The 98293-nt window shown below is 69.8% G+C and carries 94 protein-coding genes, 1 tRNA gene, 1 pseudogene and 2 riboswitches; of the genes and pseudogenes, 55 read left to right on the top strand and 41 right to left on the bottom strand.

Features of this window, described 5'->3' with window-relative positions; translation table 11 throughout:
* A pseudogene (locus KV106_RS33375) lies at positions 1-291 on the bottom strand (M20/M25/M40 family metallo-hydrolase); the annotation flags it as partial.
* A 149-nt stretch (positions 292-440) separates the two neighbouring features.
* On the opposite strand from KV106_RS33375, the gene KV106_RS33380 reads away from it, so the two are divergent.
* Positions 441-1334, top strand: a complete 894-nt coding sequence (locus tag KV106_RS33380; protein WP_261215794.1) for a LysR substrate-binding domain-containing protein — start codon at positions 441-443, stop codon at positions 1332-1334.
* Positions 1335-1346: 12 nt separating this feature from the next.
* Here KV106_RS33380 and KV106_RS33385 read toward each other — a convergent pair whose 3' ends face one another.
* The 4 genes from KV106_RS33385 to KV106_RS33400 all read right to left on the bottom strand — a co-directional run bounded on the left by KV106_RS33385 (position 1347) and on the right by KV106_RS33400 (position 4591).
* A complete protein-coding gene (locus KV106_RS33385; protein WP_261215796.1) occupies positions 1347-2570 on the bottom strand; it encodes a beta-ketoacyl-[acyl-carrier-protein] synthase family protein in 1224 nt (407 codons plus the stop codon).
* Positions 2567-2809, bottom strand: coding sequence for an acyl carrier protein (locus KV106_RS33390; protein WP_057597863.1), 243 nt, complete (start codon positions 2807-2809; stop codon positions 2567-2569). The genes KV106_RS33385 and KV106_RS33390 overlap by 4 nt, the downstream gene beginning before the upstream one ends.
* A gap of 138 nt (positions 2810-2947) precedes the next feature.
* Entirely contained in the window at positions 2948-3640 is a 693-nt protein-coding gene (locus tag KV106_RS33395) for a phosphatase PAP2 family protein (RefSeq protein ID WP_057598302.1), read from the bottom strand.
* A 54-nt stretch (positions 3641-3694) separates the two neighbouring features.
* Entirely contained in the window at positions 3695-4591 is an 897-nt protein-coding gene (locus KV106_RS33400; RefSeq protein ID WP_261215798.1) for an AraC family transcriptional regulator, read from the bottom strand.
* An 89-nt stretch (positions 4592-4680) separates the two neighbouring features.
* On the opposite strand from KV106_RS33400, the gene KV106_RS33405 reads away from it, so the two are divergent.
* The 3 genes from KV106_RS33405 to KV106_RS33415 all read left to right on the top strand — a co-directional run bounded on the left by KV106_RS33405 (position 4681) and on the right by KV106_RS33415 (position 8593).
* Complete coding sequence (locus tag KV106_RS33405; RefSeq protein ID WP_261215800.1) at positions 4681-5937, top strand: MFS transporter; 1257 nt, start codon at positions 4681-4683, stop codon at positions 5935-5937.
* Between the two features lie 40 nt (positions 5938-5977).
* Positions 5978-6727 (top strand): sulfite exporter TauE/SafE family protein, encoded by a 750-nt coding sequence (locus tag KV106_RS33410; RefSeq protein WP_261215801.1) that lies wholly within the window; start codon positions 5978-5980, stop codon positions 6725-6727.
* Positions 6728-6910: 183 nt separating this feature from the next.
* On the top strand, positions 6911-8593 hold the full coding sequence (locus KV106_RS33415) for an ATP-binding cassette domain-containing protein (RefSeq protein ID WP_261215802.1): 1683 nt from the start codon (positions 6911-6913) through the stop codon (positions 8591-8593).
* Here the strand turns inward: KV106_RS33415 and arsC are convergent.
* The 13 genes from arsC to KV106_RS33480 form a co-directional block, all read right to left on the bottom strand.
* Positions 8590-8973 (bottom strand): arsenate reductase (glutaredoxin), encoded by a 384-nt coding sequence (gene arsC, locus KV106_RS33420; RefSeq protein WP_261215809.1) that lies wholly within the window; start codon positions 8971-8973, stop codon positions 8590-8592. The two genes, KV106_RS33415 and arsC, sit on opposite strands and share 4 nt — an antisense overlap.
* Positions 8974-9007: 34 nt before the next feature.
* A complete protein-coding gene (locus KV106_RS33425; protein WP_261215811.1) occupies positions 9008-9715 on the bottom strand; it encodes a glutathione S-transferase family protein in 708 nt (235 codons plus the stop codon).
* 24 nt (positions 9716-9739) lie between these two features.
* The gene (locus KV106_RS33430) at positions 9740-10252 is read right to left on the bottom strand and encodes a 6,7-dimethyl-8-ribityllumazine synthase (protein WP_057596132.1); all 513 of its coding nucleotides are present in this window, start codon (positions 10250-10252) and stop codon (positions 9740-9742) included.
* A 99-nt stretch (positions 10253-10351) separates the two neighbouring features.
* A riboswitch (FMN riboswitch) is annotated at positions 10352-10522 on the bottom strand.
* Positions 10523-10627: 105 nt separating this feature from the next.
* A complete protein-coding gene (locus KV106_RS33435) occupies positions 10628-11722 on the bottom strand; it encodes a DNA glycosylase AlkZ-like family protein (protein ID WP_261215812.1) in 1095 nt (364 codons plus the stop codon).
* 50 nt (positions 11723-11772) lie between these two features.
* On the bottom strand, positions 11773-12651 hold the full coding sequence (locus KV106_RS33440) for a sugar phosphate isomerase/epimerase family protein (RefSeq protein WP_261215815.1): 879 nt from the start codon (positions 12649-12651) through the stop codon (positions 11773-11775).
* A gap of 8 nt (positions 12652-12659) precedes the next feature.
* Positions 12660-13865, bottom strand: a complete 1206-nt coding sequence (locus KV106_RS33445) for a dihydrodipicolinate synthase family protein (RefSeq protein ID WP_057596127.1) — start codon at positions 13863-13865, stop codon at positions 12660-12662.
* A 19-nt stretch (positions 13866-13884) separates the two neighbouring features.
* Entirely contained in the window at positions 13885-15060 is a 1176-nt protein-coding gene (locus KV106_RS33450; RefSeq protein ID WP_057596126.1) for a Gfo/Idh/MocA family protein, read from the bottom strand.
* Between the two features lie 41 nt (positions 15061-15101).
* Positions 15102-16532 (bottom strand): enolase C-terminal domain-like protein, encoded by a 1431-nt coding sequence (locus tag KV106_RS33455; protein ID WP_261215817.1) that lies wholly within the window; start codon positions 16530-16532, stop codon positions 15102-15104.
* 10 nt (positions 16533-16542) lie between these two features.
* Positions 16543-17322, bottom strand: a complete 780-nt coding sequence (locus tag KV106_RS33460; protein ID WP_261215819.1) for an ABC transporter ATP-binding protein — start codon at positions 17320-17322, stop codon at positions 16543-16545.
* A gap of 46 nt (positions 17323-17368) precedes the next feature.
* Complete coding sequence (locus KV106_RS33465) at positions 17369-18373, bottom strand: ABC transporter substrate-binding protein (protein ID WP_261215821.1); 1005 nt, start codon at positions 18371-18373, stop codon at positions 17369-17371.
* Between the two features lie 54 nt (positions 18374-18427).
* Positions 18428-19201, bottom strand: coding sequence for an ABC transporter permease (locus KV106_RS33470; RefSeq protein ID WP_057596119.1), 774 nt, complete (start codon positions 19199-19201; stop codon positions 18428-18430).
* An 82-nt stretch (positions 19202-19283) separates the two neighbouring features.
* A complete protein-coding gene (locus tag KV106_RS33475) occupies positions 19284-20267 on the bottom strand; it encodes a tripartite tricarboxylate transporter substrate binding protein (protein WP_057596118.1) in 984 nt (327 codons plus the stop codon).
* A 218-nt stretch (positions 20268-20485) separates the two neighbouring features.
* The gene (locus tag KV106_RS33480) at positions 20486-21133 is read right to left on the bottom strand and encodes a TetR/AcrR family transcriptional regulator (protein ID WP_281077614.1); all 648 of its coding nucleotides are present in this window, start codon (positions 21131-21133) and stop codon (positions 20486-20488) included.
* A gap of 92 nt (positions 21134-21225) precedes the next feature.
* Between KV106_RS33480 and KV106_RS33485 the strand changes: the two genes are divergently transcribed.
* Complete coding sequence (locus KV106_RS33485) at positions 21226-22950, top strand: thiamine pyrophosphate-binding protein (RefSeq protein WP_261215823.1); 1725 nt, start codon at positions 21226-21228, stop codon at positions 22948-22950.
* Here the strand turns inward: KV106_RS33485 and KV106_RS33490 are convergent.
* Entirely contained in the window at positions 22916-23209 is a 294-nt protein-coding gene (locus KV106_RS33490; RefSeq protein WP_261215825.1) for a hypothetical protein, read from the bottom strand. The genes KV106_RS33485 and KV106_RS33490 overlap by 35 nt on opposite strands.
* A gap of 130 nt (positions 23210-23339) precedes the next feature.
* On the opposite strand from KV106_RS33490, the gene KV106_RS33495 reads away from it, so the two are divergent.
* Entirely contained in the window at positions 23340-24092 is a 753-nt protein-coding gene (locus tag KV106_RS33495; RefSeq protein WP_261215828.1) for a helix-turn-helix transcriptional regulator, read from the top strand.
* 82 nt (positions 24093-24174) lie between these two features.
* On the opposite strand, the gene KV106_RS33500 is transcribed toward KV106_RS33495, so the two are convergent.
* Together KV106_RS33500 and KV106_RS33505 are read right to left on the bottom strand one after the other, a co-directional pair.
* Positions 24175-24633: an SWIB/MDM2 domain-containing protein gene (locus KV106_RS33500; RefSeq protein WP_057598690.1), complete on the bottom strand. Its 459-nt coding sequence runs from the start codon at positions 24631-24633 to the stop codon at positions 24175-24177.
* 130 nt (positions 24634-24763) lie between these two features.
* Positions 24764-25678 (bottom strand): DMT family transporter, encoded by a 915-nt coding sequence (locus tag KV106_RS33505; protein ID WP_261215831.1) that lies wholly within the window; start codon positions 25676-25678, stop codon positions 24764-24766.
* Positions 25679-25747: 69 nt separating this feature from the next.
* Between KV106_RS33505 and KV106_RS33510 the strand changes: the two genes are divergently transcribed.
* The 11 genes from KV106_RS33510 to KV106_RS33560 all read left to right on the top strand — a co-directional run bounded on the left by KV106_RS33510 (position 25748) and on the right by KV106_RS33560 (position 36216).
* Entirely contained in the window at positions 25748-26158 is a 411-nt protein-coding gene (locus KV106_RS33510) for a gamma-glutamylcyclotransferase family protein (protein WP_261215833.1), read from the top strand.
* 263 nt (positions 26159-26421) lie between these two features.
* Positions 26422-27753: an isocitrate lyase gene (gene aceA / locus KV106_RS33515; protein ID WP_057596110.1), complete on the top strand. Its 1332-nt coding sequence runs from the start codon at positions 26422-26424 to the stop codon at positions 27751-27753.
* Positions 27754-28087: 334 nt separating this feature from the next.
* Positions 28088-29995 (top strand): threonine--tRNA ligase, encoded by a 1908-nt coding sequence (gene thrS / locus KV106_RS33520; protein WP_057596109.1) that lies wholly within the window; start codon positions 28088-28090, stop codon positions 29993-29995.
* 98 nt (positions 29996-30093) lie between these two features.
* Positions 30094-30714, top strand: coding sequence for a translation initiation factor IF-3 (gene infC / locus KV106_RS33525; protein WP_082322072.1), 621 nt, complete (start codon positions 30094-30096; stop codon positions 30712-30714).
* 200 nt (positions 30715-30914) lie between these two features.
* A complete protein-coding gene (gene rpmI, locus KV106_RS33530) occupies positions 30915-31118 on the top strand; it encodes a 50S ribosomal protein L35 (RefSeq protein WP_057596107.1) in 204 nt (67 codons plus the stop codon).
* Positions 31119-31144: 26 nt separating this feature from the next.
* The gene (rplT, locus tag KV106_RS33535; RefSeq protein ID WP_012747009.1) at positions 31145-31504 is read left to right on the top strand and encodes a 50S ribosomal protein L20; all 360 of its coding nucleotides are present in this window, start codon (positions 31145-31147) and stop codon (positions 31502-31504) included.
* 115 nt (positions 31505-31619) lie between these two features.
* Complete coding sequence (gene pheS / locus KV106_RS33540) at positions 31620-32696, top strand: phenylalanine--tRNA ligase subunit alpha (protein ID WP_261215837.1); 1077 nt, start codon at positions 31620-31622, stop codon at positions 32694-32696.
* Positions 32697-32759: 63 nt separating this feature from the next.
* Positions 32760-35201, top strand: coding sequence for a phenylalanine--tRNA ligase subunit beta (gene pheT, locus KV106_RS33545; RefSeq protein ID WP_261215839.1), 2442 nt, complete (start codon positions 32760-32762; stop codon positions 35199-35201).
* 5 nt (positions 35202-35206) lie between these two features.
* Positions 35207-35578, top strand: a complete 372-nt coding sequence (locus KV106_RS33550; RefSeq protein WP_057596652.1) for an integration host factor subunit alpha — start codon at positions 35207-35209, stop codon at positions 35576-35578.
* A gap of 73 nt (positions 35579-35651) precedes the next feature.
* Positions 35652-36113: a MerR family transcriptional regulator gene (locus KV106_RS33555; protein WP_409976585.1), complete on the top strand. Its 462-nt coding sequence runs from the start codon at positions 35652-35654 to the stop codon at positions 36111-36113.
* A gap of 26 nt (positions 36114-36139) precedes the next feature.
* Positions 36140-36216, top strand: a tRNA-Pro gene (locus KV106_RS33560).
* A gap of 94 nt (positions 36217-36310) precedes the next feature.
* Here the strand turns inward: KV106_RS33560 and KV106_RS33565 are convergent.
* Together KV106_RS33565 and KV106_RS33570 are read right to left on the bottom strand one after the other, a co-directional pair.
* Complete coding sequence (locus KV106_RS33565) at positions 36311-36712, bottom strand: hypothetical protein (protein ID WP_261215848.1); 402 nt, start codon at positions 36710-36712, stop codon at positions 36311-36313.
* 69 nt (positions 36713-36781) lie between these two features.
* On the bottom strand, positions 36782-37204 hold the full coding sequence (locus tag KV106_RS33570; protein WP_261215849.1) for a hypothetical protein: 423 nt from the start codon (positions 37202-37204) through the stop codon (positions 36782-36784).
* 208 nt (positions 37205-37412) lie between these two features.
* Between KV106_RS33570 and KV106_RS33575 the strand changes: the two genes are divergently transcribed.
* Positions 37413-37649, top strand: a complete 237-nt coding sequence (locus KV106_RS33575; protein ID WP_057596650.1) for a hypothetical protein — start codon at positions 37413-37415, stop codon at positions 37647-37649.
* A 91-nt stretch (positions 37650-37740) separates the two neighbouring features.
* Here KV106_RS33575 and KV106_RS33580 read toward each other — a convergent pair whose 3' ends face one another.
* A complete protein-coding gene (locus tag KV106_RS33580) occupies positions 37741-37917 on the bottom strand; it encodes a hypothetical protein (RefSeq protein ID WP_172705648.1) in 177 nt (58 codons plus the stop codon).
* A 444-nt stretch (positions 37918-38361) separates the two neighbouring features.
* The gene (locus KV106_RS33585) at positions 38362-39084 is read right to left on the bottom strand and encodes a DUF418 domain-containing protein (protein WP_261215853.1); all 723 of its coding nucleotides are present in this window, start codon (positions 39082-39084) and stop codon (positions 38362-38364) included.
* A gap of 236 nt (positions 39085-39320) precedes the next feature.
* Between KV106_RS33585 and KV106_RS33590 the strand changes: the two genes are divergently transcribed.
* A complete protein-coding gene (locus KV106_RS33590) occupies positions 39321-40937 on the top strand; it encodes a phospholipase D family protein (protein ID WP_261215855.1) in 1617 nt (538 codons plus the stop codon).
* Positions 40938-40944: 7 nt separating this feature from the next.
* Here the strand turns inward: KV106_RS33590 and KV106_RS33595 are convergent, their stop codons facing one another.
* The 4 genes from KV106_RS33595 to KV106_RS33610 form a co-directional block, all read right to left on the bottom strand.
* On the bottom strand, positions 40945-41454 hold the full coding sequence (locus KV106_RS33595) for a murein hydrolase activator EnvC family protein (RefSeq protein ID WP_057596647.1): 510 nt from the start codon (positions 41452-41454) through the stop codon (positions 40945-40947).
* Between the two features lie 149 nt (positions 41455-41603).
* Positions 41604-42095, bottom strand: a complete 492-nt coding sequence (locus KV106_RS33600; RefSeq protein WP_261215857.1) for a CreA family protein — start codon at positions 42093-42095, stop codon at positions 41604-41606.
* A gap of 4 nt (positions 42096-42099) precedes the next feature.
* Positions 42100-42651: an NUDIX hydrolase gene (locus tag KV106_RS33605; protein ID WP_261215858.1), complete on the bottom strand. Its 552-nt coding sequence runs from the start codon at positions 42649-42651 to the stop codon at positions 42100-42102.
* Positions 42652-42672: 21 nt separating this feature from the next.
* Entirely contained in the window at positions 42673-43374 is a 702-nt protein-coding gene (locus tag KV106_RS33610) for a fumarylacetoacetate hydrolase family protein (RefSeq protein ID WP_093342879.1), read from the bottom strand.
* 168 nt (positions 43375-43542) lie between these two features.
* Between KV106_RS33610 and KV106_RS33615 the strand changes: the two genes are divergently transcribed.
* From KV106_RS33615 to pgeF, 3 genes are read left to right on the top strand one after another with little or no spacing between them, the layout of a single operon-like run.
* Positions 43543-44460, top strand: a complete 918-nt coding sequence (locus KV106_RS33615) for a tetratricopeptide repeat protein (protein ID WP_261215861.1) — start codon at positions 43543-43545, stop codon at positions 44458-44460.
* A 32-nt stretch (positions 44461-44492) separates the two neighbouring features.
* On the top strand, positions 44493-45131 hold the full coding sequence (gene maiA, locus KV106_RS33620; protein WP_057596657.1) for a maleylacetoacetate isomerase: 639 nt from the start codon (positions 44493-44495) through the stop codon (positions 45129-45131).
* The gene (gene pgeF / locus KV106_RS33625; protein ID WP_261215862.1) at positions 45131-45898 is read left to right on the top strand and encodes a peptidoglycan editing factor PgeF; all 768 of its coding nucleotides are present in this window, start codon (positions 45131-45133) and stop codon (positions 45896-45898) included. The genes maiA and pgeF overlap by 1 nt, the downstream gene beginning before the upstream one ends.
* On the opposite strand, the gene KV106_RS33630 is transcribed toward pgeF, so the two are convergent.
* Complete coding sequence (locus KV106_RS33630; RefSeq protein ID WP_261215871.1) at positions 45830-46153, bottom strand: hypothetical protein; 324 nt, start codon at positions 46151-46153, stop codon at positions 45830-45832. The two genes, pgeF and KV106_RS33630, sit on opposite strands and share 69 nt — an antisense overlap.
* A gap of 181 nt (positions 46154-46334) precedes the next feature.
* Between KV106_RS33630 and phaC the strand changes: the two genes are divergently transcribed.
* The gene (phaC, locus tag KV106_RS33635) at positions 46335-48104 is read left to right on the top strand and encodes a class I poly(R)-hydroxyalkanoic acid synthase (protein WP_261215873.1); all 1770 of its coding nucleotides are present in this window, start codon (positions 46335-46337) and stop codon (positions 48102-48104) included.
* Positions 48105-48148: 44 nt separating this feature from the next.
* The gene (locus tag KV106_RS33640) at positions 48149-49327 is read left to right on the top strand and encodes an acetyl-CoA C-acetyltransferase (RefSeq protein ID WP_057596639.1); all 1179 of its coding nucleotides are present in this window, start codon (positions 48149-48151) and stop codon (positions 49325-49327) included.
* Between the two features lie 24 nt (positions 49328-49351).
* Here the strand turns inward: KV106_RS33640 and KV106_RS33645 are convergent, their stop codons facing one another.
* Positions 49352-49984, bottom strand: coding sequence for a glutathione binding-like protein (locus KV106_RS33645; protein ID WP_261215875.1), 633 nt, complete (start codon positions 49982-49984; stop codon positions 49352-49354).
* Between the two features lie 28 nt (positions 49985-50012).
* Here KV106_RS33645 and yghU point away from each other — a divergent pair, with 28 nt between their 5' ends.
* Positions 50013-50891, top strand: a complete 879-nt coding sequence (yghU, locus tag KV106_RS33650; protein WP_057596637.1) for a glutathione-dependent disulfide-bond oxidoreductase — start codon at positions 50013-50015, stop codon at positions 50889-50891.
* Between the two features lie 187 nt (positions 50892-51078).
* Here yghU and KV106_RS33655 read toward each other — a convergent pair whose 3' ends face one another.
* A complete protein-coding gene (locus KV106_RS33655; RefSeq protein WP_057596656.1) occupies positions 51079-51996 on the bottom strand; it encodes a LysR family transcriptional regulator in 918 nt (305 codons plus the stop codon).
* Positions 51997-52143: 147 nt separating this feature from the next.
* Here KV106_RS33655 and KV106_RS33660 point away from each other — a divergent pair, with 147 nt between their 5' ends.
* Genes KV106_RS33660 through KV106_RS33680 form a run of 5 tightly spaced genes read left to right on the top strand, consistent with a single transcriptional unit; the run spans position 52144 to position 57198 of the window.
* Positions 52144-53145 (top strand): tripartite tricarboxylate transporter substrate binding protein, encoded by a 1002-nt coding sequence (locus KV106_RS33660; protein ID WP_261215877.1) that lies wholly within the window; start codon positions 52144-52146, stop codon positions 53143-53145.
* Positions 53146-53164: 19 nt separating this feature from the next.
* Positions 53165-54052, top strand: coding sequence for an HTD2 family dehydratase (locus tag KV106_RS33665; RefSeq protein ID WP_261215879.1), 888 nt, complete (start codon positions 53165-53167; stop codon positions 54050-54052).
* Between the two features lie 28 nt (positions 54053-54080).
* Complete coding sequence (locus tag KV106_RS33670) at positions 54081-55262, top strand: CaiB/BaiF CoA transferase family protein (protein WP_261215881.1); 1182 nt, start codon at positions 54081-54083, stop codon at positions 55260-55262.
* Entirely contained in the window at positions 55259-56122 is an 864-nt protein-coding gene (locus tag KV106_RS33675; RefSeq protein ID WP_261215883.1) for an HpcH/HpaI aldolase/citrate lyase family protein, read from the top strand. Before KV106_RS33670 ends, KV106_RS33675 begins: the two co-directional genes overlap by 4 nt.
* A 59-nt stretch (positions 56123-56181) precedes the next feature.
* Positions 56182-57198 carry a tripartite tricarboxylate transporter substrate-binding protein gene (locus KV106_RS33680; protein WP_261215885.1) on the top strand — a complete coding sequence of 339 codons (1017 nt, stop codon included), beginning with the start codon at positions 56182-56184 and terminating at the stop codon, positions 57196-57198.
* A 12-nt stretch (positions 57199-57210) separates the two neighbouring features.
* Here the strand turns inward: KV106_RS33680 and KV106_RS33685 are convergent, their stop codons facing one another.
* A complete protein-coding gene (locus tag KV106_RS33685) occupies positions 57211-57744 on the bottom strand; it encodes a CinA family protein (protein ID WP_057597568.1) in 534 nt (177 codons plus the stop codon).
* A gap of 205 nt (positions 57745-57949) precedes the next feature.
* On the opposite strand from KV106_RS33685, the gene phbB reads away from it, so the two are divergent.
* Together phbB and KV106_RS33695 are read left to right on the top strand one after the other, a co-directional pair.
* The gene (phbB, locus tag KV106_RS33690; RefSeq protein ID WP_057597567.1) at positions 57950-58687 is read left to right on the top strand and encodes an acetoacetyl-CoA reductase; all 738 of its coding nucleotides are present in this window, start codon (positions 57950-57952) and stop codon (positions 58685-58687) included.
* 137 nt (positions 58688-58824) lie between these two features.
* On the top strand, positions 58825-60567 hold the full coding sequence (locus KV106_RS33695; protein ID WP_057597566.1) for a cation:proton antiporter domain-containing protein: 1743 nt from the start codon (positions 58825-58827) through the stop codon (positions 60565-60567).
* 9 nt (positions 60568-60576) lie between these two features.
* Here the strand turns inward: KV106_RS33695 and KV106_RS33700 are convergent, their stop codons facing one another.
* Positions 60577-60981 (bottom strand): hypothetical protein, encoded by a 405-nt coding sequence (locus tag KV106_RS33700; protein WP_261215894.1) that lies wholly within the window; start codon positions 60979-60981, stop codon positions 60577-60579.
* Positions 60982-61226: 245 nt separating this feature from the next.
* Here KV106_RS33700 and KV106_RS33705 point away from each other — a divergent pair, with 245 nt between their 5' ends.
* From KV106_RS33705 to KV106_RS33750, 10 genes are all read left to right on the top strand, one after another.
* The gene (locus KV106_RS33705) at positions 61227-61523 is read left to right on the top strand and encodes a hypothetical protein (protein WP_057597564.1); all 297 of its coding nucleotides are present in this window, start codon (positions 61227-61229) and stop codon (positions 61521-61523) included.
* Between the two features lie 47 nt (positions 61524-61570).
* Positions 61571-61856, top strand: a riboswitch (cobalamin riboswitch).
* Between the two features lie 141 nt (positions 61857-61997).
* Complete coding sequence (locus tag KV106_RS33710) at positions 61998-64193, top strand: TonB-dependent receptor (protein ID WP_261215902.1); 2196 nt, start codon at positions 61998-62000, stop codon at positions 64191-64193.
* Between the two features lies 1 nt (position 64194).
* Positions 64195-65748 carry a PepSY domain-containing protein gene (locus tag KV106_RS33715; RefSeq protein WP_261215905.1) on the top strand — a complete coding sequence of 518 codons (1554 nt, stop codon included), beginning with the start codon at positions 64195-64197 and terminating at the stop codon, positions 65746-65748.
* Positions 65749-65791: 43 nt separating this feature from the next.
* Positions 65792-66469, top strand: a complete 678-nt coding sequence (locus tag KV106_RS33720; RefSeq protein ID WP_261215907.1) for an energy-coupling factor ABC transporter permease — start codon at positions 65792-65794, stop codon at positions 66467-66469.
* Between the two features lie 11 nt (positions 66470-66480).
* On the top strand, positions 66481-67542 hold the full coding sequence (gene cobW / locus KV106_RS33725; RefSeq protein ID WP_261215910.1) for a cobalamin biosynthesis protein CobW: 1062 nt from the start codon (positions 66481-66483) through the stop codon (positions 67540-67542).
* A gap of 2 nt (positions 67543-67544) precedes the next feature.
* Positions 67545-71357 carry a cobaltochelatase subunit CobN gene (cobN, locus tag KV106_RS33730; protein ID WP_261215912.1) on the top strand — a complete coding sequence of 1271 codons (3813 nt, stop codon included), beginning with the start codon at positions 67545-67547 and terminating at the stop codon, positions 71355-71357.
* Positions 71354-72424: an ATP-binding protein gene (locus KV106_RS33735; RefSeq protein WP_261215914.1), complete on the top strand. Its 1071-nt coding sequence runs from the start codon at positions 71354-71356 to the stop codon at positions 72422-72424. Before cobN ends, KV106_RS33735 begins: the two co-directional genes overlap by 4 nt.
* Positions 72425-72636: 212 nt before the next feature.
* The gene (locus tag KV106_RS33740) at positions 72637-73095 is read left to right on the top strand and encodes a vWA domain-containing protein (RefSeq protein ID WP_409976587.1); all 459 of its coding nucleotides are present in this window, start codon (positions 72637-72639) and stop codon (positions 73093-73095) included.
* Between the two features lie 182 nt (positions 73096-73277).
* On the top strand, positions 73278-74660 hold the full coding sequence (gene cysS / locus KV106_RS33745; protein WP_261215916.1) for a cysteine--tRNA ligase: 1383 nt from the start codon (positions 73278-73280) through the stop codon (positions 74658-74660).
* Positions 74661-74697: 37 nt separating this feature from the next.
* Positions 74698-75966 carry an NUDIX domain-containing protein gene (locus KV106_RS33750; RefSeq protein WP_261215917.1) on the top strand — a complete coding sequence of 423 codons (1269 nt, stop codon included), beginning with the start codon at positions 74698-74700 and terminating at the stop codon, positions 75964-75966.
* A 16-nt stretch (positions 75967-75982) separates the two neighbouring features.
* Here the strand turns inward: KV106_RS33750 and KV106_RS33755 are convergent, their stop codons facing one another.
* Positions 75983-76909 (bottom strand): ABC transporter substrate-binding protein, encoded by a 927-nt coding sequence (locus KV106_RS33755; RefSeq protein WP_261215923.1) that lies wholly within the window; start codon positions 76907-76909, stop codon positions 75983-75985.
* A 45-nt stretch (positions 76910-76954) separates the two neighbouring features.
* Positions 76955-77809 (bottom strand): PA4780 family RIO1-like protein kinase, encoded by an 855-nt coding sequence (locus tag KV106_RS33760; RefSeq protein WP_261215925.1) that lies wholly within the window; start codon positions 77807-77809, stop codon positions 76955-76957.
* A gap of 601 nt (positions 77810-78410) precedes the next feature.
* On the opposite strand from KV106_RS33760, the gene KV106_RS33765 reads away from it, so the two are divergent.
* On the top strand, positions 78411-78995 hold the full coding sequence (locus tag KV106_RS33765) for a PaaI family thioesterase (RefSeq protein WP_261215927.1): 585 nt from the start codon (positions 78411-78413) through the stop codon (positions 78993-78995).
* Positions 78996-79040: 45 nt separating this feature from the next.
* On the opposite strand, the gene KV106_RS33770 is transcribed toward KV106_RS33765, so the two are convergent.
* From KV106_RS33770 to KV106_RS33785, 4 genes are all read right to left on the bottom strand, one after another.
* Entirely contained in the window at positions 79041-80981 is a 1941-nt protein-coding gene (locus KV106_RS33770; protein ID WP_261215929.1) for a reverse transcriptase family protein, read from the bottom strand.
* A 279-nt stretch (positions 80982-81260) separates the two neighbouring features.
* Positions 81261-82976, bottom strand: a complete 1716-nt coding sequence (locus KV106_RS33775; protein ID WP_261215931.1) for an SWIM zinc finger family protein — start codon at positions 82974-82976, stop codon at positions 81261-81263.
* Positions 82973-86164: a hypothetical protein gene (locus tag KV106_RS33780; protein ID WP_261215933.1), complete on the bottom strand. Its 3192-nt coding sequence runs from the start codon at positions 86162-86164 to the stop codon at positions 82973-82975. The genes KV106_RS33775 and KV106_RS33780 overlap by 4 nt, the downstream gene beginning before the upstream one ends.
* Before the next feature lie 119 nt (positions 86165-86283).
* Positions 86284-87048: a DUF1266 domain-containing protein gene (locus KV106_RS33785; RefSeq protein ID WP_261215935.1), complete on the bottom strand. Its 765-nt coding sequence runs from the start codon at positions 87046-87048 to the stop codon at positions 86284-86286.
* A gap of 157 nt (positions 87049-87205) precedes the next feature.
* On the opposite strand from KV106_RS33785, the gene KV106_RS33790 reads away from it, so the two are divergent.
* Together KV106_RS33790 and KV106_RS33795 are read left to right on the top strand one after the other, a co-directional pair.
* Complete coding sequence (locus KV106_RS33790) at positions 87206-88315, top strand: ATP-dependent DNA ligase (protein WP_261215937.1); 1110 nt, start codon at positions 87206-87208, stop codon at positions 88313-88315.
* The gene (locus KV106_RS33795; protein ID WP_409976586.1) at positions 88312-88725 is read left to right on the top strand and encodes a hypothetical protein; all 414 of its coding nucleotides are present in this window, start codon (positions 88312-88314) and stop codon (positions 88723-88725) included. The genes KV106_RS33790 and KV106_RS33795 overlap by 4 nt, the downstream gene beginning before the upstream one ends.
* 22 nt (positions 88726-88747) lie before the next feature.
* Here KV106_RS33795 and KV106_RS33800 read toward each other — a convergent pair whose 3' ends face one another.
* Complete coding sequence (locus tag KV106_RS33800; protein ID WP_261215939.1) at positions 88748-89959, bottom strand: NAD(P)/FAD-dependent oxidoreductase; 1212 nt, start codon at positions 89957-89959, stop codon at positions 88748-88750.
* 143 nt (positions 89960-90102) lie between these two features.
* On the opposite strand from KV106_RS33800, the gene KV106_RS33805 reads away from it, so the two are divergent.
* From KV106_RS33805 to KV106_RS33850, 10 genes are all read left to right on the top strand, one after another.
* On the top strand, positions 90103-90345 hold the full coding sequence (locus KV106_RS33805; protein ID WP_261215941.1) for a hypothetical protein: 243 nt from the start codon (positions 90103-90105) through the stop codon (positions 90343-90345).
* Between the two features lie 91 nt (positions 90346-90436).
* Positions 90437-90814, top strand: coding sequence for a cupin domain-containing protein (locus KV106_RS33810; protein WP_261215987.1), 378 nt, complete (start codon positions 90437-90439; stop codon positions 90812-90814).
* Between the two features lie 58 nt (positions 90815-90872).
* Positions 90873-91382: an RrF2 family transcriptional regulator gene (locus KV106_RS33815; protein WP_261215943.1), complete on the top strand. Its 510-nt coding sequence runs from the start codon at positions 90873-90875 to the stop codon at positions 91380-91382.
* A gap of 129 nt (positions 91383-91511) precedes the next feature.
* Positions 91512-93179, top strand: a complete 1668-nt coding sequence (locus KV106_RS33820; RefSeq protein ID WP_261215954.1) for a sigma-54-dependent Fis family transcriptional regulator — start codon at positions 91512-91514, stop codon at positions 93177-93179.
* Positions 93180-93389: 210 nt separating this feature from the next.
* Complete coding sequence (locus tag KV106_RS33825; protein ID WP_172705560.1) at positions 93390-93659, top strand: phenol hydroxylase subunit; 270 nt, start codon at positions 93390-93392, stop codon at positions 93657-93659.
* A 50-nt stretch (positions 93660-93709) separates the two neighbouring features.
* A complete protein-coding gene (locus KV106_RS33830; protein WP_261215959.1) occupies positions 93710-94705 on the top strand; it encodes an aromatic/alkene monooxygenase hydroxylase subunit beta in 996 nt (331 codons plus the stop codon).
* Between the two features lie 27 nt (positions 94706-94732).
* Positions 94733-95029: an MmoB/DmpM family protein gene (locus KV106_RS33835; protein ID WP_057597160.1), complete on the top strand. Its 297-nt coding sequence runs from the start codon at positions 94733-94735 to the stop codon at positions 95027-95029.
* A 56-nt stretch (positions 95030-95085) separates the two neighbouring features.
* Positions 95086-96681, top strand: a complete 1596-nt coding sequence (locus KV106_RS33840; protein ID WP_261215963.1) for an aromatic/alkene/methane monooxygenase hydroxylase/oxygenase subunit alpha — start codon at positions 95086-95088, stop codon at positions 96679-96681.
* Positions 96682-96720: 39 nt separating this feature from the next.
* Complete coding sequence (locus KV106_RS33845; protein WP_261215966.1) at positions 96721-97083, top strand: phenol hydroxylase subunit P4; 363 nt, start codon at positions 96721-96723, stop codon at positions 97081-97083.
* Between the two features lie 28 nt (positions 97084-97111).
* On the top strand, positions 97112-98170 hold the full coding sequence (locus tag KV106_RS33850; protein WP_261215969.1) for an NADH:ubiquinone reductase (Na(+)-transporting) subunit F: 1059 nt from the start codon (positions 97112-97114) through the stop codon (positions 98168-98170).
* The last annotated feature ends 123 nt before the right edge of the window (positions 98171-98293 follow it).

Here is a 98293-nt window from a genome sequence, read left to right on the forward strand (position 1 = left end):
CAGCGCCTTCATGCGCGCGAGGAAGGCCTCGGCGCGCTTCTGTTCCTTGAACGGCGGCGCCTCGATCTCGGTCAGCAGCTTCAGGTCCTCGACCGAGCGCTCGTGGTCGGCCTTCACCGCCTCGAGCAGCTTCTGGACCGCGGGCGCTGCCATCAGCTGCGTGTAGGCCTTGTCGACCTCGGGCCGCACCTGCGGCGGGTTGGCGATGGCGCCGCCCTGGGCGAGGGCCGCGCCGGCGGCGCAGAGCAGGGCGAGGGCGATGGGGGCGAGGCGAAACGAGGAGCGGGGCATGCGGGAGATCCGGGCGGTGGAAGTCTGGGTTGAAAGAAAAACCGTCGCGCCATGGATTCGCCGCGACGGGCCGCCGGCGATTCTTATCGGGGGATGAGCATCGCGCTCGGGTTTAATCTTCGTTGCTGTCAGTTTTTCTAACGATGACGATGAAACGCCACATCCCGAGCACGCGCGCGCTGCTGGTCTTCGACGCGGTCGCGCGCCACCACGGCGTGAGCCGCGCCGCCGAGGAGCTGTGCCTCACGCACAGCGCCGTGAGCCAGCAGCTGCGGCTGCTCGAGACCCAGATCGGCGTGCGGCTGGTGCAGCGTTCGGCGCGCGGCACCACGCTGACCGAGGCCGGCCGCCGCTACCACGGCCAGATCGCGGGCGACCTGCTGCGGCTGCAGGACCACACGCTCGAGGCCATGGCCCGGCGCACCGATGGCCTGCGGCTGATCGTGGGCGCGGTGCCGGTGCTGGCCGAGGGCTGGCTGCTGCCGCGGCTGCCGGGCTTCACCGCGCGCCAGCCGGGCTGCAGCCTGCACCTGCAGGTGTTCCCGACGCTGCTCTACATGGAGGACATGCCCTTCGACGTCGGCGTGCAGTACGACGACGCCGTGTGGCCGGGCGCCGAGGCGCGGCCGCTGATGCCCGAGGCCTGCGTGGCGGTCTGCGCGCCCGGCGCGGCCGGCCGGGCCCGGATGGCGCGCGGCGATTTCCGCGAGGCGCGGCTGCTGCACCTGCGCACCCGGCTCGGCGCCTGGGAGGAGTGGTTCGCGCAGGCGCCGGCCGCGACACAGGCGCCCGACAACCTCGTCGCCGGCCATCGCTTCGACCTGTTCTCGATGCTGCTCGAGGCGGTGCGCGCCGACCTCGGCGTGGGCCTGGTGCCGCGCTATTTCGTGGAGCGCGCGCTGCGTTCGGGCGAACTGGCGCTGGCCTGCGCGCACGAGGCGCCGTCGCGCCGCGGCTACAGCGTGTTCGTGCCGCCGAACCGGGCGGCCGATCCGCTGGTGACGGCCTTCGTCGAATGGATCTGCGAGCTGCCCACTGCCTGAGCGGGCCGGGCCTCAGGCGCGGCGGAACAGCAGCACGGAGTTGGTGCCGCCGAAGGCGAAGGAATTGCTGATCGCCGCCTCGAGCGCGGGCGCCTCGGCGTCGCCGGGCGCCACCAGGTTCAGCGCGCAGTCGGGATCGATTTGGCCGCCGTTCACGTTGGGCGGCAGCCGGCGTTCGCGCAGCGCGAGGATGGTGATGACCGCCTCGAGCGCGCCGGCGCCGCCGAGCAGGTGGCCGTGCAGCGCCTTGGTCGAGCTGGTGCGCAGGCCGTCGAGATCGTCGCCCCAGACCGCGGCCAGCGCATTGCGCTCCACCACGTCGCCGATGCGGGTGGCGGTGCCGTGCGCGTTGCAATAGCCCACGTCGCGCGGCGCCAGATCCGCCTGGCGCAGGGCCGAGCGCAATGCGCGCGCCTGGCCGGGCGCGTCGGGCTTGGTGAGATGGGTGGCGTCGCTGCTCAGGCCCCAGCCGGCGAGCAGCGCATGGATGCGCGCGCCGCGCCGGCGCGCGCGCTCGGCCGACTCGAGCACCACGAAGGCCGCGCCCTCGCCGAGCGCGAAGCCGCTGCGGTCGGCCGCGAAGGGCCTGACCGCCTGCGCCGCTTCGCCGCTCTGGAAGCCGGCCAGCGTCATCATGGCCTGCCAGGCCAGCACCACGCCGGGCACGATCAGCGCTTCGCTGCCGCCCGCGATGGCGAGATCGACCTCGCCGCGCTGGATCGCCTTGGCGGCCTCGGCGATCGCCACCGACGACGAGGCGCAGGCCACCGAATAGGTGAGCACCGGGCCCTGCACGCCCTGGCGCATCGACACGTGGGCCGCCGGCGCATTGGGCATGAAGGCCGGAATGGTCAGCGGCGACACGCGGCCGTTGCCGCGGTAGGCGGCCTCGAGCGCCGCCGCGCCGCCCATGCCGCAGCCGCCGTAGACGCCCACGCGCTCGGCATCGAGGCCGCTGTCGGCGAGGGTGGGAATGCCGGCATCGCGCATCGCGAGGTCGGCGGCAGCCACCGCGAGCTGGCTCACGCGGTCGACGCCCGCGAGCTGCAGCTTGGTGAACCAGCGGCTCTCGTCGAAGGCGACGGTGGCGGCGGCGGCCGGCTTGGGGAGTTCGGGGAACACCGGCGCGATGGCCGAGCGGCCCTGCAGCAGGGCCTCGAACAGGGTGTCGGGATGGTCGCCGTGCGGGGCGACCACGCCCAGCCCGGTGACGGCGACCTCCGAGGGCGTGTTCACGCTGGCTTGGCGGCGCGGACCTTGTCGACCAGCACGGCCAGTTCGGCCAGCGTGTCGATGTTGGCGTCCTCGTCGGGCATGGTGATGCCGAAGTGGTCTTCGATGGCGAACAGGAATTCGGCCAGCGCCAGCGAATCGAGCCCGCCTTTCTCCCGCATGGAGGCATGGGGGTCGAGCGTCGACGGTTCGATGCCGTACTTCTCTTGGATCAGGTCCTGCAATTCCTTCAGCGAACTCATCGTGCGATGCCTGTGGTCTCTCTTGCCAGCCGCTGATCGATTGCAATCGATCCCTTCCTCGCTCGGCGTATGTCTAGGGTCGGTGAGCGCCAATGATATCCGCTCCCACCGCAGGGACATGCCGGCCGTAAGGGGGAGTCAGCGTGCTCGATAACCCGGACGCCAGCGCAGCGAGGGCAGCGCGAAGGCCAGTCCGAGCAACGCGCCGGCCAGCGCGTCGAGCGCCACGTGCTGCTTGACCGCCAGCGTCGACCACGCGATGGCCGCGAACCAGAGCCAGTTCAAGAGCCGCGGCCACAGCGGCGTGCGGGCTTCGCGCAACACGTGCTCGAGCCGCACCGCGGTGAAGATCGCCACCGCCACGTGCATCGAGGGGCAGGCATTGCCGGCGGCGTCCACGCCTTGCAGCATCTCGAAGCCCGCATAGCCCGAAACGTCGATGGCCAGAGGAGGTATCTGCGTCGGCCACAGGTAGAACAGGCCCAGCCCCGTGAGGCACAGCCCGCCGACCCAGAAGCCGTAGACCAGCAGCTCGCGGAAGTTCGGCTGCAGCCCGGGCGCCACGCCCACGTAGAGCCACAGCGACAGGTAGGCGCCCAGGAAGTGGGGCTGGAACGGGATCAGTGCGTCGAGCGCGGTCAGCGGCATCACCGTGACCGGGAAGGCCGGGTTGCGCAGCAGGTGGAAGTAGCCGATGAAGAACAGCCAGGTGAAGACCGTGGTGCCGACCGCCTTCAGCAGGAACAGGCAGCGCACGCGGCGCCCGATCTCGGCGCCCCAGGTGGGCGTGGCCGGCGCGGCGGGCAGGGGCAGGGGGAGCGGTCGGTTCATGGCGGGGTGGCGGCCGATCTTGCCAGAGCCCCGTGACCGCCCCCGAAAAGCACCTCAGGCGTGGGCGGACGAGGGACCGCGCTTGCGGTGCTGGAACGAGGTCGGCGAGCGCCCGGTGGCGGCCTTGAACATGGCGCAGAAGGCGCTGTCGGTGGCGTAGCCGCTGGCGGCCGCCACCTGGCTCACGGCCATGCCGCGCGCCAGCAGCGGCAACGCATGCGCCATCACCGCCTGCTGGCGCCACTGCTGCCAGCTCATGCCGAGCTGGTCGCGGAACATGCGCGCCACCGTGTGCTCGCTCGCGCCGATGCTGGCGGCGCGCTCGGCCAGGGTGGCGCGGTCGGCCGGGTTGCGCAGCAGCGCCTCGCAGAGCTGGCGCAGCCGCTTGTCGGCGGGCAGCGGCACGTCGATGCGGATCTGCGTGGCGCGCTCGAGTTCGTCGACCAGGAGCGGCGCGATCATGCGTTCGCGCTGCGGCGCATGCGCGTCGGTGGGTGGCAGGCCGTCGGGCGTGGTGTCCAGCGCCAGCATCAGCGCGCGCAGCAGCGGGCTGATCTCGAGCACCTCGCATTTCTCCCACGCCGGGCCCAGCCAGGCATGCAGGTAGATGGTGCGCAGCTCCGCGTCCTCGATCAGCATGATGCTGTGCGGCATGTCGGCCGGCACCCAGACCGCGCGCGAGGGCGGCACGATGTAGCTGCCGTCCTGGGTGTTGAGGCGGATCACGCCGCGGGTGGAGAAGGTCAGCTGCGGCCACGGATGCTGGTGCAGCTCGACGAAGGTGTCGGCGCTCAGGAAGTGCTCCTTGGCGCGCAGCGGCCGCACCGCGTCGGGCGCGTACAGGTGCGGCGTGAGCGAGGCCACGCTGGTGACCGGCGCGGGCACCGGGGCCGCGCGCGGCTTGTCGGGGCGCGGAACGCCGTCCGCGGGAGTGGGGAGCTCGCTTGGCATAGTTTCGACAAATGTTGTCGCGGTATCGCCATTCTGCCGCCGAGCCCGGACATAGCATCGGGGCTTGCCCCGGTTTTTTGTAGCAATCCATGTCTTCCTCCGCCTCGACCCCTCCCAACGCCACCTCCCCGACCACCCTGCGCAGCGACGCCCAACTGATCGGCCTGGTCGGGCTGGCGCATGCGATCAGCCACTTCAGCCAGCTGATCCTGGCGCCGCTGTTTCCGTGGCTCAAGGACGCTTTCGGCGTGAGCTACACCGAGCTGGGCGCGGTGCTGACGGTGTTCTTCGTGGTCTCGTGCATCGTGCAGGCGGCCTCGGGCTTCATCGTCGACAAGCTGGGCCCGCGGCCGGTGCTGTTCGTGGGCCTGGGCGCGCTGGGGCTGGCGGCCTTCGGCTACGCGGCGGCGCAGAGCTACTGGATGCTGCTGCTGTGCGCCGTGGTCGGCGGCATCGGCAACGGCGTGTTCCACCCGGTCGACTACACGCTGTTCAACCGCAAGGTCGCGCCCACGCGCCTGGGCCATGCCTACAGCGTGCACGGCATCACCGGCAGCCTGGGCTGGGCGCTGGCGCCGGCCTTCGTGGTGCCGATCGCCATCGCCACCTCGTGGCGCGTGGCGCTGGCCTCGGCCGGCGCGCTCGCGATCGTGGTGCTGCTGGTGCTGTGGGCCTACCGCCGCGTGCTCGACCTCGACGTGAAGGCGGTGCACAAGGCCACCGGCCAGGGCGAGGCCGCGGTGGGCGGGCAGTTCGACTTCCTGCGCATCCCGGCGGTGTGGATGTGCTTCGGTTTCTTCTTCTTCTATGCGGCCGTGATCAGCGTGGTCCAGACCTTCGCGCCGGTCGCGGCCGGCCACCTGCACGCGGTGCCGGTCGGTATCGTGGCGGTGTGCCTCACGGTCTACATGGTGGCGAGCTCGGCCGGCATGGTGGCGGGCGGCTTCCTGGCCTCCGATCCCTCGCGCTGCGAGCGCATCGTGGGCCTGGGCTTCGGCATCGCCGCCGCGCTGGCGCTGGTGCTGGCCTTCGCCGACTTCCCGCCGCTGGTGGTGCCGGTGCTGTTCGGTGCCATGGGCTTCGTCTCGGGCGTGGCCGGTCCCTCGCGCGACCTGCTGGTCAAGCGCTCGACGCCGCCCAATGCCACCGGCCGCGTCTACGGCGTGGTCTACGCCGGCCTCGACATCGGGCAGGCCGTGGCGCCGCTGATCTTCGGCCGCCTCATGGACCATGGCCAGTACGTGGCCGTGATCGTGGGCCTGGCGCTCGTGCAGGGCGTGCTGATCGCGAGCGCCTTCAACGTGACGCGCGTGCGCCGCACGGCACTGGTGCCGGCCTCGGCCTGATCCCTGCAGCGCCGCGCGGCCGCCGATATCATCGGCCGCCATGCAGGCCTTGTATCTCTATGTGATCGTCGGCGCGGTGCTGGCGGGATTCGTGCAGGGCCTGTCCGGCTTTGCGTTCAGCATGGTGTCGATGTCGGTCTGGGCCTGGACGCTCGACCCGCAGCTCGCGGCCATCCTCGCGCTGTTCGGCGGCATGACCGGGCAGCTGATCACCGCCTTCAGCGTGCGCCGCCGCTTCGACCGCCAACTGCTCTGGCCCTTCGTCGCCGGCGGCCTCGCGGGCATTCCCTTCGGCGTCTGGCTGCTGCCGCACCTGGACGTCGAGCTGTTCAAGGTCTGCCTCGGCGCGGTGCTGGTGCTGTGGTGCCCCGCGATGCTGATGTCGCAGCGGCTGCCGCGCGTGCGCTTCGGCGGCCGGGTGGCCGACGGCGTGGCCGGTGCCATCGGCGGCGCGATGGCCGGCATCGGCGGCTTCTCGGGCGTGGTGCCCACGCTGTGGTGCACCCTGCGCGGCTTCGAGCGCGACACCCAGCGCGCGGTGATCCAGAACTTCAACCTCACGATGCTGGTGGTGGCCTTCTCGCTGCACGTGGCGCGCGGCGGCGTCGCCGTGTCGACGATCCCGCTGCTGGGCCTGGTCGCGGTGGCCGTGTTCGTGCCGGTGCGGCTCGGCGCGCGGCTGTACATCGGCATCAGCGAAGCCACCTTCCGCAAGATCGTGCTGGGCCTGCTGACGGCCTCGGGCGTGGCGATGCTGGCCTCGGCGCTGCCGGTGCTGCTGCGGCGCTGAAGAAGAGAGAAGAAAAGTCGCGGAACCTTCGCGCGAGGCCCGCCTCCAAAACGGCCCGGGGCCTTTCGCGGCCCTTCGTTTTTTCCGGAGCGTCCCCCCGAAATGCGCCTTTGAGCCTTCCTTGATCGCCGCGATGCATGACCACCGTGCATCGCCTTGCCAACGATTCATCGGAGGGCCGGCATGGCTCATCGCACGCACGCACCGCGCCCGGGTTCAGGGCCGGACGCTTCCTTTTCTCTTTCTTCCACCGCCGGCTTCGAGCTGCGCCACGCCAGCCTCGCGCTGCCGGGCGGGCATCTGTTGTTCGACGATCTCTGCGCGACCTTCCAGCCCGGGCGCATCGGGCTGGTCGGGCGCAATGGCGCCGGCAAGTCGATGCTGCTCGACCTGCTCGCGGGCCGGCGCGAACCCACGGCAGGCGCGATCGTGCGGCCCTCGCGCCGCGTGCACGTGGCGCAGAACGCCGGCGCCGCGCCGGATGCGGACCTGGCCGCGCTCGCGGGCCTCGCGCGTCCCTTCGCCGCGCTCGCGCGCATCGAGGCCGGTCATGCCACGCCCGCCGATTTCGATGACGCCGAAGGCTGCTGGGACCTGCCCGCGCGCTTCGCGGCCGCGCTCGCCGACGCGGGCCTGCCCTGCGCCATCGACCGGCGCGCCGACAGCCTGAGCGGCGGCGAGCGCACCCGCGTCGCGCTGGCCGGCGCCTTCCTCTCGGGCGCCGATGCGCTGCTGCTCGACGAGCCCAGCAACCATCTCGATGTCGATGCACGGCGCTGGCTGCGCGAGCGGCTCGCGGCCTGGCGCGGCGTGGTGGTGGTCGCGAGCCACGACCGCGAACTGCTCGAGGGCATGGACCGCATCGTCGAGATCGCGCCGGCCGGCGGCCTGCGCGGCTGCACCGGCGGCTGGCAGGCCTACAGCGCCTGGCGCGAGCGCGAGGCCGACGCCGCGCAGGCCCGGCTCGCGCACGCGCGCCACGAGCGCGACGCCGCCTTGCGCGAACTGCGCCGGCAGCACGACGCGCAGCAACGCCGTGCCGCGCGCGGCGCGGCCTGGGCGCGCGATGCCAATCTAGGCGGGCTCTACCTGGGCCGCCTCAAGGGCAATGCCGAGGCCCACGCGGGACGCGAGCACGAGCGGCAGCGCGAGAGTCGCGCGGCGCTCGATGCCGCCGTGCGCGAGGCAGCGGCCGGCGTGGCGCCTGCGTCCGCGGTCGCACTCGCGCTGCCGGGCTCGGTGGTTCCCGCCGGGCGCCGCGTCCTGTGGCTCGAGGGCGCGGTGCCCGCACGGCCGGCCGGCGCGAAACCGCTGGACCTGTGCCTGCATGGCCCCGTGCGCATCGGCCTCGGCGGCCCCAATGGCTGCGGCAAGACCAGCCTGCTGCGCATGCTCGCGGGACAGCAGGCGCCGATCGCCGGGCGTTGCGAAGCACCGCTGCGCTCGGCATGGCTCGATCAGGACGGCGGCGCCGCGATGCCGCTCGATAGGTCATTGCTGCGGCAGCTCGATGCGCTGTATTCGCCGCTGCCCGAAGGCGAGCTGCGCACCCGGCTCGCGCTGCTGGGGCTCGGTGCGGCCGAAGTGCTGCGGCCGCTGGCGCAACTGAGCGGCGGCGAACGGCTCAAGGCCGCGCTTGCCTGCGCGCTGTGGAGCGGCGAACCGGCCGAGATGCTGCTGCTCGACGAGCCCACGAACCACCTCGACATCGCCTCGGTGCTCGCGCTCGAGCAGGCGCTCAGGGGCTTTCCGGGCGTGCTCGTCGTGGCCTCGCACGATGCGCGCTTCCTCGACGCGCTCGCGCCGACCCATCGGCTGGTGTCCCGCGATCGAAGCTGGGTGCTGCGCGAGACGGACGGCCCTTAGACGGCCGGCAAAATCTCGCGCACCCGTTCCCAGGGCCGGCACATCAGCGTGCCGCGCGGCGACACCACGATCGGGCGCTGCAGCAGGATCGGATGCTCGACGATGAAGCCGAGGATCTGGTCGTCGCTCCACTTCGGGTCGTCGAGCTTCAGCGCGGCGTACGGTTCTTCCTTGGTGCGCAGCAGTTCGCGCGCCTTCAGGCCCATCGCGTCGGCGAGCTCGCGCAGCTTCTTCTTCGACGGCGGCGTCTTCAGGTACTCGACGATCTCGGGCTCCACGCCGCTTTCGCGGATCAACGACAGCACGTTGCGCGAGGTGCTGCAGTTGGGCTTGTGGTAGATCGTCATCGGGTAGTCGGTGGTGGCTTCTTTGCGGGTCATGACGCGATTATCGGAAGCCGCGGCCCGACGCGCGTCACTCGCCACGTTCCCAGCCCGGCGTGAACGGAAAGCGCTCGGCCCAGAACGCGGCCAGCCGCGGCTCGGCGTCAACGCGCTTCACCACCTCGGCCATGCGCGGCGCCTCGCGGTAGAAGCGCTCGCGGCAGGGCGTCCAGCGCGACATCACGGCCACGTAGAGATCGAGCATGCCGATGCGCTCGCCGAGCAGATAAGGCGAGGGCTCGGCGATCTGCGTGTCCATCAGGTGCCAGCAATGGGCCACGCGCTCGGCCGAGCGCTCGAGCATCGCGGGCTGCGCCGCCTGGTCGGGCACCAGCCGCGCGGGATCGTCGCGCACCCAGAACATCGAATAGATGGCGGCCGGCAGGTAGACCATCCAGCGCAGGTACTGCGCGCGCAGCGCATCGCCGGGTGCGGGACAGAGGCCGGCCTCGGGATGGCGGTCGCCGAGCCAGAGCAGGATCGCCGCGCTCTCGGTCATCAGCTCGCCCGAGGGCAGCACCAGCGCCGGCACCTGGCGCATCGGGTTGAGGCTGGCGATGCGATCGCGCTCGGCATCGCCTTCCCAGGTCGCGATGTCGACCGTGTCGACCTGGTCGCCGAGGCCGATCAGCGTGAGCGCCGCATGCACGGGCGTCGCGCCCGAGCCGGGCGCGCCGTAGAGCGTGTAGCGACCGGGCGCGGCGGAAGGTGGGGTGGTGGGGGATGACGGGGAAGCCATCCACCCAGACTAGCGCGCCCGCGTTCAGGCCGCCAGCAGCGTTTCGACCTCTTGCAGACCTTTCAGCGTCTTGACGCAGGCCTCGGCCACCTCGGTGCCCTTGACCGCGAAGTGGCGGTGGAAGTACTTGCGGTGCTCCACGTGCTCGTGGAAGTGGTGCGGCGTGAGCACGGCCGAGAAGATCGGCACATTGGTCTCGAGTTGCAGCGACATCAGCGTGCTGACCACCGTGCTGGCCACGAACTCGTGGCGGTAGATGCCGCCGTCCACCACCAGCGCGCAGGCCACGATGCCCGCGTAGCGGCCCGACAGCGCGAGCCGCTTGGCATGCAGCGGGATCTCGAAGGCGCCGGGCACGTCGAAGACGTCGATGCGATCGCGCGGCACGCCCAGGCGCTCCATCTCCTCGAGGAAGGCGTCGCGTGCCTGGTGGACGATGTCGGAATGCCACTGCGCCTCGACGAAGGCGATGCGCTGGCCGCGCGGTGCGTCCGTCGCGGCGATGGCGGAAAGGGGAAGGTCGTTGATCTGACTCATGGTGTGCCTCTTCGAAAGCAGGTTTCCTGAATCAGGGCGCACGAAACCACGGAGCAGACCGCACGCTCCATGGCAGAAGCGCGCGGGCCGGCCCGCATTTCGCGCTCTCTTTCATCCGGACTGTGACCGTCGGCCCCGGGATCGCACCGGGTCTGCTGACCCCGCGGCTCGTTGCAAGCCACGGGCGCTCGCGGGCTCATGCAGTACCTTCCTTCGAAGAACACCGCCATCACCGCCGGTGGGGAATTGCACCCCGCCCTGAGAACGCTTGCCCCGGCTCGCACCGGGGCGAGGGCGATTCTAGGCAGGCGGCGCGCCCGGCCCTGTCGCGCACGGGCCAAGACCCCAGGCCGCCGGGGGTGGCCCGCGGCCGGCTCAGCGCGCCGCGAGGAACTCGGCCATGCGCCCGAGCTCGTCGTCGAGCGCTGCGCGGAAGGCCGCGCCGTGCGGCTTGCGGCCCTCGACGTAGCCGAAGGCGGGCTGGGGCCGTCCCTCGGGCGCGCTCACGTTGGCCCAGCCGATCACGCGGTCGTGCCATAGCAGCGGCAACGCGTAGTAGCCGAACTGGCGCTGCGGCGCGGGCGTGTAGGCCTCGAACTTGTAGGTCCAGCCCCAGAGCAGCTCGAAGCGGCGGCGGTCCCACACCACGGGGTCGAAGGGCGCGAGCAGGCGCACCGCGTCGTCGGGTGCATGGCGGCGCGAGGCCGGGTTCTCGTCGGCCGGCCAGTACCAGGTGGTGCCGTCGATGCGCAGGCTCGCGAGCTCCTCGCGCGCGAGGCGCAGCGCGGCCTGCGTCTGCGCCGACAGGTGCGGCGCGCCGTAGCCGAGCAGCCGCACCAGGTAGGTCAGGCTGCCGGCCGGCAGCGGCGCGTACTTGCGCACGATCAGTTCGATCAGCGCGGCCGCGCGGCGCGCGCGACCGGCCGGGCTCTCGTCGGCCGGCGCATGCTCGACCGCCTCGTAGATGCGCGTGCCGCTGTCGCGCCGCACGACGCGCAGCAGGCCGCGGTAGTGCATGCCGTCGAGCAGGTGCGTCGACGCATTGCCCGAGCCGCCCCAGTAGTTGCGCATGCGACCGTGCGCGAAGTGCTGCTCGACCTCGCGCGGATGCACGCGGCCGCGCTCGCGCACGAAGGCCAGCACGTCGGCCGCCTTGCGCCGCGTCTCGGCGTCCCAGGGCTTGGCGGCCTCGCGCGGATGCATCAGCGCCAGGTGCTCGCGCGGCAGGAAGCCGTAGTTGACCAGGCAGTCCTCCTCGATCGCGAGCCGCGTGTAGCGCCGCTCGAGGTCGCCCGCGCGGTAGTCGTTGACACGGTGGCGCAGCGTCAGGTCCTGCGCGCGCGCCGGGGCGCGGATCGGATCGGCCTGCACGAAGCCGAGCTTCCTGATCGCGCTGGGGAGCGTGGTGGGCTTGAACAGGGTGCGCGCCACGGCGTAGCGGCGCAGGTCGTCGAGGCTGGGGGCGGGCATGGGCGCATTGCAGCACAGGCCGCCATGGCCTGCTTGCCCCCGCGCCGGGGTCAGACCGCGCTGCGATGCCGCTCGATGCAGACGTCGAGCGTCTCGGCCCCCGGTCGCTGCCACCAGTCGAGGTTCGAGAAGATCTCGACCTCGCTGAAGCCCGCGAAGCCGGCTTCTTCGACCCAGCCGCGGATCTTCTTCAGCTCGACCACGCCGTCGCCCATCATCCCGCGGTCGGACAGCAGGTCGCGCGTGGGCGTGAGCCAGTCGCAGACGTGGTAGGCCAGGAGGCGCTCGCGGCCCGCGCGCGCGATCTGCTGCTGCAGCTTCGGGTCCCACCACACATGGTAGATGTCGAGCGCCACGCCGAGCATGCCGCTCCTGCCCGCATCGAGCTCGTCGCAGAGGTCGAGCGCGTGCTCCAGCGTGTTGATGCAGGCGCGGTCGGCCGCCTGCATGGGGTGCAGGGGCTCGATGGCCAGCGGCATGCCGACTTCGCGTGCGTATTCGAGCGAGGCCGCGATGCCGTCGCGCACTTCGCCACGTGCGCGGGCGATGTCCTTGTAGGCCGCCTTGCCGTCGAGCGCGCCGGGCAGCGCGCCGACCACCAGCACGAGGCAGGGCGCATCGAGCGTCTTCGCTTCGTCGATGGCGCGGCGGTTGTCGTCGAGCGCGGCCTTCAGGCCCGCGGCATCGGGTGCCGGGAAGAAGCCGCCGCGGCAGTAGCCCGAGAGGCCGATGCCGTGCGTCTTCAACTGCCGCGCGATCTTGTCGATGCCGACGGCCGCGACCTGGTCGCGCCAGGGGCTGATGGCGCGGATGCCGCGCTCGGCGCACTGGTCGACGATGCGGTCGAGCGGCACTTCGGCGCCCGACTGCTTGCGCACCGTGGCGGTGTTGATCGAGAGCCAGTCGTGGTTCTGCGAGAAGTCGCGCATGGACGGGCTCACTCCACGCCGTGCAGCGACAGCAGCGTCTTCATGCGCCGCACCGCGAGCTCGGGCTGCTCGAACAGGTGGGCCGCGTCGGCCAGCCGGAACAGCTCGGCGAAGTGCTGCAGCGAGCGCGTGCTCTGCTGGCCGCCGACCATGGTGAAGTGCTTCTGGTGGCCGTTGAGCCAGGCCATGAAGACCACGCCGGTCTTGTAGAAGCGCGTGGGCGCGGCAAAGATGTGGCGCGACAGCGGCACGGTGGGGCCGAGGATCTCGTGGAAGCGCTCGACGCGGCCCGCGGCCAGTTCGCCGAGGGCGGCGCTGGCGGCCGGCGCGATGGCGTCGAAGATGCCCAGCAGCGCATCGCTCTTGCCGTGCGTGGGGTGGCTGCCGTGGCCGTCGCCCGCGATCAGCTCGGCGTAGTTGAAGTCGTCGCCGGTGTACATGCGCACGCCCTGGCCGTCGGGGCCGCCGGTGGCCGGCAGGCGGCGGCGCATCGCGATCTCCTTATCCTTGTCGAGCAGCGAGATCTTGATGCCGTCGACCTTGTCGGGATGGGCCGCGATCACGCCGAGCGCGGTTTCCATCGCGGCATCGACGTCGGTCGTGCCCCAGTAGCCGGCCAGCGCGGGGTCGAACATCTCGCCGAGCCAGTGCAGCACCACGGGCTGCTTCGCCTGGCTCAGGATGCGGTCGTACACGCGCTCGTAGTCGGCCGGGCCCTTCGCCACGCGCACCAGCGCGCGGCTGCACATCACGATCAGCTTGCCGCCGAGCTTCTCGATGGCGGCCATCTGTTCCTCGTAGCCGCGGATCACGTCGTCCACGCTCTTCACCGCATCGAGGTCGAGGTGGTCGGTGCCGCAGCCCGAGGCCACGAGCGCGCCGGGAATGTCGCTGGCGGCATCGATCGAGCGGCGGATCAGCTCGAGCGAGGTCGGCCAGTCCAGGCCCATGCCGCGCTGCGCGGTGTCCATGGCCTCGGCCACGCCCAGCCCGAGCGCGTAGAGGTGGCGCCGGTAGGCGAGGGTGGCGTCCCAGTCGACCGCGCATTGCAGCCAGGGATCGATGGCGGCCAGCGGGTCGGCCACGACGTGCGCGGCCGAGTAGGCGATGCGGTCGAAGCGCACGCCCGCGGGCGGCTTCGGCGGCGTGCTGCCGCGCAGCGCGTAGTCGGCGAGCGCGCCGCCGGCGGTGGGGAGCTTGAGCGAGAGGGCCATGCGGTCGGGTCTCCGGGTCTCAGACCTTCAGCGCGGGCACGTCGACCCAGCGGCGGTCCTGCCACGATTCGAGCGCGGCCTCGACCAGCTGCACGCCCTTGGCGCCTTCGGGCAGGGTCCACTTGTAGGGCGCGTCCTCCACCACGTGGCGGATGAAGTGCTCCCACTGGATCTTGAAGCCGTTGTCGTAGACCTGCGAGTCAGGGATCTCCTGCCACTGGTCGAAGAAGTTCATGGTCTGCTTCTCGTCGGGGTTCCACACCGGGCGTGGCGTGGCGACGCGCGACTGGGCCCGGCAGCTCGACAGGCCGGCCACGGCCGAGCCGTCGGTGCCGTCGACGTGGAAGGTCACGAGGTCGTCGCGGCGCACGCGCGTGACCCAGCTCATGTTGATCTGCGCGATCACCGGCTCGCCGTTGTGGCCGGTGAGTTCGCAGGTGGCGTAGGCGGCGTCGTCGGCCGTGGCCTCGTAGGGCTGGCCGGCCTCGTCCCAGCGCTTCGGGATGTGGGTGGTGCCCAGGCAGCTCACCGACTTCACCTCGCCGAACAGGTTGTCGAGCACATAGCGCCAGTGGCACATCATGTCGAGGATCATCCCGCCGCCGTCTTCCTTGCGGTAGTTCCAGCTCGGGCGCTGGATCGGCTGCAGGTCGCCCTCGAACACCCAGTAGCCGAACTCCAGGCGCACGCTCAGCATGCGGCCGAAGAAGCCGGCGCGGCGCAGCATGTCGAGCTTGCGCAGGCCGGGCAGGAACAGCTTGTCCTGCACCGCGCCGTGCTTGAGGCCGTGCTTCTCCTTGGCTTCCTCGGCCAGGCGCGCGATCTCCACCGCCTCGTTGAGGTTGGTCGCGATCGGCTTCTCGCAATAGACGTGCTTGCCGGCGCGGATCGCCTTGGCCAGCAGGGTGGGGCGCATCTGCGTGGTGCCGGCGTCGAAGAAGACGGTGTCGTCCTTGTTCTCGAGCGCCTTGTCGAGGTCGGTGCCCCAGCGCTGGATGCCGTGGGCCTTGGCCAGCGCCTCGATCTTCTCGGCGTTGCGGCCGATCAGGATCGGGTCGGGCATCACCTTGTCGCCGTTCGACAGCGTCACGCCGCCCTGGGCGCGAATGGCGCAGATCGAGCGGATCAGGTGCTGGTTCATGCCCATGCGGCCTGTGACGCCGTGCATGATGATTCCTAGACGTTGGGTGGGCATGTTCTTTCCTTGAGTGAGAGAGGGGACGGAGAAGCGCTGCTTCAGTAGACGGAACGCATGGCGTCCCACGAGATGCCCGCGCCGGGCTGGCCGGTGGCGAAGCCGGGCGCGGAAGCGAGCGAGGACAGGGCGAGCTGTCCGCCGCGGATCGCGAGGCGCACCGCGCCATCGCTGGATTCGTAGAGGTCGGGGTGGGCGCGCAGCAGCGCCTGCTGCTCGGCCACGGGCACGGCCGCGAGGCCGTTGACGTAGTGGTGGCCGTTGCGCTCGACGTGCGAGAGGCCGAGCCAGCTCACCAGCGCCAGGTCCTGCTGCACGCCGAGGCCGGCCTGCATGGTCAGGTCCTCGCCCGAGAGGAAGTGGCGCGTGCCGTCGTCGGCCGCGTTCCAGCGCGCGCAGCGCGCCGCGTTGACGACCGACTTGTAGAAGCCCTTGCAGCTCTTGCTCGACACGCCGGTGTAGCCGAGTTCGCGCGCCCGCACGAAGGCATCGAGCGTGGCATCGGATTCGTCGATGAGCAGCGGGATGCGCCGGCCGAGCGAGCGCACGTCGCGCTCGAGTGCGGCGTCGCGCCGGATCGGCTGCTCGACGAACACCGTCTTCTTCGCGAGCGCCCACAGCGCGGGCGTGGACAGCAGGCGGTCGAGGAAGGCGCCGAAGGCATCGGCATCGGCGTACTGCTCGTTGCCGTCGAGCGTGACCAGCTGCGCATGGCCGTCGATGGCGTGCGCGATGCGCTCGAGCCGGTCGATGTCGCGCGCGGTGTCGCCGCAGAGCTTGAGCTTGAAGTGCGTGAGGCCGTAGCGGCGCACGGCGGCCACGAGCGTGGTGGGCAGGCCGTCGTCGGGTGCGTCGGGCAGGGCATCGCCGTCGTCGATCGCGTCGGCCAGGCCCACGGTGTGGCGCGCGGCGATGCGGTCCGAGGGGCGCTGCCGCGCGAGGAAGCCGGGCATGTCGAAGCCGGCGAGGTCGTCGGCCAGGCCGCTGCCCGCGATGTCGATGCCGCCGAGGTTGGCGCTCATCGCGGCGGCGAAGCCGGTGCCGGCGTGCAGGCACAGCGCATCGAAGATCGCGCGGTCGACCAGGGCCGGCCCATAGCCCGCCACCAGCGGCTGCAGACCCTTGGCGCGGGCGCGCGCCATCAGCGCGGCGTAGTTGGCGGCGAAATGGGTCCACGCGGTCTGGGCATCGGCCTCGCCGGTGTAGGCCTCGCGCGCGTCGCGCAGCGCGAAGCGCAACTGCTCGAAGTTCTGTTCGTTGGTGAGCGCCGGGTTCTTGTCGAACCACTTGGGCACCATCATCTCGGCCGCGCAGCCGCTGGCCGTGCGGCCGTCCTCGAAGCGGATGCGCGCGCGCACGTAGATCTGCGGGCAGGCGGTGACGGTGGCGGCGCCGAAGCGGAACGGCAGCCGCAGCGCGACGTCGCGCTCGGCGAAGCGGATCTCCTCGACGTGGAAACGGGGCGCGTCCATGGCTTGGCTCTCAGTGGTCCAGGATGCCCTGCGAGAAGAAATGCGCGCGCACCAGCTTCGTGTAGTGGCCGAACTCGCTCGAGGCCATCATGTCGAGCGTGCGGGCGCGCGGCAGCTCGATGTCGTAGACCGCCGCGATCGAGCCGGGGCGCTCGCTCATCACGATCACGCGGTCCGACAGGAAGATGGCCTCGGGGATGCTGTGGGTGATCAGCATCACGGTCTTCTTCGAGGCCATCCAGATGCGCTGCAGCTCGAGGTTCATCTTCTCGCGCGTCATCGCGTCGAGCGCGCCGAAGGGCTCGTCCATCAGCAGCACCGACGGGTCGTGCAGCAGCGCGCGGCAGATCGAGGCGCGCTGCTGCATGCCGCCCGAGAGCTGCCACGGGTACTTCTTCTCGAAACCCGTGAGGCCAGCCATCTGCATCAGCTCGCGCGCCTTGGTGCGTGCGGCCTCGAGCGGCAGGTGGCGCATCTCGGCCTGCAGCAGGATGTTGTCCTCCACGCTGCGCCAGGGCAGCAGCACCGCGCTCTGGAACACGATGCCCACGTCCTTCTGCGGCCCCTGGATCGGCTTGCCCGCCAGCGTGAGGCTGCCGCCGCTGATCGGCAGCAGGCCCGCCACCATCTTGAGCAGGGTGCTCTTGCCGCAGCCCGAGGGGCCGACGACCGAGACGAACTCGCCCTCGCGGATCGCGAAGTCGAGCGGCTTCAGCGATTCGACCGGGCCGTCCTTGCTCTGGTAGGTTTTCGAGACGCCGCGCGCTTCGATCAGGTTGACTTGGGACATGGGTGCGTGAGGGAGGTCGGGATGCGGGCGCGCGGGCGAAGGGAGATCAGTTCGGCAGGAAATCGAGCGTCACGTAGTCCTCGGGCTTGCCGCGCGTCGAGGCGTCCATGCCGCCGTACTGCACCAGCAGGTCCAGCGAGTCGTTGACGTTCTTCATCGCCACGCGGAAGGGGCGCTGGTTCGCCGTGTCCTTGGTGTGATAGAGCGCCACGCTCTGCTTCATGCCCACGATCAGCGTGTCGCGCACGCCGGCCTTGGGGTTGGCCTTGAGCATCGCGTCGACCGCGGCCTCGGGGCTCTTCTCGGCGGCTTCGGCGGCCTTGGTCGAGGCGCGCATGAAGCGCTTCACCAGGTCGGGGTTCTCGGTCAGCAGGTTCTTGTTGGCGATGATCCCCGAGCTGATCTGGTTCACGCCCGAGTCGGCGAAGCGGATCGGCGACACCGGCTTGCCGGTGGCGTCCTGCAGCTTGATGGCCTGGTCCATCACGTAGCCCAGCAGCATGTCGGCCTGGCCATTGATCACCGCATTGAGCTTGGTCTGGCCGTCGCCCGAGACGATCTTCACCTGGTCGGCCTTGATGTCGTTGACCTTGAGGAACAGCGGCCACATCTGCGACATCGAGTCGCCCGGCGTCACGGCCACGGTCTTGCCGATGATGTCCTTCGGCGTCTTGATGTTCTTCTCGCTGAAGCCCATGACCGACATCGGGCTGACCTGGAACAGCACGCCGGTGGACTTCAGCGGCGCGCCCTTGGCGGCGGCCTTGATCATGGTCGTGACGTCGATGTAGCCGAAGGTCGCCGACTTGGCGGCCACCGCCTGCGCGGTGACGGCGGAGCCGCGGCCTTCCTGGATGTCGAGGTCGATGCCTTCCTCGGCGTAGAAGCCCTTTTCCTTGCCGAGGAAGAAGGGCGCGTGCTCGCTGTAGAGGTACCAGTTGAGCATCAGCGTGACCTTGTCCTTGGGCTTGTCGCCCTGCGCATGCGCGGGGGCGATGGCGAAGGTGGCGAGCGCGGCGGCGGCGAGCAGCGTGGGAAGCAGTTTCTTCATGTCTTGTCTCCGGGAGAGTTGTTGGCTGGGGCGAAGGAACCAGGGAGGAGGAACTCAGTTGGCGTGGCGCTGCGAGGCGTGCCAGGGAATCATCACGCGCTCGACCAGGTCGACCGCCACGAACAGGACCACGCCGATGCTCGAGAGCACGACCAGCGCGGCGAACATCAGCGGCAGGTCGAAGTTGCCGTTGGCCACCTGCAGCACGTAGCCGATGCCCGAGTTGGAGCCGACGAACTCGCCGACCACCGCGCCGACCACGGCCAGCGTGACCGAGACCTTGAGGCCGCTGAAGATCTGCGGCAGCGCCTGCGGCAGGCTGATCTTGAAGAAGGTCTGCAGCCGGCTCGCGCCCATCGAGCGCGCGAGGTCGAGCATGTCGGGCTCGACCGACTTGAAGCCCATCACGGTGGAGACCACCACCGGGAAGAAGCCCAGCAGGAAGGCCGAGATCACCTTGGGGAAGATGCCGAAGCCGAACCACACCACGAACAGCGGCGCGATCGCGACCTTGGGGATGCTCTGCGAGAACACCAGCAGCGGATAGACGTAGGACTCGACCAGCCGCGAGTAGGCGATGACCATCGCGATCGGAATGCCGATCACGATCGTGAGGCCGAAGCCGCCGAGCGTGGCGAGCGTGGTCTTCCAGCTCTCGGCCAGCAGGCGCGGCCATTCGTTGACCAGCTGCTTGACCACCTCCCAGGGCGGCGGGATCAGGTAGGCCGGAATCTTGAACAGGCGGATCGCGAGGTCCCACAGCACCAGCAGCAGCAGGATCAGCAGGAAGGGGCGCAGCGCCGGGGAGAGCAGGAGTTTGCGGATCATGGAGAGCGCGCCGGTGGCGGCGCGGGGCGTTCGGTCGGAAGTCGGTGGGCTGCGGGAGAGACGGGTGCTGGCGGAAGAGGCGTTACTGCTGGACCGCGAGGCCGGCGGCCTTCACGAGCTCGGCGTTGCTCGCGATCTCCTGCTTGATGTAGGCATCGAACTGCGCGGGCTTGAGCGTCCAGGCATCGGCGCCGAGCTTGAGGAAGCGCTCCTTCACCTCGGGCGTGGCGAGGGCCTTCGCCACTTCGTCGTGCAGGCGGTCGACCACGGCGCGCGGCGTCTTCGCGGGCGCCATCATCCCGATCCAGAAGTTGAACTCGGAGCCGGGCACGCCGGCCTCGGCGGTGGTGGGTACGTCGGGCAGGGCGGCCGCGCGCTTGGGCGAACCCACGGCGAGCGCCAGCAGCTGGCCTTCCTTGATCTGGCCGATGACCGGCGCGATCGGCGAGAAGTAGTAGTCGACGCGGCCCGAGAGCACCTCGGTGACGGCCTCTCCCGATCCCTTGAACGGGATGTTGGTGGCGTCGATCTTGGCGGCCATCTTGAACTTCTCGGCGTTCAGGTGCGTGGCGCTGCCCTGGCCGGCCGAGGCGAAATTCATGCTGCCGGGCTTGGCGCGCGCGGCGGCCAGCAGCTGGGGCAGCGTCTTGATGTTCTTCGAGGGCGCGATCACCAGCGCGTTGGGCAGCGAGGAGATCGGCGTGACGCCGGCGAAGTCGTTCACCGTGTCGAAGGGCAGCTTGGCGAAGGTGGAGGGGCTGACCGTGTGCGACGACGAATGGATCATCACCGTGTAGCCGTCGGCCGCCGCGGTGGCCACCGCCTGCTGGCCGATGGTGCCGCTGGCGCCGCCGCGGTTCTCGATCACCAGCGGCTGGCCCATGCTCGCGCCCATCTTGTCGGCGATGGCGCGCGCAATGATGTCGGTGGTGCTGCCGGCGGCGAAGGGCACGATCACGCGGATCGGCTTGCTGGGGTAGGCGACTTCGGCGCCGGCGAGGGCGGGGAGCAGGGCGCCCAGGCCGACGATCGCGGCCAGCGTGGCGGTGCGTGCGAGTTGCTTCATGGGTCTTTGTCTCCGCGCGGCGGGGCCGCTGGTGTCGTTGCGAGCTCAATTCACCAATAAGTGAATTACCGATTCTAGGAACGCGGGCGCGGCAGCGTCAACGGGTGGACCCTGGTGGATACCCGTAGATCTGGAAAGCGATGGGGGCCGTCTCGCGCGGCGATGGCGCGCGGCCCTGCCGCCGAGGCGGGGGCGGCAGGAAGCGGCGGAAGTGCGGGTCAGTGCAGCACGTAGCCGAGCACGAGGTCGGTCATGTGCGAGAGGCGCTGCGCCATCGCCTTGGGCGCGCGCAGGTCACGGCCGAAGATGGCCGAGAGCGTGTGGTTGTTCGAGAGGTAGAAGTAGCACAGCGAGGCGATCGAGATGTAGAGCTGCACCGGATCGACGCCCGCGCGGAACAGGTTGTCGCGCCGGCCGCGCTCGAGCACCGTGTCGAGCAGCTGCACCAGCGGCGAGTTCATCTCCTGGATGCGTTCCGAGCGCTTGAGGTGCGAGGCCTGGTGCAGGTTCTCGCTGTTGAGCAGCGTGATGAACTCGGGATGCTCGAGGTAGTAGTGCCAGGTGAAGGACACCAGCTGGCGGATCGCCTCGACCGGATCGATCTCGTCGAGGTGCAGCCGCTGCTCGGCCTCGCGGATGTCGGCGTAGGTGCGCTCGAGCACCGCGAGGAACAGGTCGTCCTTGCTGCCGAAGTAGTAGTAGATGAGCCGCTTGTTGAGGCCCGCGCGCTCGGCGATGCTGTCCATGCGCGCGCCCGCGAGGCCGCGCGCCGAGAACTCGTCGCGCGCCGAGGCGAGGATCGCGAGCTGCGAACGGTCGGCATCGCGCGAGCGGGGTTCCAGCGTATCGGGGGCGGTGGCCTTCATGGCGCGAATTTAACCATTTGGGGAATTAAAACAAGGGAGGCGGGGCGGGCGCACATAATCGCCGCGGACAAAGTGTTGGAGTTCTACTGCTCATGAGTACATCACAACCCGCAGGCCACCTGATCGTCGAGTGCCTGCTCGAACAGGGCATGGAGATCGCGTTCGGCGTGCCCGGCGAGAGCTTCCTCGCGGTGCTCGACGGCTTCCATGCCTACGGCGATCGCGCGCGCTTCATCGTCAACCGGCAGGAGGGCGGCGCGGCCTTCATGGCCGAGGCGCACGGCAAGCTCACGGGCCGCCCCGGCATCTGCTTCGTGACGCGCGGCCCGGGCGCGACCAATGCCTCCATCGGCGTGCACAACGCCTTCCAGGATTCCACGCCGATGGTGCTGTTCGTCGGCGACGTGGGCAGCGACTTCCGCGACCGCGAGGCCTTCCAGGAGGTCGACTACGGCAGCTTCTTCGGCCCCAGCACCAAGGGCTTCGCCAAGCGGGTGGAACGCATCGACGATGCGAACCGCATCCCCGAGTACATCGCGCGCGCCTTCTCGACCGCGATGAACGGCCGCCCCGGCCCGGTGGTGCTGGTGCTGCCCGAGGACATGCTGCGCAGCGAGACCGCCGCGCGGCCGCTGCCGCGGGCGGAGGCGGTCGAGCCCTGGAGCGACCCGGGCGCGCTGCGCACCCTGCGCGAGCTGCTGCTGAAGTCGCGCCAGCCGCTGGTGATCGCCGGCGGCGGCGGCTGGACCGCGCAGGCCGCGCAGGCGCTGCAGCGCTTCGCCGAGAACTGGCGCCTGCCGGTGGCCAACGCCTTCCGGTTCCAGGACACCTTCGACAACCACCATCCGCTCTATGCGGGCGACGTCGGCATCGCGATCAATCCGAAGCTGGCGCAGCGCGTGAAGGACGCCGACCTGATCCTCGCCATCGGCCCGCGCCTGGGTGAGATGACGACCGGGGGCTATACGCTGCTCGAAGCGCCGAAGGCGAAGCAGACGCTGGTCCACATCCATGCGAGCGCCGAGGAGCTCAACCGCGTCTACCAGGCCGACCTCGCGATCAACGCCGGCATGAGCGCCGCGGCGCGCAGCCTCGAGGTGCTGAGCGCGCCGCCCACGCTGCCCTGGGAGGACTGGGCGCTGCAGGCGCATGCCGACTACCAGGCCTGGCTCGAGCCGCAGCCGCTGGCCGGCATGCCTGCGGAAACGCCGCGCGGCGCGGTCGACATGGCGGCGGTGGTGGCGACGCTGCAGAAGCATCTGCCGGCCGATGCCACGATCACCAACGGCGCGGGCAACTTCGCGAGCTGGGTGCACCGCTACTTCCGCTACCACGGCCTCGCCAAGGGTCACAAGACGCAGCTGGCGCCCACCAGCGGCGCCATGGGCTATGGCGTGCCGGCCGGCATCGCCACCAGCCTCGCGACCGGCCGGGTGGCCTTCACGATCGCGGGCGACGGCGATTTCCTGATGACGGGCCAGGAGCTGGCCACGGCCGCGCAGCATGGCGGCAAGAGCATCGTCGTGCTGCTGAACAACGGCATGTTCGGCACCATCCGCATGCACCAGGAGCGCGAGTACCCCGAGCGCACCAGCGGCACCGCGCTGCGCAATCCCGACTTCTGCGGGCTGGCGCGCGCCTACGGCTACGCGGCCGAGCGCGTGACCGAGACCGCGCAGTTCGAGGCCGCGCTGCTGCGCGCGCTGGCGGCCGACACGGGCACGCTGATCGAGATTCCGCTCGACCCCGAGGTCATCACCACGCGCGGCACGCTGTCGTCGATCAGGCGCGCGGCGCAGCAGCAGGCGCGGGGCTGAGCGCGGCGCGATGCCTCGCGACCTCCGTGCGCAGGGCTGCGGAGCGCAGTTCGAACACCTCGAACAGGCCGAGCGCCTCGAGCGCGGGGATCAGCGCGACGAGGTCCTCGCGCGCGGCCTGGCGCTGCGCCTCGCCGGCCTGGGTGTCCTCGAGCACGCGCACGTTGGCGAGGAAGGCACCGACCGAGCCCTTGCGCACGGGCTGGCCGTTGAGGACGGCGAAGTTCTGGTCATCGGGCAGGACATCCTGGGCTTTCATGGCGGCTCCTTGAAGAAGAGAGGGAGGGGTGGATCGATGGCTTCGATGCTAGGCAGGCACCGCGTTGCGGGCTTGCGGCGCGGTGCCAATCGGTATCGCCATCGGGCCATGCCGCATCCGGAGCGGCGCGATGGCTGAGCCCGCATTGCGGCTCGACCTCAACGCCTACGAGGCGCCGCGCAGCACGGGCGCGCATGCGCACGAGGAAGGCCAGCTGTTCGCGCTGCGCGCCGGCCTGCAGCTGATCGAGACCAGCGCGGGGCGCTGGGTGCTGCCGCCCGGATGGATCGGCTGGATCGCGCCGCGCTGCGCGCACGCGGCGCAAAGCCACGGCGCAACGGCCGGGTGGAGCCTCTATCTCGATCCGGCGCTGACGACGGCCTTGCCCGCGCAGCCGCATGTGTTCGCGTCGACGCCGCTGATCCGCGAGCTGGTGGGGCGGCTGGTGTCGCTCGGCGAAGAGGGGGCGACGGCGCGCCGCCTGCGGCTGGTGGCGGTGCTGGTCGACGAACTGGCGGCGGGCGCGCGGACCTCGCTGCATCTCGCATTGCCGCAGGAGCGGCGCCTGCTCGCGCTGGCCACCGCGCTGGCCGACGATCCCGCGCGCGACGACACGCTCGAGCAATGGGCCGATCGCATCGGCATGGCGCGCCGCACGCTCACGCGCCGCTTCGCCGCCGAGACCGGCCTGAGCTTCGCGCAGTGGCGCCAGCAGGCGCGGCTGCTCAAGGCGGTGCAGTTGCTGGGCATGGGCGAGCCCGTGACGGCGGTGGCGCTGACGGTGGGCTACAGCTCGGTGAGTGCCTTCATCGAGACCTTCCGGCGCCATTTCGGCTGCACGCCCTCGCGCTTCTTCGCGCAGGGTGCCGAGGCATCGCGCTGAGGCGATCGAAAAAGCACGGACGAAAAAAAGCCGGCTGTCGCCGGCTTTCCTGATCGACCCGGAGGTCGCTCGGATGGTGCGCTTACTTGACGTGCTTGCCGATCAGCGCGGCCAGTTCGAACATCGACACTTGGGCCTTGCCGAAGATTTCCTTCAGCTTGGCGTCGGCGTTGATGTTGCGCTTGTTGGCCTTGTCTTGCAGGTTGTTCTTCTTGATGTAGTCCCACAGCTTGCTCACGACGGCGGTGCGCGGCAGCGGCGTCGAACCGACCACGGCAGCCAGTGCGGGGCTGGGGGTCAGGGCCTTCATGAAGGCGGCGTTCGGGGTGCGCTTCTTGGCGGGAGCCTTTGCAGCAGCCTTCTTCGCGGGAGCAGCCTTCTTGGCGGGAGCGGCCTTCTTTGCCGGTGCAGCCTTCTTCGCAGGAGCAGCAGCCTTCTTCGCCGGTGCTGCGGCCTTCTTCGCGGGAGCAGCCTTCTTCGCGGGAGCAGCGGCCTTCTTAGCCGGAGCTTTCTTGGCCGGAGCCTTCTTTGCAGTTGCCATGGTTGATTTCCTTTTTTGGTTGAACGTCACCAATGAAAAACAGGGTCTCCACTGGCATCGCGGATGCTAAATGAGAAAAAACGCGTTTCCAAGGGAAAAAGCGGTTTTTTCATTGGAGGCTGTTGTTTTTTCAGAGGGGAGAGCGCCCGTTTTGCCTGCGGCGCGCGGGCCAGGTCGCCAGGAAGACGCCTGCGAGAGCGAGCGCGAACGCGAACAGCTGCACCAGGGAGAGGCTTTCCCCGAGCACGAGCACGCCCACGAGGGCCGCGCTCACGGGCAGCATCACGGCGAAAACACCGGCCTGCGCGGCGGGGATGTGGCGCAGTCCGGTCATCCAGAGCCACACGGTCCAGATGCTCGCTGCGAGGGCGTAGGCCACGAGCAGCAGCCAGAGGCCGGGGCGCACCGCTGCGAAGTCGAACTGCAGCGCGAACCAGATGCCCAGCGGCGTGCTGAGCACGAAGCCCCAGAGGTTGATCAGCGAGGAGATTCGCTTGGGGCCGAGCCGACCGGTGAGCGACTTGCCGATCACCGCATAGGCGGCCTCGCAGAGCACCGCGCAGAACACCAGCAGGTTGCCGAGCCACGGCATCGACGAGGACGCGCCCGTGCCCGGGTGCGCGCTCGCATGCGCCGGCGCGAGCGCGAGCAGCCCGATGCCGATCGCCGCGCAGAGGATCGCGAGGCCGATGCGCAGCGTGATGCGCTCGCGCAGGAACAGCCAGCTCGCGACCGCGACCGCGGCAGGGATCGACGCCATGATCACACCCGCCGAGACCGCGCTCGTGAGGCTCACGCCGAACAGCATGCAGATCGAGAACAGGAAGTTGCCGAGGAAGGACTCGAGGAACACCAGCCAGCGCGTGCGCGCCGTCATCGGCGGTTCGTCGGGCGCGCGGCGCAGCCAGTGCGGTATGGCGAGCGCGGCGATGCCGAAGCGCAGCCAGGCCAGCAGCAGCACCGGGAAGGCCGCGACCAGCGGCTTGGAGAGGGCGACGTAGCAGCCCACGAGCGACATGCTCAGCGCGAGGCAGCCGTAGGCCATGAGCCGGCCTGGGGCGGGTGCGGCGGGGTTCAATAGACTGGGGTGATTTGGGGAAAGGAGGCATCGATGATGCCGCAATCGACGTCCGTGCCGGGCGAGCGCCACGTCTTCGTCTACGGCACCTTGCGCGCGGGCGGGCGCAACGACATCGCGCGCTTCGCACCGCCGCCGCGACGCGTGGCCGATGCCGAGGTGGCGGGCACGCTCTACGACCTCGGTGCCTATCCGGGCATGGTGCTTGGCGGCGAAGGGCGCGTGACGGGCGAGGTCTACGCGATCGATGCGCAGGTGGAGGCCGCGCTCGACCGTCTCGAGGAAGTGGCCGACGACGACTCGGGCGAGTACGTCAAGCGCTGGTTGCGCGTGCAGTCCTTCGGTGGCCGCACGTTCGATTGCCTGGTCTACGAGATCCATCCGTCCCGCATCGAGGGTTGCGCGGTGATCGCGGGCGGCGACTGGATCGCGTATTCGCGGCGTTGACGGCGCGCGTTCCGGCCCGCGTTTTTCACAGACGAAAGAGTGATTGCGTATCGTGAAAATCGCCACTGCTGCACCGCAGTATTTTTTCTCAATATGAGAAAGTTGTTTTCTCATTGAGAAATATCTCCGTAAGTTATTGATTTTGTTGATGCAAAAATATGTCTTCTATAAGACATAAGAGTGGATGGCGCGATTACAGTAAGCCCATGGCCGCAGCGCCGAAACGCTCGAAACCAACCCTTCAATCAACTCACGGAGTGACCATGCCCCAGACCCTCACCGAACAACTCAGCCGCGAACAGCAGATTGCCGCCCTCGAGAAAGAATGGGCCACGGATCCTCGCTGGAAGGGCGTGCAGCGCGGCTACAGCGCCGCCGACGTGGTGCGCCTGCGCGGCTCGTTCCCGATCGACTACACGCTCGCCAAGCGCGGTGCCGAGAAGCTCTGGGACAAGATCAACGGCGGCTCGAAGAAGGGCTACGTGAACGCCTTCGGCGCGATCTCCGCCGGCCAGGCCATGCAGCAGGCCAAGGCCGGCCTCGAAGCCGTGTACCTGTCGGGCTGGCAAGTGGCCGCCGACGGCAACAGCTCGGAAACCATGTACCCCGACCAGTCGCTCTACGCGTACGACTCGGTGCCCACCATGGTCCGCCGCATCAACAACACCTTCCGCCGCGCCGATGAAATCCAGTGGGGCCGTGGCGTGAACCCGGGCGACAAGGAGTTCATCGACTACTTCCTGCCGATCGTGGCCGACGCGGAAGCCGGTTTCGGCGGCGTGCTCAACGCCTTCGAACTGATGAAGAACATGATCGCCGCGGGCGCCGCCGGCGTGCACTTCGAAGACCAGCTCGCCGCCGTCAAGAAGTGCGGCCACATGGGCGGCAAGGTGCTGGTGCCGACGCGCGAAGCCTGCGAGAAGCTGATCGCCGCGCGCTTCGCCGCCGACGTGCTGGGCGTGCCCACCATCGTGCTGGCCCGCACCGATGCCGAAGCCGCGAACCTGATCACCTCCGACCACGATGCCAACGACAAGCCCTTCCTGACCGGCGAGCGCACCTCGGAAGGCTTCTACCGCGTGAAGAACGGCCTCGAGCAGGCCATCAGCCGCGGCGTCGCCTACGCGCCCTATGCCGACCTGGTGTGGTGCGAAACCGGCGTGCCCGACATCGGCTTCGCCCGCGAGTTCGCGCAGGCCGTGCATGCCGCCTGCCCGGGCAAGCTGCTGTCGTACAACTGCTCGCCGTCGTTCAACTGGAAGAAGAACCTCGACGACAAGCAGATCGCCACCTTCCAGGAAGACCTCTCGGACCTGGGCTACAAGTACCAGTTCATCACGCTGGCCGGCATCCACGTCAACTGGTACAACACCTTCAAGTTCGCGCACGCCTATGCACGCGGCGAGGGCATGAAGCACTACGTGAACATGGTGCAGGAGCCGGAATTCGCGGCGCGCGAGCAGGGCTACACCTTCGTGTCGCACCAGCAGGAAGTCGGCGCGGGCTACTTCGACGACGTGACCACCGTGATCCAGGGCGGCCAGTCGAGCGTGAAGGCACTGACCGGCTCGACGGAAGAAGAGCAGTTCCACTGAGCAACTGACTCGACATTCGCTGTCACCTTGAAGCCCGGCCGCGCGCCGGGCTTTTTTTCGTGCGTGCGGATGCACGCTCGCTCATGCGGACTTCGTGCGCCGCGGCACGGTCAGCGCGCCGAGCGGCTAGAATCGTAGGCTCCACTGTCAGTCAACAAGGGCGAGAAAGGCACTTTGGTTATGACACCGCGAACTACCCCGCAAGCCATCTGCGGTGTTTTCTTCTTCGAAGGAAGCGCCCGCTAAACCGCGCGCGCTGGTTCGAGCCAGCTTCCCTGCCACAGCAAAGCGCGGTCATCCACCGCGCTTTTTTGTTTTTCGCCCGAGGTTTTTCATGATCCACATCACGCTCCCCGACAACTCGCAGCGCGAGTATCCCGGCCCGGTCTCGGTGGCCGACGTCGCCAAGTCCATCGGCCCCGGCCTCGCCAAGATGACGGTGGCCGGCAAGGTCGACGGTCGCCTGGTCGATGCCAGCGACGTCATCGACCACGATGCCAAGCTTCAGATCATCACGCCCAAGGACGACGAGGGCCTGGAGATCATCCGCCACTCGACGGCCCACCTGGTCGGCCACGCGGTCAAGCAGCTCTACCCGACGGCCAGGATGGTGATCGGCCCGGTGATCGAGGAGGGCTTCTACTACGACATCGCGTTCGAGCGTCCCTTCACGCCCGAGGACATGGCCGCGATCGAGGCGCGCATGCGCGAGCTGATCGCGCAGGACTACGACGTGATCAAGAAGATGACGCCGCGCGCCGAGGTGATCGAGGTCTTCAAGTCGCGCGGCGAGGATTACAAGCTGCGTCTGGTCGAGGACATGCCCGACGAGCAGGCCATGGGCCTGTACTACCACCAGGAATACGTCGACATGTGCCGCGGCCCGCACGTGCCGAACACGCGCTTCCTGAAGGTCTTCAAGCTCACGAAGCTGGCCGGCGCCTACTGGCGCGGCGATGCCAAGAACGAGCAGCTGCAGCGCATCTACGGCACGGCCTGGGCCGACAAGAAGCAGCTCGACCAGTACATCCAGCGCATCGAGGAGGCCGAGAAGCGCGACCACCGCCGCCTCGGCAAGGAACTCGACCTGTTCCACATCGACGAAGTGGCGCCGGGCGTGGTGTTCTGGCATCCCAAGGGCTGGGCGGTCTGGCAGCAGGTCGAGCAGTACATGCGCGGCATCTACCGCGACACGGGCTACTGGGAAGTGAAGGGCCCGCAGATCCTCGACAAGAGCCTGTGGGAGAAGACGGGCCACTGGCAGAACTACCGCGACAACATGTTCACGACGGAGTCGGAGAAGCGCGAGTACGCGCTCAAGCCGATGAACTGCCCGGGCCACGTGCTGATCTTCAAGAGCGACCTGCGCAGCTACCGCGACCTGCCGCTGCGCTACGGCGAGTTCGGCCAGTGCCACCGCAACGAGCCCAGCGGCGCGCTGCACGGGATCATGCGCGTGCGCGGCTTCACGCAGGACGACGGCCACATCTTCTGCACGGAGGACCAGATCCTCGACGAATGCATTGCCTACACGGCGCAGCTGCAGAAGGTGTACGCGGACTTCGGCTTCACGGACATCCTCTACAAGGTCGCGACGCGGCCCGAGAACCGCGTGGGCTCGGACGAGCTCTGGGACAAGGCCGAGCATGCGGTGATGGAATCGCTGCGCCGCTCGGGCGTGGAGTTCGTGATCGCGCCCGGCGACGGCGCCTTCTACGGCCCGAAGATCGAGTACACGCTGCGCGATGCGATCGGCCGTCAGTGGCAGTGCGGCACGATGCAGGTCGACTTCAACACGGCCGAACGCCTGGGCGGCGAGTACGTCACGGAGTCGAGCGGCCGCGCGCACCCCGTGATGCTGCACCGCGCGATCGTCGGCAGCCTCGAGCGATTCATCGGCATGCTGATCGAACACCATGCCGGCGCGATGCCCGCCTGGCTCGCGCCGGTGCAGGTGGCGGTGCTCAATATCAGCGAAGGACAGGCCGACTACGCCGCGCAAGTTGCGAAAACGCTGCAAAATCAAGGGCTTAGGGTCCAGCTCGACCTGCACAACGAGAAGATTACGTATAAAATACGCAAGCATTCGTTGCAAAAGCTCCCTTACATCGTTGTCGTGGGCGACAAGGAAAAGGAAGCTGGCGCCGTCGCAGTGCGCGCCCGGGGCAACCAAGACCTCGGTGCAATGTCCCTCGAATCGTTCGCGCAACGGCTCGTCCAGGATGTTGCTGACAAGCGTTGATTTGTCGTCGAAACACCCCACATGTTTCTGCCAAATGTACCGCTTGTCCGCGAGGACTGAGCGGCTTTCGCTACTTTTTTTGTAGCAAAACTTAGAGGATACCAACCATCGCTACTGCATTTCGCGACCGCCGCCACCGCGAGGAACGCCAACATCGCCTGAACCGGGAAATCATGGCCCCGGAAGTCCGCCTGATCGGCCCGGATAACGAGCAATTGGGTGTTGTGAGTCTTGCGGAGGCCCTGCGCCTCGCCGGTGAGCAGGACGTGGATCTGGTGGAGGTCGTCGCGGCGGCCAATCCACCGGTGTGCCGCCTGATCGAGTACGGCAAGTTCAAGTACCACGAGCAGAAGAAGGCGGCCGAGGCGAAGTCCAAGCAGAAGGTCATCGAGGTCAAGGAAATCAAGTTCCGGCCCGGTACCGACGATGGCGACTACAACATCAAGATGCGCAACATCCGGCGCTTTCTTGAGGATGGCGACAAGTGCAAGATCACGCTGCGCTTCCGGGGCCGTGAGATCACGCACCAGGAACTCGGTCTGGCCTTGCTGCAGCGCATCCGCGACGAGCTCGGCGACACGATCCTTGTCGAGCAGTTTCCGAAGCTCGAGGGCCGGCAGATGATCATGATGATCGCGCCGGGCCGCAAAAAGCCCGGTGGGGCTCCGGCGAAGCCGGCGACGGAAAACGCGGCGGCACCGGCTCCGGCCGGCGCCTGAGCGAAGAAAAACCCGGTCGAATCCGGTGGCGCGAGCCGCCGACTTGATCGGGGATGAGAATCTGAAGGGATTTCGCCGATCGCCGGCGCGTGCCGAAAGGCCAGCGCGGGCGGTGGCGGGATGAAGAAGTGTCTCGGGGCCAACAAGTCCATGGAGTTCATCCAAGGCGCCTCACGAGCACAAATTAAAGGAGCATTCACATGCCCAAAATGAAGACCAAGAGCAGCGCGAAGAAACGTTTCCGCGTTCGTCCCGGTGGCACCGTCAAGCGCGGTCAAGCCTTCAAGCGTCACATCCTGACCAAGAAGACCACCAAGAACAAGCGTCACCTGCGTGGTGCGGTGTCGGTGCACGAAACCAACATGGTTTCGATGGCCGCGATGCTGCCCGGCATGGGCATTTGATCAACTGACGAACAAGGAGTAATCACATGCCTCGCGTCAAACGTGGTGTAACGGCTCGCGCCCGCCACAAGAAAGTTCTCGCACTCGCCAAGGGTTTCCGCGGTCGCCGCGGCAATGTCTTCCGCATCGCCAAACAGGCGGTGATGAAGGCAGGCCAATACGCCTACCGTGACCGCCGCACCAAGAAGCGCGTGTTCCGTCAACTGTGGATCGCGCGTATCAACGCCGCCTCGCGTGAACTGGGCCTGACCTACAGCCAGTTCGCCAACGGCATCCGCAAGGCCGGGATCGAGATCGACCGCAAGATGCTTGCGGACATCGCCGTGCACGACAAGGCCGCTTTTGCGGGCATCGTGGAGCAGGTCAAGGCCAAGCTGGCTGCTTGATTCTGCACAGCGGGAAACCGTCCCCGGACAGTTTCCTGCGCCCACGGCACAAGGGCTGGCGCTTGAAAGAGCACCAGCCCTTTTTTATTTTTCCCCGAAGAAATCTGTTGTTGCTATGAACGAGTTGGACTCCCTGGTCGACACCGCACGTGCCGCCTTCGCGCAGGCGAAGACCCCCGCAGAGCTCGAGAACGCCAAGGCCCAGTTCCTGGGCAAGTCGGGCCGCATCACCGAGCTGATGAAGGGCATGGCCGCGCTGAGCGTCGACGAGAAGAAGTCGCGCGGTGCCGGCATCAACGTGGCCAAGCAGGCGATCGAGTCCGCCCTCAACGAGCGCCGCCAGCAACTGGCCGACGAGGAGCTCTCGCAGCAGCTGCGTGCCGAGGCGCTCGACGTGAGCCTGCCCGGCCGCCGCCGCATCCCGGGCGGCCTGCACCCCGTGAGCCGCACCCTCGAGCGCATCGAGGAGATCTTCTCGAGCATGGGCTTCGACGTGGCCGACGGCCCCGAGATCGAGAGCGACTGGCACAGCTTCACCTCGCTCAACAACCCGCCGAACCATCCGGCGCGCTCGATGCAGGACACCTTCTACGTCGACCTGAACGGCGAGGACGGCATCCCCTACAACCTGCGTCCGCACACCAGCCCGATGCAGGTGCGCTACGCTCACCAGCACATCAAGAAGTACGCGACCGAGTTCGCGGCCGCGGCCGCCGATACCACCGGCACGGTCAAGGCGCCCGAGATCCGCGTGATCGCGCCGGGCCGCACCTACCGCGTCGACAGCGACGCCACCCACTCGCCGATGTTCCACCAGTGCGAAGGCCTGTGGCTCGGCGAGAACGTGAGCTTCAAGGACCTCAAGGTCGTCTTCACCGACTTCTGCCGCACCTTCTTCGAGCGCGACGACCTCGTGCTGCGTTTCCGGCCGAGCTTCTTCCCGTTCACCGAGCCCAGCGCCGAGATCGACATCCAGTTCCAGAGCGGCCCGCTGGCCGGCCGCTGGCTCGAGGTGTCGGGCTCGGGCCAGGTGCATCCGAACGTGGTGCGCAACATGGGCCTCGACCCCGAGCGCTACATCGGCTTCGCCTTCGGCATGGGCCCCGACCGCCTCACGATGCTGCGCTACGGCGTGAACGACCTTCGCCTGTTCTTCGACGGCGACCTGCGCTTCCTCTCGCAATTCCAGTGACCCGCTGACGCGCGAGACGAAACGAGACCTTCCACACCAGAAAAACAGATCGAGATCGAAGAGATGCAATTCCCGGAATCCTGGCTGCGCGAGTTCTGCAACCCGCCCATCGACAGCGCCGAACTGGCCGAGACCCTCACCATGGGCGGCTTCGAGGTCGAGGAGCGCCGGCCGGCGGCGCCGCCCTTCACGCGCATCGTGGTGGGCGAGATCAAGGAAGCCGTCCAGCACCCGAATGCCGACCGCCTGCGTGTCTGCCAGGTCGACGCGGGGCAGGGCGCCTTGCTCAACATCGTGTGCGGCGCGCCCAATGCGCGCGTCGGCATCAAGGTGCCGTGCGCGCTGGTGGGCGCCGAACTGCCGCCCGGCGAGGACGGCAAGCCCTTCCTCATCAAGCTCGGCAAGCTGCGCGGCGTCGAGAGCCAGGGCATGCTGTGCTCGGCGCGCGAACTGCAACTGAGCGAAGACCATGGCGGCTTGCTCGAGCTCGCGGCCGATGCGCCCATCGGCGTCGACGTGCGTGAAGTGCTCAAGCTCGACGACACGCTGCTCACGCTCAAGCTCACGCCCAATCTCGCGCACGGCCTCAGCGTCTACGGCGTGGCGCGCGAACTCGCCGCGCTGACGGGCGCGCCGCTCAAGCCGCGCGCCGCTGCGCCGGTCGAAGTGGCCTTCGCCGACAAGCTGCCGGTGAAGGTCGATGCGCCCGAGCTCTGTGGCCGCTTCTCGGGCCGCATCGTGCGTGGCGTCGACACCAAGGTCAGCACTCCCGCATGGATGGTCGAGCGCCTCGCGCGCTGCGGCCAGCGCAGCGTCACGCCGCTGGTCGACATCTCGAACTACGTGATGTTCGAGTACGGCCAGCCCAGCCACATCTTCGACCTCGACAAGATCCACGGCGGCCTCAACGTGCGCTGGGGCAAGGCCGGCGAACAGCTCAAGCTGCTCAATGGCACCACGATCACGGTCGACGACAAGGTGGGCGTGATCGCCGACGACCGCGAGGTCGAGTCGCTCGCGGGCATCATGGGCGGCGACGCCACCGCGGTCTCGGACGATACGCGCAACATCTACGTCGAGGCCGCGTTCTGGTGGCCCGAGGCCGTGCAGGGCCGTTCGCGCCGCTTCAACTTTTCGACCGACGCCGGCCACCGCTACGAGCGCGGCGTCGACCCGAGCCGCACCGTCGAGATCATCGAGCGCATCACGCAGCTGATCGTCGAGATCTGCGGTGGCCAGGCCGGCGCCATGGACGACCAGATCCTGCGTGTGCCCGAGGCGATGCCCGTGACGCTGCGCGTGGCGCGCGCAGCGCGCGTGATCGGCATGCCGCTGACGCAGGCCCAGTGCGCCGATGCGCTGCGCCGGCTGGGCTTCGCGCTGACCGAAGGCGACGGCACGCTGACCATCGTGCCGCCGCCGCACCGCTTCGATCTGCTGATCGAGGAAGACCTGATCGAGGAGGTCGCGCGCCTGATCGGCTTCAACAACCTGCCGACCACCGCGCCGCTCGCGCCGATCACCGCGCGCGTGCGCCCCGAGGCACAGCGCAGCCGCTTCGCGGTGCGCCGCGGCCTGGCCGCGCTGGGCTACCAGGAAACCATCAACTTCAGCTTCGTCGAAGCCGACTGGGAGAAGGAGCTCGCTGGCAACGACAACCCGGTCAAGCTCCTGAACCCGATCGCGAGCCAGATGAGCGTGATGCGTTCGTCGCTGCTCGGTTCGCTGCTGCAGGTGCTCAAGTTCAACCTCGACCGCAAGGCGCCGCGCGTGCGCGTGTTCGAGGTGGGCCGCGTGTTCCTGCGCGACGACAGCGTGGCCACCACCGACAGCACGGTGCGCGGCGTGCATCAGCCGATGCGCGTGGCCGGCCTCGCCTGGGGCGATGCCGACGAGGCACGCTGGGACGGCAAGTCGCAGCGCGTCGACTTCTACGACGTGAAGGGCGACGTCGAGGCGCTGCTCGCGCCGTTGGTGCCGCGTTTCGAAGCCGCCGAGCATCCGGCGCTGCATCCGGGCCGCTCGGCGCGCGTGATCGTCGAGGGCAAGGCCGTCGGCTTCGTTGGCGAGCTGCATCCGCGCTGGCGCCAGAAATGGGACTTCGCGCAGCCCGCCGTGCTGTTCGAGCTCGACCTCGATGCCGTCACCGCGCGTCCCGTGCCGGTGGCGCAAGCCGTGCCCAAGCACCAGGCGGTCGAACGCGACATCGCGGTGGTGGTGGCGGAAGCCGTCACGCACGATGCGCTGATCGACGCCATCCATTCGACCGGTGCCGCGCAAGGCCTGCTGCGCGACGCGGTGCTGTTCGACATCTACCGTCCGCAGCCCGCGCGCGACGGCACGGTGGCCGCGGCCGGCGGCCTGCAACCCGGCGAGAAGAGCATGGCGGTGCGCCTGCGCTTCCAGGACGACAACGCCACCCTGACCGACGAGCAGGTCGAGCCGGCCGTGCGCGCCATCGTCGATCAACTGGCCGCGAAGGTGGGCGGACGCCTGAGAGGATGACCCGAATGAATGCCGTCGAATTCACGCTCGAAGCACTCGAGACGCCCGCGCTCACCAAGGCGCATCTGGCCGACCTGCTGTTCGAGCAGATCGGCCTGAACAAGCGCGAGTCCAAGGACATGGTCGAGGCTTTCTTCGACCTGGTTGCCAACAGCCTGATCGAAGGCACGGACGTGAAGATCTCGGGCTTCGGCAACTTCCAGATCCGCGTGAAGGCGCCGCGCCCCGGCCGCAACCCGCGCACCGGCGAAGCCATTCCGATCGGCGAGCGCCGCGTCGCGACCTTCCATGCGAGCGCGAAGCTCAAGGAACAGATTCACGGAAACATCGATCCGAACGCCTCCCCCGAGGTCGAGTGGAGCCTGGGTTCCGAATAGGGCTTGTTCGCGCGCGCTCCCGTGGAGTAACCTCTGAGGTTTGCCGCGCGCAGACTTGATTTCAATGGAGAACATGGCCGACAAGGCGCTCCCGCCCATCCCCGTCAAACGCTACTTCACCATCGGTGAGGTCGGCGAACTCTGCGGGGTGAAACCGCATGTGCTGCGCTACTGGGAGCAGGAGTTCACGCAGTTGCGCCCGATGAAGCGGCGCGGCAACCGGCGCTACTACCAGCACCACGAGGTGCTGATGATCCGCCGCATCCGCGACCTGCTGTACGACCAGGGCTTCACGATCAGCGGTGCACGCAACAAGCTGCAGGAACTGGTGCAGCACGAACGCGACCGCCGCAAGGCCGGCGAGGTGCCGCTCGAAGGCATGGAGGCCGTCGAGATCGATCACGAGGAGTTCGAGGCCGCGCTGCACGACGAGGAAGCAGTGCCGAACGCGGCCCGCAGTGTCGACCTGTCGCAGTTGTTGCAGCTTCGCCGCGAGCTTTTTGAAATTCGTGAGTTGCTGACCGTCGGACGCTGAAAAGAGAAGGCTATAATCGAGAGCTTCGGTGTGTGGCGCAGCCTGGTAGCGCACTTGCATGGGGTGCAAGGGGTCGAAGGTTCGAATCCTTTCACACCGACCAACAATCATCGCGAGATGGAACAACGGGTCAGAGCCACAAGCTCTGACCCGTTTTTTTTGTCTGCGCCCGAGGTGTGCGTGGCGTCGCGCCGGAATCAGGCCTGCGATGAATCCGGTGCGCTCAGCTCGCCGTTCCACGAATTGAACAGGTAGCCGCCCGTTGCATCCTGCAGCGTTGCCTGGACCTCGATCAGCGTGTTGATCTCGTCCAGCGTTTCGTCGAGGTCCTCGATGTCGATCTCGAAGCGTGCATCGCATTCGCGCATGGCCGTGGCGTGCATGGTGCCCTTGGCGATGTCGATGGCTTCCGCGCTCACATGCGGCGCGGCGGACAGCCTGATCCGAAGGGCGGGCCCGTCCTCCTCCCACTGGACGACGAGTGCATCGCCATCGGCCGCGACATCCAGGCCTTGAGCGATCAGCAGGCGCGATGCGGCGACGAGATCGGGGCTGTCGGCCTTCGATGCAAAGAAGACCATGGAGACATCGTCGGACATGCGTGAGATTCCTCGTGTGCTGGGTCGGTGGCCATTGTGCCGGGCCGACCGGTCCCGTCCCCTTTTAGGCTAGGCTGTCGCCCGAACCTCGAAGAAGGCCTCGTCGGTATCGCCCAGATCCCGGAAGCCCGCGGTCCTGGCCGTGTCGTAGGCCTTGGCCCAGCGGCGCGCGAGCGCGATGTCGGCCTTCGAGAGTTCGTTCTCGCTCGATTCGCTCGCGTTCTGGAAGGCGCGCAGCGCCGGCAGCACGTCGCTGCCCAGTTGCCGCTCGAGTTCGCGCTGGAAACGCCGCTGCGCCAGGCCGATGGCTTCGTCGCTGGCGTGCGCATAGTCGGCCAGAAGTACCTCGTAGGCGGCGGGAGGCTCGGTCTCCCGTTCCGGGGAAGACGGCGCGGGCCCGGCTTTCTGCCGCACTGGCGGTGCTTCTTCGAAGGGCTCGGGAAGGGCGCCATCGACGATGGCCGGTTGATGGAACAGCTCAACTTGGGTCATGGGAAGAATGGGCGTGGAAATACTGTTTGAATATACAGTTATTTTTCAAAGAACAGGTGACACTTCGACCCCTGCCGCCCGCGGCAGGCCCGCTGCCCGCGATCGCCGCCAGCCCTTTACCGGCCGTCACAACTCCGCCGCGTCATGACATGTTCCTGAGACCTTGTCGCGAGAATAATCCCGCACTCAAGAAAAAAATGGACATCCGATGCCGATGCAGCACATCGAAATCCTCAAGAAAGGCGGCTTCGTCGCACGCCGCCACATCCAGGACCGAGAGAACGGCGAATGGCCCGCATGGGTGACCTTCGAGAAGGAAGGCGAGGCTTCGCGGCGCATCCGCCACGGGATCGGCACCTTCAGGTCCGAGGAAGAATTGCTATCGAACTGCGTCGCTTTCGCTCATCGCATGATCGACGAGGGAAAGACGGGTTTTCGCGCTTGAATCGCGGGGCCTCGACGCGGGGCCCTCGTGTCTTCGGGCGAGGCGCACGCTCGGCGCGCCGCGCCTGACGCCCCGGCGCTTGCCAGGCCTCTCAGAGGCTGCCGAACCCGGTCTGGCCGATGACGACGTGTTCGCGTTCGACCCGGGGCTTCGGCTGTCGTCGCGGCCTTTCCGCCCGCAGGATGGCCAGCATGGCCATCAGGGCGGCGCCCGCGGCAATGCCGGCAAGGAAGACGAAAGCGATAAAGAAAGGGTCGGATGCTCGCATGCGGTCCTAACGTAGTTTTGTGCCCCACGGTTTACAGGGGGTTACACCTACGTGTTGTACCGCAAGCCAGCAGGGATCGAAAGAGCAGTGCTCCGACCCGTGACGGGCTTGCTACAGTGCCCGTGCCTGCTTGGCGCCGCCTTTGCGTGGCGACTTCCTGCTGCCCAGGCTGGCCAAGGCCCGTTCCACGGCCCGTTGCGGCAGAAGCTGCGACTTGCCGCAGTTCCTGCAACGGTAGGGTTTCAACCACGGGAAGAAGCGCATCCAGGCCTGCTGCGGGCTGCTGTCCAGATGCTCGATGCTGCAAGGGCAGGGCGAAAACGGGTTGGCCATGAAACTCCCGGCGAGGGCTCGGTGTCGTGCGGTCCCTGGCGGGCTCTCCGGCCATCGTTCGAGAATTGTTGCAGTGCATTGTTAAACCTCTCTTAGGGGGACGCCGGCATCTCAGGCCTGCTTTTCGCGCTTCCAGCGCGTCGGCGCCAGGCTCTGCCAGGCCCATTCCAGCGGGCCGAGCCTGTAGCGGCGCAGCCACCAGCAGCTCGCGGCCGCTTGCAGTGCCAGGATCGCCATGCAGGCCACGGCGAGGCCCGCCACGCCGAACTTCGGGCACAGGCCCGGGCCGACGCCGTAGAACAGGCTCAGGCCCGCCAGCGCCTGCACGAGGCCGTTGCTCCACGCCATGCGCCCGAGCGGCGCCAGCTTGCGCAACCGGCCCCGCCAGGCGGCGCGCTGGAACAGCAGCACGAAGGCCGCCACGCAGAAAAGCAACTGGGCCAGCACCGCCATCGCACGCAGCGGGCCGGGCGCGGATTGGCCTGCCGGATCGTGCAGCGCGAGCAGCAAGCCCGTCGCGAGGCTCGCCAGCAGCAGCCGGCGCCAGAAGCGCCGATGGGCCACCGACTGCCTCAGCACCTGCGCACGGCCCAGCGCCATGCCGGCCAGCAGTCCGCCGAGCACGAAGAGCGGCCACCAGGCGGCGACGCCCGGGAACTCGATCGGCGCGAAGCCACGCCAGCCCACGAGCGGCATGCCGAACAGCGCGAAGCCGCGCAAGGCATCGACGAGTTCGCGCCGGCGCGGTCGTGCGTCGTCCGCGATGGCGACAGGGCGTGCGAGGAGCCGTGCAGGCGACAGGGAAAGAGGCGGCGTGGCGAGTCCGAGGGTCATCGATGTACGGCAGCGTCTGCGAAGCGATGGAGGGAACCCGGCGTGATGCGGAAGGCGGGCCAGGTGCGGGACGCGGCCACCGCGGGCGAGATGCGCGTCGGCCACCGATGCTAGGGATGCGCATTGCCTCAACATTACGAGCGCCGCATGCGGCGGCCGGCTCGTGGTAGAAACCGCCGCCCGCATCGCCTTCCGGTGCGCCCACTCCCGTGCCACACCGCTTCGCTTCGCCAGTCATGCCCTCCGCAGCCGGCCGTGCATGGCCGGCGCTCGTCCGCTGGCTCACGCTGGCCTGCGTGCTGCTGCTGGCCGGCTGCGCGGGCCTGCCGAGCGACGTCGTTCGCCGGTCGTCGACGACGATCCCGAACGGCGCCGACACCACGCTCGGCCGCCTCGTGGCCGCGACCGCACCGCGCGGCGAAGACGAGCCGCTCAGCGGCTTCCGCCTGCTGCCGATGGCGCAGTTCTCGCTGCATGCGCGCATCGAACTGATCCGCCGCGCCGAGCGTTCGATCGACGTGCAGTACTACCTGGTGCAGAACGACGAGACCGGCCGCTACCTGCTGCGCCACCTGCGCGACGCGGCCGAACGCGGCGTGCGCGTGCGGCTGCTGGTCGACGATCTCTACACGGCCGGCGCCGATCCGCTGTTCCGGGGCCTGGCCGCGTATCCGAACGTCGAAGTGCGGATGTTCAACCCGTTCCCCGCCGGGCGCGAACGCTTCGGTACGCGCTGGACCGCCTCGCTGCTCGACTTCAACCGCGTGCACCGCCGCATGCACAACAAGCTGTTCGTGGTCGACGACACGATGGCGGTCATGGGCGGGCGCAACATCGCCAACGAGTACTTCCTGCGCGACGGCGGCTCGAACTTCATCGACATCGACACGCTGGTGGCCGGGCCCGTGGTCCACAAGCTCTCGTCGCTGTTCGACAGCTACTGGAACAGCCCCTACGTCTACCCGATCGAGTCGCTGGTATCGGCCGACGGCGCCTCGCCGCAATCGCTGCGCTCGCGCTTCGACGAACTCACGAGCGGGCCGGGCACGCCCGAGCCCGAGCAGCCCGGCGCCACCGACCTGCTGGGTCACCATCCGCTGGCCGCCGACCTCGACGCGGGCCAGCTGCAACTGGCCTGGGCGCGCGCCGAGGCCTATGCGGACGCGCCCGCCAAGGCGCTGGCGCCCGAGGAAAGCCGCGGCGCGCCGGCCGATGTCTCGCCCGACAGCGTGCAGTTCAACCTGCAACGCCATCTGCGCGGCGCGCGCACCGAGATCATGCAGACCACGCCCTACCTGATCCCGGGCCGCGGCGGCATGGAGACCATCCGGCATGTGCGCGGCAACGGCGTGGGCTACATCATGGTCACCAACTCGCTGGCGGCCACCGACGAGTCGCTGGTGCACATCGGCTATCGCCGCTACCGCGCCGAGATGCTGCGCCTGGGCGTGGCGCTCTACGAGCTCAGCCCCAAGCGGGTCGAGCAGAGCCGGCGCTTCGGCATGTACGAGACCTCGAGCGGCCGGCTGCACGGCAAGTCGGCGGTGATCGACGGGCGCACGGTCTTCATCGGCTCGATGAACTTCGACCCGCGTTCGGTGCTGCACAACACCGAGATCGGGCTCTTCATCTTCAGCCCGCAGATCGCGCAGCAGCTCAACAGCCTGATCGGCTTCATCCGGCTCGACGGCGCCTACCAGCTGCAGCTCGGGCCGCGCGGTGGCATCGAATGGGTGAGCCCGGCCGCGGGCGATGGTGCCGACACCATCCTGCACACCGAGCCCGAGACGAATTTCTGGGCCCGCTGGCGGCTCGAGCTGCTCGCGCCGCTGGTGCCCGAGAGCCTGCTGTGAGGCCCGCTTACTGCTGCAGCCGGCCGCTCAGGTAGGGCTCGGGATCGACGGCCACGCCGTTCTTGCGGATCTCGAAGCGCAGCTTCACGCGGTTGGCATCGCCGCCCGATCCCATCTCGGCGATCTTCTCGCCCTGGCGCACCACCGCGCCTTCCTTGACGAGGATGGTGCTCGCGTGGGCATAGGCGGTGAGGAAGGTCTCGTTGTGCTTGATGATGACCATGTTGCCGTAGGCGGCCAGTTCGTTGCCCACGTACACCACGCGGCCGTCGGCCGAGGCCACGATCGGGTCGCCGAGGTTGCCGGCGATGTCCACGCCCTTGTTGCGCACGCCGTCGAAGCGGCCGATGGTGGTGCCGGCGGCGGGCCGGATGAACAAGGCCTGGCGCTGCGGCGGCGGGGTCGCGGTGCGGCCGGGCTGTTGCATCGGCGGCAGCGGCGTGGTCGTGCAGGCGGCGATGCCGGCGGCGAGCAGCGCCGCGGCGCCGATTCGGAAAACAAAAGTCTGAAGGTGCATGGCGCTCGGTTGGAACGGGGACGTTCTGAAGGGTTCCCTCGGATCTCGGGGCCGTGCGGCCCGGCCGGTCGATGCTAGCAAAGTCCCCGGCGCGTTCCCTGCGGGCCGGCAGGGACTTGGCGCGCGGGCGGCCGCGCGCCATCGGGCGATCACTTCAGCGGGATCGGCGTGCCGCGGTCGATCGGCACCGCGGTGACGCTGTTCTTCGGCGAGCCGTCGATCAGCAGGTCGGAGTAGGTGAGGTAGACCAGCGTGTTGCGCCGCGCGTCGACCATGCGCACCACGCGCAGCCGCTTGAACAGCACCGACAGCCGCTCGCTGTAGACCTCCTCGCGCTTGGGCAGCGGCTGCGTCACGTTCACCAGGCCGACCTGGCGGCAGGCGATCGAGGCCTCGGCCTTGTCCTCGGCCACGCCGAAGGCGCCCGCGATGCCGCCGGTCTTGGCGCGCGAGACATAGCAGGTCACGCCGCTGACCTTGGGGTCGTCGTAGGCCTCGATCACGATCTTGTGGTCGGGGCCGATCAGCTTGAAGGCGGTGTCGACCTCGCCCACGGTCTCGGCGCGCGCCGCGGTGGCGGCCAGCAGGGCGACGGCGAACGCGAGTGCCGCGCCGCGTCGAAGGGAGATGGCGTGCTTCATCGGGTCAGACGATGTCGATCGTGTGGACGCGGTCGAAGCTGCCGCGGCGCCGGTCCTCGAAGTAGTGCTGCAGCGCCTCGCGCACCGTGCGGAAGGCGATCTCGTCCCAGGGAATCTCCTCCTCGGCGAAGAGCTTCGCCTCGATGGTCTCGTGGCCCGGATCGAAGCGGTCGTTCAGCAGGCGCGCGCGGTAGAACAGGTGCACCTGTCCCACGCGCGGCACGCTCATCACCGCGAACAGGCCCTCGATCTCGAAATGGGCACCGGCTTCCTCGTCGGTCTCGCGCGCCGCGCCCTGGGCCGTGGTCTCCTCGAGCTCCATGAAGCCCGCCGGCAGCGTCCACTTGCCCCAGCGCGGCTCGATGTTGCGCTTGCACAGCAGCACCTTGTCGCCGAGCACGGGGATGGTCCCCACCACGTTGAGCGGGTTCTCGTAGTGGATCGTGTTGCAGGCCGGGCAGACGGCGCGTTCCTTGGTGTCTCCGTCGTCCGGCACGCGGTAGACCACCGCGGTACCGCAGTTCTTGCAATGCTTGATGGGGATGCGCAGCAGCATGGGGCGGGCGTGCTCGCGGCCTCAGACGATCTTGACGGTCAGCACGGGCAGGCCGGCGACCTCGCCCACCAGCGTGTCGCCCGCGACCACCGCCGCCACGCCTTCGGGCGTGCCGCTGTAGATCAGGTCGCCGGGCTGGAGCTCCCAGGCGGCCGACAGGTGCTCGATGGTCTCGGCCACGTTCCAGATCAGCTTGCTCACGTTGCTGCGCTGGCGATCGGTGCCGTTCACCTGCAGCGAGATCTCGGCCTTCTCGGCGTCGCCTGCCTGCGCCACCGGCACGATCGGGCCGATCGGCGCGCTCTGCTCGAAGCCCTTGCCGATGTCCCAGGGGCGGCCCTGCTTCTTCATCTCGTTCTGCAGGTCGCGGCGGGTCATGTCCAGGCCCACGGCGTAGCCGAAGATGTGCTTGTGCGCGTCGGCGGCCGCGATGTTCTTGCCGCCGGTGCCGATCGCCACCACGAGCTCGATCTCGTGGTGCAGGTTCTTGGTCAGGGTGGGGTAGTCCACGGTGCCGGTCTGGCCGGCCTCGACCACCACGGCGGCGTCGGCGGGCTTCATGAAGAAGAACGGCGGTTCGCGGCCGGTGAAGCCCATTTCCTTGGCGTGATCCTCGTAGTTGCGGCCCACGCAGTAGATGCGGTGCACCGGGAAGCGGGCGGTCTGTCCGACGACGGGAACGGAAACGGTCGCGGGCGGGGCGAAGACGAACTCGGAGGCCATGGAAAACGATCCTTTGGGGGCGAAGCGGGAGAGGGGGAAGCCGGCAGTGTGCCAGAGGCGCCGCCCGGGCGCCGGGCGCCGGGGCCGGCCATCGGGGTATGCGAGGGGGCCGTCATGCCAGGGCGCAGAATACGGCCCGTTCCCGTCCCGCCATCTTCGCTCCTCCCCATGCCCCTTCGATTCGGAAAAGCCGGCAAGGCCCAGGCCTGCAACGAGCTCGGCAACACGCGCCAGGACGACGGCGACGAGGAGGGCGCGCTGCGGGCCTATGCCGAGGCCAGCAGCCACCGTCCCGACTGGGCCGTGCCCTGGTACAACGCCGGTCTGATCCACAAGTACCGCGGCGACTGGGCCGCCTCGCTCGAGGCCAATGCGCGCGCCGTGCAGTGCGACCCGGGCAACGAGGGCGCGGTCTGGAACCTCGGCATCGCCGCCACCGCGCTCGGCGACTGGGCCACGGCGCGGCGCGCCTGGCGCCTCTACGGCATTCCGCTGGCCGAGGGCGAGGGCCCGGTCGACCATTTCGCCGGCCTGACGCCGATCCGCGTGCATGGCGACGAGGCCAGCGAGGTGCTGTGGGCCGACCGCATCGATCCCGCGCGCGCCATCCTGCGCAACGTTCCCTTGCCGGGCTCGGGCCACCGCTACGGCGACCTCGTGCTGCACGACGGCGCGCCCAACGGCTACCGGCTGCACCAGGGGCGCGAGGTGGCGGTGTTCGACGCGCTCGCGCTGATCGCGCCTTCCGATTACGCCACCTTCGAACTCTGGATCGAAGGTGTGTCGCAGGAAGAGATCGACAGCCTGATCGCGCGCTTCCATGCAGCGGGAGACGGCGCCGAGAACTGGAGCCTGGGCATCCGCATGCTGTGCGCGGCCTGCTCCGAGGGCCGGCCCTATGGCGAGGGCGAAGGCCACGACCACCCGGCCGACCAGACCGTGGGCCCGCGCGGGCCCTGGCGCCTGGGCCTGGCCGCGCGCGGGGAGGCTGCCGCCCGCGCCCCGCTCGACGCCTGGCAGCGGGAACATCCCGCGGCCATCCTGCGCGAGCTGCGCTGCGTGCTTGCCGCAGCGCCGCGCTCCTGAACCGCATCGACGCTATCCTCGAAACCATGATCATGAAGCTGCACAACTACTTCCGCTCCTCCGCCTCGTTCCGCGTTCGCATCGCGCTCAACCTCAAGGGGCTCGACTACGAATACATCCCCGTGCACATCGCGCGCGGCGAGCACCGCACCGGCCCGTACTCGGCGATCTCGGCCGACATGCTGGTGCCGCTGCTCGAGGACGACGGCGAGCGCTTCTCGCAGTCGATGGCGATCATCGAGTACCTCGACGAGGTGCATCCCGAGCCGGCGCTGCTGCCGAGCGACCCCGCGGGCCGCGCCCACGTGCGCGCGCTGGCGCAGTCGATCGCCTGCGAGATCCATCCGCTGAACAACCTGCGCGTGCTCAAGTATCTGGTGAAGGACCTGAAGCTCGACGAGGAAGCCAAGAACGCCTGGTACCGCCACTGGGTGCGCGAGGGCATGCTGGCCTTCGAGCGCCAGCTCGCGCAGCAGCCCGCCAGCACCTTCTGCTGGGGCGACAAGCCCACCCTGGCCGACTGCTGCCTGGTGCCGCAGATCTTCAACGGCCGCCGCTTCGACTGCGACTTCAGCGGCCTGCCGCGCACCATGGCGGCCTTCGACGCCTGCATGCAGCTCGACGCCTTCCAGCGCGCGCAGCCCTCGCAGTCGCCCGACGCGGAGGCCTGATGGCGCTGCCCTGGCTGGTGCCCGACTGGCCGGCGCCGGCCCATGTGCGCGCGGTCTGCACCACGCGCGAGGGCGGCGTCTCGCAGGGGCCTCAAGGGCGTTACGCCAGCTTGAACCTCGGCGACCACGTCGGCGACGACCCGGCCCATGTCGCGGCCAACCGCGCGCGGCTGCGCGAGGCGATCGGCGCGCGGCCGGTGTTCCTGCAGCAGGTGCACGGCACGGGCGTGGTGTCGCTCGACGCGCCGGGCGTGGCCGACGGCACCGCGGCCGATGCCTGCACCGCCACCGAGCCGGGCACGGCCTGCACGATCATGGTCGCCGACTGCCTGCCGGTGCTGTTCTGCGACACCGCGGGCCACCGCGTGGCGGCCGCGCACGCGGGCTGGCGCGGGCTCGCGGGCGGGGTGCTGGAGCAGGCCTTTCGGTCCTTCGAGGACGAGGCACGGGCCGGTGGCGACGTCATCGCGTGGCTCGGCCCCTGCATCGGCCCCTCGGCCTTCGAGGTCGGCGCCGAGGTCAAGGTCGCCTTCGAGGCCCATGCGCCCGAGGCCGCCGGCTGCTTCCGGCCCGGCGCCGCGCCCGGCAAGTGGCTGGCCGACCTGCCCGCGCTCGCGCGCCAGCGGCTGCGCGCGCTCGGCATCGAGCGGATCCACGGCAACGACGGCGGCGATGCCTGGTGCACCGTGCGCAATGCCTCAAGGTTCTTTTCGCACCGGCGCGATGGGGTCAGCGGGCGCTTCGCCGCGCTGGTCTGGAAGGTCTGAATGCCCGGCCTTCGCCGCCAGTTCCTCGGCGGCCGCGCGCCGCGCCGCCTCCTGCGCGGCCAGTTCCTTTTCCTTCAGCGCCCGGCGCCGCGCGGGCGTGCTCATCAGGTAAACCACCAGTGTCACGGGGGCGAGCCCGTACAGTAGAAAGGTGATGATGGCGCCGAGCACGGTGCCGGTGGTGTTGGTGGCCTCGGCCACCGCCATCATCAGCACCACGTAGAGCCAGCCGATCACGACGAGATGAATGAACATTGGAAAAGGAGAGCGGGGCGAACGAAAGAGGAAGTAAAGCGTGTTTCCACACCGGCCGTGCGATGACGGCCACCGGGGTCCGGACCGCGCCGGCGCGGCGTTGTGAGCGTCTTGCGAATGCAGCATACTCAAACGACGCAAAGCCATCCGGATCGATTTCAGGCGAGGAGCAGGAGACACCATGACGAAAGCAACGGGGGCCGACGCGTTCGAACCCTTTCAACAGGCGCTCACCCAGGGGTGGCGCAAGGCGCTGGAGTCCTTCCAGCAGTCGGCCGGGCAGGGCGCCTGGACCGGCAATGGCAAGCCCCTGTGGCAGATGCCGCAAATGCCCGAAATGCCCGGCATGCCTTCCCTGGGCACCATGCCGGAATTGCCCAAGCTCTCGATCGATCCCGCGGCGCTGCAGGCCATCCAGCAGCAGTACATCGCCGAGGCCACCGCGCTCTGGGGCCAGGGCTTCGGCGCCAAGCCCGAGGGCGACCGGCGCTTCGCCGGCGAGGCCTGGAGCGGCAACCCGCTGTCGGCCTTCTCGGCCGCGATCTACCTGCTCAACGGCCGCACCCTGCTGAAGATGGCCGAGGCCATCGATGCCGACGAGAAGACCAAGGCACGGCTGCGCTTCGCGGTCGAGCAGTGGATGGCGGCCTCGTCGCCGAGCAACTCGCTGGCCTTCAATGCCGAGGCGCAGAAGAAGGCCATCGAGACCCAGGGCGAGAGCATCGCCAAGGGCATCCAGAACCTGCTGCACGACGTGCGCCAGGGCCACCTGAGCATGACCGACGAGAGCGCCTTCGAAGTGGGGCGCAACGTCGCCACCACCGAGGGCGCGGTGGTGTTCGAGAACGCGCTCTTCCAGTTGCTCGAGTACAAGCCGCTGACCGCCAAGGTCTACGAGCGCCCGTTCCTGCTGGTGCCGCCGTGCATCAACAAGTTCTACATCCTCGACCTGCAGCCCGAGAACTCGCTGATCCGCTATGCCAACGAGCAGGGCCACCGCGTGTTCGTGGTGAGCTGGCGCAATCCCGACGAGTCGCTCGCGCAGGCCACCTGGGACGACTACATCGAGCAGGCCGCGATCGAGGCCATCCACCGCGTGCAGGAGATCAGCGGCAGCCCGCAGATCAACACGCTGGGCTTCTGCGTCGGCGGCACCATCCTGTCGACCGCGCTCGCGGTGCTGGCCGCGCGCGGCGAGAAGCCGGCCGCCTCGGTCACGCTGCTGACCACCTTCCTCGACTTCAGCGACACCGGCATCCTCGACATCTTCGTCGACGAGCCCATGGTGCAGTACCGCGAGATGCAGCTCGGCAAGGGCGGCCTGCTGCCCGGCGGCGACCTGGCCTCCACCTTCAGCTTCCTGCGTCCCAACGACCTGGTCTGGAACTACGTGGTGGGCAACTACCTCAAGGGCGAGACCCCGCCGCCCTTCGACCTGCTCTACTGGAACAGCGACGCCACCAACCTGCCGGGCCCGTTCTACGCCTGGTACCTGCGCAACACCTATCACGAGAACAAGCTGGCCGAGCCCGACGCGCTCACGGTCTGCGGCGAGAAGATCGACCTGCGCCGCATCGACATCCCGGCCTATATCTACGGCTCGCGCGAGGATCACATCGTGCCGATCGGCGGCGCCTACGCCTCGACCCAGATCCTGCCGGGCAAGAAGCGTTTCGTGATGGGCGCCTCGGGCCACATCGCGGGCGTGATCAACCCGCCGGCCAAGAACAAGCGCAGCCACTGGATCCGCGCCGACGGCAAGCTGCCGAAGACGCAGGCCGAATGGCTGGCCGGCGCGCAGGAGCATCCGGGCAGCTGGTGGACCGACTGGTCCCAGTGGCTCAAGGGCCACGCGGGCAAGCAGATCCCCGCGCCCAAGACCTACGGCAAGGGCAAGGCCTACCAGGCCATCGAGCCCGCCCCCGGACGCTACGTCAAGGCCCGCGCCTGACGTCCTGCACCCCCGAATTTCAAATCACCTCAACGGAGAACCTCATGGAAGACATCGTCATCGTTTCGGCCGCGCGCACCGCCGTCGGTAAGTTCGGCGGCTCGCTCGCCGGCATCGCGGCCACCGAACTGGGCGCCATCGTCATCAAGGAAGTGATCGCGCGTGCCAACCTCACGCCCGAGCAGGTCGGCGAAGCCATCATGGGCCAGGTGCTCGCGGCCGGCGCCGGCCAGAATCCCGCGCGCCAGGCGTGGCTCAAGAGCGGCGGCGCCAAGGAGACGCCCGCGCTCACGATCAACGCCGTCTGCGGCTCGGGCCTGAAGGCCGTGATGCTCGCGGCCCAGGCCGTGGCCACGGGTGACAGCGACATCGTCGTGGCCGGCGGCCAGGAGAGCATGAGCCTCGCGCCGCACGTGCTGCCGAACTCGCGCAACGGCCAGCGCATGGGCGACTGGAAGCTGGTCGACACCATGATCGTCGACGGCCTGTGGGACGTCTACAACCAGTACCACATGGGCATCACGGCCGAGAACGTGGCCAAGAAGTACGGCATCGACCGCGCCGCGCAGGACGAACTGGCGCTCGCCAGCCAGACCAAGGCCGCCGCCGCGCAGGACGCCGGCAAGTTCAAGGACGAGATCGTTCCCGTCACCATCCCGCAGAAGAAGGGCGACCCGGTCGTCTTCGACAAGGACGAGTTCATCAACCGCAAGACCAGCGCCGAAGGCCTGGCCGGCCTGCGCCCCGCCTTCGACAAGGCCGGCGGCGTGACCGCGGGCAATGCCTCGGGCCTGAACGACGGCGCCGCCGCCGTGCTCGTGATGACCGCCAAGAAGGCGGCCGCCCTCGGCCTCAAGCCGCTGGGCCGCATCGCCAGCTATGCCACCGCCGGCCTCGACCCCGCGATCATGGGCATGGGCCCGGTGCCCGCCTCGACCAAGGCGCTGCAGCGCGCCGGCTGGAAGGCCGCCGACCTCGACCTGCTCGAGATCAACGAAGCCTTCGCCGCGCAGGCCTGCGCCGTGAACAAGGAAATGGGCTGGGACATCAACAAGGTCAACGTCAACGGCGGCGCCATCGCCATCGGCCATCCGATCGGCGCGTCGGGCTGCCGCATCCTGGTGACGCTGCTGCACGAGATGCAGCGCCAGAACGCCAAGAAGGGCATTGCCTCGCTGTGCATCGGCGGCGGCATGGGCGTGGCGCTCACCATCGAGCGTTGATCCCCCGGCAGCCGTCGTCGTCGCTCAGAGCGACATCGACGGCCGCTGCGCCATCGCCGCGCGCCAGCGCACCAGCTCGGGGTGTTGTTCCCCGGGCTTCACGCGCACGATGCGCGCGAAATCCACCGCCACCACGGCGGTGATGTCGGCCAGGCTGAAGCGGTCGGTCGCGATGAACTCGCGGCCGGCCAGCCGGTCGTTCAGGGTCTCGAAGAAATGCTGCACCCGCGCCAGCCCGCGCTGCGCGAGCGCGGGGATCTGCGCGTAGTTCACCGGGCCCGGCAGCGCGCGGTCGGCCATGGCCGGCGAGCCGTTGCGCAGGGTCTCGGCGATCGCCAGCAGGCCCTCGAATTCCACGCGCCAGTGCCAGCTCGCGATCTCGGCCTTCTCGGCCGGCGTGCGGCCCATCAGCGGCGGCTCGGGATGGCGCGCCTCGGCCCAGGCCGCGATGGCGGCGTTGTCGGTCAGCAGGCCGTCTTCGGCGGTGCGCAGCGCGGGCACCGTGCACTGCGGATTGATCGCGCGGTAGGCCGCGCCCATTTGCTCACCACGAACCAGGTCGACCTGCACCGTCTCGTGGGCAATGCCCTTCTCGGCCAGCAGGATGCGCGCGCGGCGCGGACTCGGCGCTGTGGCGCAGTCATAGAGAATGTTCATCGTCTTTCCAACTCCTGGAACTCATTGCATGAATGGCACGACCGCCTACACGCCGCCCACCGTCTGGTCCTGGAACAAGGAAAGCGGCGGCCGCTTCGCGAACATCAATCGCCCGATCGCGGGTGCCACCCATGAGAAGGACCTGCCGGTGGGGCGGCATCCGCTGCAACTCTATTCGCTCGCGACGCCCAATGGCGTGAAAGTGACGGTGATGCTCGAGGAACTGCTGGCGCTGGGCCACGCGGGCGCCGAGTACGACGCCTGGCTGATCCGCATCAGCGAGGGCGACCAGTTCGGCAGCGGCTTCGTGGCCGTCAATCCCAACTCCAAGATCCCCGCGCTGCTGGACCGCAGTGGCGCCACGCCGATCCGCGTGTTCGAGTCGGGCGCGATCCTGCAGTACCTGGCCGAGAAGTTCGGCAATGCCTTCCTGCCGACCGAGCGCGCGGCGCGCGCCGAATGCCTGTCGTGGCTGTTCTGGCAGATGGGCAGCGCGCCCTACCTGGGCGGCGGCTTCGGCCATTTCTATGCCTACGCGCCGACCAAGATCGAGTACGCGATCGACCGCTTCGCGATGGAGGTCAAGCGCCAGCTCGACGTGCTCGACCGCCGGCTGGCCGAGAGCCGCTACCTGGCCGGCGACGACTACACCATCGCCGACATCGCGGTCTGGCCCTGGTACGGCGCGCTCGCCAAGGGGCAGCTCTACGAATCGGGCGAGTTCCTGCAGGTGAGCGAATACAGGAACGTGCTGCGCTGGAACGACGAGATCGCGCAGCGCCCCGCGGCGCAGCGCGGCCGCATGGTCAACCGCGCCTGGGGCCAGCCCGGGAGCCAGCTGCACGAGCGCCACGACGCGGCCGACTTCCAGACCCGCACGCAGGACAAGCTCCAGGCGCAAGGCTGAGGCGGGCGATCTTGTTCACCGCCTGTTTTTTGAGCAAAGTGTGGAATCCCTTTATAAAACAACGACTTAAATTCGTTTTACAAGGCTCCACATGAGTTGCCCCCAAAGTTATGCACAGAAAGTGGGGATGAAGGGGCGGAACTCAGGATTCGCGCGCAAGTAGGCGCAGTCCCACGGAAAAATCCGCTCAGCCACCGGCTGCGTCGATGGCATCGGCCGCGTAGTGGCGGCACAGTGTGTCGACCAGCGCCTGCGCGTACACCGGCAGCGCCGCGCGTTCGCGCACCAGCAGATAGCGCTCGCGCACGCACCAGGCGTCGCTGAGCTCGATCAGCGCGAGCTTCATGCCCTCCTGGTTGCGGCGCGCGGCCGACTCGGGCACGACGCCGATGCCCACGCCGCTGCCGATCATCCGGCACATGGCGTCGAAGCTGCCGAGCTGGATGCGCAGCTTCTGGCGCTTGCCGATGCGGTCCGTGACCTGTCCGAGGAAGGCCTGCAGCGTGCTGCCCTGCTGCATGCCGATGGCGTCCTCGTCTAGCGTCTCGGCGAAGGCGATGGTGCGCAGCTGCGCGAAGCGGTGTTGGCGCGAGGTCACGAGCACCAGCCGGTCGGTGCTGAAGTGGATCGATTCCAGGCCCAGGGTGTCGACGCTGCCCGCGACGATGCCGATGTCGGCGCGCCCGTCGCGCACGCCGCGCGGTATCTGAGCGTTCGGTTTTTCCTGAAGGTCGACGTTGATGCGCGGATTGGCGGCGAGGAAGGCCGGCAGGATCTCGGGCAGGAAGTCGGTCACGGCCGTGGTGTTGGCGAACACGCGCAGGTGGCCGCGCAGGCCGCCGCCGTACTCGAGCAGGTCGCTGCGCAACTGGTCGGTCTGGTTCAGCAGCAGCCGCGCATGGTGCAGGAAGGCCTCGCCCGGCGGCAGCAGGCGCACGCCGCGGGCCTCGCGCTGCAGCAACTGCACGCCGGCCTGGTTCTCGAGCGCCTTGATGCGCGCGCTCGCCGCGGCCAGCGACAGGTGCTGCCGGTCGGCCGCGCGCGTAAGGCTGCCGAGCTCGGCCGTGGCCACGAACAGGCGCAGGTCGGTGAGGTCGAAGAGCATGGCCCGATGGTAGCCGTCGACCGCGAGGCTTCGGTGAAACCGAAGGCTGGGTTCCGAAATCGGAGATTGCGCCGAGGCGGCGGCGCGGCGCACCATGCCGCCATGGCCGGGGAGCACCGCGGCCTTCACATCACATCGGAGACAGGCATGGGTTCTCGCGCAACGGCGCTTTCTTCTTCTCTTTTCTCGTGGTTCGCCGCGGCATCGATCGCCGTGCTGTCGGCCGGCGCCTCGGCGCAGCCGGCGACCGCGTATCCCACGCGCCCCGTCACCCTGATCGTGCCGCAGGCCGCGGGCGGCACCAACGACATCGTCGGCCGGCTGGTCGGCCAGAAGCTCGGCGAACTGCTCGGCGTCGGCGTGGTGGTCGACAACCGGCCCGGCGCGGGCGGCAACATCGGCACGCAGCTCGCGGCCAAGGCGCCGAAGGACGGCCAGACCCTGCTGATGACCATCAGCAGCAGCCAGGCGATCAACCCCGCGCTCTACCGCAACCCCGGCTTCGATCCCGAGAAGGACTTCAAGCCCGTGGGCCTGATCGGCGCCGTGCCCAACGTGCTGCTGGTCAACCCCGGCTTCCCCGCCAAGACCCTGCCCGAACTGCTGGCGCTCGCGCGGCAGAAGGGCGCGCACTACCAGTACGCCTCGGCCGGCAACGGCACGCTCAACCACCTGCTCGGCGAGATGCTCAACAGCATGGCCGGCATCTCGCTCGAGCACGTGCCCTACAAGGGCGTGGCGCCGGCCATCAACGACGTGCTCGGCGGCCAGCTGCCGATCGTGTTCGCCAGCCTGCCCTCGGCGCTGCCGCACATCAAGGCCGGCAAGCTGCGCGCGCTGGCCGTCAGCGGCGCGAAGCGCTCGCCGGCGCTGCCCGACGTGCCCGCCATCGCCGAGGCGGTGCCGGGCTACGACGGCACCCTGTGGATCGGCCTGTTCGCGCCCGCCGGCGTGCCGGGCGAGGTGCTCGCGAAGCTGCAGGACACCATGCACAAGGCGCTGGCCGCGAAGGACCTGCGCGAGAAGCTCGAGCAGCAGGGCGTGGAGGTCGCGCCGCCGACCTCGCCCGAGCAGTTCGCGACGCTGCTGCACGACGATCTCGGCAAGTGGGCGCGCATCGTCAAGCAATCGGGCGCCTCGGTCGATTGACCCGGATTCAGGAGAACGGATGACCCCAGACAACACCCCCGCCATCGACGCCGCCGCGCTCGCCGGCCTGCGGGCCTGGCAGGGCCGCAGCGAAAGCCTGCACGACCAGATCGTCGCGAGCCCGGTGCGCGCGCTGTCGGCCACGCTCGACCGCGACGATCCCGCGCCGGCCGCCGGCACGCCGCTGCCCGCGCTGTGGCACTGGCTCTATTTCCTGCCGCACCACCGGCAGTCCGAGATCGGCCCCGATGGCCATGCGAAGCGCGGCGGCTTCCTGCCGCCGGTGCCGCTGCCGCGCCGCATGTGGGCCGGCGGCCGGCTGCGCTGGGAGGCCGGCAATCCGCTGGTGGTGGGCAACGAGGTGGAGCGGCGCTCGACCATCGTCTCGGTCGAGCACAAGACCGGTCGCAGCGGCGAGCTGGTGTTCGTGCTGGTGCGCCACGAGGTGCACAACGCACGCGGCCTCGCGCTGACCGAGGAGCACGACATCGTCTACCGCGCCGCGCCGCAACCGGGCGAGGCCGCGCCGCCGCCCAAGGCCGCGCCCAGGGACGCCGCCTTCAGCCGCGACATCGTGCCCGACGACGTGCTGCTGTTCCGCTACTCGGCGCTGACCTTCAACGGCCACCGCATCCACTACGACCGGCGCTACGTCACCGAGGTCGAGGGCTATCCGGGCCTGATCGTGCACGGCCCGCTGATCGCGACCCTGCTGGTCGACCTGCTGCGCCGGCACACGGGCGACGCACCGCTCGCGCGCTTCGAGTTCCGCGCCGTGCGGCCCACCTTCGACATCGCGCCGTTCCGCGTGCATGGCAAGCCCGGCGCCGATGGCGGGAGCTTCGCGCTCTGGGGCGAGGACGCCGAGGGCTGGCTCACGATGCAGGCCACCGCGGTGCTGGCCTGAGGACTCTCTTCTTCCAGGAAATCACGCAATGACAAGACCCCTCGACGGGATCACGGTGGTGTCGCTCGAACATGCGATCGCGGCGCCTTTCTGCACCCGCCAGCTCGCCGACCTCGGCGCGCGCGTCATCAAGGTGGAGCGCCCGGGCGTGGGCGACTTCGCGCGTGCCTACGACCAGCGTGTGGCCGGCGAGGCCTCGCACTTCGTCTGGGTCAACCGCTCGAAGGAAAGCATCTCGCTCGACCTCAAGCAGCCCGCCGCGCTCGAGGTGCTGCAGGAACTGGTGGCCGGCGCCGACGTGCTGGTGCAGAACCTCGCGCCGGGCGCCGCGGCACGCATGGGGCTGGGCGCGCAGGCGCTGCAGGCCAAGTACCCGCGGCTGGTCGTCTGCGACATCTCGGGCTATGGCGAGGACGGCCCGTACCGCGACAAGAAGGCCTACGACCTGCTGATCCAGAGCGAGGCCGGCTTCCTCTCGGTCACCGGCACGCCCGAGGAGCCCTGCAAGTCGGGCAACTCGATCGCCGACATCGCCGCTGGCATGTATGCCTACACCGGCATCCTGGCCGCGCTGCTCCAGCGCGGCAAGACCGGGCAGGGCTCGCACATCGACGTCTCGATGCTCGAGTCGCTGGCCGAGTGGATGGGCTTTCCGATGTACTACGCCTACCAGGGCGCGACGCCGCCGCCGCGCAGCGCCGCCTCGCACGCCACCATCTATCCCTATGGCCCGTTCCCCGCGGGCGACGGCGGCACGGTGATGCTCGGGCTGCAGAACGAGCGCGAGTGGAAGCTGTTCTGCGAGAAGGTGCTGCTGCAGCCCGCGCTCGCCACCGACGCGCGCTTCGACAGCAATGCGCGGCGCAACGAACACCGCGAGGAACTGCGCGCCATCATCGTCGGCCTGTTCGGCGCGCTGAGCACCGCCCAGGTGCTCGAGCGCCTCGACGCCGCCCAGATCGCCAATGCGCGCATGAACGACATGGCCGGGCTCTGGGCGCATCCGCAGTTGCAGGCGCGCGAGCGCTGGCGCCAGGTGGACTCGCCAGCCGGGCCCATTCCCGCGCTGCTGCCGGCCGGGCGCCAGAGCGCCTTCGACTACCGCATGGATGCCATCCCCGCCGTGGGCGAGCACACCGACGCGATCCTGCGCGCGCTGGGCCGCAGCGAGGAACAGATCGCGGCGCTGCGCGAGGCCAAGGCGGTATGAGCGCCCAGGCCCTGGGGCTCGCGCGCACCTTCCTGTTCGTGCCGGCCGACCGGCCCGAGCGCCATGCGCGCGCGCTGGCCAGCGGCGCCGGCGCGGTGATCGTCGACCTCGAGGACGCGGTCGCGCCCGAACGCAAGGCCGCCGCGCGCGAGGCCTTGCCCGGGGGTTTCGCCGCGCTGCCCGCGGCCGGCCGCGCGCGCCTGCTGCTGCGCATCAACGCGCCCGGCACGCCCTGGCATGCCGACGACCTCGCGCTGGTCGCGCGGCTCGCGGCGGCGCGCGCCATCGCGGGCGTGGTGCTGCCCAAGGCCGAGAGCGCCGACCAGCTGGCGCGGCTGGCCGAGGCCGCCGGCCCCGAAGCCGTGCTGGTGCCGCTGATCGAATCGGCCGCGGGCCTCGCGGCCCTCGATGCGATCGCCGCCGCGCCCCAGGTGCTGCGGCTGGCCTTCGGGCACCTCGATTTCCAGGCCGACCTCGGCATGGCCTGCGACGCGCAGGAGGCCGAGCTGGTGCCGGTGCGGCTCGCGCTGGTGCTGGCCTCGCGCCGCGCCAACCTGGCCGCGCCCATCGACGGCATCGCGACCGACTGGCGCGACGCCGAGCGGCTCGCGGCCGAGGCGGCGCGCGCGCGGCGCGGCGGCTTCGGCGCCAAGCTCTGCATCCATCCCGCGCAGGTCGCCCCGGTGCATGCGGCGCTCGGGCCCGGAGCCGAGGAACTGGCGTGGGCGCGGCGCGTGGTCGAGGCCGTGGCGCAGGCCGGCGGCGGGGTCGTGAACCTCGACGGCCGCATGGTCGACGCGCCGGTGGTCAGGCTCGCGCAGCGCCTGCTCGCGCTCGATGCGCAGGCGCCGCCGCACTGAGCCTTCCCAGGACATTCATTCGTTCATCAACCCAAGGCAAGAAGAAGGAGACAAGAGACATGAATGCATCGAACCCCGCGCGCCAGCGCCGCCCCCTGCGCCTCGCCGCGGCCGCCGCCCTGGCCATCGGCCTCGTGGCCGCGCCCTGGAGCGCCTCGGCCCAGGGCGCCTGGCCCGACAAGCCGATCGTGATGGTGGTGCCGTACTCGGCCGGCGGCCCGACCGACGTGGTGGCGCGCATGCTCGCGGTGCCCATGGGCAAGTCGCTGGGCCAGACGGTGGTGGTCGAGAACACCGTGGGCGCGGGCGGCACCATCGCGCCCACGCGCGTGGCCAAGGCCGCGCCCAACGGCAACACCATCCTGATCCACCACATGGGCATGGCGACCGCGCCCGCGCTCTACAAGAAGCTCAACTACGACCCGCTCAAGGACTTCGAGTACATCGGCCAGGTGATGGACGTGCCGATGACCCTGCTGTCGCGCAAGGACTTCCCGGCGAACAACTTCCAGGAGCTGCTGACCTACGTGAAGGCCAACCGCGACAAGGTCTCGCTCGCCAATGCCGGCATCGGCGCGGTCTCGCAGCTCTGCGGCATGCTGTTCGCGCACCAGATCGGCGTGCAGCTCACGACCGTGCCCTACAAGGGCGCCGGCCCCGCGCTCAACGACCTGATGGGCGGGCAGGTCGACCTGCTGTGCGACCAGACCACGCAGACCGCGCCGGTGATCAAGGACGGCACGCGCGTGAAGGTGTTCGGCGTGACCACGCCCAAGCGGCTGTCGAGCATGCCCAACCTGCCCACGCTCGACGAGCAGGGCCTCAAGGGTTTCGACGTGAAGGTCTGGCACGGCATCTACGCGCCCAAGGGCACGCCGCCGGCGGTGCTCGAGAAGCTCAACGTCGCGCTGCGCGCCGCCCTGCAGGACGACATGGTGAAGCAGCGGCTGGCCGAGCTGAGCTCGGAGATCGTGCCGCTCGACAAGCGGACGCCCGAGGGCCTGCGCACCCATCTGGTGGCCGAGATCGACAAGTGGGGCAAGGTGATCAAGGCGGCCGGGGTCCAGGCCGACTAAGGCATGAGGTAGTCAGCCCGCGCGCAGCACCTGCTCGAACAGCGCGAGCAGGTGGCGCGCGAACAGGTCCATGTTCGCGGGCCGGTCGTTGCCGCCGGTCTCGATGGTGCGGCTTTGGGACACCGCGTCCGGCCCACCGACCACCGCGAGGCACACCCGCCCCGGCGGATCGCCATAGGGGCTGCCCGAGGGACCGGCCGCGCCGCTCTCGGCGATGCCCCAGCCCGAGTGGTGGTTGTCGCGCACGCGCTGCGCCACCAGCAAGGCATAGGGCTCGGTCTCGCCGCGCAGGCCGGTCATGTCCTCGGCCGTGAGCCCGAGCAGCGCGCGGCCCGCGCGCCGCGAATAGACCACGGCGCCGCCACGGAAGTAGGCCGAGGCACCGGGGATCGCGAGCAGCGCGGCCGACACCAGTCCACCGGCCGAGGACTCGACCACCGCCACCGTCTGGCCGCGCTCGCGCAGCAGCGCGCCGACGCGCTCGGCGATCGCGCCGAGCGGCTCAGGGTTTGCCGCCTTGGGACTTACGCTGACACTCGCAGTCATACTTTGGAACTCCTTCGAAACGAAGCGAACGCAAGAGCGTATGCGCCCCGCATGGAGAATGATGGAACGCCGCTGCGCGAATACATCGTGACACCCGATAAACACCCCAGGTCAGTGTTTTTCCCGAGACGGGGGGTGGTCCGAAACTCGCTAGAGTGAAGGCGGCCGTTCAAGGCTTTCGACAAGTACACACAAGGAATTTCTCATGAGCAAGAAAGTTGCATATGTCACTGGAGGCATGGGTGGCATCGGAACAGCCATCTGCCAGCGTCTCTACAAGGACGGTTTCCGCGTCGTTGCCGGTTGCGGTCCCACCCGCGACTATTCGAAGTGGCTGGCCGAACAGAAAGCCCTGGGTTTCGAGTTCCACGCCTCGGTCGGCAACGTCGGCGACTGGCAGTCCACGGTCGAGGCCTTCTCGGCCGCGAAGGCGGCGCATGGCGCCATCGACGTGCTGGTCAACAACGCCGGCATCACGCGCGACCGCATGTTCCTCAAGATGACGCCCGAGGACTGGAGCGCGGTCATCGAGACCAACCTCAACAGCATGTTCAACGTCACCAAGCAGGTGGTGGGCGACATGGTCGAAAAGGGCTGGGGCCGCATCATCAACATCAGCTCGGTCAACGGCGCCAAGGGCCAGGCGGGCCAGACCAACTACTCGGCGGCCAAGGCCGGCATGCACGGCTTCACGATGGCGCTGGCCCAGGAGCTCGCGGGCAAGGGCGTGACGGTCAACACCGTGAGCCCCGGCTACATCGGCACCGACATGGTCAAGGCCATCCGCCAGGAAGTGCTCGACAAGATCGTCGCCACGATCCCGGTCAAGCGCCTGGGCGAGCCGAGCGAGATCGCGTCCATCATCGCGTGGCTGGCCACCGACGAGGGCGGCTACTCGACCGGTGCCGACTTCTCGGTCAACGGCGGCCTGCACATGCACTGAGCCGCGGCTGCGCTCGGAAAGGAAACCCGCTTCGGCGGGTTTTTTCATGTCCGGCCCGAACGGACAAGCCCCGGGAAATGCAACCGTCTTGCATACGTGTAATGAACGATCCCCCCACGTTCCTGCAAAATCGGCCGATGCCCCACAGCGTCTCACTCATCAACACCATCGCCGCCGGCCTCGGCCTGGCCCTGGTGCTCGGCTTCCTCGCCGCGCGCCTGCGCCTGCCGGCTCTCGTCGGCTACCTGCTGGCCGGCGTCATCATCGGTCCCTTCACGCCCGGCTTCGTGGCCGATGCCGGCATCGCCGCGCAACTGGCCGAGATCGGCGTGATGCTGCTGATGTTCGGCGTGGGGCTGCATTTCTCGCTCGACGACCTGCTGGCCGTGCGCAAGATCGCGCTGCCCGGCGCGCTGCTGCAGATCAGCGTGGCCACGCTGCTCGGCGGCGCGCTCGCGCTGTGGTGGGGCTGGAACCTCGGCGCCGCGCTGGTGTTCGGCCTGGCGCTCTCGGTCGCCAGCACGGTCGTGCTGCTGCGCGCGCTCGAGAGCCTGGGCATCCTCGACTCCTTCACCGGCCGCATCGCCGTCGGCTGGCTGGTGGTGGAAGACCTCGCCATGGTGCTGGTGCTCGTGCTGCTGCCCCCGCTCGCCGAGACCCTCGGCGGCCGCGCCGCCGGCACCGACGCCTCGCCGCTGTGGCAGACCCTGGGTCTCACCCTGCTGCAGGTCGGCGGCTTCGTCGCCCTCATGCTGATCGTCGGGCGCCGCGTCTTCCCCTGGATCCTCTGGCAGGTCGCGCGCACCGGCTCGCGCGAGCTCTTCACCCTGTGCGTGGTGGCCGCCGCCGTCAGCATCGCCTTCGCCTCGGCGGCGCTGTTCGGCGTCTCCTTTGCGCTCGGCGCCTTCTTCGCCGGCATGGTCATGCGCGAGTCGCAGTTCAGCCACCGCGCCGCCCAGGAATCGCTGCCGCTGCGCGACGCCTTCGCCGTGCTGTTCTTCGTCTCGGTCGGCATGCTGTTCGATCCCTCCGTGCTGCTCGAGCGCCCGCTGCAGGTGCTGGCCGTCGTGCTGGTCATCGTGCTGGGCAAGTCGCTCGCCGCCTGCGGCCTCGTGCTGGTGCTGCGCTATCCGCTGGCCACCGCGCTCACCGTCAGCGCCAGCCTGGCGCAGATTGGCGAGTTCTCGTTCATCCTGGTCGGCCTGGGCGTCTCGCTCGGCCTCATGCCCACCGAGGGGCAGAGCCTGATCCTGGCCGGCGCCCTGATCTCCATCGCCACCAACCCGCTGTGGTTCAGCCTGATCGCGCCGCTGCAGAAATGGCTGCATGCCCATTCCTCGTTCGCGCGCCGCCTCGAGGCGCGCGACGACCCGCTGGCCGAGCTGCCGATGAGCACCGAGGCGCGCTACCTCTCGCGCCAGGTCGTGCTGGTGGGCTACGGCCGGGTCGGGCGCCGCATCGCGGCCGAGCTCAAGGCGCACGACATCCCCTACGTCGTGGCCGAACAGAACCGCGAGCTGGTCGAGAAGCTGCGCGAGGAGGGCGGTGCCGCCGTCTATGGCGACGCGGCCGATCCCGCCGTGCTGATCCAGGCCCACATCGCGCGTGCCCGGGTGCTGGTGGTGGCCACGCCGGCCGCGCTCAACGTGCGGCAGATGATCGAGACCGCGCGCACCCTCAATCCCACGATCGAGACGGTGATCCGCAGCCACAACGAGGCGGAAGCGGAGTTGCTCACGCGCGAGGTCTCGGCCAACGTCTTCCTCGGCGAGCACGAGCTGGCCCAGGCGATGGCGCGCGACGCGGTGCGCCGCGCCGTGGCGCCGCCCGCGGCGCATGGCGCCAACGGCGCGCCCACCGTGCCGGGCGCGCCGGCCTGAGCGCTTTTTCTAGAGGTCCTCGATCACCAGCATGCGATAGCGCTGGGCGATCGAGTACGGCACCGTGCGCACCACGTCCATCAGGCGTTCGGCGTCTTCCTGTTCCTCGGTGCGTACCAGCAGCGCCGTGTGGCCCTCGCGCGCGAGCTTGGTGTAGGCGCGCACGGTCGCGCCATCGGTGCCGGCCGAGGGCAGGGGGTTGTCGGCCTCCTTCACGGTCGGGGTGATCTCGGCCAGCACGGTGGCGGGCGGCAGCAGGTAGACGTCGTCGCCGCTCACGCCCTGTTCGATGAGCTGGCGGCCGATCCGGTCGGCGTCCTCCGCGCTCGGGAACATCACCATCGAGTAGCCGGTGGGATAGAACGCGCCGCCGATGCTCGATGTCATCCGCGATTCCAGGCTGAACTGCTTCATTGGGGGGCCTCCTGTGTGTCTTGGCTGGCTGCTGATCCGCTTCGAAACTAGGCCGCGCACCGGCACTCGCATGTAGGAGAAGCCCGGGAGCTGGGAACGGTGGGCGCCAACGCCCGTCGCAGGAGGCCCACAGGGTTTTCGCCGGCGGTGAACGTGATCGAGTACACGCGCGTTGTGACAGGGCGTGTCCACGATCCCGGCGGCGCGCCCCCATCATCGCCAACGCCCACCTTCCAGAGCTTCGCGTGAACACCATCCCCGCCACCCTGTCGCCGTCGCCCCGCAACCTCGCGCTGACCGTCCACGAGCTGGAGCCCGGCGAGTTCTACTGGGTGCTGATGGAGGCGGTCGACGATGCCGCGGGCGAGGGCGCGGTGCATTCCTACCTGCCGCTCGAAGCGGCCATCGAGCCGCACACCAGCTATTCGAACGCGCTGGTGGCCGGCGTCAGCGTGCTGCGCCGGCTGTTCGGCACCGAAGGCCCCGGCCGGCCGCAGGACACCCGCACGCCCGACGAGCCCGCGCGCACCCGCTCCCTATAATTCCCGCCGTTCGGTGCGGCCATTCTTCCGAGGAAGGAAGGACGCACCGGCACCACGGTTCGAAGGTGCCCCGCCAGCCATGCATGCCATGGCCACGGGGTTAAACGGGAAGCAGGTGCGACGCGTCGGTTCACGGATCGACGCCTCCATTCCTGCGCTGCCCCCGCAACGGTCAGCGGATCTGGACGTCCTTACGCCATGCCCCCAGGGCATCGGCAGCCACTGCGCCCCCAAGGCGTGGGAAGGCGAGGGCTTCCGCAACGGCGCTGCAGTATCGACTGCGCGCCGCTGCGCTCCGCGAGCCCGGATACCGGCCTTCGTCACCGCCTCGGACGCTGCGGGAGTGCGTGTCCGGGCCGCCGGCCGGCGAAGCGCTTGCTTTTCCCGCCGCCGGTCCCGGCCATCGATCGACTTCCCGCCGTGTCCACGTTCGGTCAGAGAACCTGCGGGGACGCGGGTCGGAGGAGAAGTCACATGGATCACGCATCGCCGTCGGGCGATCGCACGGGCGCGGCCGGCCGCCGCCCGCACCGCCACCGGGGTCGCCCCGCCGCCCGCCGCCTCGGCGGCATGTCCGCCGCCATCGGCCTCGCCTTCGGCGCCGGCAGCAGCTTCGCGCAGCAGGCCGCCCCCAGCCTGCCGCCGGTGCAGGTCGAGGCCGGTGCCCAGACCGCGCTGTCGCTCGCCGAGCCCACGCAGACCGGCAGCCGCCTCGGCCTCACGCCGCTCGAGACGCCCGCCAGCATCGAGGTGCTGACCGGCGAGACCATCCGCGCGCGCGGCGACGTCTCCGTCATCGAGGCGGCCACCCGCGCCACCGGCATCACGGGTTCGCCCGCGCCGGGCAACGGCAGCACTTCGATGGCCGCGCGCGGCTTCTCGGGCCATGGCTCGGTGATGCAACTGTTCGACGGCACGCGGCTGTTCGCGGGCGCGGGCACCGTCACCTTCCCGTTCGACACCTGGTCGGTCGACCGCATCGAGGTGCTGCGCGGCGCGGCCTCGGTCATGTACGGCGAAGGCGCGATCGGCGGCGCGATCAACGTGGTGCCCAAGAAGCCCACGCGCGGACCGGTCCACAACGAGGCGCTGCTGAGCTACGGCTCCGACGCCACGCGCCAGGCCGCCTTCGGCAGCGGCGGCGCGATCAACGACAAGCTTTCGTACCGCTTCGACATCAGCCACCGCGCCACCCACGGCTTCATGGCGCGCGGCGAGGGCGAGAGCCTGGCCGTCGGTGGTGCGCTGCGGCTGGACGTCTCGCCCGAGCTGCAGTTCACCCTGTCGCACGACGAGGGCCGCCAGTCGCCGCAGCGCTACCAGGGCGTGCCGCTGATCGACGGGCGCCTCGACGGCCGGACCCTGCGCCAGAACTACAACGTCGACGACGCCGAGCTCAAGTACGACGACAAGTGGACCCGCCTCGACGCGCTCTGGACGCCCAGCGATGCCGTCACCGTGCACAACCAGCTCTACCGGCTCGCGAGCCAGCGCCACTGGCGCAACAGCGAGACCTACACCTTCAATGCCGCCACGCGCCGCGTGACGCGCGGCGACTACCTCGAGATCGGCCACGACCAGGAGCAGGTCGGCAACCGCACCGACGCCACCTTCCGGCACGAACTGTTCGGCATGAAGAACCAGGTGCTGGTGGGCTTCGACGTGAACCGCATCGACTTCCTGAACTCGAGCGACTCGCCCTACGGCGGCCGCTCGGTGGTCGACCCCTTCGTCTTCCTGCCCGGCTACTACCAGTCGCCGTCGCCCTACCTGCCGCGCTACCGGACCCGCACCAGCACCTATGCCGTGTTCGCCGAGGACAAGCTGGCCTTCGACGAGCGCTGGTCGCTGGTCACCAGCCTGCGCTGGGACCATGCGAAGGTGGCGCGCACCGACCTGGCCAACGCGGCCAACAGCCTCACGAAGACCTTCGAGTACGCCACCGGCCGCATCGGCGCGGTGTATGCGCCCGATGCCTCGCAGTCCTTCTATGCGCAGCTGGCGCACGCGGCCGATCCGCTGACCTCGCTGATCAGCACCTCGACCACGCAGGCGCCGTTCGACCTCAGCACCGGCAACCAGGTCGAGGTCGGCTACAAGCGCCAGCTGGCCGACAACCGCGGCGCCTGGACCGTGGCGGCCTACCGCATCGAGAAGAAGAAGCTGTTGTCGCGCGACCAGAACAACCCCACCGTCTCGCAGCAGGTCGGCAAGCAGTCGTCCGAGGGCATCGAGGCCACGCTCGACCTCGCGCTGACCCCGACGCTGCGGCTCGAGGCCAATGCGGCCAAGCTGCGCGCGCGCTACGACGACTTCAACGAGGTCGTCAGCGGCCGGCTGGTCTCGCGCGCCGGCAACACGCCGTTCGGCGTGCCCGAGGAAGCGGCCAACGTGTTCCTGCACTGGCATTTCCTGCCGCAGTGGGAGGCCGAGTTCGGTGTGCGCTACGTCGGTTCGCGCCAGGTCGACGCGGCCAACTCGCGCAAGATCGGCTCCTACACCGTGGCCGACGCCTCGGTGAGCTGGCAGGCCAACAAGTCGCTCAAGCTCGCGCTGCGCGGCTACAACCTCGGGGACCGCCGCTATCCGCTGTCGTTCTCGAACAGCGGCAACCAGTGGCTGCTGGGCCGTCCGCGCTCCTTCGAGCTGTCGGCGCTGGTGAACTTCTGAGATGACGCACGCCGCGCGCCGCGCCCGCGCCGACCGCACTGCCTGGCAGCGCGCGTGGCCGCTCGTGCGCCACTGGCTCTACTGGACCCACCGCTGGCTCGGCATCGGCGGCTGCCTGCTGTTCGTCATGTGGTTCGTCTCGGGCGTGGTGATGATGTACGTGGGCTATCCCACGCTCACCGAGGGCGAGCGGCTCGCGGGCCTGCGCGCGCTCGACGTCGGCCAGGCCCGGGTCTCGCCCGTGGCCGCGCTCGAGGCCCTGCCCGAAGCAGCGCGCCAGCAGCCGCCGCGCCGCGTCGCGCTCGAGATGCAGGGCGGCGCGCAGCCGCAGCCGGTGTGGCGCATCGTCGATGCGCGCGGCGGCCGCCATGCGGTGTCGGCGCGCGACGGCCGGCTGCTGGCCGGCACCGACGCCGCGCAGGCCGAGGCGGTGGCGCGCGACTTCTCGGGCCAGCCCGCGGCGCGCTGGGCCGAGACGTTCGAGCGCGACCAGTGGACCGTGCCGCAGGGCCTGAATCCGCTGCGCCCGCTGCACCGCATCGAACTCAACGACGCGGCCGGCACCGAGCTCTACGTGTCGGCGCGCACCGGCGAGGTGGTGCGCGACACCACGCGCTCCGAGCGCTTCTGGAACTGGCTCGGCTCGGTGCCGCACTGGATCTACTTCACGCCGCTGCGCGCCGATCCGCCGCTGTGGCACGACGTGGTGGTGTGGCTCTCGGCCGCCTGCATCGTCTCGGCCGTGACCGGCATCGTGATCGGGATCCTGCGCCTCCGGCTGCGCCGGCGCTTCCGCAACGGGTCCGTCACGCCCTACACCGGCTGGATGGCCTGGCACCACATCGCGGGCCTGGTCGGCGGCTTCTTCGTGCTGACCTGGATCGCGAGCGGCTGGCTTTCGATGAACCCGAACCGCTGGTTCGAGCGCAACCCGGTCGACGCGGCCGCGATGGCGCGCTACACCGGCGGCGAGATATCGACCTTTCCGTGGCCGCCCGCCATGCCGCCGGCGGGCGAGGGCGCCGCTGCACCGCGCGAGGCGCTGTTGCAATGGTTCGACGGCCGGCCTCTGCTGCAGTTGCGCGATGCGCAGGCACGCGTGCGCGTGCTCGATGCCGCGAGCGGCGCGCCGGCCTCGATCGCGCGCGAGGACATCGTGCGCGCGGCCGCCCGGCTGCGCCCCGGCGCCACGGTGAGCCAGGCCGTGCTGCAGACCGCCTACGACTTCCACTGGTACGGCCACCACCGCGAGCGCGTGCTGCCGGTCTGGCGCCTCGAGTTCGACGACCCCGCGCGCACCCGGCTCTACATCGACCCGGCCAACGGCCAGCTGGCCGGCAGCAGCGACCGCAATGCGCGGCTGCGGCGCTGGCTGTTCAACGCGGCCCACAGCCTCGACTTCCCCTGGCTGATCCAGTACCGGCCGGCGTGGGACCTGGTGGTGTGGCTGCTGTCGATCGTCGGCGCCGTGGCCTCGGCCAGCGGCGTGGTGATCGGCTGGCGCCGGCTGCGGCCGCGCACGCGTTCTCCCACCGTGGCGCTCGCGCGTCCATGATCCAATCCACTTTCGCACTGCGGTGCCCTCCAGGAGCTGTTCCATGCACATCGAACCCGGTCTCGTCGACACGACCAAGATCTTTCTCAGCTATGCCACCGGCGCCGCGGCGCTCGCCTACACGGGCAAGGTCGCTTTCGACACCCTGCTGAAGGACGGCCTGGTCGCCCTGGCGCTGCGCTCGGCGATCGCCGTGGCGCTGGTGTTCTGTTTCTTCGAGGTGCTGCCGCACCACCCGGTGGGTGTATCGGAAGTGCACCTGATCCTCGGCACCACCTTGCTGCTGGTGTTCGGGCTCGCGCCCGCGGCCATCGGCCTGGCGGGCGGGCTGCTGGTGCAGGGCCTGTTCTTCGAGCCGCAGGACCTGCCGCAGTACGGCATGAACGTCACGACCCTGCTGGTGCCGCTGTTCGCCACCGCGGTGCTGGCGCGCCGCATCATTCCCGAGAAACTGGCCTATGTGGACATCGGCTACCGCGAGGCCTTCAAGCTGTCGGTGGCCTACCAGGGCGGCATCGTGGTGTGGGTCGGCTTCTGGGCGCTCTACGGCCGCGGCACCGGGCTCGCGAACCTCGGCGAGATCGCCAGCTTCGGCGCCGCCTACATGACGGTGGTGCTGGTCGAGCCGCTGGTCGACCTCGGCGTGCTCGCCGGTGCCAAGGCCTGGCGCCGGCTGCAGGGCTCGGCCTTCGTCGAACGTCGCCTCTACACCGGCGCCTGAAAGAAATCTCCATGACCACCAGCAACGCAAAAATCCCCGTCACCATCGTCACGGGCTTCCTCGGCAGCGGCAAGACCACCTTGATGCGCCACATTCTCGGCAACGCCGAAGGCCGCCGCATCGCGGTGATCGTCAACGAGTTCGGCGAGCTCGGCATCGACGGCGAGATCCTGCGCGGTTGCGGCATCGGCTGCGACGACGAGGGCAACGAGCGCGAGGGCGCGCTCTACGAACTCGCGAACGGCTGCGTCTGCTGCACCGTGCAGGAGGAATTCCTGCCCGTGATGCTGCAGCTCGCCGAGCGCCGCGACCAGCTCGATGCCGTGCTGATCGAGACCTCGGGCCTGGCCCTGCCCAAGCCGCTGGTGCAGGCCTTCCAGTGGCCCGACATCGCCAACGTCTTCACCGTCGACTCGGTCGTGACCGTGGTCGACGGCCCGGCCGCCGCGGCGGGCCAGTTCGCCGAGAACCCGGTGGCGGTCGATGCGCAGCGCCGCTCCGACCCCAACCTCGACCACGAGTCGCCGCTGCACGAGCTGTTCGAGGACCAGCTCTCGGCCGCCGACCTGGTGGTGCTCAACAAGGCCGACCTGCTCGACGAGGCCGCGCGCGCGCGCGTCGAGGCGCTGGTGCGCGAGGAACTGCCGCCCGAGGTCAAGATCGTGACGGCCACCGAGGGCAAGCTGCCGCTCGCGCTGCTGCTGGGCCAGGGCCGCGCGGCCGAGACCACCATCCACCTGCGCGAGAGCCACCACGACCACGAGGAAGACCACGACCACGACGAGTTCGACTCGCTGGTGATCGACCTGCCCGCGATGGACCGCGAGCGGCTGCTGGCCGCGCTGGCCGCGCTGGTCGAGCGCCACACCATCTACCGCGTCAAGGGCTTCGTCGCCGTGCCGGGCAAGCCGATGCGCCTGCTGGTGCAGGGCGTGGGCCGGCGCTTCGACCACCACTTCGATCGCCGCTGGCGCGACGGCGAGGCACCGCGCACGCAACTGGTCTTCATCGGCGAGGACCTGGACGAGGCCGCACTGCGCGAGGTGCTCGAGGGCGCGGCGCTGCCGGCCTGACGATGCATCTGCTGAGCACCCAGCCCGGACGCTTCGTCGAGGACGACCCGGGCGTCGTCACCCGGCTCGACCAGACGCCGGGCGAGATCGTGGTGCTCAGCTCGGCCGACACCACGCTGGCCCTGCTGTCGGCCGCGCGCGGCGCGCTCGCGGCCAGCGATCCCGGCTATCCCTCGCTGCGGCTGGCCAACCTCATGTACCTGCGCCAGCCGGCCTCGTTCGACCTCTATGCCGACGAGGTGCTGCGGCATGCGCGCGTGGTGGTGGTCGACCACCTGGGCGCGGCCTCGGCCTGGCCCTACGGCCTGCAGCAGCTCGAGCAGCTCGCGCGCCGGCACGGCCAGCAGCTCGCGATCTTCTCGGGCGACCTGCAGGAGGACGAGGACCTGCTCGCGCGCAGCACCGCGCCGCGCGCCGTCTGCCACCGGCTGTGGCAGTACCTGCGCGCGGGCGGCCCGGCCAATGCGCTGCAGTTCCTGCGCGCGGTGGCCTTCCATGGCCTGCGCCATGGCGACGAGCCGCTGCCGCCGCGCAGCCTGCCGCAGGTGGCGCTGCACGTGCCGGGGCTGCCCGCCACCTCGGCCGTGCCCGGCATCGACGACCTGCGCGCGCGCTGGCGGCCCGGCGCGCCGGTGGTGGCGCTGGTGTTCTACCGCTCGCACCTGCTGTCGGGCAACACGGCCGCCTTCGACGCGCTGGCCGAGGCGCTGCAGGCCGAGGGCCTGAACCCGCTGCCGCTGGCGCTCGATTCGCTCAAGGACCCGCTGTGCCTGTCGGCGCTGCGCGAACTCTGCGCCACGCACGCGGTGCAGCTGGTGCTCAACACCACCGCCTTCGCGGCGCTGGGGCACGACGCCGGCGAGGGCGGTGAGCTCGCGCTGGCCGGCGACGCGCCCGTGCTGCAGGTGATCGTGAGCGGCGGCAACCGCGAGGACTGGCTGGCCGACAGCCAGGGCCTGCGGCCGCGCGATATCGCGATGCAGGTCGCGCTGCCCGAGATGGACGGCCGCATCGTGACGCGCGCCGTGAGCTTCAAGGGCCTGCTGCATCGCTGCGAGCTGACGCAGACCGAGGTGGTCGGCTACCGCGCCGAGCCCGACCGCGTCGCCTTCGTGGCCGAGCTCGCGCGCCGCTGGTGCCGCCTGCGCAGCCTGCCGGCGGCCGACAAGCGGCTCGCGCTGGTGCTCGCCAACTACCCGGGCAGCGAGGGCCGCATCGGCAGCGGTGTGGGGCTCGACACGCCGGCCTCGGTGATTGCGATCCTAGCAACGCTGCACGCCGAGGGCTATGCGCTCGGCGATCCGAAGGCGCTGCCGGCCGATGGCGACAGCCTGATGCAGACCCTGCAGCAGAGCATCGCCAACGACCCGCGCGAATGGCCCGCGCGGCCCGCCTGGCAGAGCTACGCGCTGGCCGACTACCGCGCGCGGCTGGCCGCGCTGCCCGAAGGCATGGCCGCGGCCATCGACGAACGCTGGGGCCCGCCCGAGCAGGATCCGATGCTGCGCCAGGGCCGCTTCATGATCGCGGGCCTGCGGCTGGGCCGGGTCTTCGTCGGCATCCAGCCCGCGCGCGCGCTGAACCTCTCGGGCTCGCAGGACTATGCGAGCTACCACGACGCCGAGGCCGTGCCGCCGCACGGCTACCTGGCCTTCTACTTCTGGCTGCGCGACGTGTTCGGCATCGACGCGGTGGTGCATGTCGGCAAGCACGGCAACCTCGAATGGCTGCCGGGCAAGAGCATCGCGCTGACGCAGGCCTGCTGGCCCGACGCGGTGCTCGGGCCGCTGCCCAACGTCTATCCCTTCATCGTCAACGACCCGGGCGAGGGCGCGCAGGCCAAACGCCGCACCCAGGCCGTGATCGTGGACCACCTGATGCCACCGCTCACGCGCGCCGAGAACCACGGCCCGATGCAGGACCTCGAGCGCCAGGTCGACGAGTACTACGACGCGCTGCTGGTCGACGCGCGCCGCGCGCGCGTGCTGCGCGCCCAGATCCTCGCGGCCGTGCGCGCCCAGCACCTGGTCGACGAGCTCGATGCGGCGGGCGCCGAGGACGATGCCGTGCTCGCGCGCGTCGATGCCTACCTCTGCGAGCTCAAGGAAACCCAGATCCGCGACGGCCTGCATGTGTTCGGCGCCTCGCCCGAGGGCCGGCTGCGGCGCGACACGCTGCTGGCGCTGGCGCGCTATCCGGCGGGCGATGGCAGCGGCGCCGATGCGGGGTTGCTTGGTGCGCTGTCGCACGACCTGCTGCCCGGCGAGCACTTCGATCCGCTCGACATCGAGCCCGCGAAACCCTGGCAGGGCGCGCGGCCCGCGCTGCTGCAGGCGGTGAGCGACGACCCCTGGCGCCACCAGGGCGACACGCGCGAGCGGCTCGAGCTGCTGGCGACGCGGCTCGTCGAAGCGGGCGAATGCCCGGCCGGCATGCCGCGCACCGCCGCCGTGCTGGGGCGCATCGCCGAGCGCCTCGCGCCCGCGCTCGATGCCTGCGGCGCGCAGGAGCTGCTGCAGCTGTCGCGCGCGCTGCGGGGCCGCTTCGTGCCGCCCGGGCCCAGCGGCTCGCCCTCGCGTGGCCGGCCCGACGTGCTGCCGACCGGGCGCAACTTCTACGCGGTCGACACGCGCGCCATTCCCACCCCCACCGCCTGGATGCTGGGCCTCAAGTCGGCCGCCCAGCTGGTCGAGCGCCACCTGCAGGAGCATGGCGACTATCCCGCGGGCATCGGCCTGTCGGTCTGGGGCACGGCCACCATGCGCACCGGCGGCGACGACCTCGCGCAGGCCTTCGCGCTGATCGGCGTGCGGCCGAAGTGGGCCGCGGGCAGCCAGCGCGTGGTCGACTTCGAGGTGCTGCCCACGGTCGGCCTCGGGCGTCCGCGCATCGACGTCACGCTGCGTATCTCGGGCTTCTTCCGCGATGCCTTCCCGGCCGCGGTGCAGATGTTCGACGCGGCCGTGCAGGCCGTGGCCGCGCAGGAGGACGAGGATGCCGAACGCAACCCGATCCGCGCGCGCATCCTGCGCGAGGCCGCCGCGCTCGAGGCCGGCGGCCTGCCGCCCGAGGCCGCGCGCACCCAGGCCGGCTGGCGCGTGTTCGGTTCGGCGCCGGGCCATTACGGCTCGGGCCTGCAGCCGCTGTTCGACAGCGGCGACTGGCAGAGCGACGACGACCTCGCCGGCGCCTATGTCGGCGGCAGCGCCCATGCCTACGGGCAGGACAGCGAGGGCGTGCCCGCCACCGAGGCGCTGGTGCGGCGCCTCGGCGAAATGAACGTGGTGCTGCAGAACCAGGACAGCCGCGAGCACGACCTGCTCGACTCGAACGACTACTACCAGTTCCAGGGCGGCATGGTCGCCGCCGTGCGCCACCTGAGCGGCAGCCAGCCGGCCATGTACCACGGCGACCATGGCAATCCGCAGGCACCGCGCGTGCGCACGCTCAAGGAGGAGATCGGCCGCGTGGTGCGCGCGCGCGTGGTCAATCCCAAGTGGATCGCGGGCGCGCGCCGCCATGGCTACAAGGGCGCCTTCGAGATGGCGGCCACGGTCGACTACCTGTTCGGCTTCGACGCCACCGCGCGCGTGGTCGGCGACCACCAGTACGCGATGGTGGCCGACGCCTACGTGCTCGACGACGACAACCGCGATTTCGTCGACACGCACAATCCACGCGCGCTGCACGACATGCTGAGCCGCCTGCTCGAGGCGATGCAGCGCGGCCTCTGGCAGTCGCCCGGCGACTACCGCGAACGCATCGAGAACCTGCTGCTCGCGCACGAGCAGCGGATGGAAGGACATACGCGATGACCACCCAAGCCGCGCCGCTGCCGGCGTCGTTCCCCTTTTCCGCCATCGCCGGCCAGCCCCGGCTGCGCGAGGCGCTGCTGCTGGCCGCGGCCGATCCCGCGCTCGGCGGCGTGCTGATCGAGGGCCCGCGCGGCACCGCCAAGACCACGGCCGCGCGCGCGCTGGCCGAGCTGCTGCCCGGCGCGCCCTTCGTCACCCTGCCGCTGGGCGCCAGCCTCGAGCACCTGGTGGGCACGCTCGATCTCGGCCAGGCGCTGGCCGGCCATGCGCTGAAGTTCGCGCCGGGCCTGCTCGCGCGCGCCCATGGCGGCGTGCTCTATGTCGACGAGATCAACCTGCTGCCCGATGCGCTGATCGATTCGCTGCTCGACGCGGCCGCCAGCGGCGTCAACGCGGTCGAGCGCGACGGCATCTCGCACCGCCATGCCGCGCGCTTCGTGCTCGTGGGCACCATGAACCCGGAGGAGGGCAGCCTGCGCCCGCAGCTGCTCGACCGCTTCGGCCTCTGCGTGCAGCTGCGCAACCTCGAGGACCCGTCCGAGCGCCAGGCCGTGGTGCGCGCGCGGCTGGCCTTCGACAGCGATCCCGAGGGCTTTCGCGCGCGGCATGCGGCGGCCGAGGCCGAGCTCGCCGCGTCGCTGCGGCGCTCCCGCGCGGCGCTGGCCGATGCCACCGCGCTGCCGTATGGCGATGCGGTGCATGAGGCCGTGGGCGCGCTGTGCATCGCCGCGCAGGTCGATGGCCTGCGCGCCGACCTCGTGATGCTGCGCGCGGCGCGCGCGCTGGCCGCGCTCGAAGGGGCGGAGGCCATCGGCGAGGAGCATGTGCGGCGCGTGGCCGAGGCCGTGCTGTTGCACCGGCGCAAGCCGGGCGTGGAGGCGACGCCGCCCGCGCAGGCGCCGAGCGCGCCACCGCCATCGGCCGCCGAGGGTGAAAACGCCATCGATGAAGGAGTCGATACCGGCGACGGTGACTGGGGCGCACTGCCCCCCGAGCCCGTCGGCGTCGCCCGCGTCAAGCCGCTGCGTCCGCTGATCCCGGCCGCCTCGCTCGCAAAAAAAGCCTGAGCCTCCGGAACACCGCACCCGCTGGCGCGCGCCAGGGTGACCGGAGGCAGGCGTCATCGGGACCGGGCCGCGAAGCCTGGCATGGCATCGCCGCCGCCGACGCGGCGCTCGACTGGCCGCGCACGCTCGCCGCGCGCGGTGCCGGCCCGCTGCGCCGCGAGCACCTGCGCCGCCGCCCGCGCGAGACGCGAGAGGGCGCGCTGCACTGCTTCCTGCTCGATGCCTCGGCCTCGATGCGCAACGACGGCAGCCTCGCGCGCGCCAAGGGCCTGCTGCTCGCGCTGATGGACGAGGCCTACCGCCGCCGCGACCATGTCGCGCTGCTGTGCTTCGCGGGTTCGATGGTCGAGCTGCGGCTGCCGCCGCGCCGCGCCAGCGCCTGGAACGACGACTGGATCGCGCCCATCGGCGCCGGCGGCGGCACGCCATTGGCGCTGGGCGTGCAGCGCGCCGACGAACTGCTCGAGCGCCATGCCGATCGCCGGCGCTGGCTCTGGCTGCTGACCGATGGCCGCAGCGCCGAGTCGCCCGCGCGGCCCGGGTCGGCCGACGTGGCCTGCGTGGTCGGCTTCGAGACCGCGCGCGTGCCGCTGCATCGCGCGCAGTCGCTGGCCGCGGCGTGGGACGCACGCTACCTCGACGCGGCCGCGTTTGACCCGCGGCAGGCCTAGCGGCTAGGATGCCGACCATGCTCACGCGTCCTTTCCTCCACATCGCCGGCACCTGCTGTCGCGCTCAGCCATGGGGAGATGGCGGCTAGAGCGACTTCGCGCGAACCCGCATGCCCGATGGCCACCCGTTGCAAGACCGGTGGCCTTTTTGTTTTCTGCAACGACCTCGAGAGTCCACACGCATGTCCCTCGTCCTCCACGACACCTGGTCGCGCTCCCTGCGCCCCTTCGTTCCGCTGCGCCCCGGCCCGGTGGGGCTCTACTGCTGCGGTCCCACGGTCTACGACCATGCCCACATCGGCAACCTGCGCACCTACGTGTTCGAGGACCTGCTGCGCCGCGTGCTCGAGTTCGGCGGCCATGAGGTGCGGCACGTGGTCAACATCACCGATGTCGGCCACCTGGTTTCGGACGCCGACGAGGGCGAGGACAAGATGGAGAAGGGCAGCCGGCGCGCGGGCGAATCGGCCTGGGCCATCGCCGAGCGCTTCACCGCGGCCTTCCGCGCCGACTGGCGCGCGCTGAACCTGCGCGAGCCCGCCGAATGGCCGCGCGCCACCGACCACATCCCCGAGCAGCTCGCCTTCATCGCCGAGCTCGAGCGCAAGGGTTTCACCTACCGCACCGCCGACGGCATCTACTTCGACACCTCGAAGCAGGACGACTACGGCCACCTCGCGCGGCTGGACAAGGCCGGCCTGCGCGCGGGCCAGCGCGTGGCGATGGGCGACAAGCGCGCGGCCACCGACTTCGCGCTCTGGAAGTTCAGCCCGCCCGGCGCCCAGCGGCAGATGGAATGGGACAGCCCCTGGGGCCGCGGCTTCCCGGGCTGGCACATCGAGTGCTCGGCCATGTCGGCGCGCTACCTCGGCCCCTGGTTCGACATCCACTGCGGCGGCGAGGACCACATCGGCGTGCACCACAGCAACGAGATCGCGCAGACCCAGGCCTGCCACGGCACGCGGCTCGCCAACTTCTGGCTGCACGGCCATTTCCTCACGCTCGACGACGACGTGAAGATGTCGAAGTCCGACGGCGACTTCGTGCGGCTGCAGACGCTGGTCGACCGCGGCATCGATCCGCTGGCCTACCGCTACCTGTGCCTGGGCGCGCACTACCGCAGCAGCCTGCGCTTCAACGAGGCCGCGATCGCGGGCGCGCAGTCGGCGCTCGACCGCCTGCGCCGCGCCTATGCGGGCTGGCCGGGGGGCGGCATGGCCGATGCGGGCTTCGTCGCGCGCTTTCGCGCCGAGGTCGAGCAGGACCTGAACCTGCCGCGCGGCCTGGCCGTGCTGTGGGAACTGGTGCGCAGCGACCTGCCGGCGCCGACGCGGCGCGCCACGGCCGATGTGTTCGAGGCGGTGCTGGGGTTGGGGCTGGCCGAATGGCGCGAGGAGGGCGACGCGGTGCCCGAGGCGATCGCGGCCCTGGCGCAGGAGCGGCTGGAGGCCCGTGCCGCGGGCGACTGGGCCCGGGCCGACCGGCTGCGCGAGGACTTGCGCGCACAGGGCTGGCAGGTCGAGGACGGCGCGGCCGGGCCCCGGCTCAGCCGTGGACGCGGGTGACAGCAGGCCGGCAGCCGCGGACCGACAATCGCTTCCCATGAACGCCACGCCGCCCACGCCACGCCCGATCCGCACCGCCGCCTCGCTGATCCTGCTGCGCGACGGGCCCGGCGGCCTCGAGGTGCTGATGCTGCGCCGGGCCGACAAGCCCGACGACCAGAACAGCGGTGCCAGCGTGTTCCCGGGCGGCGTGGTCGACGCGCACGACCGCGAGCTGCACACGCGCTGTGCCGGGCTCGACGACGCGGCCGCGAGCGCGCGGCTCGCGCTGCCCGCGGGCGGCCTCGACTACTACGCCGCGGCGGTGCGCGAATGCTTCGAGGAGGCCGGCGTGCTGTTCGCGAACGACGCCGACGGCGCGCTGGTCGCGCTCGATCGCATCGATCCGGAGCGGCTGGCCGCGATGCGCGCCGCCGTGGCCGACAGCACCGAGGCGCTGCTCGCGCTGTGCGACGCCCAGGGTTGGCGCCTCGCGGTCGACCAGTTTGCCTATTTCAGCCACTGGCTCACGCCGCCCGGCATGCCGCGCCGCTTCGACACGCGCTTCTTCGTTGCGGCCATGCCGCCCGGGCAGGAGGTGCAGGTCGACGGCTTCGAGATCGTCGAGCACCGCTGGCTGCCGCCGGCCGAGGCCGCGAGCCCGGCACTCGGGCTCAAGCTGATGAACGTGACGCGGCGCGTGCTGCTGGAGCTCGCGGGCTTCGCCTCGGTGGCCGATTGCCTCGCGCAGGCGCGCGCCCGTGCGCGCGTGCGTCTCAACATGCCGCGGCTGGCCGACGGGCCCGCAGGCCGGCGGCCGGTGAACGTGGACGAGGCGCCTTACGACGAGGTGGCGCTGGTCGATCCCGACGGGCAGGGCGGCGGGCGCTATGCGCACGAGGCGGGGCTTTCGATGCGGCTGTCGGCGCGCGTGTGGCGTGTGACGGGCGGCGATGGAACGCACAGCCATTTCGTCGGAGGCGACGAAGGGTGGGCGCTGATCGATCCGGTGCCTGGCGAGGCGCTGCGCGCCGCGGCGCCCGGGCCGGTGCGCTGGGTGCTGGCCACGCGCGGCGAGGCATCGGCCACCGGCTGGCCCGAGGCACGTGCGGTCGCGCCGAAGACCGGGGAATCGCTGGACCTCGGCGGCGCGACGCTGCGGGTGCTGGACGGCGACGAGGCCGCAGCACGGCGCTTCCTGCTGGTCGAGGAGCGCATGCTGTTCTCGGGCAACGCGCAGGGCGCGGCCGTGGCGTGGCCCGACGATGCGGCGGTCGAATGGATCGCGCCTGCGCGCGGCTTCGTCGTGCGCCACGCGCCCGACTGAGCGCGGCCCGCCGTCCTCAGGAGCGTGGATCGCCGAGCCGCACCAGGCAGTCGACGATCGCATCGGCCGCCTCGTCCAGCCGCGGACCGGGCCGCGTCATCAGGTCGAAGCGCGCCGCCGCGAAGCTGCAGACGCGGCCGCGCTTGATCGCGTTCATCGCCGACCAGCCGGGCCGCGCGGCCATCGCCGACAGCTCGCCGAGCGCCGACACCATCAGCACGTCGGGATCGGCGCGAACCACGAACTCGGGGCTCATCTTCGGAAACGGCCCCAGCGTGCCGGGCACCGCGTTCGCGAGGCCCAGGCGCGCGAGCGTCTCGCCGATGAAGGAGCTCTCGCTCGCGGCCGCCATGCCGCCATGCACCTCGAAATAGACGCGCCGGCCCTGCCAGCCAGCGGGCACGCGCGCGCGTGCCGCGTCGAGGCCGGCATCGAGCCGGCGCCAGTAGGCCTCGCCCTTGCCGGGCTGGCCGGTGGCGCGCGCCACGGTCTCCATCACGCGGCGCATGTCGGCATGGGTCTTGGCATCGAGCGCCAGCACGCGGATGCCGAGCCGTTCGAGCGGTTCTGCGGCACGGCTGCGCGGGCGCAGCAGAACGAGGTCGGGCTTGAGCGCGACGATGCGCTCGATGTTCGCGTCGTCGATGCCGCCCACCTGCGGCAGCCGCTGCACCGCCACCGGCCAGTTGGCATGGCGGTCGATGCCCACCAGGCGGTCGCAGGCATCGAGCGCGCAGACGGTCTCGGTCAGCGAGGGCATCAGCGAGACGATGCGCCGCGCGGGCGCCGGCAGCTCGAGCACGCTGCCGCGGTCGTCGTCGAGCCGCACGCCCGCATGGACCAGCGCGGGTCCGCCGAGCGCGAAGGCCGCGGCCAGCGAGAGCGCCGAGGCGAAGTGGCGCGCGGGACGCGGGGAGGGCGCGAGGTCGGGGGACTGGAACATCGGGGCGGAAGGAAGGCGGGACTGCGCCGATTGTCGCCGCCGGGCTCAGGGCTCGCCCCGGTTCGCCAGCCGCTCGCGCCGGAGCGCCTCCTCGGCGCGCGCATCGTTTACTGCGCGCAGCACCTCGCCGAGGTCGACCGGCCCGGCGTCGCGCGGCGGCGCGCCGCTCAACGGGGTTTCGGGCCGCAGCAGGCCACGCTCATAGAGATGCCAGATCTCCTCGCCATGGCGCGTCTCGTGCAGCTCGGGCGCGAAGCGGCCGAAGAACTCGCGCAGGTTCGCCACGTCGCGCAGCAGCATGCGCTGCGCATGGTTGTTGCCCGCGGCGTCGACGGCCTGCGGCAGGTCGATGATCACCGGGCCCTCCGCGCCGAGCAGTACGTTGAACTCCGAGAGGTCGCCGTGCACGATGCCCGCGCACAGCATGCGCATCACCTCGCGCACCAGCGTGGCGTGATGGCGCCGCGCATCGTCGGGCGTGAACTCGACGTCGTTGAGCCGCGGCGCGGCCGCGCCCTCGGCATCGGTCACGAGCTCCATCAGCAGCACGCCCTCCCAGAAGCCGAAGGGCTCGGGCACGCGCACGCCCGCGTCGGCCAGCCGGTAGAGCGCATCGACCTCGGCGCTCTGCCAGTGGCTCTCGGTCATGCGGCGGCCGAAGCGCGTGCCCTTGGCGATGGCGCGGCGCTCGCGCGAGTTGCGGATCTTGCGGTTCTCGGTGTAGTCCACGGCCTGGCGAAAGGCCCGTTTGTCGGCCTCCTTGTAGACCTTGGCGCAACGGGCTTCGTCGCCGCTGTGCACGACGTAGACCATCGCCTCCTTGCCGCTCATGAGCTGGCGGCTGACGCTGTCGATCAGGCCTTCGTCGACCAGGGGTTGGAGTCGGGGCGGGATCTTCACTGCGCGGCCTCCTTCTTCGTGAAGGAAGCGAGCGCGGCGAAGCGCAGGGTGAAAGAGAAAACGAAACGATGCCGCGCGTGCGCGGCTGCTGTATCGAGCATGGGTGTGGGCACCTTGATTCGGAAACGAAAGACCGGGCGCCGCACGCGATGGCGCGCGCGGCGGGCTTGGCGAATCTCGGGCGGGGCTGCGTCGCGTGCAGCGCGGGGGCTGCGACGCTCAGCGAGGCGAAGGCATCAGCGGCGTGCGCGCAATGCGGTCGAGCGGCCGGGCACCGAGACGGTGGTGGGGGCAAGGACTGGCTTGTTCATTGCGTACCTCCTGTGGTGCGTGGTTGTCGAGGGTTGCGAATGTAGTCGCATGCGCGGCAACTGTGAAGCAGGTTGTTGGCACGAGGCCGGCGCTGTGTTCGGCGCGCGACAGCGCCACCTATCGCACATGGCTTCAGGATTCGACAAGGAATGCGTGGCGCGGACGCCCGAAACCATCGTCTTCGCAGCATGCAATTGCTAAACTGGTCGCCACAAGAAGATGCATGAGAACGCACCCTCGCGTGCCGCTTCTCTCGATCCGATCCGCACCGCTTTCGAGATCTTTTCAAATGACGCCTGAACAACGACTGGACCTGTGGCTTGCCGAGGAACGCGAGGTAGTCGAATTGCTTAATTCGGGTCCCGGTGTCGGCGTGGCACGGCCCGCGCAGCTCGTCGGCAAGAGCGGCCTCGAAGTCATGCACGCGATGATGAACGGGCAGCTTCCCTATGCGGAGTTCGCCAAGCACCTGAGCTTCTATGCCATCGCGGCACGCCCGGGCTCGGCCGTGTTCCAGGGCACGCCGCAACGCGAATACCTCAATCCCATGGGCACCATCCATGGCGGCTGGATGACTTCGATCCTCGATTCGGCGCTGGGCTGCGCGGTGCTCGCATCGCTGCCGCCGGGGCAGGTCTACACCACCGCCAGCCTCGAGACCCGCTACGTGAAGGGCCTCACGCTCGACGTGCGGCGCGTGCGCGCCGAGGCCACCGTCACGCGCATCGAAGGCCGCATGGCGCTGGCCGAAGCCAGCCTGATGGGGCCGGACGGTACGCTGTATGCCAAGGCCACCACCGAGTGCCGGCTGTTCGACATGCGCGCGCCGGCGCCCGCCGCCGTGTCGAGGCCGTCGACATCGGCTGCGTCCTAGAAGCGAATCGCCCTTCGGGGCGATTCGCTTTTGGGGCCGGCCTTGTCAGGCCAGCATCTTGCGCAGCACCGCCGAGAGTCCCGAGCCGGCGATCAGCGCGATGAAGAAGCGCATCCAGCCGGCCTTGCGCTGGTAGATGTTGGCGACCCAGATCGCGCCCGTCACGAGGCCGATCAGCCAGGCATCGCGCAGCGACAGCAGGAAGCCCAGCACGTAGGTGCCCTGTATCGCGATGCTGACCCACAGGCCCAGCAGCGACAGCGCGCTGCGCGGCTTCGCGGGTTGCGCGGCCGCGGCGGGCTCGGCCGTGCGCATGTCGTTGCGTGGCGGTGCCTGTTCGACTCGCCGTGCCTCGTCCTGCGCGCGCTGGCGTTCGCGTTCGGCCTCGCGCTTCGCCTTCTTCTCGGCCGCGATCTGCTCGGGCGTCTTCTCGAGCACCGGCTCGGGCGCGCGCGCGGGCTGCCACCACGTGGGAAGGGGCGCGAGCCCGGCGGCCGACTGCTGGCGGAAATGGCCCGCGGGCAGCGGCGCGCGGGCCGGCGCCGGCGCGACGGCGGGCGCCGACGCATGCTTCGCGGCCAATGCCTTCACGCGCCGCAGGTAGGGCTCGGCGCGCGCGGGATCGGCCATCGCGATGAAGTTCGCATAGCCGCGCAGCGCGGCGACCACGTCGTGCTGGCCGTTCCAGTGCAGCCCCTGCGGACCGTGGCGTTCGGCCTGGTGCAGCACGGCGCGAAAGCGCCGCAAGGTGTCGCGGTCGGTCGAGAGCTTGTCGTTGACCACGATGCCGGTCACGTGCTGCTGCTGGTGGCGGCGCATCACCTGCTGCTTCTCGGGATGCACCACGAGGCCCTCGCTGGCCACGATCTGCTTGGCGCGCCACAGCAGCTTGCCGACATCGCGGCCATGCTCGGCATCGGCCGAGAAGCTCAGGTCGTCGGCATAGCGCGTGTAGCGAAAGCCCAGCTTGGCGGCGCAGGCGGCCAGCCGCGCGTCGAGCCGGCGGCACAGCAGGTTGGTGAGCATCGGGCTGGTGGGCGCGCCCTGCGGCAGCACGCGCTCGCCGCGCGCGACGAAGTAGCGCTCGCCGTCGAGCTCGACCTCGTCGGTCGGCGCCTCGGTCGCGAGCAGCGCGAACAGGGTCGCGACCTGCGGCGAGTAGCCGAGCTGGCGGAACACGCCGCGCACGCGGCGCAGGCCGATCGAGGGAAAGAAGTCCTGGAGGTCGAGGTTGACCACCACCGCCTGCCCCACGTGCGGCGCGGCATTGCTGAGGGTCGAGCGGCCCGGCAGGAAGCCGTGCACCGCTTCGTGCACCGGCACCTTGGCCAGCACGTTGTCGAGCACCCAGTACTGCGCGCGCTTGAGCCGCGGCATCGGCGCCGAGATCCGGCGTTCGCCGCCGGTCTTCTTGGGCACGGTGAAGCGCTGGTAGTGGCTCACGCGCGCGACCTCGCGGTGCCAGGCCAGGAAGCGCAGTTCCCCGAGTTCCAGGCCCATGGCGCGCGCGAGGTCGGTGGCGTCGTGCAGCGCCGGCAGCGCATGGCGCGCGAGCGCCTGCTCGTCGCTGCGCGCCTCGTTGAGCCCGCCCGAGACGCCTTCGCCCAGGTACAGCAGCTCGCGCTGGCGCCGGCCGTGCCAGTCGAGCGCGCGCGCATGGCGCTGCTGCGCGAGCCGCTGGCGCGTTTCCTCGCGGCGTTCGCGCGCACGCGCCATGCGTTCCTTGCGCATGGCCCTGAGCGCGGTCTCGCGGTCCTCGATGCCGCGCAGCTCGTTGCCGAGTTCGCTCAGCGCGGCCTGCAGCTCGCCCTCGCGGCGGATCAGTTGCGCCTCGACCGTGGGCTGCGCCGTGTCGCGCGGCCAGAAGCCCAGGCGCTGCATCTCCTCGAGCACGACCTCCTGCTTGGAGCTCGCGCGGATGCGCGCATAGAGCTGCTCGCGCGTGAGCGCCGAATCGGGTACGGAGGAGGGAGGGGGGTGGGTCATGGGCGGTGTGCGCCGCATGGACCGATGCACTGGAAGAAAAAAGATGCGAACGGGACGGGAATCTCGTCGAAGAGCCTGAGGACTGGACAGCTCCACTCGACGCCGTACGCGCATGGTGGCGCGATGAGCTTCGAAGAAGCCGCACCGTCATCGCGCCACCATGCGCGTACGGCACAGTGAAGAGATGTCCAGTGAAGCCTGGGAAGTGCTGAGATCGAGGATGGCGATGCGCCATCCGGATTGCAAGAGCCTTCCCGCCCCGTTCGCAAAACCAGTGTATCAGCCGATGCTTGCAGTCCTTTCTTCCGTGTAGCTCGCGGGCGTCGGTGCGCCCGCGGTGGTGCCAAGGGCCAGCGCGGCCGAGGCCGTGGCCAGGCGCAGCGCGAGCATGTGTTCGCACGGCCCCTTCGTCATGCGCAGGCGGATGAAGTGGTCGCACTGGCATTCGCCGGTGGCCACGCGCTGGTCGGCATCGAGCTGCAGCCGCACCTGATACTGGCGCGAGGACTTGGTGCCGCACAGGCCGCTGAGCAGCAGCCCGCCATCGGCACGAGCCTCGACCTTCGTGTCCTTCAGGCGCCCGGCCTGCACCAGTTCGGCCGCGGCCGCTTCCTCGGGGCTGGCATGGCGCAGCCGCTCCATCGGCAGCGGCTCGCGGCTCAGTTCGCGCAGGCGCCACACGCCGTGCGCGATGTCGTACACCACGCGCCCGGCCTGCACATAGCCGCCGAGCGCCGACTCGACCGTGAGCGGCGAGAGCCCGGTGGCCGCGGCCAGCTCGGCGGTGGTGGCGCGCCAGCGTTCGCCCAGCGCCGCGAACACGCGCAGCAGGCTGTCCTGGTCGACGTCGTGGCGCGGCTGCAGCAGCTCGAAGTGGCCGTTGCGCGACCAGTCGTTGGCGGTCCAGCCCGACAGGCCCAGCGTGAACTCCATGTCGGGCAGCCGCGCGACCCAGAAGCTCGGCATGCCGGTGCCCAGCAGGTGCACCGTGAAGCCCTGCGCCACCGGCACCAGCCGTTCGAGCTGCAGCAGCCGGCGCCGGCCCCAGACGCGGATGTCGATGTCGGCGGGCGCGTCGTGCGAGGAACGCGGGCACACGAGTTCATGGCCCCAGGGCTCGAACAGGATGCGCACCGGCTGCCCGGGCCGCAGGATGAAGCGCAGCGAGCGCGGGCCCGCGCGCTCCTTGCGCCGCCGCAGCACCAGGCAGATGTTGTGCACGTCCATCGGGTGCAGCTGCAGCCGGTGCGCGGGCAACAGCATCGCGCTGCTGACCTGCAGGAAGCCGCGCACCCAGCTGTCGGGCACCTCGATCTTCGGTTCGTGGAAGGCCGGGTCGTTGCCGCTCTGCACCTGGAAGCCGCCGGGATCGATCGCCAGCCGCGTGGCCTTGTAGTCGCGGATCTTCTGGAACTCGTCGTAGAGCGACTCGGAGTAGTCGACGTTGGTGGTGCCGAAGGCATGGTCGCTCACGCGGTCGAAGACCTCGTGGCCGCAGGAGAACATGCCGTAGCTCGACTCGTCCTGGCTGAAGCACTCGAAGAACACGCGGTCGGGATGCACCGTGATCACTGGGTCGAGCACGAACCAGGCTTCGCGGTTGACCTTGTAGAGGTGGTCGAAGTAGCGCTTCTGCGCCTTGTAGAAGGGCTGCAGCATGGCCGACTTGCGCTGGCGCAGCACGTCGAGCTCCTCGCGCAGCGGCGCCATGCGGGCCTTGAGCTCGTCGCTGCGCGCCATGTACTGCGCGAGCAGCTCGCCTTCCTGGCTCGCGAGCCATTCGAGGTAGGCGCTCTTGTCGCGCGGCTGGAAGCGCAGGTCGCCCACCACCACGTCGTGCAGCGCCGACATGCCTTCGCGAAACGGCAGGTGGCGGTTGACCTCGCCGATGAAGTGCACGGGCGCGCGCAGGGTGTCGGGCGCGAACTGCAGCGCGGTGCTGGTGGGCGTCTGCTGCGCGCCCGAGTGGCCGAAATAGCGGTACTGGAACTTCATGCGGCGGGACCTCCGGCGACGGCGGCCCGGCGCGGCGCGACGGCGCGCACGGGCGCGGCCTGCAGCGGGTTCTCGAGCGCCGGATAGCGTTGCTGGATGCTGCGCAGGCCGGCCACGTAGCGGGCGCGCTCGGTGATGGCGCCGCTCACGGCCTGGCGCGCGAACACGCGCGCGACGATGCGCGCCGCCTCTTCGGACTGCTCGGCCTGCGCCGCGAGGAATTCGCTGACGCGCGCCTTCGCGAGCCGGCCGCGGTTGGCCTGCGACAGCACGGTGAGGAAGTAGGGCTCGAGCCGCGCCAGCACCTCGGGCTTGCCGCCCGCGGCGGCCGCCAGCCAGTTGGTCACGAACAGCTGCATGCCGCTCGAGGGATGCTGGCTCAGCTGCAGCATGTAGGTGGTGACGTCGGTGAGTTCGAAATGCGCCGTCAGCAGCTCGCGGCCCAGGCGCTGCGCGCCGGGATCCTTGTGGTCGCACAGGCGCACCAGCAGCGCGGGCGTCCATTGCGGCGACTGGCCCTGCGCCGCGAACCACTGGCGCGCCCAGGCGAGCGCGTCGTCCCAGCGGCTGTCGAAGATGCGCAGCGCGTCGTCGAGCTGCGCGAGCGTGCGCTCGGGTTGCGCGGCGAGCTGTTCGCAGGCCCATTGCCGCGCGGCGGCGGCATCGACCAGCCCCAGGCTCGCGGTCTGCAGCACGTCGAAGGCCTCGGCCGGCTGCTGCGGCAGCAGCCAGGCGCCCAGCCGTTGCGCGCCCTTGCTGCGCGCCTCGAGCAGCCGCACGGTGGTGGCGCTGTCGCCCGCGCGCGTGTGCGCGGCCAGCGGCCCGCACAGCCACTGCAGCAGCGAATCGAACACGCCCTCGGCCGCCTCGGTGCGGAACAGCTCGTCGCGCAGCATCGGCATCAACGCCGCGCCGAAGTCCGGATGGCCAGGCAGCAGCTGCGCGAGCTTGGGCGCGACCGCGCTGCGCACGCGCGGCATCGGGCTGGCGCAGAACACGGCGAAGAGCGCGGGCTGCGCGAGCAGCGTGTCGTCGGGCAGCGCGGTGAACAGGCGCACGCCGGCGCCGCGCAGCCGTTCGTCGTCCGACTGCAGCAATCGCGTCAGCACCTCGATCGGCAGGCCCTGCACGGACGCCGGATGCAGCAGCAGCCACTCGGCCGCGAGCGCGACCACGTCGGGGCTCGCGTGGTCGAACAAGGCCAGCAGCGCGCTCAGCGGCGCCTTCGCGCCGGCTTCGCGCAGCGGGTTCTGCAGCGCCCATTGCAGGTTCTCGCAGATGGCTGCGAGTTCGGGCGCCTGCGCATCGCAGCGCGCGAGCCAGTCGAGCAGCGCGGTGCACAGTGCGTCGAAGCTGTCCGCGGCCTCGGGCTGGCCGGCCGCGGCCTGCAGCAGCAGGCGCGAGGCACGGCGCACCTCGGCGTCGGCCGAGACCAGCAGGCGCAGCAGCAGTTTGACGTCGCGGCTGTAGCGCGCCGGGTCCTCGGCGATCAGGTCGAGCGCATGGCGGCGTGCTTCGTCGAGTGGCGAATCGATCAGCGGCACGAGCCATGAGCCGGCAGGCTCACCGGCCTCGATGCGCTCGCGCACCAGCGCCAGGGCGAAACGCGCCGTGTCGCTCCAGGTGCTCGCGAGCAGCTCGCGCAGCTGGGCGCCATCGAGTGCCTGGCAGAAGCTGCGGTTGTCCTGCAGCGCGCGCGCCGCGAAGGCATGCACGCCGGCACAGCGCGACTGCTGCATCAGCTGCAGCAGCGCCTCGGGATGGCGGTCCCAGCGCTCGGGCCAGGCCTCGCCGCGTTGCGCGCGGCGCTCGGCCGGGGGCGTTTCGCGGCGCCAGTAGAGGCCGCCGGCCAGCGCGGTCCATTCGGGGTCGTGGCGATGCAGCAGCTGCATCACGACCAGCCAGCGGCTGTAGGGTCCGCTGTGCCAGATGCGCGTCTCGCGGTTCCAGCCCGCGTCCTCATGGCGCGCCGCGACGGCCGCGTTCGCATCGTCGGCCGCGAGCAGCACGCCCATCGCGAGCCGCAGCCAGTCGCGCTCGTCGGCCGCACCGCGCAGCGCGAGCCGGCGCAGGGTGCGCCAGGTGCGGCGGCGCAGGTAGTCGTGCGTGCGCTGGCTCAGCGCGAGCCGGCTGTCGGGGCGCACGATCTCCTTCGCGATGTCGACGTAGCGGCCGTTGAGCATCGCCCATTGGCTGGTGCCGCGAAAGCCCGCGCGCTGCGTTTCGATGCGCTGGTTCAGCAGGCCCAGCAGGCGGTAGTCGCCCGCGAACTCGGCACCCTTGTAGAGCCGGCGCCAGGCGCGGAAGCTGCCCGCGGCCGGCGACAGCTGCTGCGCCACATCGTGCAGCGCAAGGTGCGCCAGGCCGGCGGGCTGGTCCTCGTCGAGGCCTTCGAGCAGTGCGAGTTCGAACAGCTGCTGCGTCCAGTCGGTGTGCGCGAGGCTTTGCCAGTGCGCGGGATCGGCGAGCCGTTCGCGCAGCAGCGCGGCGCCATCGGCCACCGGCACCACCTGCGCCTCGGTCCAGGCGCGGCGCAGCGAGCCGGGCCAGTCGTCGACGATGCGCTCGGCCTCCGCGGCACGCCGTTCGGCCGGCCACAGCGCGAGTGCGGCCCAGCGCGCGATGCGCGTCACCTTGGGGTCGGTCGCGCGGCGCGAGAGTTCGACCATCGCCTCGAAGGCGCCCGCGTCGCCGCAGCGGCCGATGGCCCAGGCGATGCAGTAGTCGAGCATCGCGTCGCCGGTCTCGATCAGCTCGACCAGGCGCGGCACCGCCTGAGCGAGCCGGCGTTCGCCGAGACGCCACACGGTGCGGCCGCGGCGCAGCGGCGGGAGCAGGCGCCAGGCATCGGGCGCGATGCGGTTGAGCAGGATGGTGTCGGCCGCAGAAGAGGAGGCGGTGGCCGGTGTCGCGGGTGCCGATGCAACGAGCGGCGCGCCTTCGAGCGCGAGGCCACGCGCGAGTTGCGCGGTCAGTGCGTCGCCGAACACCGCCATCGCCTTGTCGAGCGCGAGCGGCGCGGGCGTCAGCACGGTCTCGCGCCACTGCAGTCCGTCGCGGCTGCTGCTCAGGTGCACCACGTGCCCGGCATCGGCGGGCAGCTCGAACAGTTCGATGGTGGCGTGTTCCGTGACCGCCGATGTCCCCGGTCTCGTTCGTGTGAGTTTCTCGGATCGAATGCGCTTCACGCGGAGGCCTCCCTGCCTTCGGTTGAATGCCCCCGATCGCGCGGTGTGGCCGATCGGGGCAGCCGCCTATCTTAGGCCCTGCAGCTGCATGCTTCGATGACGCTCGAATGAGCGCCGGCTCACCATGCCATCTGCCGCCACGGGCTGTGCTCGTGCGAGAGCAGGTGGGCGGTGGCGCGCTGGAAGGTGTCGGTGTCCTCGGCGATGCGGTCGAGGTCGTGGGTGGCGAGCCAGAACGCGCGCCCGACCACGAAGCTGTCGCCGAAGTCGCGCCACGACTGGTAGGAGGGCTGCGCCATGCGCGCCGCGCTCGCGATCGCGTTCCACGACTCCTCGGCGCGCAGCAGTTGCGCGTCCTGGATCAGCCGGTGCAGCTGCACCAGCCGGCCCATGTCCCAGGCCATGATGCTCGCGGGCAGCGGCCGCGGCAGCTTGTCGAACAGGCCTTCCTCGGCCGCTTCGTGCCAACTTTCGTAGTAGTCGCGTGTGCTCTCGAGATCGAGGCCGCGCGCCACCGCCTCGCCGCGCAGCGCTGCGAGATTGGCCTGCGCCACCGCGGCCGCGTCGCTTCGGCTGCCGCGATGCAGGCGCTCGACCCGCGGGTTCACCACCGCGTAGTGGGCGCGGTGGCCCTGCGAGAGCAGCGACTCCGTGACCTCGCGCGCGCTGCTGGCGTTGGTGACGCCCCAGGCCGAGGCCAGCAGCGCCACGGCGGTGGCGCGGTCGGATTCGGTGGTGAGCGCGTTGATCGGCAGATAGGACTCGGCCGCGTACACCGCGCCGAGCGCGAGGCCGCGATGCTGCGCGGGCGTGAGCGGCGTGCCGTTCTCGAGCCGATTGAAACTGAATGAAAAAAGCTTGCGGACCTTGTCCAGGAATCCCATGGCGCCGCCCCCTTGTGTTCGCCTGTGCGGGCGTAGGCTAGGTGCGCCGGGCGCGCTTCGCCAGTGCCTAAAGTCATTCGGCGTCGTGGCGCGTGCTGTGTAGCATCGCAGCGTCGTGCAATGCCACGGCGCCGTTCGTTCCATCGCATCCGCCGCCATGTCCAGCACCGAACCTCTCGCGCAATCCAGCTTCCTCTACTTCACGGGCCAGGGCTCCGACAAGGTCTACCAGGTCCACCTGCGGCCGAAGGACGAGGGCTGGGTGGTCGACTACGGCAACGGCCGGCGCGGCGGCACGCTGGCCACCGGCACCAAGACCAGCAGCCCGGTCGGCTACGAGGCCGCGCTCAAGATCTACCAGAATGTGGTGAAGGAGAAGACCGGCAAGGGCTACACCACCGATGCCTCGGGCGCGCTCTACACCGCGTCCGAGTTCGCGGGTCGCAGGAGCGGCGAGCTGCCGCAGCTGCCGACGCTCATCGCCGAGACGCAGCTCGCGCGCTACCTCGACGACCCCGGCTGGGGCCTGCAGGAAAAGGCCGATGGCGAGAACCGCATGCTGGTGATCGAGGAAGGCGCCGTGCGTGGCACCAACCGCCGCGGCCTGTTCGTCGACATCCCGCAGGCCTGGGTCGCGACCGCCGCGCTGCCAGCGGGCCGCGCGGTGATCGCGGGCGAACACGTGGGCGATGGCTTCCTGGCCTTCGACCTGCTCGAGGCCGGCGGCGAGGATTTGCGCGCGCAGGCTTTTGTCGAACGCTTCCGGCGGCTCGAGGCCTTCGCGATCGCATTGCCATGGATGGCCGTGCTGCCGCTCGAGACCGAGGCCTCGGCCAAGCACCGGCGCGCGGCCGAGCTGCGTGCCGCGCATGGCGAGGGCTTCGTGCTCAAGGCGCTGGCCGCGCCCTTCGCCGCGGGGCGCAGCAACGCGAGCCTCAAGTTCAAGTTCCAGCAGAGCGCGACCTGCGAGGTGCTGCGCGTCAATGCGCAGCGCTCGGTGGCCGTGGGCCTGCGCGACGAGGCCGGCGTGCTGGTCGACCTCGGCAACGTGACCGTGCCGCCGAACGAGGCGCTGCCCGCGCCCGGCACGCTGGTCGAGGTGCGCTATCTCTATCGTTATGCGGGTGGCAGCTTCGAGCAGCCGGTCTATCGCGGGCAGCGGCCCGACATGGCGGCCGAAGATGCACTGCTGTCGCAGGTCACGCGCATCAAGGACCGCAGTGCGGTCGCGGAAGAAGAGCGCGACGATGGGAGCGACGTCGCGTGAGGGGCCTGCACCGCATCGCCTGCGGCCTGGCCATGATCGTCGCGCTCGCGGGCTGCGAGCGGCCGGAGCCGCCGCCACCGCTGAGCAAGGAGGCGCAGATCACGCGCGATGCGCCGCCCGAACTGATGTTCCGCGGCACCTTCGCAGGGCGGCCGATCCATCTGGTCGTGAACGACTGCGAGGTCTACAGCGTGCGCAGCCTCGAGGGCGGCGAGGTCGAATGGACCTCGGTGCTCAAGCCCGAGTTCTATCCCTTCTTCAGCGTCTGCCAGCGCCAGTCGCTGCAGGTCGAGGGCAGCGTGATGACGGCCCGACTGGGCCGCATGGCGGTCGGTGCCGGCGGTTGCTGCGCCACCGGCGGCACCTACCGCTCCACCGACGGCATCGCCTGGAAGCGGACCGGGTACTGACACCCGGCACTCGCGACGCGGCTCAGGCCACGACGATGCGGCCGGGATCCGCCGAGCGCAGGATCTCGGCGCGGTCGCCGGTGGGCGGATAGATCCACTCGGTGTTGATCTGGTGCTTGAGCGCTTTCGCCTCGGCACCTTCCATCTTCACTTCGCGCGACCAACCCTCGGTGTACACGGCGCCCCAGGGACCGAGGTCCAGGCAGGTCACGTACTTGGGCTGCGAATAGGCGATCTTGGGCAGCCCCAGCAGGTCGGCCGCGACGTTGTGGCCGGCCGAGCGTCCGAGCGCCATCGCGTGCTGGCACGACATCATCGCGACATTGCCATCGTCGTCGGTGGCGGCGCGCGCGGCATCGCCCGTGACGAAGACGTTCGGAACGCCCGGTACCTGCAGGTTGCGGTCGACGAGGATCCGGCCCGCGGCATCGCGCTCGGCGGGGATTTGCTGCGTCAACGCGGTTGCGCGCATGCCGGCGGTCCAGATCACCGTTGCTGCCTCGATGCGTTCGCCGCCCGAGGTGGTGATTCCTTCGGCGTCGATGCTCTCGACCTCCACGCCCAGCCGCCAGCTGACGCCCTGCGACTTCAGCGCCTTCTCGATCACGGGTCGCGGGCCCGGTCCGAGGTCGGGGCCGATCGCATCGGCGCGCTCGACGACGATCACGCGCGGCTCGATGTCGCCGCCCATGATCTCGCGCAGCCGCGCGGGCATCTCGGCCGCGGTCTCGATGCCGGTGAAGCCGCCGCCGACCACCACGATGGTGTTGCGCGCGAGCGAGGAGGGCTGTCTGGCGAGCTTGCGCAGGTGCGCGTCGAGCGCCACGGCGTCCTCGTACTGGTCGACGCTCAGCGCGTGCGCATGCAGGCCGGGCACCGGCGGGCGGAAGAGCTGGCTGCCCGCGGCGAGCACCAGCCTGTCGTAGGCGAGCGTCTGGCGCGCGCCCGCGGCGTCGACCACGTCGACCTCCTGCGCATCGGTGCGGATGTGGTCCACGCGTGCCGCGAGGAAGCGCACGCCGACGGTATCGAACACGGACTGCAGCGGCGCCTTCATCGCCTCCTGCGGCACTTCGTAGAGGCGAGGGCGCACATGCAGCGTGGGCTCGGGCGCGACCAGCAGGATCTCCACGCCGTCGTTCGCATGGCCTGCCATGTCGAGTGCGCGCGCGGCGCTCAAGGCGCTCCACATGCCGGCAAAGCCGGCGCCTACAACCAGGATTCGTTGGGTCATTTTGGATGGTTCGGTTCTTCGGGGTTCATGTCCCGCGGCGCATCGCGAAGGGTGCGGCGCGCACGGGGTCTTCAAGACGATCCGGTGTGGATCGCTTAACTACGACTATACTGGTCGTAGTAAAAATTTCAATCGCCGATTTCATGAACCGACCCCTCGCCATGCTGGGCGCGTACACGAACATCCTTCGATGCGAGTCCGCGATCGCGGCGGGCGACGAGACGTGGCGCTCGGTCGCCGCGCTGATGCTGCCGTGCTATCGCAACGCGCTGAAGGTGTTGGCCCAGGGCCTGAGCGCCGATGAGCAGCGGGCGTTCGAGCGGCTGGTGGTCGACATCCATGCCGACGGCGAATCCATGCGGGTCGCCGCCAACGACCCTCGTTAGACGCACGGCATCCGCCCGTGCACATCCGCAACGCCAACCCAAGGAAGACCTTCCATGAAAACCGCATCGCTCGCTCGCGCTCCTCGCCTTCATCACCGGGGGCTCCGCTGTCGCGGCACCGCCGGAGCCGCAACGCGAAGTCATCGTTCCGGCCTTCGCCCATGCGATCGCCAACGTGCCCGGCAAGACGCTCACGGCGCTGGTCGTCAGTTACGCCCCCGGCGCGAAGACGCCCGCGCATCGCCACGGCCAGGCCTTCGTCGTGGGCTATGTGCTGGAAGGCGCGATCCGCAGCAAGCTCGACAACGGCCAGGAGGTCGTCTATCGCGCGGGCGAGAGCTGGACCGAGCAGCCCGGTGCTCATCACGCGGTGAGCGACAACGCGAGCGCCACCGAACCCGCGAAGCTGCTCGCGATCTTCGTGGCCGATTCGAAGGAGAAGAACCTGGTCGCGCTCGACAAGAAGTGAGCGCCGCGCGAGGGGTGGCTCAGTTACGATCCGCCCCTCCATTCCCACGGGAGCCAGCTTGAGCCACATCAGTGCCGGTGTCGAATACGGACTGCATTGCCTTCTCTATTTGTCGGGGCCTCCCACCGGAGTCACCGAAGCCAGCGTGCGCGACCTCGCCGAGCTCCAGGGCCTGTCGGTGGAGTTTGTGGCCAAGCTCTTCACCAAGCTGCGCAAGGCCGGCCTGACCGAGGCGACCGAGGGAAAGAACGGCGGCTTCCGCCTGGCCAGGCCCGCCGACCGGATCAGCGTGCTCGACGTGGTGGAAGCCATCGACGGACCGAAGGCGCTGTTCGAGTGCCGCGAGATCCGCGGGCGCTGCGCGGTCTTCGACGGCGAGGCGCCGCGCTGGGCGATGGATGGCGTCTGCTCGATCCACGCCGTGATGCTCGAGGCCGAGGAACGGATGCGGCAGGTGCTCTCCTCCCAGACGCTGGCCGACCTGGCCGGGCGTGTCGGCGCCAAGGCACCGCACAGCCATGCGGGCAAGGTCGTGCATTGGATCGAGACGCGCAAGGCGCAGGGTTGATGCATATCCGCTGAGGCCCGGGAGGATCCGGCGACCGGGCCGAGGCCCCCGCGAAAACGCGCTCCCCGCGCGCCGCACCGTGCCGCACAATGCGGGCCGACACGCCCCCCAAGATCTAGGAGACACCCCGTGGGAGAACTTCTCTCGCTCCTGCGCTTCAGCGCCGGCTCGGGCCATATCTGGCTGGACGAGCAGCGCATGCTGCTCCTGCATGCGCGCGCCTTCGCCGAGCTGCGCAAGGAACTGCTCGACTCGCTCGGCATCGAGCGCGCGCGCGGCCTGCTGGTGCGCATGGGCTTCGCGTCGGGCCTGCGCGACGGCGAGGTGGCGGTGCGCGAGCGCCGCGCCGGCATGCGCGCGGAAGACGCCTTCATGCTCGGGCCGCGCCTGCATTCGATCGAGGGCATCGTCTCGGTGCAGAAGACGCAGCTCGAGTTCGACATCGCGACCAGGCAGTTCTATGGCGAGTTCCTCTGGGAGAACTCGTGGGAGTGCGAGGCCCACGTGGCCGACTTCGGCTATGGCGAGGACCCGCAGTGCTGGTCGCAGATCGGCTATGCCTCGGGCTACACCACGGCCTTCATGGGGCGCATGGTGGTGTTCAAGGAGGTCGAGTGCACGAGCATGGGCGACAGCCGCTGCCGCATCGTCGGCCAGCCGGCCGAGGACTGGCACGACGACCACTACCTCGACTACTTCCGCCAGCACCACGTGGCCGAGAACCTGATCGAGTTCAACCTCGGGTTGCAACACATCCGCCGGCTGCAGCCGCGGCGCGAATACGACCAGAAGCTGGTCGGCGTGTCGCCGGGCTTCCGCGCCGCCTTCGAGCTGATGCGCAGCGCGGTCGACAGCGCGATCACGGTGCTGCTGCTCGGCGAGACCGGCGTGGGCAAGGAGGTGTTCGCGCGCTGGCTGCACGACAACGGCCCGCGCGCGCGCCAGCCCTTCATCGCGGTGAACTGCGCCGCGATCCCGGCCGATCTGATGGAGGCGGAGCTGTTCGGCGTGGAGAAGGGCGCCTACACCGGCGCCCACCATGCGCGCGCCGGCCGCTTCGAGCGCGCGCACGGCGGCACGCTGTTCCTCGACGAGGTCGGCGACCTGCCGCTGGCCGCGCAGGTCAAGCTGCTGCGCGTGCTGCAGACCGGCGAGGTCGAGCGCCTGGGCGCCGAGCAGCCGATCAAGGTCGACGTGCGCATCGTCGCCGCCACCAACGTCAACCTGCAGCAGGCGATGCAGGCCGGGCGCTTCCGCACCGACCTGTTCTATCGGCTCAACACCTTCCCGATCTCGATCCCGCCGCTGCGCGAGCGTACGGCCGACATCCCGGCGCTGGTCGCGCGCTTCGTCGAGAAATACAGCGCGCTCTACGGCAAGAAGCTGCGCGGCCTGACCGACAAGGCCGCGCGCGACGTGCAGAAGCACGCCTGGCCCGGCAACATCCGCGAGCTCGAGAACGTGATCGAGCGCGCCGTGCTGCTGGCACCCGACCACGGCGACATCGAGGCCAGCCACCTGTGGATGTCGCCGCCCGGCACGCCCGACGGCAGCGGGCTCGATGCCAAGGGCCAGGTCGGCGCGCCGGCCGAGGCCGCGGGCGAGGGCAGCGAGCTCGACGCGCTGTGCCAGCGCGTGCTCGAGCAGAACATCGACATCGCCTCGCTCGAGCGGCGCCTGATGCAGACCGCGATGCAGCGCGCCAAGGGCAATCTCTCGCAGGCCGCGCGCCTGCTGGGCATCACGCGGCCGCAACTGGCCTACCGCCTCAAGAAGGAAGGCCTGCCGGCCTCCTGAGCCGTTCGCGGCGTTTTCACCATTTGATCAAGCTGCACCGCAGCAAATGATCAAACGAGCATCCGGGACTACCCGGTGCTCGCGGCCCGCCGGCATCGCGGGCCTTTGCAAATCAATCACTTAGCCGCGCTGGCACGCCCGTTGCCCTTATTGGCACGGGCGGCGCCGTTGTCGTCCACCAAGTGATGGATTGAACAAGTGATGCCTTCGATGCCTGCGAGCCACCCCAGCGACAGCGCGGCCCGGATGACCGGCCAGCCCTGTTTCGTGCGCGTGACCGGTACCCGTGATGCCCGCTTCGTCGAGTTCGAGTTCGCCATCGGCGACCCCGAGCTCGCGGTCGAGCTGGTGTTGCTGTTCGACCAGTTCCGCGAGTTCTGCACCCGCCACGAGGTGCGCCACCTGACGACCGAGGAGGGCGCGCGCCTGGACTTCGAGCGCATGAAGTGGCGCTTCGGCGCGCCCGGCATCGAGCACTGAAACGCCCACCCACCGTTTTTTCCAAAGAGACAACCCAAGGAGACCCCACCGTGCAAGTCGACATCAAGACCTCGGACATCCGGCCGATCCGCCAGACCTTCTCGCACGTGGCGCGGCGGCTCGGCGACAAGCCGGCCTCGCGCTACCAGGAGGCCACGCTGGACATGCAGCCCACGGCCAACTTCCACTACCGGCCGCTGTGGGATCCGCAGCACGAGCTCTACGACAAGCGCCGCACCGCGATCGTCATGGCTGACTGGTATGCGTTCAAGGATCCGCGCCATTTCTATTACGGCGTCTACACGATGACGCGCGCGCGCCAGCAGGAGGGCGCAGACCGGCAGTTCGAGTTCGCCGACAAGCGCCAGCTGCTGGCGCAGGCCGATGCCGGCGTGCGCGAGTCGCTGCAGCAGGTGCTGGTGCCGCTGCGCCACTACGAGTGGGGCGCGAACATGAACCACAGCTACTGCTGCGGCTACGGCTACGGCACCGCGATCACGCAGCCCTTCGTCTTCGCGGCCATGGACCGGCTCGGCATCGCGCAGTACCTCTCGCGCATCGGCCTGCAGCTCGACGGCAACTCGGGCCAGGCGCTCGACGCCGGCAAGGAGGCCTGGCTGTCGCATCCGGCCTGGCAGGGCGTGCGCCGCACGATGGAGAACCTGTTCGTCACCAAGGACTGGTTCGAGCTGTTCGTGGCGCAGAACCTGGTGTTCGACGGCCTGCTGTACCCGCTGGTCTACCGCCACTACGTGAACGCGCAAGGCGCGGCCACCGGCCATGCGCTGGCGATGCTGACCGAGTTCATGAACGAGTGGTTCGAAGAGAACGCGCGCTGGGTCGATGCCACGCTGAAGACCGCGGCCGACGAGTCGCCTGCCAATGCCCGGAAGCTCGCGGCCTGGTACGCCGACTGGCGCGCGCAGATCGCCGAGGCGCTCGCGCCGCTGGCCGCGCTGGCGCTCGGCGCCCAGGGCGCGCCCGTGCTGCAGGAACTCGCCACGGCGCTCGACGCCCGCTTCGCACGCTCGGTGCGCACCGCCTGAATCACCACCGCAAGGAGACCCATCCCCATGACCACCGCCACCGCAGAACTCTCCCGCACGCCGGTTTTCATCGCGCTGCAGATCAGCGAGAGCGCCCGCGCCATCGTCGAGGCCATCGTGGCCGACAACCCCGAGGCCAGCGTCAGCGAGTACCCCGCCATGGTCAAGATCGACGCGCCCGGCCGGCTCACGCTGCGCCGCGCCACGGTCGAGTCGCTGCTCGGCCGCCGCTGGGACCTGCAGGAGCTGCACCTGAGCCTGATCTCGCTGTCGGGAAGCATCGAGGAAACCGACGACGAGTTCACGCTGCACTGGGGCGCCTGAGCGCGCACCCCGAGAACCACCGCACCCACAACGACAACGCACAGGACGACAACGCCATGACGACCCCCAACAGCAGCACCGGCAAGCGCCTCGGCCTCAAGGAACGCTACGCCATGATGACCCGCGGTCTCGGCTGGGAGACCAGCTACCAGTCGATGGACGACGTGTTCCCCTTCGACCGGTTCGAGGGCATCAAGATCCACGACTGGGACCAGTGGGAGGACCCGTTCCGCCTCACGATGGACGCCTACTGGAAGTTCCAGGGCGAGAAGGAGAAGAAGCTCTACGCGATCATCGACGCGTTCCAGCAGAACAACGGCCAGTTCAACATCAGCGACCCGCGCTACCTGAACACGCTGAAGCTGTTCCTCACGGGCGTGTCGCCGCTCGAGTACGCGGCGCACCGCGGCTATGCGATGGCCGGGCGGTCGTTTCGCGGCGTGGGCGCGCGCGTGGCCTGCCAGATGCAGTCGATCGACGAGCTGCGCCATGCGCAGACGCAGTTCCACACCATCAGCCACTTCAACAAGTACTTCAACGGCCTGCACGATCCGCAGCACATGCACGACCGCGTGTGGTACCTGTCGGTGCCCAAGAGCTACTTCGAGGACGCGATGAGCGCGGGGCCCTTCGAGTTCGTGACCGCGATCTCGTTCTCGTTCGAGTACGTGCTGACCAACCTGCTGTTCATGCCCTTCATGAGCGGCGCCGCCTACAACGGCGACATGGCCACCGTGACCTTCGGCTTCTCGGCCCAGAGCGACGAGTCGCGCCACATGACGCTGGGCCTGGAGGTGGTGAAGTTCATCCTCGAGCAGGACCCGGGCAACGTGCCGATCGTGCAGAAGTGGGTCGACAAGTGGTTCTGGCGCGGCTACCGGCTGCTGACGCTGGTGTCGATGATGATGGACTACATGCTGCCCAAGCGGGTGATGAGCTGGTCCGAGGCCTGGGAGATGTATTTCGAGAAGAACGGCGGTGCGCTGTTCCAGGACCTCTCGCGCTACGGCATCCGCATGCCCAAGTACCACGAGGTGGCGAGCAAGGAGAAGGGCCGCCTCTCGCACGAGGCCTGGGCCATCTTCAACAACTACGGCCACGCGGCCAACATCAACGTGTGGGCACCGCGCCCCGACGAGATGGAGTGGCTGTCGGCCAAGTACCCCGACACCTTCGATGCGCTGTACCGCCCGCGCTTCGAATGGCTGGCCGCGCAGGAGCAGCAGGGCAAGCGCTGGTTCAACAACACGCTGCCGATGCTGTGCCAGACCTGCCAGATCCCGATGGCCTTCACCGAGCCCGACGACCCGACAAAGATCTGCTATCGCGAGAGCAGCTACCACGGCATGAAGTACCACTTCTGCTCCGACGGCTGCAAGGACGTGTTCGACGGCGAGCCCGAGAAGTACGTGCAGGCCTGGCTGCCGGTGCACCAGATCTACCAGGGCAACTGCTTCCCCGAGGGCACCGACCCGACGGTCGAGGGCTTCAACCCGCTCGCGGCGGTGCTCGACTACTACCACATCAACGTGGGCGCGGACAACGGCGAGTTCAACGGCTCCCCGGACCAGGTGAACTGGGATCGGTGGACGGGACAGGACACCTCGGGCGAGCGCCGCGCTCCGCCCGAGCAAGAGGCGATCGTCGCTTGAGCCACAACGCGAAGCCGTCACTCATCCAGGAGAAAAAACATGTCCGTCATTGCACTCGCCCCGGGCTACACCGGCGCCGTCGCCGATGCCGAGGAGCGCTTCCACGGCAACCGCCTGCTCTACATCGGCTGGGAAGACCACCTGCTGTTCTGTTCGCCCGTGTGCCTGCCGCTGCCCGCGGCCATGCCCTTCGGCGCGCTGCTGTCGCAGGTGCTGCCCGGCGTCTACGGCAGCCATCCCGATTTCGAAAGGATCGACTGGACCAAGGCCGAGTGGTTCGACTCGGGCAAGCCCTTCGTGCCCGATGCCGCGAAGTCGCTGGCCGACAACGGCCTGGTCCACAAGTCGGCGATCCGCTTCCGCACGCCGGGCCTGCGCGGCATCGAGGGTTCGTGCAGCTGAGGCTGCCCACCGAGCAAGGAGCGATGCCATGAGCTTCCAGATCATGATCGAGCCGCTGGGCCAGGGCGTGGCGGCGCGCGACGGCCAGACGGTGCTCGATGCCTGCCTGCGCGCGGGCGTGTGGCTGCCGCACGCCTGCGGCCACGGGGTGTGCGGCACCTGCAAGGTGCAGGTGCTCGAGGGCGAATGCGACCACGGCGATGCCTCGAACTTCGCGCTGATGGATTTCGAGCGCGACGAGGGCAAGATCCTGGCGTGCTGCGCGATGGCGCAGGCCGACCTGGTGATCGAGGCCGAGATCGACGAGGACCCCGACGCGCGCTTCCTGCCGCTCGAGGACTTCGATGCCGAGGTGGTGGAGGCGCGCATGCTGACGCCGACGATCCGCGGGCTGTGGCTGCGCACGGAACGCGCGGCCTCGTTCCAGGCCGGGCAGTACGTGATGCTGCAGGTGCCGGGCGTGGAAGGGGCGCGCGCCTTCTCGATCGCGAATGCACCGGGCGAGGACCTGATCGAGCTGCACATCCGCCGCGTGCCCGGCGGCCGCGCCACGGGCTGGCTGCACGACGAACTGCAGCCGGGCCAGCGGCTGCGCTTCACGGCCCCCAACGGCCGCTTCTTCGTGCGCAAGTCGGCGCGGCTGCCGATGATCTTCGTGGCCGGAGGCTCGGGGCTGTCGAGCCCGAAGTCGATGGTGCTCGACCTGCTGGCCGAGGGCTGCACCTTGCCGATCACGCTGATCCAGGGTGCGCGCAATGCCGAGGAGCTGTACTACCGCGAGCTGTTCGAGCAGTTGGCGGACGCACATCCGAACTTCACCTATCTGCCGGTGCTGTCGGACCTGCCCGAAGGCTCGGACTGGGCCGGTGCGCGGGGCTATGCGCACGAAGCGCTGAAGGCGCATTTCGCGAACGACTTCCGGGGGCACAAGGCCTACCTGTGCGGTCCGCCGCCGATGACCGAGGCCTGTATCGCAACGCTGATGCAGGGGCGGCTGTTCGAGCGCGATATCTATACCGAGAAGTTCTTTACGGCGGCGGATGCGGCTTCTGCCGCGCCTCGCAGTCCCTTGTTCAAGGCGCTCTAGATGACGTGGCTTCGTTTCATCGAGGAGACGTCGGGGCGGGCGCACGCCGACGGGGTACTCCCCTCCGCGAATGTCCCCCGCCTTCGGCTCCTCCTTGATTTCGCTGCGGGGAGTACCCCATCG

The sequence above is a fragment of the Variovorax endophyticus genome (genome assembly GCF_025376855.1).
GTDB lineage: Bacteria > Pseudomonadota > Gammaproteobacteria > Burkholderiales > Burkholderiaceae_C > Variovorax.

Excerpts from the sequence above, each read along its gene's own strand:
- KV106_RS33675 (WP_261215883.1), top strand. The coding sequence starts at position 55,259 with ATGAGCGCCCAGGCCCTGGGGCTCGCGCGCACCTTCCTGTTCGTGCCG.
- KV106_RS33765 (WP_261215927.1), top strand. The coding sequence starts at position 78,411 with ATGACGCCTGAACAACGACTGGACCTGTGGCTTGCCGAGGAACGCGAG.
- KV106_RS33755 (WP_261215923.1), bottom strand. The coding sequence starts at position 76,909 with ATGTTCCAGTCCCCCGACCTCGCGCCCTCCCCGCGTCCCGCGCGCCAC.
- KV106_RS33405 (WP_261215800.1), top strand. The coding sequence starts at position 4,681 with ATGTCTTCCTCCGCCTCGACCCCTCCCAACGCCACCTCCCCGACCACC.
- KV106_RS33400 (WP_261215798.1), bottom strand. The coding sequence starts at position 4,591 with ATGCCAAGCGAGCTCCCCACTCCCGCGGACGGCGTTCCGCGCCCCGAC.
- KV106_RS33670 (WP_261215881.1), top strand. The coding sequence starts at position 54,081 with ATGACAAGACCCCTCGACGGGATCACGGTGGTGTCGCTCGAACATGCG.
- KV106_RS33685 (WP_057597568.1), bottom strand. The coding sequence starts at position 57,744 with ATGACTGCGAGTGTCAGCGTAAGTCCCAAGGCGGCAAACCCTGAGCCG.
- KV106_RS33510 (WP_261215833.1), top strand. The coding sequence starts at position 25,748 with ATGCCGCAATCGACGTCCGTGCCGGGCGAGCGCCACGTCTTCGTCTAC.
- KV106_RS33695 (WP_057597566.1), top strand. The coding sequence starts at position 58,825 with ATGCCCCACAGCGTCTCACTCATCAACACCATCGCCGCCGGCCTCGGC.
- KV106_RS33425 (WP_261215811.1), bottom strand. The coding sequence starts at position 9,715 with ATGGCTTCCCCGTCATCCCCCACCACCCCACCTTCCGCCGCGCCCGGT.
- KV106_RS33550 (WP_057596652.1), top strand. The coding sequence starts at position 35,207 with ATGAATGCCGTCGAATTCACGCTCGAAGCACTCGAGACGCCCGCGCTC.
- KV106_RS33390 (WP_057597863.1), bottom strand. The coding sequence starts at position 2,809 with ATGAGTTCGCTGAAGGAATTGCAGGACCTGATCCAAGAGAAGTACGGC.
- KV106_RS33655 (WP_057596656.1), bottom strand. The coding sequence starts at position 51,996 with ATGCTCTTCGACCTCACCGACCTGCGCCTGTTCGTGGCCACGGCCGAG.
- KV106_RS33590 (WP_261215855.1), top strand. The coding sequence starts at position 39,321 with ATGCCCTCCGCAGCCGGCCGTGCATGGCCGGCGCTCGTCCGCTGGCTC.
- KV106_RS33735 (WP_261215914.1), top strand. The coding sequence starts at position 71,354 with ATGACCACCCAAGCCGCGCCGCTGCCGGCGTCGTTCCCCTTTTCCGCC.
- KV106_RS33825 (WP_172705560.1), top strand. The coding sequence starts at position 93,390 with ATGCCTGCGAGCCACCCCAGCGACAGCGCGGCCCGGATGACCGGCCAG.
- pheS (WP_261215837.1), top strand. The coding sequence starts at position 31,620 with ATGAACGAGTTGGACTCCCTGGTCGACACCGCACGTGCCGCCTTCGCG.
- KV106_RS33585 (WP_261215853.1), bottom strand. The coding sequence starts at position 39,084 with ATGACCCTCGGACTCGCCACGCCGCCTCTTTCCCTGTCGCCTGCACGG.
- KV106_RS33660 (WP_261215877.1), top strand. The coding sequence starts at position 52,144 with ATGGGTTCTCGCGCAACGGCGCTTTCTTCTTCTCTTTTCTCGTGGTTC.
- KV106_RS33410 (WP_261215801.1), top strand. The coding sequence starts at position 5,978 with ATGCAGGCCTTGTATCTCTATGTGATCGTCGGCGCGGTGCTGGCGGGA.
- KV106_RS33480 (WP_281077614.1), bottom strand. The coding sequence starts at position 21,133 with ATGAAGGCCACCGCCCCCGATACGCTGGAACCCCGCTCGCGCGATGCC.
- KV106_RS33465 (WP_261215821.1), bottom strand. The coding sequence starts at position 18,373 with ATGAAGAAACTGCTTCCCACGCTGCTCGCCGCCGCCGCGCTCGCCACC.
- KV106_RS33845 (WP_261215966.1), top strand. The coding sequence starts at position 96,721 with ATGTCCGTCATTGCACTCGCCCCGGGCTACACCGGCGCCGTCGCCGAT.
- yghU (WP_057596637.1), top strand. The coding sequence starts at position 50,013 with ATGAATGGCACGACCGCCTACACGCCGCCCACCGTCTGGTCCTGGAAC.
- KV106_RS33570 (WP_261215849.1), bottom strand. The coding sequence starts at position 37,204 with ATGACCCAAGTTGAGCTGTTCCATCAACCGGCCATCGTCGATGGCGCC.
- KV106_RS33500 (WP_057598690.1), bottom strand. The coding sequence starts at position 24,633 with ATGGCAACTGCAAAGAAGGCTCCGGCCAAGAAAGCTCCGGCTAAGAAG.
- phbB (WP_057597567.1), top strand. The coding sequence starts at position 57,950 with ATGAGCAAGAAAGTTGCATATGTCACTGGAGGCATGGGTGGCATCGGA.
- KV106_RS33710 (WP_261215902.1), top strand. The coding sequence starts at position 61,998 with ATGGATCACGCATCGCCGTCGGGCGATCGCACGGGCGCGGCCGGCCGC.
- KV106_RS33850 (WP_261215969.1), top strand. The coding sequence starts at position 97,112 with ATGAGCTTCCAGATCATGATCGAGCCGCTGGGCCAGGGCGTGGCGGCG.
- KV106_RS33640 (WP_057596639.1), top strand. The coding sequence starts at position 48,149 with ATGGAAGACATCGTCATCGTTTCGGCCGCGCGCACCGCCGTCGGTAAG.
- arsC (WP_261215809.1), bottom strand. The coding sequence starts at position 8,973 with ATGACCCGCAAAGAAGCCACCACCGACTACCCGATGACGATCTACCAC.
- KV106_RS33715 (WP_261215905.1), top strand. The coding sequence starts at position 64,195 with ATGACGCACGCCGCGCGCCGCGCCCGCGCCGACCGCACTGCCTGGCAG.
- KV106_RS33610 (WP_093342879.1), bottom strand. The coding sequence starts at position 43,374 with ATGGCCTCCGAGTTCGTCTTCGCCCCGCCCGCGACCGTTTCCGTTCCC.
- pheT (WP_261215839.1), top strand. The coding sequence starts at position 32,760 with ATGCAATTCCCGGAATCCTGGCTGCGCGAGTTCTGCAACCCGCCCATC.
- KV106_RS33840 (WP_261215963.1), top strand. The coding sequence starts at position 95,086 with ATGACGACCCCCAACAGCAGCACCGGCAAGCGCCTCGGCCTCAAGGAA.
- pgeF (WP_261215862.1), top strand. The coding sequence starts at position 45,131 with ATGGCGCTGCCCTGGCTGGTGCCCGACTGGCCGGCGCCGGCCCATGTG.
- aceA (WP_057596110.1), top strand. The coding sequence starts at position 26,422 with ATGCCCCAGACCCTCACCGAACAACTCAGCCGCGAACAGCAGATTGCC.
- KV106_RS33460 (WP_261215819.1), bottom strand. The coding sequence starts at position 17,322 with ATGTCCCAAGTCAACCTGATCGAAGCGCGCGGCGTCTCGAAAACCTAC.
- KV106_RS33615 (WP_261215861.1), top strand. The coding sequence starts at position 43,543 with ATGCCCCTTCGATTCGGAAAAGCCGGCAAGGCCCAGGCCTGCAACGAG.
- KV106_RS33565 (WP_261215848.1), bottom strand. The coding sequence starts at position 36,712 with ATGTCCGACGATGTCTCCATGGTCTTCTTTGCATCGAAGGCCGACAGC.
- KV106_RS33605 (WP_261215858.1), bottom strand. The coding sequence starts at position 42,651 with ATGCTGCTGCGCATCCCCATCAAGCATTGCAAGAACTGCGGTACCGCG.
- KV106_RS33800 (WP_261215939.1), bottom strand. The coding sequence starts at position 89,959 with ATGACCCAACGAATCCTGGTTGTAGGCGCCGGCTTTGCCGGCATGTGG.
- KV106_RS33720 (WP_261215907.1), top strand. The coding sequence starts at position 65,792 with ATGCACATCGAACCCGGTCTCGTCGACACGACCAAGATCTTTCTCAGC.
- rplT (WP_012747009.1), top strand. The coding sequence starts at position 31,145 with ATGCCTCGCGTCAAACGTGGTGTAACGGCTCGCGCCCGCCACAAGAAA.
- KV106_RS33475 (WP_057596118.1), bottom strand. The coding sequence starts at position 20,267 with ATGAAGCAACTCGCACGCACCGCCACGCTGGCCGCGATCGTCGGCCTG.
- KV106_RS33835 (WP_057597160.1), top strand. The coding sequence starts at position 94,733 with ATGACCACCGCCACCGCAGAACTCTCCCGCACGCCGGTTTTCATCGCG.
- maiA (WP_057596657.1), top strand. The coding sequence starts at position 44,493 with ATGAAGCTGCACAACTACTTCCGCTCCTCCGCCTCGTTCCGCGTTCGC.
- KV106_RS33440 (WP_261215815.1), bottom strand. The coding sequence starts at position 12,651 with ATGCGCGACTTCTCGCAGAACCACGACTGGCTCTCGATCAACACCGCC.
- KV106_RS33575 (WP_057596650.1), top strand. The coding sequence starts at position 37,413 with ATGCCGATGCAGCACATCGAAATCCTCAAGAAAGGCGGCTTCGTCGCA.
- thrS (WP_057596109.1), top strand. The coding sequence starts at position 28,088 with ATGATCCACATCACGCTCCCCGACAACTCGCAGCGCGAGTATCCCGGC.
- KV106_RS33450 (WP_057596126.1), bottom strand. The coding sequence starts at position 15,060 with ATGCCCACCCAACGTCTAGGAATCATCATGCACGGCGTCACAGGCCGC.
- cobN (WP_261215912.1), top strand. The coding sequence starts at position 67,545 with ATGCATCTGCTGAGCACCCAGCCCGGACGCTTCGTCGAGGACGACCCG.
- KV106_RS33445 (WP_057596127.1), bottom strand. The coding sequence starts at position 13,865 with ATGGCCCTCTCGCTCAAGCTCCCCACCGCCGGCGGCGCGCTCGCCGAC.
- KV106_RS33580 (WP_172705648.1), bottom strand. The coding sequence starts at position 37,917 with ATGCGAGCATCCGACCCTTTCTTTATCGCTTTCGTCTTCCTTGCCGGC.
- KV106_RS33770 (WP_261215929.1), bottom strand. The coding sequence starts at position 80,981 with ATGACCCACCCCCCTCCCTCCTCCGTACCCGATTCGGCGCTCACGCGC.
- KV106_RS33415 (WP_261215802.1), top strand. The coding sequence starts at position 6,911 with ATGGCTCATCGCACGCACGCACCGCGCCCGGGTTCAGGGCCGGACGCT.
- KV106_RS33505 (WP_261215831.1), bottom strand. The coding sequence starts at position 25,678 with ATGGCCTACGGCTGCCTCGCGCTGAGCATGTCGCTCGTGGGCTGCTAC.
- KV106_RS33495 (WP_261215828.1), top strand. The coding sequence starts at position 23,340 with ATGGCTGAGCCCGCATTGCGGCTCGACCTCAACGCCTACGAGGCGCCG.
- KV106_RS33395 (WP_057598302.1), bottom strand. The coding sequence starts at position 3,640 with ATGAACCGACCGCTCCCCCTGCCCCTGCCCGCCGCGCCGGCCACGCCC.
- KV106_RS33790 (WP_261215937.1), top strand. The coding sequence starts at position 87,206 with ATGTCCAGCACCGAACCTCTCGCGCAATCCAGCTTCCTCTACTTCACG.
- KV106_RS33470 (WP_057596119.1), bottom strand. The coding sequence starts at position 19,201 with ATGATCCGCAAACTCCTGCTCTCCCCGGCGCTGCGCCCCTTCCTGCTG.
- KV106_RS33665 (WP_261215879.1), top strand. The coding sequence starts at position 53,165 with ATGACCCCAGACAACACCCCCGCCATCGACGCCGCCGCGCTCGCCGGC.
- KV106_RS33805 (WP_261215941.1), top strand. The coding sequence starts at position 90,103 with ATGAACCGACCCCTCGCCATGCTGGGCGCGTACACGAACATCCTTCGA.
- KV106_RS33645 (WP_261215875.1), bottom strand. The coding sequence starts at position 49,984 with ATGAACATTCTCTATGACTGCGCCACAGCGCCGAGTCCGCGCCGCGCG.
- cysS (WP_261215916.1), top strand. The coding sequence starts at position 73,278 with ATGTCCCTCGTCCTCCACGACACCTGGTCGCGCTCCCTGCGCCCCTTC.
- KV106_RS33595 (WP_057596647.1), bottom strand. The coding sequence starts at position 41,454 with ATGCACCTTCAGACTTTTGTTTTCCGAATCGGCGCCGCGGCGCTGCTC.
- KV106_RS33600 (WP_261215857.1), bottom strand. The coding sequence starts at position 42,095 with ATGAAGCACGCCATCTCCCTTCGACGCGGCGCGGCACTCGCGTTCGCC.
- KV106_RS33430 (WP_057596132.1), bottom strand. The coding sequence starts at position 10,252 with ATGAGTCAGATCAACGACCTTCCCCTTTCCGCCATCGCCGCGACGGAC.
- KV106_RS33630 (WP_261215871.1), bottom strand. The coding sequence starts at position 46,153 with ATGTTCATTCATCTCGTCGTGATCGGCTGGCTCTACGTGGTGCTGATG.
- KV106_RS33680 (WP_261215885.1), top strand. The coding sequence starts at position 56,182 with ATGAATGCATCGAACCCCGCGCGCCAGCGCCGCCCCCTGCGCCTCGCC.
- KV106_RS33435 (WP_261215812.1), bottom strand. The coding sequence starts at position 11,722 with ATGCCCGCCCCCAGCCTCGACGACCTGCGCCGCTACGCCGTGGCGCGC.
- KV106_RS33785 (WP_261215935.1), bottom strand. The coding sequence starts at position 87,048 with ATGGGATTCCTGGACAAGGTCCGCAAGCTTTTTTCATTCAGTTTCAAT.
- KV106_RS33700 (WP_261215894.1), bottom strand. The coding sequence starts at position 60,981 with ATGAAGCAGTTCAGCCTGGAATCGCGGATGACATCGAGCATCGGCGGC.
- KV106_RS33485 (WP_261215823.1), top strand. The coding sequence starts at position 21,226 with ATGAGTACATCACAACCCGCAGGCCACCTGATCGTCGAGTGCCTGCTC.
- rpmI (WP_057596107.1), top strand. The coding sequence starts at position 30,915 with ATGCCCAAAATGAAGACCAAGAGCAGCGCGAAGAAACGTTTCCGCGTT.
- KV106_RS33455 (WP_261215817.1), bottom strand. The coding sequence starts at position 16,532 with ATGGACGCGCCCCGTTTCCACGTCGAGGAGATCCGCTTCGCCGAGCGC.
- KV106_RS33775 (WP_261215931.1), bottom strand. The coding sequence starts at position 82,976 with ATGAAGTTCCAGTACCGCTATTTCGGCCACTCGGGCGCGCAGCAGACG.
- KV106_RS33750 (WP_261215917.1), top strand. The coding sequence starts at position 74,698 with ATGAACGCCACGCCGCCCACGCCACGCCCGATCCGCACCGCCGCCTCG.
- KV106_RS33380 (WP_261215794.1), top strand. The coding sequence starts at position 441 with ATGAAACGCCACATCCCGAGCACGCGCGCGCTGCTGGTCTTCGACGCG.
- KV106_RS33555 (WP_409976585.1), top strand. The coding sequence starts at position 35,652 with ATGGCCGACAAGGCGCTCCCGCCCATCCCCGTCAAACGCTACTTCACC.
- phaC (WP_261215873.1), top strand. The coding sequence starts at position 46,335 with ATGACGAAAGCAACGGGGGCCGACGCGTTCGAACCCTTTCAACAGGCG.
- cobW (WP_261215910.1), top strand. The coding sequence starts at position 66,481 with ATGACCACCAGCAACGCAAAAATCCCCGTCACCATCGTCACGGGCTTC.
- KV106_RS33490 (WP_261215825.1), bottom strand. The coding sequence starts at position 23,209 with ATGAAAGCCCAGGATGTCCTGCCCGATGACCAGAACTTCGCCGTCCTC.